The following is a 113,532-nucleotide window of genomic DNA, read 5'->3' as shown; positions in this document are numbered from 1 at the left end:
TTCGCGGTAATATTCATCCCGATAGACGAACATCACCACATCGGCATCCTGCTCAATGGACCCCGATTCGCGCAGATCCGACAATTGTGGGCGCTTGTCTTCGCGGCTTTCCACCTGACGCGACAGCTGCGACAGCGCAATCACCGGGATGTTCAGTTCCTTGGCGATGGCTTTCAGCCCTTGGGTGATTTCCGACACCTCCTGCACGCGGCTTTCCTTGGACGTGCCGCGCAGCAGTTGCAGGTAATCCACCATCAGCACATCCAGCCCATGCGTGCGTTTCAGGCGCCGTGCGCGCGCGGCCACCTGTGCAATCGGCAGGGCGGGCGTGTCGTCGATATAAAGCGGGCAGGCTTCCAGCGATTTGGCGGCTTCGACAAAGCGGCGGAATTCTTCTTCGGTCATGTCGCCACGGCGAATCTGTTCGCTGGGCACTTCGGATGCTTCCGACAGGATACGCGCGGCCAGTTGCTCGGCACTCATCTCCAGGCTGTAGAACCCGACAACACCGCCTTGAACCGCGCCTTCGGACCCGTCAGGCTTTTGCCCGCGCTTATAGGCTTTGGCGATGTTGAAGGCGATATTCGTCGCAAGAGAGGTTTTCCCCATCGACGGACGCCCGGCAAGGATGATCAGGTCCGACGGGTGCAGCCCGCCCAGTTTCTTGTCCAGATCAATCAGCCCGGTGGAAATACCCGCAAGGCCGCCATCGCGCTGATAGGCGGCGTTGGCAATATTAACAGCTTCCGTTACTGCCTTGAGAAAGCTTTGAAAACCGCGTTCCGCCACCCCCTGTTCGGCCAGCTTGTAAAGCCGTTGTTCGGCCTCGATGATCTGTTCTTTTGGTTCCGATGCGACATCCATCTGGCCCGCACGTGCTGAAATATCCTGCCCCAGGCGGATCAGGTCGCGCCGCACGGCCAGTTCATAAATCATCTGCGCGTAATCGCGCGCCGCATAGGCCGAAATCGCCGCTGCCGCCAGCCGCGCCAGATAGGCCGGACCGCCCAGTTCTTTCAGCCCTTCATCATCTTCCATGAAGGCCTTGATCGTCACCGGGCTGGCCAGCGCGTTTTTCAGAATGCGCGCTGCCGCGATTTCGAATATGCGCTGATGCACAGGATCAAAAAAATGCGCCGGTTTCACCAGCGTTGAAATGCGGTCATACACATCGTTATTGACCAGAATCGCCCCCAGAAGCTGTTGTTCCGCTTCGATATTATGGGGCATTGTGTCGGGGGTCGCCGCGTCCCCCGCCCGGATCGTTGTGATCTCGTTCATGCCTGTTACCGCCAATGTCATGCTCGTTGACGCGGATAATAGCAGGATTCGGGCCCGCTGCGCAAATTGTATAAGCCTGTGCATGGTCTGTGGATAAGCGTAATATGGGGGTGCGGCGGTTTCGTGCCGCAATATCTGGTGGCATTTTCATGTTGCCGCGCGCCACGCCAAGCCGCTCTTATGCGCGTGCTCTTGCCCCTTGCCGCCCCTTGGGCTAAGGCCAGACCGACCCTGACAGGAGTGTCCGATCATGGCAAAAACCAAAGGCCCCAGACGCCCGAAAGCCGAAACCCCCAAAGGGTTCCGCGACTATTTCGGCACCGAAGTGACCGCGCGCAAGGCGATGCTGGACCAGATCGCGGCGGTGTATCACCGCTACGGGTTTGACGCGCTGGAAACATCGGCGGTGGAAACGGTTGAGGCTTTGGGCAAGTTCCTGCCCGATGTGGACCGCCCCAATGAAGGCGTGTTCGCGTGGGAAGAAGATGCCGACTGGCTGGCGCTGCGCTATGACCTGACAGCGCCCTTGGCGCGCGTGGCGGCGCAATACCGCAATGATCTGCCGACGCCTTACCGCCGTTATGCGATGGGGCCGGTCTGGCGCAATGAAAAGCCCGGTCCGGGGCGGTTCCGGCAGTTTTATCAATGCGATGCGGATACGGTGGGTGCGGCGTCGGTGGCCGCAGATGCCGAGATTTGCGCGATGCTGTCGGACGCTTTGGAGGCGGTGGGGATAGAGCGCGGGGATTATGTGATCCGCGTGAACAACCGCAAGGTGCTGAATGGGGTGATGGAGGTTGCGGGGATACTCGATCCCGCCGACCCGTCGAAGTTTGAGGCCGAGCGCGGGATCGTCCTGCGCGCCATCGACAAGCTGGACCGGTTGGGGGAGGAAGGCGTGCGCGCGCTTTTGGGCGAAGGGCGCAAGGATGAGAGCGGGGATTTTACGAAGGGGGCGGGGCTAGGCGAGGCTCAGGCTGATGTTATTATGCATTTTGTCTGTGCCAATGAGGAGCTTAGACTTGAGCTTTGGGCTGAAAGAAAGGGATACGACAAATTTAGTCCAGAGTGGAACACGCGGCTTCGAGCTTCAATTCTCTCCGATCCGCTTTTCAGCGATTTTCAAAGAGATGCTCAATCTCTCGCGTTTTGGAACATGAGAATATGTAAGTTTCTTTCTCGGTTGGTGTCTACTTCTGAAACAGGTATCGAGGGTATAAATGAACTCGAACAAATAGCGTCACTCCTCGACGCCCAAGGCTACGGCCCCGACCGCATCATCGTCGACCCCTCAGTTGTGCGTGGCTTGGGTTACTATACCGGCCCGGTCTATGAGGCCGAACTCACTTTCGAGATCAAAGACGAAAAAGGCCGCCCGCGTCAGTTCGGCAGCGTGGCGGGCGGCGGGCGGTATGATGATCTGGTCAAGCGCTTCACCGGCCAGCCGGTGCCTGCAACGGGTGTCAGCATTGGCGTGGACCGGCTGCTGGCAGCCCTTGCCGCCAAGGGGCGGCTGGAGGACACTGCGCAGGGGCCGGTTGTTGTGACCGTGATGGACCGCGACCGCATGGCCGATTACATGGGTATGGTGGGGGAGTTGCGTGCCGCTGGCATTCGCGCGGAAATGTATCTGGGCAATCCCAAAAACTTTGGTAACCAGTTGAAATACGCCGATAAACGCGGCAGCCCTGTGGCCATCATTCAGGGCGGGGATGAAGCCGCCAAGGGTGTGGTGCAGATCAAGGACTTAATCCTTGGCGCGAAAATCGCCCAGCAAGCTACTGTAGAAGAATGGAAATCCCAGCCCGCGCAAGTGGAGGTGCCCCGCGAGAATCTGGTACAGGCGGTACGCGATATTCTGGGTCGTCACACATGAACGCGGCTGAAACCCTTGCCCAGAACCTGCTGGCGCAGATGCAGGATGCCGGCGCGCAGGTGGTGACAGCGGACATTCTGCAACCCGCCGAAACGCTGCTGGACCTTTATGGCGAGGATATTCGCGCACGCGCCTATGTCACCCATGACCCCGCGCTTGGCGAAATGATGCTGCGGCCCGATTTTACCGTGCCGGTGGTGCAGGCGCATATGAAGGGCGGCGCGGAACCGGCGCGCTATTGCTATGCCGGGCCGGTATTCCGCAAGCAGGTGAAGGGGCGGGCGCGGGAATATCTGCAAGTGGGGTATGAATTGTTCGCCCGCGACAACCCCAACCACGCCGATGCCGAAGTATTCGCCCGCTTTGCGCAGCTTCTGTCGGGCTATGACCTGCGGCCGGTGACGGGTGACATTGGCATTCTGAAAGCCGCTGTTGCGGGGCTGGACACAAGCGCGCGGCGCAAGGCGGCATTGATGCGCCATATCTGGCGGCCAAACCGGTTTCGCGCGCTGCTGGAACGGATGGGCGGGCAGGGACCGCTTGCTGCACCGCGCGCCGACCTGCTGCGCGCCTTGCGCGCGACGCCTGCGGCGGATCTGACGGAACAGGCCGGTCCGGTCGTGGGCTTGCGCAGCGTGGGGGAGATTGCGGAACGCATTGCTGCCCTGCTGGATGATGCGGATACGCCACCCTTGCCCGCAGCACAGATTGCCGCAGTCGAAGCGGTGCTGAACCTGAGCGGGTCTGCCCGCGATGTGGCGCGCAGCCTGCGCATGCAGGGTTGGGACGCGCTGGCCCCCGCGCTGGACCGGCTGGAGGGGCGGCTGGACGCACTGGAAGATGCGGGCATCGATACGGCGACCCTGCCGTTTGAAGCCAACTTCGGGCGCACGACCATGGAATACTATGATGGTTTCGTCTTCGGTTTCATCGCGGACCGTGCTGATCTGCCACCCGTCGCCACGGGCGGGCGGTATGACGCGATGACAGCGGTGCTGGGACAGGGGCGGGCGATTCCCGCAGTGGGTGGTGTGATCCGCCCCGACAGCCTGATCGCATTGGGGGGGCGCGCATGATGTTGAAACTGGGCGTGCCGTCCAAGGGGCGGCTGATGGACAAGACATTCGCGTGGTTCGCAACCCATGGCCTGACATTGCAGCGCACTGGCGCGGACCGCGAATATGCGGGCAGTGTTGAGGGGGTGGACGGCGTGGAACTGGTGCTGTTGTCGGCCAGTGAAATCCCGCGCGAACTGGCTGCAGGGCGCATTCATCTGGGCGTTACAGGGTCTGATCTGGTGCGCGAAACACTGGCCGACTGGCAAGCGCAGGTGGCGGAACTGGCGCTTATGGGGTTTGGCCATGCCGATCTGGTGGTGGCAGTGCCCAAGGCCTGGGTGGATGTCGAAACGCTGGATGATCTGGATGCAGTGGCGGCGGCATTCCGGGCGCGGCACGGGTTCCGCCTGCGCATTGCCACGAAATACCACCGGCTGGTGCGCGAGTATCTGCGCGCGCATGGCGTGGCGGATTACCAGCTTGTGGACAGTCAGGGCGCGACCGAAGGCACGATCAAGAACCTGACCGCCGAAGCGATTGCCGATATCACATCCACCGGCGAAACGCTGACCGCGAACCACCTGAAAATCTTGCGCGACGCGCCTGTGCATTGCTCGCAAGCCACGCTTTTTGCCAGCCGTGCGGCGGATTGGCGCGGCGTTGCGGAAACCCGCGCGCGCTTGTTTGGCAAGCTGGGCCTTGGGGATGTGCCGGGGCTGGAGTAGCTTCAGGTCGCGTGCGGTGGAACTGCAAGGCGTGGCTGATCAGGTGTTCGGGTATTCACAAAGCCCGCGCCATCGGCAGGCCGCGGGATGGCGCGGCGGCCTACGGCCTTTGGTCCGCGCCTATAGATGCCCAAGGTCCGCTTCGCGCCTTATTCCCGCGCGCGCAGTTCCAGCCAGATACCATCGCGCGCGCGCACAGTCATATGCGCCATGGGCACCGGCACGCGCGCGGGGATGGCGCGGAAGTCCCATGTGCATAGCAGCCGCGCCAGTATCAGCACGGCTTCCGCCATGGCGAATCCCGCACCAGTGCAGACGCGCGGCCCGGTTGAAAACGGAATGAACCCGTCGCGCGCGCAGCGTTTCGTGGCGGGGTCTTGCCAGCGTTCAGGGCGAAATTCATGCGGGTCTTGCCAGATGTCCTCATGTCGTCCCAGATGCCATGGGCTGACAATAACCTGCGTGCCGCGCCCCAAGGGCCGCCCGCGAAAACACTCCCGCCCTGCGGTTTCGCGCACCAGCATGGGCACTGGCGGATAAAGGCGCAGCGCTTCGCGGAAGGTGTCGCGGATCAGTGGAAACTGTTTCAACAGCCCGAATTCCGGTGCTGTGCCTGCCTTGATATAGGGGGCAAGGGCCTGTGCTTCATCGGCCAGACGGGCCTGCCAGTCAGGGTTTGTGGCAATCAGATACAGCGTCCATGCCAGCGCCGAGGCACTGGTTTCATGCCCCGCCAGAAAGAAGATCGCGACCTGATCCACCATTTCGGCGGTATCAAATGTGCTGCCGGTTTCGGGGTCGCGGGTCGTCATGATCTTGGTTGCCAGATCATCGGGGGCCGTGCCAGCCTGGATTGCGGCCATGCGCGCGCTGGTCATTTGGGTGATCAGCGCGCGGATGCGCGCTGCGGTGGTGCGCGTCTGGCGGGGAAAGAAACGCGGCATCCAGCGCGGCAGGGGCACAAGGGCTGCAAGATTCAGAATCGGTGCGCTGCGCTGATGGGCGCGGAATGTGCGGTATACTTCTGCGGCGGTGCCATCGGCAATGGGCACCGAAAACAGGGTGCGGAAAATGACATCGGCGGCGGCGTGGCTCATTTCCTCCTCGATCTCGATCTGGCCTGCCTGCAGCCGGTTGGCGGCGGCCTGGGCTGCCTCCCACATCGCGGGGAATGTGTCGCGCAGCCGCCCCCCTTCAAACGCGGGGTCAATGATGCGGCGCTGGCGTGCCCATTCATCGCCATTGGTCACAAAGACGGAATTGCCCAGCAGCAGGCGTAACCCTTCGCGCACGCGGTCGGATTTCGGGAAATCGCGCGGGCGGTCCTGCAGAACCAGCCGTACCAGTTCGGGCGTGTTAACCATGACCGAGTGCAGGAAGGGCAGTTTCACTTCGGCCATCTTGGCGCGATACAGCCGCGCGGGCTGCGTGGACAGGATGTCACGTCGGAACATGCCCAGATGGCGCCAGAACGGCACACGGTCGGGGCGGTGGTCGGGCATGGGGGGGCGGGTCATGGCAGGCGCGCGCTTTGCGGCAGATAGCAGTCATGCGACACAGATGCGGACGATTTGCGGTCGCTGAACCGGTCCGCCAATGTCAGCGGGCCCGCGGTGATCAGGAAATAATCGTAATCCTTTGGCGCATCGAATGCGCAAAGATACTGGAAATGCAGCCGGAAATAGCGGCGGCGGAATTTGCGGTATGTTTCGGGCAGAAGGCTTTGGGTGAAGGCCGCGGAAATGACCAGTGGCCAGCGCTTGCCACTGTCTGGCGCTGCTCCGGAGCACGACACCGGGTCGCACAGCGCATAGCAGCAGCCATCGCCCGGCGCAGTGACATCCAGCCAGAACAGTTCAGGGCGCGTGGACAGATAACGCAGATCAAGGCGCAGATCCTGCGCATCAGGCAGGTAGGATTGCATCGGCACCGCATGACCCAGCGACAGAAAGCCCAGTTGCGGATGCGCGCCGTGCGCATGGCCCGCACGGATAAGGCGTGCCAGAACCGACACACCCAGATGCACGCCGGATGAATGGCCGACGACCAGAACCTCGTCCAGGTCGGGGTTTTGCAGTGATGCCGCAATCAATGCGGCGAATTCATCCAGCCGCGCGTCAAGTTCCGGCGGGTTGCGGCCACGGTGTTTCGCGGTAAAGGCGAAATCCAGTAGCAGGTAATGCACGAAAAACTTGCCATCAATCCTGCGGAAGCCGTGCAGGATGGGCACAACCACCCCCAGACCCAGCAGATAGCCCAGCCATTGTGGCAGAATATGCGCCAGCCCCCAGCCAACCAGCGCCGCCACCGCCAATGCCGTAACCAGCTGGCCCAGCAGCATGACAACCGGGTACATGGCCGCAATTCCCGGCCCGGCGCGCAGCCGGAACAGCCGGAACATGACCCCGCCTGAAAAGTATACCCACGCCGTGCGCACCAAAAGCGCATAGGTGGCCCAGATCCCTGCCTGCATGGAATCGCGCACAATATCGGACCATTGCAGGATCACGATGTCGGTCTCAGACTCCTGCCCGTCCACATGGGCATTCACATGCCAGCCATAGGGACCGTCAGATGCAGGCATGGGGCGCTGGCTGATCTGATAGCCGGAAATCCGTGCCTGTTGGGCAGATTCGGTGCGATACAACTCGCGGTAGCGGCGCGGGGGAAACGGGTCATAGCCCGGAATATAGAACACATGGCGGCGCTTGACGCGCTTGCGTGCTGTGTGGTGTTCCGGTTTGGAAACGGCCATTTTTGTCGCCTGACTTGCCTGTTAGTGTGCATGATAATCCCGAAAACGGGTAAAATTAAGCCCTGCCGCAAGATTTCGCGCGCGACAGGTCAGCAACCGGTCTGCCAGGGGCGATGGGTTGCATCCGGGCGTGGAACCGGCAAGACTGACAGCACTGCAACATATATCCGCGCGCCAAGTGACAGAGGAGGATAAAATGCCCGTATCCCCACCCGTTTGCGATTTCGGTTGGAAAGCCCCCGGTTTCAGCCTGCGCGCCACTGATGGCCGCAGCTATGCGCTGGATGACATTAAGGGGCCGAAAGGCACGCTGGTCATGTTCATCTGCAACCATTGCCCCTATGTGCTGTCTGCGCTGGACCGTATACTGCGCGATGCCCGCGACCTGCAGGCCATGGGCGTGGGGGTGGCCGCGATCTGCGCCAATGACGCGCAGGCCTATCCCGCTGACAGTTTCGACAAGATGACCGAACTTGCCCGCAAACATGATTTCCCCTTTCCCTATTTGCATGATGATACCCAGTCGGTTGCGCGTGCATGGGGGGCGGAATGCACGCCGGATTTCTTTGGTCTGAATGCGGACGGGGAATTGCAGTATCGGGGGCGGCTGGACGGAGCAGGGCGCAACCCCGCCCCCGATGGTGCCCGCCGTGATTTGTATGAAGCCATGGCGCAGATCGCGCAGACCGGCGCTGGCCCGCGTGATCAGGTCGCGTCCATGGGGTGTTCGATCAAGTGGAAAGCGGCCTGAGTGGCCGGACGCCGTTACAGCATTGATGGCAGAACCTGATCTGGCGGGCGGTGCCCGTCGGCGAAGGTCTTGATGTTGATAATTACTTTCTCGCCCATCTCAACCCGGCCTTCCCATGTGGCCGACCCCATATGCGGCAGCAACACCACATTGGGCAATTCGCGCAGGCGCGGGTTGATCTCATTGCCGCGTTCAAACACATCCAGTCCCGCGCCCGCAATTTCACCCGCGCGCAACCCGCGGGTCAGGGCGTTTTCATCGATCACTTCCCCGCGCGAGGTATTGATGACCACGGCTGTCGGTTTCAGCAGCTTCAGGCGGCGTGCATTCAGCAGGTGAAAGGTGGATGGCGTATGCGGGCAGTTGATGGAAATCACGTCCATCCGTGCCACCATCTGGTCCAGACTTTCCCACCATGTGGCTTCCAGCTTTTCTTCAACTTCGGGGCGCAGGCGGCGGCGGTTGTGGTAGTGGATCTGCATGCCAAAAGCCTGTGCGCGCCGGGCCACGGCCTGTCCGATACGCCCCATGCCCAGAATGCCCAGCCGTTTGCCGCCAATGCGCGTGCCCAGATTGGCCAGCGGGGACCAGCCCCGCCAGGTGCCCGCCTGCATTTCCTGCAGGCCCTGCGGTATTTTGCGGGTAACCGCCAGCATCAGTGCCATGGCCATATCTGCGGTATCTTCGGTCAGCACACCGGGGGTGTTGGACACCAGAATCCCGCGCTGGCGGGCGGATTGCACATCAATATGATCCACGCCTGCGCCAAAATTGGCAATCAGCTTCAGCCGCTCGCCCGCGCCCGCCATAAGGCTTGCGTCGATAGTATCGGTGATGGTGGGAACCAGCACATCGGCCCGGCGCATGGCCTGTGCCAGTTCATCGCGGGTCATGGGCGTGTCGTCATCACGCAGGGTGACGTCGAACAGTTCTTTCATGCGTGTTTCAACCACGTCGGGCAGGCGTCGCGTTACGACAACACTCAGGCGTTGTGTGGGCATGTCTGCGTCTCACCTCTTTGCAATTCTGTGGCTTTCTGGCAAAGTGCAATGAACTGGATCAGGCTGCAAGCACCCATTGCAGATTGTTCCGGCGAAAAGACCGGATGAACGGTCATGAAGGCAAGCAGTCAACGATCACCGGAAAACCGGGGCAGACAGGCATAACGATGAAAACCGCATTTCTACTTTCGGCGTTGATGGCCGCACTGCCTGCATTTGTGCAGGCCGATGAACGGGGCCCGGTCACAAACCTGCCCTTGCCGCGCTATGTGTCGATGAAGGCCAGCGAAGGCAATGCGCGGCGCGGGCCGGACACGACGCATCGGGTGGACTGGGTCTTCACCCGCCGTGACCTGCCGCTGCGTGTAACAGCTGAATACGAACACTGGCGCCGTGTCGAAGATGCCGAAGGGCAGGGCGGTTGGATGCATTACGCGCTGCTGTCGGGTGTGCGTTCTGTTCTGGTGCAGGGCGATATGGTGCAGATGCACAATTCCCCCGATAGTGGTTCCAGCGTCGCCGCCTTGCTGGAACGCGGTGTCATTGCCCAGTTGCGCGCCTGTCAGATCGACTGGTGCAGGCTGGAAGTGGACAGCGCGCGCGGATGGGTGGAAAAACGCCATATCTGGGGCGTTGCGGCGGATGAGGAATTCTGAAGCGTGTGAAACGGACTTTGGCGCATCGATAAAGCCCGCGCCCGCGCCAGTGGCGGGCCGGGCTTGCGCCCTTTGCTCCGCGCCTTGTACTTCGCCGACGACCGTTTCAGAAAGACATGATCGTGAAATTATCTACGGCACGAATTTTATTTTACAACGGTTTGCAGAAGTTTCTTCAACTGAACTACACTTTACTCCGCTGGACACCAAGCTGCGACAGGCTGTCATCAACCATGTCCCGCAATTCCTTGGTTGCAGGGCGCGCGCGCGGATAAATCGGGGCTGCGCGGTCATCCAGAACTGCACCCCAGCCGGTGGTGGTCTCGAAGAATCGCGCCACGCCATCCGTGCCGAATTCCGCCAGAAACCCCGCGACCACAACATCCAGATAGCTGAGATTCACCCGATGTGACGGGCCGGGCAGGTCCGATATGTCCAGCGCGACAGCATAAATCTGCGCAATGACCGGCACCGGGGAATCGTGGTGCAGATTTTCATGTGCGACAGGATGGCGGTCATAACCCGTTTCGCGCAGATCAAGCGCCGCCCAGTCCGCGCCGGGTACACGCGCAATCAGCCCGTCAATCCGGGTGTCGGGGTCGGGCACGACACTTAGAAATGTCTGGTTCAGGCGCCGTGACACGCGCCATTCCCGCCGCCAACCGCGAATCGCGGCGCGGTGGGCGTCGGTGTAGTCATGGGTCTGGCGATTCACCAATGACCCGTAGCCAAAGAAATAAGGATCATGCATGATGTGTTTCTGAACATTTTGGCGCGCAGGTGCAAGCCTGCCATTTTTACTTGCCAAATGCGCCGCCTTTCCGCTACCAGAAAGGCGCAGACACGGGAGACACTGATCTTGCGGTCAGGGCCGAAGGAGCAACCGCCCCGGTAAACTCTCAGGCAAAAGGACCGGTTTGCACGACAGACTCTGGAGAGAGGCGCGCCTTGATTGGCCGCCCGCCGAAGGGATAGCGATCTCAGGCGCACAGGACAGAGGGGGCATGGAACGCGGCCAACAGGGCCGCAACATGGACCCGGGCCAGTCTGGCCCAACCGGAAGGGGCAGTATGTCTGATACGCAAACCGACTTGCGGCGCACAGCGTTGCATGCGTTGCATCTGGAACTTGGCGCCAGAATGGTGCCCTTCGCGGGCTATGACATGCCAGTGCAATACAAGCTTGGGGTGATGGGCGAACATCTGCATTGCAGGGCCAAAGCGGGCCTGTTCGATGTCAGCCATATGGGGCAGGTTATCCTGCGCGGGCCTGATGCGGCACTCGCACTGGAACGGCTGGTGCCGGTGGCATTAGTGGAACTTGCACCGGGGCGGCAGCGCTATGCGATGTTCACCAATGATGCGGGTGGAATTCTGGATGATCTGATGGTGGCCAATCGCGGTGATCATCTGCTTGCCGTAGTGAACGCGGCCTGCAAGGCGGCCGATCTGGCGCATATGCGGGAAAACCTGCCGGAGTTGGAGATTACAGAAGTGACAGACCGCGCCTTGCTGGCGCTGCAAGGCCCGCGCGCGGAAGCGGCACTGGCCGCGATTGTGCCCGGTGTCGCGGATATGCGCTTCATGGATGTGGCTGATCACGACTGGAATGGCGTCACGCTTTGGGTGTCACGGTCGGGTTATACCGGCGAGGACGGGTTCGAGATTTCGCTGCCCGAAGCGCAGGCCGAACGGTTCGCCCGCGCGCTGCTTGCCCATCCTGACGTGGCACCCATCGGCCTTGGCGCGCGCGACAGTCTGCGGCTGGAAGCGGGGCTGTGCCTTTATGGCCACGACATTGATACGGTGACGACACCCGTGGTCGCGGGGCTGTCTTGGGCGATCCAGAAGGCGCGCCGGGCCGGGGGGGCACGCGCTGGCGGTTTTCCGGGGGCCGCGCGTATTCTGGCAGAACTGGAACAGGGGCCGCCGGCCTGTCGCGTGGGCCTGCGCCCTGAAGGTCGCGCGCCGATGCGCGAGGGCACTGTGATCTGGGATGCAGCCGAAGGCGGGCGCAATCTGGGCGGCATTACGTCCGGCGGGTATGGCCCATCGGTGGAAGCGCCCGTCGCCATGGGCTATGTGCCGAATTTCGCGGCAGAACCCGGCACACGCCTGTGGGGAGAGTTGCGCGGCAAGCGCCTGCCGGTTACCGTTTGCGAATTGCCTTTCCATCCAACCAACTACAAGCGCTGAGGAGCGTTTCCCAATGAAATATACTGAAGAACATGAATGGCTGCGCGTCGAAGGGGATGTCGTGGTCGTGGGAATTACCGAACACGCCGCCGAGCAACTGGGCGATGTGGTTTTCGTGGAACTGCCCGAGATTGAAACCATGGTGGTCAAGGGCGACGAAGTCTGCGTCATTGAATCAGTCAAGGCTGCAAGCGACATTCTGGCCCCCATCGATGGCGAAATCGTCGAGGTTAACGAAGCCCTTGTCGACAATCCCGGTCTGGTCAACGAGGACCCGCAGGGGGATGCGTGGTTTTTCAAGATGAAGCTAGATGATCCCGGTGTTCTGGACGATCTGATGTCCGAGGATGAATACAAGGAATTCCTGGGCTAATCGCCCGGCAGCGGAGACACGCATGACCTATACCCCCACGGATTATGACCCATATGATTTCGCCAATCGCCGCCATATCGGGCCAACGCCCGAAGAAATGGCACAGATGCTGGAGGCATTGGGCTGCGACAGTCTGGGCCAGTTGATTGACCAGACCATTCCTGAAGGTCTGCGGCAGGCCGATCCACTGACATGGCCACCCCTGTCAGAAGGGGCGTTGCTGGCGAAATTGCGGGCCGTGGGGGCGAAAAATAAGGTCATGACCAGCCTGATCGGGCAGGGGTATTATGGCACGGTCACCCCGCCCGCGATTTTGCGCAATATCTTCGAAAACCCGGCATGGTACACGGCTTATACCCCCTATCAGCCCGAAATTGCCCAGGGGCGGCTGGAAGCGTTGCTGAATTTCCAGACCATGGTGGCCGATCTGACGGGCCTGCCGGTTGCCAATGCCTCGCTTCTGGACGAATCCACCGCCTGCGCGGAAGCCATGGTCATGGCCCAGCGGCTTGCCAAATCAAAAGCGCAGGCGTTCTTCGTGGATGAAAACTGCCATCCGCAGAATATTGCCGTCATGCAGACCCGTGCCGCGCCCTTGGGAATCGACGTCATTGTGGGCGCGCCCGACTCGTTGGATGCAGACACAGTGTTCGGGGCAATTTTTCAGTATCCCGGCACCTATGGCGATCTGCGTGATTTCAGACCCCAGATCGACGCTTTGCATAATGCAAAAGCGCTGGCGATCATGGCGACCGACCTGTTGGCACTGACCATGATCCGCGAACCGGGCAGCCTTGGTGCCGATATTGCTGTCGGGTCGGCGCAGCGCTTTGGCGTGCCCATGGGCTATGGCGGGCCGCATGCGGCTTTTATGTCCTGCCGTGACGAATACAAGCGCGCAATGCCGGGGCGCATTGTCGGTGTCAGCATTGATGCGCGGGGAAATCGCGCCTACCGGCTGTCACTGCAAACCCGCGAACAGCATATCCGGCGTGAAAAAGCCACAAGCAATGTCTGCACGGCGCAGGCGCTGCTGGCGGTGATGGCGTCCATGTATGCGGTGTTTCATGGTCCCAAAGGGCTGCGCGCCATTGCCGAACGGGTGCATTTCCGCACGCAGCGGCTGTATCACGCGCTGCGCGCTGCGGGGGCGCGGGTGATGGTCAAGGATTTCTTTGACACCATCACCGTCGATGTCGGTGTGGGGCAGGCGGGCATATTGGCAGCCGCGCGGCAAGAAGGGCTGAACCTGCGCAGGATCGGCAGCACACATGTCGGCATTTCGCTGGATGAAACCACGGATGAACAGGTTCTGATCGCCGTGTTGCGGGTGTTCGGCATTGAAGGTGTGCCGCCGCACCGTGCGGAACTGGGCTTTGACGAAACCTTCCTGCGTGACAGCGACTACCTGACCCATCCGATATTTCATATGAATCGCGCGGAAACGGAAATGATGCGCTATATGCGTCGCCTGTCCGACCGTGACCTTGCGCTGGACCGCGCGATGATCCCGCTAGGGTCCTGCACGATGAAGCTGAACGCAGCGGCGGAAATGATTCCGCTGTCCTGGCCGGAATTTTCCAGCCTGCACCCGTTCTGCCCCGCTGATCAGGCGCAGGGATATGCGCAGGCCATTTCGGACCTGAAGGCCAAACTATGTGAGATTACCGGCTATGACGCCATGTCGATGCAGCCCAATTCCGGCGCGCAGGGCGAATATGCGGGCTTGCTGACAATTCAGGCCTATCAGCGCGCGCGCGGGCAGGGGCACCGCGATGTCTGTTTGATTCCGGTATCAGCCCATGGCACCAACCCCGCCAGCGCGCAGATGTGCGGCATGAAGGTTGTTGTCGTCAAATCCAGCGCGACCGGCGATGTGGATCTGGATGATTTCCGCGAGAAAGCAGCCAAGGCGGGCGACCGGCTGGCGGCCTGCATGATCACCTATCCCAGCACACATGGCGTGTTTGAACAAACCGTGCGCGAGGTTTGCGCCATCACGCATGACCATGGCGGGCAGGTCTATATCGACGGGGCAAACCTGAATGCCATGGTCGGGCTGGTCAAGCCGGGCGAAATTGGCGGCGATGTCAGTCATCTTAACCTGCACAAGACTTTCGCCATTCCCCATGGCGGCGGCGGTCCCGGCATGGGACCGATTGGGGTGAAGGCGCATCTGGCCCCCTTCCTGCCGGGCCATCCTGAAACCGGGGGGGCTGAAGGGCCGGTTTCGGCGGCCCCTTATGGGTCTGCGTCGATCCTGCTGATTTCATGGGCCTATTGCCTGATGATGGGGGGCGCGGGCCTGACACAGGCCACGCGCGTTGCCATCCTGAACGCCAATTACATCGCGGCGCGGTTGCGCGGGGCTTATGATATTTTGTTCATGGGCAACAAGGGGCGGGTGGCGCATGAATGCATTCTGGATACGCGCCCGTTTGCCAAGGCCGGTATCACTGTTGACGATATTGCCAAACGCCTGATCGATAACGGTTTTCACGCCCCAACCATGAGCTGGCCTGTTGCGGGCACATTGATGGTGGAACCGACCGAGTCGGAAACCAAGGTCGAAATTGACCGTTTCATCACAGCGCTGCTGGCAATCCGCGATGAAATCCGCGCGGTCGAAGACGGCACGATGGATGCGGAAAACAACCCGCTGAAACATGCGCCGCACACGGTCGAGGATCTGGTTGCGGACTGGGACCGCCCCTATTCGCGCGAAGCGGGCTGTTTCCCGCCCGGCAGTTTCAGGGGCGACAAATACTGGCCGCCTGTGGGGCGCGTGGACAATGTGTTCGGCGACCGCAATCTGGTCTGCACCTGCCCGCCTGTGGAAAGCTACATTGATGCGGCAGAGTAGGGAACTCATTTATTTTTAATTATGCTAAGAAATTATCATTACAAGGGCGCATACAAAATGTATACCCGACCAAGAGCAACACTGAGTCTGAAGCGCATACTTTTGGAACTGAATCGTGACTTGGACCTGATAAAGGGTTGCATCTCTGATTCAATTTTATTTTCTGACCTCAATGGATACACCATGTTTGATTCTGATGGGGAACTGTCAAATATCGAAATTGCTATTCTTACATTAGAAGATCGAAGGTTTTTTTATCACTTCGGAGTAGAATTGAGGGCTATTCCAAGGTTGTTGCGCCGTTATTTTAGAACAAGAAAAATTGGCGGAATCAGCACAATAGAGCAGCAAGTTGTGCGTATTGTGACGACTCGATATGAGCGCAGTGCAAGAAGAAAGATTAAAGAAATTTTAATATCATTTTTCCTGAATTTTCATGTTGGGAAAAGGGAGATTTTACATTTCCATTTGAATGCTTCTTACTTTGGCTATGGCTTGAGTGGATGTAATAGCGCCGCAAAACTCTTTTTTGGAAAGGAGGCGGAAATGCTAGGTCTAAGTGAGGCATCTATTTTATCAGCGTGCCTGCCTGTGCCGTGCCCGCGTATTTTGGTTGATTTTATTACGAAAAACGGGCCTTTCTACGATTCAGAATCATTGCTGAAGGCAGCGGATAGTGTTGACCCGCGATGGGTTGGAGAAATGCGTTTTAGGAGCAAAATTGTTTTGTCATCAAACTATCGAGTATTGAGGAGGCGTTGAATTAAAAAAACTGTTTCTAGCCTGGGGAGATGCCCAATTTCAATGTTATTGGTTTGCTTCTCTGTTCCAAAGTCTGATATGTCTATACGTTCGTTGATTTCGTTTAGCATTTGAGATATCTGCCGAGCAGCGATCAAGTGGAGAGAACTGACTTTTTCGTGTTCCTGTTTGTCGTTTGTTGAGAGATTCTCAAATCCATACTTGTGAGTGCGTTTTGTGAAAGCAAAGGCATCATGTAGAGATTTATGTAGTTCGTATTCAAAGAATCTAGATATTTCTTTGCCAAAATATCGCTTTAACTGCGCGCGAATAAAATAAAAGTTATTTATCCACTCACCAACTGCGTTAGATGCCTTTTCATAGTCAACCTGAGAGGCAAGATTTGCGTCAACCTTTTCAAAAAACTCTCTTTGTGCATAAACTCTTTTCCCAAATAGCTCAGATATTTTTCCGACTAATTCAATAACCTCCTTTAATTCATACTCGCGTATTTCCTCACGACGTTTTTGTTTCCATAGGCTGTGCTGAAAGTATGTTCCTACTATTGCGGCAATAAGACCTAATGTAAGCGAAGCCCAGAAAGTCATATTTTATCATCCTGTGCAGATGTGATCCTGCCATAATGGACTGCTAGTTGTGATTCGTGAAGTGATGTAAATTGCGACTGTTTGGGTCACATCACTACCCATTCCCGCCCACGAAACGTCCTGCATCTTCGGCGGCGCGGCGTAACGCGCGGGATTTGTTGACGGTTTCAAGATATTCGGATTCCGGGTCGCTGTCGTAAACGACACCACCACCCGCCTGAATATAAAGCGTCTGATCCTTCAGAACAGCCGTGCGCAGGCAGATGCACATGTCCATTTCGCCATTCGCGGCAAAATAGCCTGCGCCGCCGCCATAAACACCGCGCTTTTCGGGTTCCAGCTCGTCGATGATTTCCATCGCGCGGACCTTGGGCGCACCGGACACCGTGCCTGCAGGCAGGCCCGCCAGCAAGGCCGACAGGGCGTCCTGCCCGTCTGCCAGTTCACCCACGACATTTGAGACGATATGCATCACATGGCTGTAGCGTTCGATGATGAATTCTTCCGTCGGGCGCACGCTGCCAACCTTGGCCACGCGCCCCACATCATTACGCCCCAGATCCAGCAACATCAGATGTTCGGCCAGTTCCTTTTCATCGGCCAGCAGGTCTGCCTCATAGGCGCGGTCCTGTTCGGGGGTAGCGCCACGCGGGCGGGTTCCGGCGATGGGGCGGATTGTCACTTCGCCGTCACGCAGCCGTACCAGAATTTCGGGACTGGCCCCGATAATCTGAAAGCCCCCCGGTTGCGCGGCAAAATCGAAATAAAACATGAAGGGCGACGGATTGGTGCGTCGCAATGACCGGTACAGCGCGAAAGGGGGCAGGGTGAATTTCTGCGACCAGCGCTGCGACGGGACGACCTGAAAGATGTCGCCTGCGCGGATATATTCCTTCGCGGCTTCCACAGCGGCCAGATAGTCGGGTTTGGCGAAATTCGACACGGGCTCGCCCGGCTGTACCGTATCGCCGCCCAGTTCACGCGGGGCCTGCGTGACACTGCGTTCCAGATCGCGCACCGCATCCATGACCCGTTCTGCCGCCTGCGCATAGGCCGCGCGCGCCGACAACCCCGACGCAGCCCATGCGGGCGACACCACTGTCACCTCGCCCTTCACGCCATCCAGCACCGCGACGACCGATGGGCGCAGCATGATCGAATCGGGCACGCCGATAGGGTCGGGGTTTATATCGGGCAGATGTTCAACCAGACGGATCATGTCATAGCCCAGATACCCGAACAAACCTGCCGTGGCCGCAGGCAGATCATCTGGGGTGTCGATGCGGCTTTCGGCCAATACGCTGCGCAAGGTGTCCAGCGGGTGGCCCGGCAGGTCGTCCCAGCTTTCGGGGTCAAAGCGCGCGTCGCGGTTAATCCGGCTTTGTGTACCGCGGCATTCCCAGATCAGGTCCGGTTTCAGACCGATAATCGAATATCGACCGCGTACCTCGCCACCGGTGACAGATTCCAGAATGAAGCTGTCACGGCTGGCCCCGGCAAGTTTCATGTATAGTGAAACCGGCGTGTCCAGATCGGCGGCAAGCCGGGTGTAGACAAGCTGGTTTTCACCACGGGCCCAGCCCGCTTCGAAGCTGCTATATTCGGGGGTCAGGCTGGCCATGGGTGCTCAGAAATTGGCGTGAACAGCGTCAATCACCTGCTGATTGAACTGAATCGGTTGTGATTGGCGCAAGGCGGATGAAAAATAGCCGAACAGGTCCTGCGCGATGCTTTGTTCAAGCTGTTCCGTCAGCGCATCGCGGAGATTTGCCACGTCATCCAGTAACAGGTCAGGATCAGCGATGTCATGCAGTTGCACCAGATAAACGCGGTCACTGCCATCGACAATGCGCAGGTCATCAGGGGTCATGTCAAATGCAGTGCTGACCAGATCGCGCGGCAGATCAGGCAGGAAATCCGTGCGGGTCATACCTTCGAACCGTTCCGGGGCCAGTTCCAGTGCCGCGAAATCCGAACCATTGCGCAGCGCATCGGCAATATCCTCGGCCTGCAGGCGCAGGCGCTCCACGATCTGCGCGCGGCGCCAGTCGCCTGCTACTTGGGTACGGATATCATCCAGCGGGCGGGGGCTGGGGGGCAGGTCTTCGATCAGTTCAAGCGCAAACAGGCCGCCATCATCCAGTATCCGGATCTCGGGGAAATCACCGTCCTGCAACTCGCGCGCGGCGCTGCGGAACGATTCATAGGCGGCAATCCCGCTGGTTTCGTCACGGCGCCAGTCAATTTCGCCGCTGCGCATGTCGGTTTCGGTGGCCAGTTCTGCGACTGTGGCGCCACCTGCAAGCAGGTCTTCGAACAGGTCAAGATCATCTGACAGAATGCGCCGGGCGCGGTCTGCGACCAGTTCTTCGCGCAATTGTGGCGCGGCGTCTTCGAAGGGGGTTTCGCGGGCGGCCAGAATTGCGTTCATCTGATAGACCGCCGCCCCGAGCGAGGTTTCAACCGGTCCTGCAAATCCGGGTTCTGTCAGTGCGAACACCGCGTCACCGGCTGTGCCGAGTTGCGCACGGGTTACATCGCCCATATCGGTGTCTTCAATGCTCAGGCCACGTTCCGCAGCAAGGTCAACGAAACTGATATCCCCTGATGACAAACGCGCGAATGCGTCTTCCGCCTGCTGCATATCCGCAAAGACCAGCCGCTCCACAAGGCGGCGCTCGGGTTGGCGGAATTCGCTTGCGCGCGCTTCATATGCGTCGCGCAGCACGGATTCTTCGATTTCAACCGTGTCGATCAGCATGTCAGGCGTCAGCCACGCATAGCGGATGCGCTTGCCTTCGGGCAGGGTGTAATTGTCGATATTGGCGTCATAGAATGCCTGCAATTCAGCATCGCCCGGCATGCCGACAGGTGTTTCCAGATTGTCCGAAGCAAGCGTCAGCACCGAATAGTCGCGCGTCTGCGCCTGATGGTTCAGCAGCGGTGTGATCAGGGCGTCGGGGCTGCGTGCGGCGCTGATCACGGCGAGTTGCAGAATGCTGCGGGCAACATCTTCGCGGATTGAATCCTCGAACTCGGATTCGTTCAACCCGGCATTCTGCAGCGCAAACCGATAGGCTTCGCGGTCGAACTGCCCGCCAAGCCCCTGAAAGGCGCTGATCTGCAGAATTTCGCGTTGTACGGTTTCATCGCCTGCGGACACGCCCAGACGATCTGCTTCGCTATCCAGCGCGGCAGTGGTGACAAGCTGTTCCAGCACCATCTGGTCCAGTCCGAACAGGCGGGCCTGCTCCATGGTGATGGTCTGGCCGGTCTGGCTTTGCAGGACACGCAATTCATTCTGAAGCGCGCGTGCGTATTCATTGGTTGAAATATCGCGCCCGCCCACGCTGCCAATACTGCGGGCACCGCCGCCAAAGCCTTCGACCCCGAAGCCAAGCAGACTAAGCGCGAGCAGCGCCATCAGAAAACCGGCGCCGATGTTCTTGGCCGATAATTTCTGGCCGGATCTGGGTTTCGACATGCAACAACTCTTTCCACGTTTTCCCGAAGGGTTGCGCCTTGTGTAAGGAAACCGGCCCGAAGGGGCAAGCGTTCAGATTGCACGAAAAGTAATGCCGCGACTGGCCGAACGCCGGGTGCGCGGGGCGCGCGTCAGTCCGGACGCACAGCAGGCTGAAAGTCAATGCAGAAGGACGCCATTTCCGCCCGGCCAAGCATGCTGTCGGTGCAATGGCAATAGGCGGTGTCGGTCCCTTCCTTGCAGTGGCTGCAGTCGACGCAGGTGCCGAATGTGGGGACTTGCCGCAGGGTTGCAAGATCGCCGGTGGCACGTTGTAGCGCCTGCGACAGGGTGCGCTGCATCTCTTCGGGTAATGCGGCCAGCACGCGGCGCAGATCGCCCAGCGGGTCGTCGCGCAGCATGTTATGTCCGGCCTGGGTCACCTCGATCAGGGTGGAACGCGCGTCATTGCTGTTGAGTTGTCGTTGTAACAAGCCAAGCGCGACCAGTGACTTCACGGTCTGCGATGCGGTCCCGCGTGTGGTCGCATGAAATTCCGAAAATGCCGAAGGTGTGCGCGAAAACCGGTTCGCCCGCGCAAAGAAGCGCAGCGCGGTCCATTGTGCGGCGGTCAGTTCCGTGCGCCCTGTGTTTTGCGCAAGCCGCGCCAGATGCACAATCAGATCGGCCATGTCCTGGGTCATCTTGGTGCTGTTACCCTATTTTGCGAATGCTGTTGCATGCAGAGCAGGTAATCCGCCCCGGGGGCATTGACAAGCCTGTCGGCCAAATGGTAGCGATACGCTATAGTTTCGACTCGAAACATATGGGCGAACAAGAGGACGCCATGGAACAGAGAGACGCCAGAACAAGTCAGTTCATCCGCGATGCCATGAAGCGCGAGATGCTGGAGCCGCAGACCGAATACGCCCTGGCGATTGCATGGCGTGACCAGCGCGATGAAGCCGCGCTGCACCGGCTTATCAACGCCTATAGCCGTCTGGCGGTGTCGGTCGCGACGCGGTTCCGTCGATATGGCATGCCACTGGATGACCTTATCCAGCAGGGCAATCTGGGCCTCATGCGCGCTGCGGAAAAATATGACCCCGAAAACGGGGCCAGATTTTCGACTTATGCTGCGTGGTGGATCAGGGCGTCCATGCAGGAATATGTGATGCGCAACTGGTCCGTTGTGCGCACAGCGACAAACGCATCCCAGAAGAAGCTTTTCTTCCATCTGCGCAAGACTCTGTCCAAGCTGGATGATGGTGAAGCGCGCAATGAAGCGCTGGCCACCACAGTTGCGCGGGAACTGGATGTTCCCGAAGCGCAGGTCGAAATCATGCTGGGGCGCATGTCGGGGCAGGATCTGTCGCTGAATTCACCACAGGGCAGTGGCGAAGAAGACGGCCGCGAATGGATGGACACAATCGAGGATGACGGCCCCGCCACCGAGGATCATGTGCTTGGTGACATGGAATCCCGGCGCAGGCGGCGGATGTTGTATTCGGCGGTAGGCGATCTGCCGGATCGCGAGAAGCGCATCATCACCGAACGGCATTTGCTGGATGTGCCGCGCACTTTGGCGGAACTCGGTGCGGAGCTTGGTATTTCCAAGGAACGTGTGCGCCAGCTTGAAGAACGCGCCATGGGCAGAATCACAGCACAGTTACGTCAGGACGCGTCACCGGAACGGCTGCGGGCTTGAACCCTGCCGGTGTTTCTGCCACGGACGCGGAAATTCTTTTCGGTCCGGGGCAATGCAACTGATGATCAAACCGCCTGTTATTTCTGAACGCCAGCGCCGTATTGCGTTGGTCCTTTCGGTGGTCTTGCTGGTCGTGGTGACCGTGCTGTTGCTGATGCCTGTCCCCGAAGGAGAGGGGCGACTGCCGCAGCATGTGGACAAGATTGTGCATTTTGCCGTGTTCTTCAGTGTCGCGATGCCTGCCTATGTTGCGCGATTGCGGTTCTGGCCTGTCATTCTGACAGGGTTGATCGCCTATGGCGGCGCAGTAGAGCTGATCCAGCCGCATTTTGGCCGTTCGGCGGAATTTGGCGATTTCATCGCCAATTCGCTGGGCGTCATCGCGGCACTTCCCTGTGCGGTGTGGTTCCGGCGCCGTTCAGAAGCGCGGAAGCTGGCCCAGAACAACCGGTCCCAGTGACAATACTGACTGCCGCACCTGAAGCGGCAGTGCAAGCTGGCCGGTCGACTGATCACTCAGCGATGCAAAGATCATGCGCGCCATCTGTGCCCCATCAGGGGGGATCACGCCGGTACTGACCAGCAGTGACACGACCGTTTCCCATTGTGTCATGCGCATATCCAGTTGCCCCGATAATGTGCCGCCGACATCTGGGCGCAGGACGCCCGATGCCTGCAAGGTGATGTCCCCCCAGATGATTTCCAGTTCATCAATATCAATTTCGCGCAACGGTGGCAGACCGGCATTCAGGTGCAGGGGGCTGGCGAAATCCAGCATGGCAAGAACCCGGCTGCGCGCCAGCATGGGTGGCAGCATGCGGTCCGGATCCAGCCCGGCAAGCAGGCCCGCATCGGGGCGCAGGCCAGACAGGTCCAGCGCCAGTTCATATTGCGCACCGGTGAAATGTGTCAGGCTGGCGCGCAGGCTGTCGGCTTCATGGGTGATTGTCCGGTGGCTGAACTGTGGCGTTGCAAATACCAGATTCGCCCGATCAACCGCCCCGCTGACGCCGCTGCGCGCAACCACGCTTGCGCGGGCATCGGCGCTGCGCAGGTGCCAGTCCTGCCCGTAAAGGCCCAGAATCTGCACAGGCGGAAACACCGCGATCACATGATGCGGCTTATAGCTGAGGGCGTGAAGATTCAGCGCTTCGCCCTGCCAGTCGATTTCACCATCCGCCAGACGCAGACGCGGGGCATGTAGGGTCAGGTCAAAGCGGTGCGGAAACCCGCCAAGACTGTAATCCGACGCGGTTAGGGTATCGTTGTGCGCCAGCGTGGCGCTGATCCGGCTGTCCAGTTCACGCGCCGCATAATGCCAATATGCGCCATAGCCGATTGCCGCCAGCATGATGGTTGCCAGAATCACGCGCATCGGATGCCCCTTTTCATCATTACTCAAAACGTGTTTACACCTTGGAAACGGGAAAGGACCAGTCACATGCTGCGGCGCAGTTCAATTTGGGTATTCGGGTATGGGTCGCTGATCTGGGATCCGGGCTTTGCGTGGTCCAGCCGCCAGATTGCGCGCCTTGATGGGTATGAACGGTCCTTCTGCATGCGGTCCATCCATCATCGTGGCACTGTGCAACAACCGGGGCTGGTGCTGGCGCTGGACCGGGGGGCGGGGCATTGCGAAGGGATCGCGTTTGAAATTCCGGCCCGCGTCGCGGATGAGACACTGGAATATCTGCGCGCACGGGAATTGATTTCAGCGGCCTATCTGGAACGCCATGAAAAACTGCTGTTGCGTGACGGGCGGCAACTGGATGCGGTGACCTATGTGATTGACCGCGACCATGACCAGTATTGCGGCGGTCTGACACTGGAAGAACAGGCGCAGATTATTGCCCGCGCGGCAGGCGGGCGCGGTCCCAACCGCGACTATCTGATCAACACGGCCACCCATCTGAACGAACTGGGCCTGCGCGACCCGCAGCTTGACTGGCTGGCCGCGCGGGTCTGCGAACTGGGCGCGTAATCGGCGAAATAATTTGCACCCTTCAGGGCGCTGCGCGCAGCCCGGGTTTGCGCAGCGCCTTTGCCATGGCAGTCCGTTTGTCAGACTGCTGCGATGACATCAGCCTTTTGCTGGCCAAGCCCTTCAACTTCCAGCGCAACAATATCGCCCGGTTGCAGAAACCGCTGCGGCGACATGCCGGCCCCGACACCCGAAGGGGTGCCCGTTGCAATGACATCGCCCGGAACCAGTTCCATGAAATGCGACATGTAGGACACGATCTGCGCCACAGTGAAGATCATGTCCGCAGTGGTTGAATCCTGCCGATTTTCACCATTGACCGAAAGCTGCAGACGCAAGGCCTGCGGGTCGGGCACTTCATCCTTGGTGACCAGCCATGGCCCGATCTTGCCGAAACCCGGTGCTGATTTGCCCTTGATCCATTGTCCGCCGCGGTTTTTCTGGAAATCGCGTTCGGACACGTCATTTACTGCGCAATAGCCCGCAACATAATCCAGTGCATCCGCTTCATCGACATACAGCGCGGGTTTGCCGATCACGATGCCCAGTTCCACCTCCCAGTCGGTGCGTGTGGCCCCGCGTGGAATGATGATCGTGTCTTCGGGACCGGCCAGCGATGATGTCGCCTTGGAAAAGACCAGTGGTTCTTTTGGTTTTTCTGCGCCGGTTTCGGCGGCATGGGCGGCATAATTCAGCCCGATGCAATAGAAGTTGGGGATATGGGACATGGGCGCGCCGATGCGCACAGGTTGCGCCACAAGCGGCAGGGTTCTGGGGTCAAGCGCTGACAATTGCGCAAGCGAGTCCAGCGACACGGTGTCCCCGCCGAAATCAGCAACCACGCCTGACAGGTCGCGCAAATTGCCCTGATGGTCCAGACATCCGGGTTTTTCCTGCCCTTTCGGGCCATAGCGAAGTAGTTTCATGATGCGATGCTCCGTCTGTCGCGCTGTGCTGCCACAGACCTAGCGGCATTTCAGTGCGTATGCAAAGGGTTACCTGTGCTGATCTGGGGGCGGGACAGCGTGGGGCTATGTCTGCCGGGTCGAATTTGGTCCTCAGCAATCCTTGGGTCATGCACCAGACCCGCGCCATCGGCCTTTATTCCGCGTTGTGGCACGCACCCCAACGGCGGCTTCAGGGCAGGAACCGCCCCGGAACACGACGTTTGAAACTGCTCTCAACAGATATTAACCTGTCGCAATCGCTTCCAGTCGGTCGCGGTCAAGCTCGCCCGGAACGATGGTGATCGGAATGGGCAGCGAACCGGAATTGCGCACCAGTTGCGTGACAATGGGGCCGGGATTATTGCCTTCGGTGCCTGCCCCCAGAACCAGAAACCCGATATCGGGATCGTCCTGTATCTGGGCCAGCACTTCTTCCACTGCGTCGCCTTCGCGGATGACAAGTTCGGGGTGCAGGCCCTTGCGGTCGCGCATCCATTTGGCAAAGACCTCGAAATGCGCCTCTATGCGTTCACGGGCTTCGGCGCGCATGACATCGGCAACGCCAATCCAGCCCTGGAATTCTTCGGGGCTTATGACCGACAGGATCTGCACCTCTGCGCCGGTTTTTGCGGCCCGCAGCGCCGCAAAACGGATCGCATTCAGGCATTCGCGGCTGTCGTCCAGTACAACCAGAAATTTACGCATGACGCTTTCCTTCGCTGATATTGGCTGCATCTTGACCAAATAGGGTCGGGCTGTAAACACAAAGCCTGCATTGCACTATGTCCAGCCCACATCCCCCAGAAAAATATACCCCGCCCCGTAGATCGTCTTGATCAGACGAGGGTTGCGCGGGTCTTCGCCCAGTTTGGTGCGCAGGCGGGAAATGCGCACATCCATTGCGCGGTCAAAACTTTCGCCTGCGCTGCCGCCCAATGCATCCAGCATCTGCGTGCGCGAAATCAGGCGTTTGGGGCTTTCCAGAAACAGGCGCAGCACTTCACCTTCGGCATGGCTGAACGGGGTTTCCTGCCCCTGATCGTCGATCAGCACATAGCGGTCAAATCGCGCCACCCACTCGTTGAAACGCGCAATCTGCGGGCTGGCGCTGCCCTGCGCAACCGGTTTGCGCAGGCGGGCGCGGATACGTGCCACAACTTCGGCGGGATCAAACGGTTTGGTGATATAATCATCCGCGCCCAGTTCCAGACCTGTCACGCGGTCCTGCACCTGCGCGCGCCCGGATATGATGATGATCGTCGCCCCCGATTCCAGCGCAAGGCGATGCACCAGCGCCAGCCCGTCACGGTCCGGCAGACCCAGATCCACCAGACAGACATCTGGTGTGAACCGGCGCAGCGCGGCTTCGAATTCTGTGGCGCGTGCATAGCTGGAGGTCTGAAAGCCCGCCTCCTGCAGGGCCTGAGACAGGATTTTGCGGATTTCAGGTTCATCATCCAGAATCGCAACATGGGCAGTGGTCATGCAACCCCCTCCAGGGTGAAACGCAGGTCTTGCGGGCCGAATGGTTTTGTCAGCACCGGAAATTCCGCAGCGGCGGCGCGATGCAGCTTGTCCTGCGGGGGCAGGGCGGTCATCAGATAAAGACGAATGCGTCCGCGCCCCCGCAAGGCGCGCGCAAGGTCCAGCCCCGACAAGGTGCCCGGCAGGTTTATGTCAGACAGCATCATGTCAAGTTCCGGCAGATCGGCAAGGGCCAGCGCTTCATCCGCTGTGGTTGCCTCGATCACGGTATGGCCCATGTCGCATAACATGGCGCGCACTGTTTCGCGGATGCTTTGTGTATCTTCGACCAGCAGGACAAGGCCGGATTCGGGCATCGCGCGGGCGCTGCGCACGGGTCTGAAGGGAAGGCGCAGCGTAACCTGCGCACCGCCCTGTGGCCGGTTCGCCAGCCGGATAGTGCCTCCCGACAAGGTGATCTGGTCATAGACCATGGCCAGCCCCAACCCCGTCCCTTCGGCCCCTTTGGTGGTAAAGAACGGGTCCAGCGCCTTATCCAGCGCATCCTCGCTGAAACCGGTTCCGGTGTCGGTCAGGGTCAGTTCCAGCCATGTATCGGCCACGGTGGAAACCGTCAGCGTGATCTGTCCCGCCCTGCCTGCCATCGCATCGCGGGCATTCAGGATCAGGTTCAGCAAACTGTCCTGCAGCACGCCCTGATCCAGCAGCACATGGGGTAGATCAGGGGTGACCTGCACATCAAGGCGCATGTTGTCGGGCAGGGCTGGGCGGGCCATCAGGGTCAGGTCATGCAACAGCGCGCGCAGATCGGTAGGCTTTGGCTGCAATTCCCTGTGGCCGGAGATTGCAGCGAGCTGTTCCAGCAGCACACCGCCCCGCCGCGCCGCCGCGATGGTGGATTGCACCACCTGCGCCATTTCCGCAGGCAGGGTGTTGCGGCGCATCAACTGCCCCTGCAGGCCCAGGATGATGGTCAGAAGATTACCGAAATCATGCACCATGCCCGATGACAGCTGCGCCGCCAGTTCGCGTTTGCGGGTCTGCGCAAGGGCCGCGCGGGCCTGAGTTTCCGCGGTCACGTCCATCGACATGACATAGATGCCGTTTATCGGCCCACAGCCCACCCTGTCGGGCGTCAGCGCCAGCCGGATGCGCCGCCCGCTTTCGTCATGGGTGAATTCATGCACCGCGTTTTCGCCACCCAACGCGCGTTCCAGCAGCGGCAGGATTTTTTCATAGACACTGCCCAGAACCGCCTGCGCAGGATGGCCCACCACATTGCGGGGCAGACCGGGGAATATGGATGAAAGCCGCCGGTTGGAAAATGTATAGCGCATTTCGCGGTCCATATGCGCGATATGAGCAGGCATCATTTCGGTGGTCAGGCGGGTGCGGGCTTCCATTTCGGTCAGTTCGCGCTTGGCCTGTTCAAGTGCCGCGTTGCTGGCGGCCAGCGCGCGGTTGGTGGCTGCCAGCCGTTCGGCATGGGCCAGCAACTCGTCAGACAGTTCTTCGGACCGCGCGCGCAGCAGCCCTTCCTGCAGCTTAACTTCGGTAATGTCGGTATAGACCGTCACCCACCCCCCCTGCGGCAAGGGCGCCCCTTCGACGCTGATCCAGCGGCCATTGGCGCGCAGGCGTTCCATGTAATGGGGGACAAAGGCGCGCGCGGCATCAACGCGGATGCGCACTGCTTCTTCCTGATCATCAACCGGGCCATATTCGCCGCGCGACACCAGATAGCGGATCGTATCTTCAAAGGCGACACCGGGCTGCACCAGATGTTCAGGCAATCCGAACATTTCCTGATAGCGCTGGTTGCTGACCGAAAGCTGCAGATTGCTGTCAAAGATCGACAGCGCCTGCTGGATCATGTTCAGCCCCGCAGCCATCAGGTTGATGCGGGTGTTTTCTGTCAATGCCACGCGCCCATCCCCCCCCTCTGGTCACTGTCCGGACACTAGACTGCACCTGCGCTGTGCGGAAGCCCTGAACATCGCGCGTTACAATTCGAAAGGTTTGGGCAAAACTGCGGAAAGAATCGCATCACCACATAGGGCCACATGTTCGGGCATCGCGCTGCAATCCGGCACGCCTTGCATGTGCTGACCGACAGAAGGACGAGGAGGAGTCTGCCTGTGACCACCACAGCATCACCCGCGCCCGCGCAGGATGGGCTTAGTTCTGTGCCTGCGCTGCTGGCGCGCAATGCCACGCAATACGGCCTTCAGACCGCCTATCGCGAGAAGGAATTCGGCATCTGGCAAAGCTGGACATGGGCGGAAACCCACGATCAGGTACGCGCCATGGCGCTGGGGTTTCTGGTTCTGGGCATGAAGCAGGGCGATTATGTCGCCATTATCGGGCGCAACCGTCCCGCCCTTTACTGGTCGATGGTGGCTGCGCAATCTGTGGGGGCCATTCCGGTGCCGCTTTACCAGGATGCGGTCGCGGAAGAGATGGCCTATGTGCTGGACCATTGCGGCGCGCGTTTCGTTGTCTGCGGCGATCAGGAACAGGTCGACAAGGTCATCGAGGTTCAGGAAACGGTGCATTGCATCGATGAAATCCTGTATCTGGATAAACGCGGCATGCGTAAATATGACCACAGCCATATGAACTGGCTGGAAGATGTCATGCGCGAAGGGCGCGCGGCGCAAACCCGGCTGGAACCCGAACTGAACACACGCATTGCGGCGCTGGGCTGGGACAGCACCTGTGTCATGCTTTACACATCCGGCACGACCGGCAAGCCCAAGGGCGTGGTGCTGAGCAATCGCAATATCATCATCACGTCTAAAAACAGTTCCGAATTCGACAAGCTGCGTCCGGGGGATGAAATTCTGGCCTATCTGCCCATGGCATGGGTGGGCGATTTCATCTTTGCCATCGGGCAGGCCTATTGGACCGGATTTTGCGTGAACTGCCCTGAATCCGCGCAGACCATGATGACAGATCTGCGCGAGATCGGACCAACCTATTATTTTGCCCCGCCCCGCATTTTTGAAACCATGCTGACAACAGTGATGATCCGCATGGAAGATGCATCGCCCCTGAAGCGCCGGTTGTTTCATCATTTTATGGATTTCGCCCGCGATACGGGGCCGAAACTGCTGGATGGCAAACCCGTCAGCATGATGGCGCGGCTGAAATATGCGTTGGGTAATTTTCTGGTCTATGGCCCGCTGAAAGACACGCTTGGCCTGCGCCGCATTCGCGTGGCCTATACTGCTGGCGAAGCGATCGGGCCGGAGATATTTGATTTCTACCGCGCGCTGGGCATCAATCTGAAACAGCTTTACGGCCAGACAGAAGCATCCGTGTTCATCACGCAGCAGCCTGACGGGGAAGTGCGGTCCGACACGGTTGGCGTGCCATCGCCGGGCGTGGAAGTGCGCATCGCTGACAATGGCGAAGTGTTCTACCGTTCCCCCGGCACATTCGAAAGCTACTATAAAAACGCAGAAAGCACCGCATCCACCAAGGATTCTGATGGCTGGGTGGCCACGGGCGATGCGGGCTTTTTTGAAGAAGGGACCGGCCATCTGCGTATCATCGACCGCGCCAAGGATGTTGGCAAAATGGCCGATGGTGCCATGTTCGCGCCAAAGTATGTTGAAAACAAACTGAAATTCTTTCCGAATATTCTGGAAACCGTGGTGTTCGGGAACGGGCGCGACCGCTGCGTGGCCTTTATCAATATTGACCTGAGCGCGGTCGGCAGTTGGGCGGAACGCAATAACATCGCATATTCCAGCTATCAGGAACTTGCCGGGCTGAAACGGGTGCTCGATACGATTCAGGCCCATGTCGAACAGGTCAATGAAAGTGTCGCGCAGGACAAGTTCCTGTCGGGCTGCCAGATTCACCGCTTTCTGGTGCTGCATAAGGAACTGGATGCCGATGACGGCGAAATGACCCGCACCCGCAAGGTGCGCCGCCGCATTGTAGAGGAGAAATACGCAGACCTGATCGACGCGCTCTATAGCGACAAGGACGGCATCTATACCGAAACCGAAGTCACCTATGAAGATGGGCGCAAAGGCGTGTTGAAGGCGACGCTGGAAATCCGCAATGCGAAAGTATTCGGTGCAACCGCTGATCAGGTGGCGGCGGAATGAGCGGGCAGGGGGAAGGGATGCGCGATACCGTGACAGATGAAGGGTATATGACCGCTGACGGGCGCAAGATTGGCGGGGTTGCGATGGAAATGCGCAACATTACCCTGCGGTTTGGGGGCGTCGTGGCCATCAAGGATATCAGTTTCGACATTCGCTGGGGGGAAATCCGCGCCATTATCGGCCCGAATGGTGCGGGCAAATCCTCCATGCTGAATGTCATTTCCGGCTTCTACCACCCGCAGGAAGGCGAAGTCATCTACAAGGGTTACAAACGCCCGGCCATGCGCCCCTATCAGGTGGCACAGCAGGGCATTGCCCGCACATTCCAGAATATCGCCTTGTTTGAAGGCATGAGCGTGCTGGACAACATCATGACCGGCCGCCTGCACCACATGAAAGCGAACATGTTTCAACAGGCCATCTGGTGGGGGCGCGCTGCCCGCGAAGAAGCGGAGAACCGTGCGCAGGTCGAAAAGATCATCGATTTTCTGGAAATCCAGCATATCCGCAAAACGCCCGTGTCACGGCTGCCCTATGGGCTGAAAAAGCGTGTGGAACTGGCCCGCGCACTGGCGGCGGAACCAGCAATCCTGCTGCTGGATGAACCGATGGCCGGCATGAATGTCGAGGAAAAGGAAGACATGTGCCGCTTCATTCTGGATGTGAATGACGAATTCGGCACCACGACAGTTCTGATCGAACATGACATGGGCGTGGTCATGGACCTGTCCGACCGCGTGGTGGTCATGGATTACGGCAAGAAGATCGGGGACGGCACCCCTGACGAGGTGCGCAACAATCAGGAAGTCATCAATGCCTATCTTGGGGTTGCCCATGACTGAACAGGCGACAGACCGCAGGGGAGGGGGCAGACATGCCTGATACGTTACTTTTCGCGCTGGAGGCGTCGCTGAACGGGCTGACCGCAGGCGTGATGTATGCGCTGGTGGCGCTTGGCTTCGTGCTGATCTTCAAGGCCAGCGGCATATTCAATTTTGCCCAGGGTGTGCTGGCGCTGTTTGCGGCACTGACACTGGTAGGGTTCCAGTCCGGCCAGATTCCGTTTTCGCACCTGATCAACGCCACGCTGGGCACAAGGTTGCATCATTTCGGCTGGAACATGCCCACGGTGCTGGCCATTCCGGCAACGGTTCTGGTGATGATCGGGCTGGCCATTCTGGTGGAACGCTTCATTCTGAAACATCTGATCAATCAGGAACCGATCATCCTGTTCATGGCAACCATTGGTCTTGCCTATTTTCTGGAAGGGTTCGGGGACATCATGTGGGGCGCCGAGGTGAAGGCGCTGGATGTCGGCCTGCCCAAGGGCATGTCCATGGCCGTGGATGACGCAACCTTCAACTGGTTCGGCTATGGGTTCTATATTGACCGGCTGGAAATCTGGGCGGCGGGAATTGCAGCTGTGCTGGTTGCCGTGCTGACGGTGTTTTCGCAATACACCAAGCAGGGCCGCGCCTTGCGCGCTGTGGCCGATGACCATCAGGCAGCGCTTTCGGTGGGCATTTCGCTGCGCTTCATCTGGGTGCTTACATGGTCGATTGCGGGCATCGTGGCGCTGGTTGCGGGTATCATGTGGGGGTCGAAATCGGGTGTGCAGTTTTCGCTGTCGCTGATTGCGCTGAAGGCGCTGCCTGTGCTGATCCTGGGGGGGTTCACATCCATCCCCGGTGCGATTGTGGGCGGGCTGATCATCGGTGTCGGTGAAAAGCTGTTCGACTTCTTCATGAACCCCATCATCGGCGGCGCCACTGAGAACTGGTTCGCTTATATGCTGGCGCTGGTCTTCCTGCTGTTCCGGCCGCAGGGCCTGTTCGGCGAACGTATCATCGAAAGGGTTTAGGAATATGCTTTACCGTGAAGCAGGCGATTTCAAGACAAGCTATGTCGCCGACAGCCAGACCTTTCCGATAAAATTCGATCGTTATGGCTATTATGTTCTGCTGGGTTTTGCCTTTCTGGTCATGCCGCTGATCATCAATGATTACTGGGCCAATTCGATTGTTGTTCCCTTCCTGATCTATGCGATTGCGGCATTGGGGCTGAATATCCTGATCGGCTATTGCGGGCAGTTATCCCTGGGCACGGGCGGGTTCATGGCGGTGGGGGCCTATGCCAGCTATAAGATGATGACGGCGTTTCCCGAGTTGAACATCATTTTCGTCATCATCATTGCGGGCATGGTGACCGCATGTGTCGGCGTGTTGTTCGGCCTGCCATCCTTGCGGATTAAGGGGTTCTATCTGGCGGTGGCGACATTGGCCGCGCAGTTCTTTCTGATCTGGCTGTTCACACGCACTGCATGGTTCTACAACTATTCGCCCACCGGCATGATTTCCGCCCCCACGCGCGAGGTATTTGGCGTCCCTGTCACCGGGCCGCGTGCATCGGCAGTGTCGATGTATATGATATGCCTGTGCTTTCTTGTCGCCAGCGCCTGGCTTGCGCGCAATCTGACACGCGGCAGCATGGGGCGCAAATGGATGGCCATCCGCGACATGGACATCGCCGCCGAGATCATCGGGGTAAACCCGCTGATTGCCAAACTTACGGCCTTCGCGGTGTCCAGTTTCCTTGTGGGCATTTCCGGCGCGCTGCTGTTTGCTGTCTATTTGGGTGCTGCCGAAGCAGGCGAGGCATTCGGCATCGACAAGTCATTCCTTGTTCTGTTCATGGTGATCATCGGCGGGCTGGGGTCCATTTTCGGGGCTTTCGCAGGGGCGGCGTTTCTGATTGTCGGGCCTGTTCTGCTGAAACTGCTGTTAGTCAATTCGCTGGGCTGGCCCACCGATCTGGCTGCGCATCTGGAAATCATGATTGTGGGCGCACTGATCATCGTCTTTCTGATCGTCGAGCCGCATGGCATCGCCGCATTATGGCGCACAATAAAGGAAAAACTGCGCCTTTGGCCTTTCCCTTACTGATTGGGGCAGGTCGATTTCAAGAAACGTCATCCATATGGGAGGAGAACCGATGAAGATGACCAGACTGGCCGCGACACTTGCGGCAACCATGGTAGTAGCAGGGCCGACACTGGCGGATACGCTTCACTTTCCGTCACTCAGCTACCGGACAGGGCCGTTCGCTGCAGGGGGCATTCCCTTTGCGGACGGGTATTCCGATTACCTGACGCTGATCAATGAACGCGATGGCGGGATCGGCGGCGTGCCGATCCGGCAGACCGAATGCGAAACCGCCTATAACACTGAACGCGGGGTCGAATGCTATCAGTCCATCCGCAATGACAATCCGCTGGTGATTCAGCCCTTGTCCACCGGCATCACCTATCAGCTGATCCCGCGCACCATGGAAGATGGCATTCCCATGCACACCATGGGCTATGGGCGCACATCTGCGGTGAATGGCGAAGTGTTCAACTGGACCTTCAACTACCCGGCGAATTACTGGGACGGGGCCAGCGTGATCATCAACTACCTGCTGGATGAAAATGACGGCAGCCTTGAAGGCAAGAAGATCGCGCTGCTTTACCATAACTCTGCCTATGGGCGCGAACCCATCCCGACGCTGGAGCGTCTGGCCGAACGTCACGGATATGAATTTCTGAGCATCGGCGTGGACAGTCCCGGTCAGGAACAGGGCAGCCAGTGGTTGCAGATCCGGCGTGAACGCCCCGATTATGTGGTCATGTGGGGCTGGGGCGTCATGAACCCGACCGCCATTCAGGAAGCCGCCAATATCCGCTTCCCGATGGAAAATTTCATCGGCGTGTGGTGGTCCGGTTCTCAGCAGGATGTCCGTCCTGTGGGTGATGGCGCGCATGGCTACAAGGCGCTGGCGATGCACGGCACAGGCATGGATTATCCGATCTATGAGGACATGCAGCGCTATGTCATTGACGCGGGCAAATATGCCGGCACCGGCGACGAGGTCGGCACCGTGCTGTATTCGCGTGGCATGTATGCAGCCATGCTGGCGGTAGAAGCCGCAAAGAAGGCACAGGAAATCCATGGTGTCGCTGCCATCACGCCCGCGATGATGCGCGATGGCATGGCCAATCTGGAAATCACCGAGGAACTGATGGTCGAACTGGGCCTGCCGAATTTCGGTCCTGCCTTCTCGGTGGCCTGTGAAAACCATGGCGGTTCAGGCGCTGCGATGATCCAGCAATGGGATGCGCAAGCGGGTGAATGGAACCTGATCACCGACTGGATCGACCCTGATCGCGAACTGATCATGGAAATGGCGATGGATGACAGCATTGCCTATGCGGCTGAAAACAACATCAGCCCGGCCTGCCTGAACTAAGCACAGCAGTGGTCCCGGACCTGATCCGGGGCCGCTTCCCTCACCCGAATGCGAAAGCCCGATCCGATGCTTGATGCAAGCCCCCAGCAGACGACGCTTCTGGAAGTCAACAATATCGAAGTGCTTTACAACCACGTCATCCTTGCGCTGAAAGGTGTCAGTCTTGATGTGCCCAAAGGCGGTATCACGGCTATTCTGGGCGGCAATGGCGCTGGCAAATCGACAACGCTGAAAGCGATTTCCAACCTTATCCATTCCGAACGCGGCGAAGTGACCAAGGGCAGCATCCTGTATGAAGGGCGCAATGTCGTGGGTCTGGACCCGGCTGATCTGGTGAAATCCGGTGTCGTGCAGGTAATGGAAGGGCGCCATTGTTTTGAACATCTGACCGTCGAGGAAAACCTGCTGACCGGGGCCTATACCCGCACAGACGGGCGCGGTGCAGTGGCGGCGGAACTTGATCTTGTCTATGAATATTTTCCGCGCCTGAAGGAACGCCGCAAAAGCCAGGCTGGCTACACATCCGGCGGTGAACAGCAGATGACCGCCATCGGGCGCGCGCTGATGTCGCGCCCCTCGATGATCCTGCTGGATGAACCCTCGATGGGGCTGGCCCCGCAGCTTGTGGAACAGATTTTCGAAATTGTTGCGCGGCTGAACCGCGAGCAGGGCGTGACCTTCCTGCTGGCCGAACAGAACACCAATGTCGCGCTGCGCTATGCGACGACAGGTTTCATCATGGAAAACGGGCGCATTGTCATGGAAGGTAGCGCGCAGGAATTGCGCGAAAACCCCGATGTGAAGGAATTCTATCTGGGCATGTCCGACAAGGGCCGCAAAAGTTTCCGCGAGGTGCGCAGCTATCGCCGCCGCAAGCGCTGGCTGGCGTGACCAGACGCCCCTGACGCCCCCACGCAATTCCGCCGCTATCACCCAAAAGGCACCGCCATGACCCCGTTCGACCCTTTGGAAACCCGATCACAGGAAGCCCGCAGCGCAGATATTGCCACGGCTTTGCCAAAGGCTGTTTCCAATGCCCTGCGCGCGCCTGCAATGGCTGCGCATCTGGGTGATATCGATGCGCGCGCAGTGACAGACCGCGCGTCGCTTGCGCGCTTGCCGGTGCTGCGCAAATCCGACCTGACGGGCGCGCAGGCCGCGCAGCCCCCCTTTGGCGGGCTGAGTGCAACGGCGCTTGCCGAATTCGAGCATGTCTTTCAGTCCCCCGGTCCGATCTATGAACCCGGGCGCGTGTCGGCGGATTGGTGGCGGCTGGGCCGGTTTCTGCATGCCAGCCATATCGGGCGCGGCGATATCTTGCAGAACTGCTTTTCCTATCATCTGGTGCCTGCAGGCATGATGTTTGAAAACGCCGCGCGCGCGGTCGGGGCCACGGTTTTGCCAGCAGGCACCGGCCAGACCGAGTTGCAGGTGATTGCCGCGCGCGATATCGGCAGCACCGTCTATGCGGGAACACCCGATTTCCTGAAGATCATCCTTGATAAGGCCGATGAGATGGGCGTCGCGTTGCAGATCACCAAGGCGGTTATGGGCGGCGGCGCGCTATTTCCGTCCCTGCGCGATTTTTACCGCGACCGGGGGATCACCGCTCGCCAATGCTATGCGACCGCCGATCTGGGCAATGTTGCCTATGAAACCGACGCGATGGAAGGAATGGTGGTGGATGAAGGGGTGATTGTCGAAATCGTGCGCCCCGGAACCGGCGATCCTGTCCCGCAGGGTGAGGTGGGCGAAATTCTTGTCACCACGCTGAATGCCGATTACCCGCTGATCCGCTTTGCCACCGGTGATCTGAGCGCCGTTCTGCCGGGGCAAAGCCCCTGTGGGCGTACCAATATGCGCATCAAGGGGTGGATGGGCCGCGCTGACCAGACGACCAAGATCAAGGGTATGTTCGTGCGCCCCGAACAGGTGGCGGCACTTGTGTCCCATCATGATGAAATTCACCGCGCGCGGGTGATTGCCACGCGCGTTGGTGAAAAGGACGTGATGACAGTGCGGATCGAAACCCGCGCGACGAATCCGGCATTGTATGAAGCGACGGTACTGTCTACGCTGAAACTCAGGGGTGAGGTTGATCTGGTGCCTCCGGGGTCGCTGCCCAATGACGGGCTGGTGATAGAGGATCTGCGCCGCTACGACTGATGACCCCCTGCATAGGTTAACAGTGGGGATGTCGTCATGCGTTTGGGTTTTCTGGTCCTGTTTGTGTTGCTTCTGGTCAAACCGCTTCATGCGGCGGGACTGGCGCTTGTCATCGCAAATGACAGTTATGACCACGCCGCGAACCTGCGCGGGGCAGACCAGATTCTGGATATAAGCGCGACGCTGGAATCCGCCGGGTTTCAGGTGGTTTCAGGCCGCAATCTGACCACCGAAGAAATGCGAGCGCAGCTTGCAGGCAGCTATGCGCGGATTCAGCGCGATGGCGCGGACCGTGTTATTGTGGTGCTGGCCGGGCATTTTGTGCATTCGCGCAGCGGCGCGTGGTTTCTGGGCGTGGATGCCGATGAACCCGGTCTGGCGATGGCCGACAGCGCGGGATTGCGGCTGGATGTAATCATGGAAATCGCGACCGGCGCGGCAGAGGCCGCGCAGCTTTGGCTGGCCGGGGGGGACTTGTCGCGTGGCAGCTATGGCGACGGGCTGGCAGGCGGGCTGCCTGCGCGCCTGTTGGTGCCGCAGGGGGTGGGTGTCGTGCGCGGCCCGGTTCCGCAGGTGGGGCAGGGGCTGCGCGCCATTCTGCGCCCCGGTGCAGTGTTGTCGGATGTGGTGGACCAGACGCGCGGTCTGTCCGGCGAAGGCACGATTTCGCCGCTGGTGCCGTTGCTGCCCGCAGGCTTTGCTCCGGTTGCGCGCGCGGATCGTCAGGCCTGGGCCGATGCGCAGCAGGCCAATACCGAAGCGGCCTATCAGTCCTATCTGGACCGGTTTCCCAATGGCCTGAACGCACAGGCCGCACGTGGCGCGATTGACCGCCTGCGTAACAGCCCTGAACGTATTGAAGATGCGTTGGCCCTGACACGCGATGAGCGCCGCGCGATTCAGCGCGATCTGACAACGCTGGGGTTCAATACCCGCGGGGTTGATGGTATATTCGGGCCGGGCACGCGCGCGGCCATTCGCGGATGGCAGGGGCGGAACAATCTGGATGAAACCGGTTTTCTGAACCGTGAACAGGTGATGCAGCTTGCCGGTCATGCCGCGCGCCGTGCCGCCGAAATCGAAGCAGAGGAACGCGCCCGCCGCGAAGTCGCTGAACGTGACGACCGCGCCTTCTGGGATGCCACTGGCGCAGGCAGCGACGAAGCCGGGCTGCGCAGTTATCTGGAACGCTACCCGCAAGGCATATTCGCAGGGCTTGCCCGCGAAAGGCTGGACCGCATAGAGGCCGACAGCCGCCAGCGCCGTGACCGCGCCGCCTGGGATCAGGCGCGCAGGCGTGACAGTGTGGATGCCTATGAAAGCTATCTTGTGGAATGGCCGGATGGCGCATTCGCCGCTGATGCGCTTGTGCGGATAGATGAACTGGACCCGCCTGCAACGCCCGCGCCCGAAGAAGACCCGCAGCGCGCCAATGACCGCGCGGCGGAGGAGGCATTGCAGCTTACCGGACCAACCCGCGTGCTGATCGAACGTCGGCTTGCACGGATGGGGTTGGACCCCGGCGCAATCGACGGCACGTTCGACGCGCAGTCCCGCAGCGCGATAGAAGGTGCGCAGCGTCATTTCGACCTGCCCCCCACTGGCTATGTCACGCAGGACCTGATCACGATGATGCTTGGCGATACGCTGCGCAGCTTCTTTGAGTGATGCGCAACGGCGACTCCCCGTGGCGGTATCTTGTCGTGGGGGGCGCAATCGGCTAGGCCCGGTCGACCCAACCCCGTGAAAGGATGCCCTGCCATGACCTTGCCCAGTGATGACCGCCTGATTGTCGCCCTTGATCTGCCCAATGCGCTTGCGGGGCTGGAACTTGCGCGCCAGCTTGGGGATGCTGTCAGTTTCTACAAGATCGGGCTGGGCATGCTGACCGGCGGCGGGTTGGCGCTGGCCAATGAACTGAAACAGGAACATGGCAAGCGCATATTTCTGGACATGAAATTTTTCGACATCGGCGCAACTGTGGCGTCTGCGGTGCGCGGAATTGCGCAATATGATCTGGATTTTCTGACCGTACATGGCGACCCGCATGTGGTGCGTGCCGCGCGTGACGGGGCGGGCGGGTCGAATCTGAAAATCCTTGGCGTGACAGTGCTGACCTCGCTTGACCGGGGCGATCTGGATGATGGCATGATGCAACCGGGCGACATCACCGAATTCACGCTTGAACGTGCCGCCCGCGCGCTGGCTGCCGGGGCGGACGGGGTGATTGCCAGCCCGCAGGAAGCCGCCGCCATCCGCGCCCTGCCTGAAGCGGCGGGCAAGCTGATTGTCACACCGGGGGTACGCCCTGCAGGTGCGGATCTGGGTGATCAGAAGCGTGTCGCCACACCCGCGCGCGCCTTGCAGGACGGGGCGGATCATATCGTTGTCGGGCGGCCCGTCTGGCAGGCTACGGACCCACGAGCCGCCGCGCGTGCCGTGCTGGCGGAAATCGCAGCAGTCTGAACTGCCGCCCGCGCCGGTCAGTGTTTGGCAGACCAGCTCATTGATACGCGCGAGCGGGTGTAGAATTCGCCCAGCATCCCCAGAACCAGTACAGCGACCCCGAAAATTACCGGGTAATAGACCCAGGTATGCATCGGATTATAGTTGATGAACGCATAGCCCCGCGATTGGTCAATGGCATGAAACAGCGGGTTCCACAGGAAATAGGGCAGAACGGAATCGGGCAGGGTATTGGCCAGAAAGAACTTGCCCGATGCCACCATGTTCAGCCGAGTATAGAACATGGTCACCAGTTTGCTGGCACTGGGTAACCATGGTTTCAGCGCGTACATCACCACACCAATGGCCAGCCCGGCAAACCACACGGTCAGAAATACCGCAAAGGTCTGAATGGGCTGGTAAATGGTCAGCGGGGTCCACAGCGCGTGATACAGAAACAGCAACACAATCACTGTCACCACCTGAATATACAATTCCCCGAGTGCCGCGCCGCCGATGGCAACAATCGGGTTCATCGGGCGGTGTTTCATCATCGCCGATGCCGGCCCGTCGGCCCCGGCCACAGCGCCAATGACCTTGACATGGGCCATGAACATGAACACGCCCGTCATCAGATACAGCAGCACATCCCCGCGCACCGCTGCCGCACGCATGCCCGCGAAAAGGAATATCGCCATGAAGACCGCAACAAGGATAAGTGTCTGCGCGATATTCAGCAAAAGCCCGATGATGGCATTGCCGTGGTTCTTGCGTACATTGCGCACAGCCTGATTGAATATCAGGGACATTGTGGTGAACAACTGCGCCCAGATCGAACTGCGACCAGTGGAAGTGTGCATATTTGCGCTCATTACTTCAGGTGCGGGTTGCGCGACTGCGCCCCACGCGTCAGAACAAGTTTAACGCGAAACCGGGGTTTCGGCAATCTGTCTTGGCGGGCGGACGGAACCCCGTCTCATTTCGCGAAGGACAAAGGCAAAGGACCACTTCATGTCATCAGTTGATTTTCAGCGCATCGAAACCGAATTCCGCGCGCTTGCGCTACTGGCAGGGGATGTCATCATGGGCATATATGATGGCCCTGATTTCGAAATCCGCAGTAAATCCGATGACAGCCCGGTCACCGCCGCGGATGAAGCTGCGGATGCCGTGATTTCCGCGGGTCTGGCGCGGGCATTTCCGGGGGTTGCGGTGGTTACCGAAGAACAGGCCCAAAGCCATTCTGTCACTGCCGACAGTTTCATCATTGTTGACCCGCTGGACGGCACTAAGGAATTTATCAACCGGCGCGGCGATTTCACTGTCAATATTGCCTATGTCGAGAAGGGCGTGCCGTTGCGCGGTGTCGTCTATGCCCCCGCCAAGGGGCGCCTGTTCTATACCCGCGCCGATGGTGTCAGCGTGGAAGAAACCGGGCCTTTTGCTGTGGAAACCCGTAGCACCCTGACGCAATTGCAGTTGCGCAAGGCCGATATGGGCGCGGTGCTGGTGGTTGCGTCGAAGTCCCACCGTGATCAGGCGACAGATGCCTATATCAACCGCTATAATGTTGCGGATATGCGCAGCGCGGGATCGTCGCTGAAATTCTGTCTTGTCGCCACGGGCGAAGCGGATCTGTATCCGCGCCTTGGCCGGACAATGGAATGGGACACGGCCGCAGGCGATGCAGTGTTGCGCGGTGCGGGCGGGCGTGTGGTGACCTTTGCGGGGCATGATGTGCTGGCTTACGGTAAGCCGGGTTTTGAAAACCCGTTCTTCATTGCCGCAAGTCCGACAGTTGAACTGCTGCAGGGTTAAGCGCGCGCAGCGTATCTGCATTGGCACGCACAAAAACGTGAATTGCCATGCATCGCCCGTGATTTGACCCAAAACCTGCCGTATTTCCCCTGTTTACCATTCGTTAATTGAAGCAGGTTCAACCGAATGGAGCGACAGATGAAGCGCAAGGTTACAAAAGCAGTTTTCCCCGTAGCAGGCATGGGCACACGGTTTCTTCCGGCAACAAAATCCGTCCCGAAGGAGATCATGACCCTGGTGGATCGCCCGCTTATTCAATACGCGATTGACGAAGCCCGCGCCGCAGGCATTACCGAATTCATTTTTGTCACCTCGCGCGGCAAGAGCGCGCTGGAAGATTATTTCGACCATGCGCCGGAACTTGAAAACTCGCTTCGTGCCAAGGGCAAGTCCGAACTTCTGGAAACCCTGCAGGCCACCAATATGGACAGCGGCGCAATTGCCTATGTGCGCCAGCATCAGGCGCTTGGTCTGGGGCATGCGGTGTGGTGCGCGCGCCATCTGGTGGGGGATGAACCCTTCGCGGTGTTGCTGCCTGATGACGTGATCGCCGCCGACAAGCCTTGTCTGCAACAGATGATTGAGGCTTATGCACAAACCGGCGGCAACATGATCGCCGCCATGGAAGTGGCCCCTGACAAGGCATCCAGCTACGGCATCATGGATGTGCCCCCCGCGATTGGCCCGATTCTGCCCATGTCGGGCATGGTCGAAAAACCCGCACCCGGCACGCAGCCGTCCAACCTGGCGGCGATCGGGCGCTATATCCTGTCGCCTGATGTGATGCGCCACCTGGATCAGATCAAACCGGGCGTTGGCGGGGAAATCCAGCTGACAGACGCCATAGCCCGCGAAATCGCGGAAAAGCGCAACGTTTATGGCTACCGCTTCGAAGGGCAGCGCTATGATTGCGGGTCCAAGGCGGGGTTCCTGCAAGCCACAGTGGCATTCGGGCTGGCGCGTGCGGAACTGCATGATGAACTTCAGGAATTCCTGACCGACATGATGACGCAGCGCCAGGCCGCGCAATAACCCACGCGCCGCAGGGGTGCATGAACAATGGGGCGGGCCAATGGCGCGCCCCTTTTGCAATGTGCCGGGCGTGAAGCGGATGTCGGGACATGAATGAAGCCAGCGCCATCGGCAGGCCGCAGGACGGCCCGCCGATGGCGCGGCTGACTGCGCCCTTGTTCTGCGCCTTTGCGTTCCACCTAAGACAGCTTCAAGCCGTGTGTGTCGTTGCTTCTACGACGAAATCGATCCCGTTGCGCCGGGGGGTGAATACTTCCTCCGTCCTCAAAACCCTCATCCACATCGCGACCGGCAAGGCCCTGCTGCAGTGTCTTTGGACTTGCCTTGCGCGGGAACTGTGGCATGACTGACCCATGCTTGTCCCCGTTCCCACTTCCCAGGATCGCTGGTTTGATTTTCGTATGCGCTGGAAACGCCGCCGCCTGCGTGCGCGCGCCGTTGGCAAGGCGCGTGACCTGACAGCGCTGAAACGGGGGACATGGGCGCGCAGCGACATCCTGCTGTTCTGCACCATCCGTAATGAACGCGAACGCATTGACTGGTTCCTGCATCATTACCGCAGGCTGGGCGTCGGGCATTTCCTGTTTGTCGATAATGACAGCACGGATGGCACGCGGCAACTGCTGCTGGATCAGCCCGACACATCTGTCTGGGGCAGTGCGGCCAGCTATAAACAATCGCGCTTCGGCATGGACTGGATCAATGCGCTGATGTTGCGCTACGGGTCGGGGCAATGGTGCGTGGTGGCCGATGCCGATGAGTTGCTGATCTATCCGCATTGGGATACCCGGCCCTTGCCTGCACTGACCGACTGGCTGGAGTGCCAAGGGCAGGCGATTATGCCTGCGATGATGCTGGAAATGTACCCCAAAGGGCCGCTTGCCGCGCAGACCTGCCCGCCGGGGACAGACCCGATTGCGGTTCTGAACTGGTTTGATGCGGGGAACTATTCCATTCTGCACAAACCCCTTCTGGATGCCTTGCTGATTCAGGGTGGGCCACGGGCAAGAACATTTTTCAAGGATACGCCAAACCGCGCGCCGACCCTGACAAAACTGCCACTGATCAAATGGAGCTGGCACAATACCTGGGTGAATTCCACGCATTCCATTCTGCCGCGCGCGCTGAACCGGTTTTATGACCGCACCGGTGGCGAAGGTATTGCCGGGGCGTTGCTGCACACGAAATTCCTGCATTCCGTGGTTGAAAAAGCCCCGGTTGAGAAAGCGCGCGGCCAGCATTTCGGCAATGCGCCGGTGTTTGACAGCTATTATGATGCAGTGGCCACGTCACCGGACTTATGGTGCGAAACCTCAACACGGTTCGAAGGGTGGCAGCAGCTTGAACAGCTTGGTCTGATATCGCGCGGCGGATGGGCCTGAGTGGCCACGCTGCCTGAATTATTCCGCAATGTCGCGATGAAATATTGCATGTCCTGACCGGGTTGGGCAAAGCTGTCGGAAATTAACCCGGAACCGGGGACGCAGTGTGAGTGTGTCGCATACCCGGCCAGTGCTGTATGAGTGGGACGGATGAAGGGACTGAAGGCGCAATTCAGGCTGCGTGCGCAGCGACAAACCAAACTGATGCGCGCCTTGCGCAAAAGCCTTGAACTGACCCCCCGTATCAACCGCACAGCGAATATCCGGCAAGGTGATATTCTGGCCTTCACCACATTGCGCAATGAACTGGTGCGCCTGCCGTATTTTCTGGACTATTACCGCGCACAAGGCGTCGAGCATTTCCTGATGGTCGATAATGCGTCGGATGACGGGACGACCGAATATCTGGAACGCCAGAAAGATGTGTCGCTTTGGGTGACGGGGGCCAGCTACAAGGCGTCGAGTTTCGGGGTGGACTGGCTGAACCATCTGCAATGGCGCTATGGGGCAGGGCACTGGACGCTGGTGGTCGATGTTGATGAATTTCTGGTCTATCCGTTTTGCGACACGCGCCCCCTGCATGCCCTGACCGACTGGCTGGAAAGTCAGGCGCGGCGGTCGTTTTCGGCCATGTTGCTGGACATGTACCCCAAAGGGCCGGTGACAGCACAGCCCTATTCCAGCGGGCAGAATCCGTTTGAAATTGCACGTTGGTTTGATGCCTGCAACTATTCCATCAAGCGCAACGCGAAATTCCAGAACCTGTGGATTCAGGGCGGTGTCCGCGCGCGTGCCTTTCAGCGCGACACCCCCGAACAATCACCCGCGCTGAACAAGACGCCCCTGGTCCACTGGTCGCGCAAATATGCCTATGTCAGTTCGACCCATATGTTGCTGCCGCGGGGATTGAACAAGGTCTATGACGAAAGCGGCGGCGAGCAGGCATCGGGCGTGCTGATGCACGCCAAGTTTCTGGACACAATCGTTGCGAAAGCGCGCGAGGAACTTGTCCGGCGCGAACATTACGCCGGCAGCCGTGAGTATATGGCCTATGACCGGGGATTGCAGGAGCAAGGCGATTTGTGGTGCGACTTCTCGACCGAGTATATCAACTGGCGTCAGCTTGAAATACTGGGGCTGATGTCGAAAGGAGACTGGGCATGAGCACCAACACCGGCCAGACAGTCGCGGTACATTCTGCGCCGCTGGGTGTGGTCATCCTGTGCCACACGGCCTTGCACCGGACGGCACAACTGGCGCGGTTCTGGCTGGCGGCGGATTGTCCGGTGGTCATTCATGTTGACCGGGCTGTCAGCGCGGATGAAATCGCGGAATTCAGGCAGGATATTGGCGCCCATCCGTTGTTGCGCTTCAGCACACGATTCCGCTGTGAATGGGGGACATGGCCGATTGTCGCGGCAACGCAGGCCGCATCACAACAGATATTGGCCGAATTCCCGCAGGTCGAACACGTATTGCTGGCATCGGGTGCCTGTCTGCCACTGCGCCCCGCATCTGAACTGATCGACTGGCTGGCACAGCGCCGCGGTGTCGATTTCATCGAATCCGTGTCGATTGGCCACGCGCCCTGGATCAAGGGCGGTCTGTCAGAGGAACGCTTCACGTTGCATTTTCCGCTGTCATGGAAGCGGCATAAATGGGCGTTCGATCTGCTGGTAGAGGTTCAGCGCCGTCTGGGGATTCGCCGCGAAGTGCCGCGCCCGTTGCAGCCGCATATGGGGTCGCAATGGTGGTGCCTGTCGCGCAAGACCCTGCAGGACATTTTCGCCCATCCCAAACGCGCACGCTATGACCGGTATTTCAAGGGTACATGGATACCCGATGAAAGCTATTTCCAGACCATGGTGCGGCTGGTGTCTGACCGGATCGAAAGCCGTTCTCTGACCCTGGTGAAATTTGACCGCAACGGCCGCCCCAATCTGTTTTATGATGATCACATGCAGCTTCTGCGCCGGTCGGATTGCTTTGTGGCCCGCAAGATCTGGCCAGAAGCACAGGGGCTATATGATTTCTTCCTGTCCGGCCAGTCGGCGCGCGCGCAACCGATTGACCCGCAACCCGCCAAGATTGACCGCTATTTCGAACTGGCCGCCCGGCAACGCAGCGAAGGGCGGGCGGGATTATATATGCAAAGCCGCTTTCCGCTGGATGATTCCGCGCATACCAGAACCGCCGCGCCCTATTCGGTCTTTTGCGGGTTTGAACAGGTGTTCCGGAATTTCGACTTCTGGCTGAGCAATGCCGCAGGCTGCCGCGTACACGGCCATCTTTATGCGCCAGAAAAAGTGGAATTTCATGGTGGCGCGCAGGTTTATCACGGCGCGATCAGCAATTCGGCGGCGCTTCGTGACTATAACCCGCGCATGTTCCTGACCAACCTGATATGGGCCACGCGCGGGGAACGGCAGTGTTTTTCCTATAACAGCCGCGACCGTATGACACCGGAACTGAACTGGTTCATGGCCACGGACCGCAACGCCCGGATTTCGGTTATCAGCGGTGCATTTCTGCTGCCGTTGTTTCGCGGCGACTACAAGGTAAATGACCTTCTTGGCCATATCGGCTGGCTGCAGAAGCGCGAGCAGGAATTCATTTCTGTCTTACGTTCAAAATGGGCGCTTGCAGATATACGCATCTGGACGCTGCGGGAATTCCTGCAAGACCCGCAGAAAAACCTGTCCGACACCCTGCAGGGCATTCTGCCCGACACATCTGCGTCAGTTTCTGACCTGCCGGAGATCAAACCACTGGACGGATTTGAAGATTATCTTGCGCAATTGCGCAATATGGGTTTGCCGCCGGTGTTGTTACAGGATTACAAACGCTGAAGCATAGCGCTTCAGGGGCAGGAACGCTGATGAACGCAGCCGACTTCAGGCGGCGACAATCTGGGACCAAGACATGACAACAGTTAAAGGATTCACCTATTTCGTGCTTCTGGCCGAAATGCGCACCGGGTCCAACCTGTTAGAAGCCAATCTGAACGAATTCGACGGCCTGACCTGTCTGGGAGAGGCATTTAACCCTGCCTTCATCGGCCATCAGGGCTGTGATGAACTTCTGGGGGTGACCCAGAAGCAGCGCGAAGAGAACCCCTTTCCATTGCTGGAGGGTATCCGGCAGCATGACGGGCTGGCGGGGTTCCGGTTTTTCCATGATCACGACCCGCGCATTCTGCCCACGATCATGGATGACCCGTGCTGCGCCAAGATCATCCTGACGCGCAACCCGCTGGACAGCTACGTCTCGCTCAAGATTGCGCAGGCAACGCAGCAATGGAAACTGGGCGATGTGAAAACCAAGCGAAGCGCGCAGGTTGCCTTTGACCCAGTGGAATTTGAAAACCATGTCGCGCAGTTGCAGGCATTTCAGTTGCGTATCCAGCGCATGTTGCAGGAATCTGGCCAGACCGCGTTCTATATTGCCTATGATGATGCGAATGACGTCCAGGTGCTGAACGGTCTGGCCAGATGGCTGGGAATCGATGCGCAGATTGAAAAGACATCCGGCAAGCTGAAACGCCAGAACCCCGAGCCGCTGGAACAGAAGCTGAGCAATTATGACGCTGTGCGCGATGGCATGGCGCGGCTCGACAGGTTCAATCTGTCGCGCACCCCCGGCTTTGAACCCCTGCGCGGGGGGCAGATCTGGGCCTATCGCGCGTGCCGCAGCCTTCCGCTTGCCTATGCGCCATTGGGTGGTGGCGTTCGTGATGGTGACATTCTGGACTGGATGGCCGGGATTGACGGCGCTGCGCGCGGTGATCTGCTGCATGATTTCAGCCCTGAAAGCTGGCAAGACTGGCTACGGACGAATCCTGGGCATTTGTCCTTCAGTGTCATCAGCCACCCGCTGGAGCGCGCCCATTATGTCTATCGTAATCAGGTGCTGCATGGCGCGCGTGAAAATGTGCGCCGGTTTCTGGCACATGTCTATGATGTCACCCTGCCTGAAAAGGGCAGTCCCATGGATGATTATGGCGTGGACGAACACTGCCGGGCGTTCAAGGCGTTTCTGCGCTTCGTGCATGCCAATCTGAACGGCCAGACAAGCATGATGACCCGTCCTGCATGGGCACTTCAATCGGAACAGATTGCTGATATCGCATCGCGCGGGCCAATCCGGCACGTCCTGCGCGATGATATGCTGCGCGACAGCTTGCCGCTATTGGGGGCTGGACTGGGGCGGGAGCTGCCGCCGTTTGACCCGCCACAGAAATATTACCGACTGACGCTTGAAAGCATCTATGATGCGGAAATTGAATCCCTTGGCCGCGCCGCCTATGGCGAGGATTACCTGCGTCTTGGATATGTAGATTGGGCGGGCTGAGGTCGTTTTCAGCCGCGCAACATCGTTCCGCCTAGATCAGGCGGCCTTGATGGAGCGCTCGCTGTTCAGAATTTCGAACAGCTTCGACGTGTCGTCATTTGATCGCAATTTGTTGCAGATATCAGGATTTCGCAGCGTGCGCGAGACATAGGCCAGCGCTTTCAGGTGTTCAACGCCTGCCGATCTTGGTGCGAACAGCGCGAAAACCAGATCCACAGGCACCTTGTCAACGGATGCATAATCCAGTGGTTTTCCCAACCGCAGGAATACCCCCACAACACGGTCCAGCCCTTCCATGCGGGCATGGGGCAGGGCAACACCATGTCCCACACCTGTCGGACCCAGGCTTTCGCGTTCCTGCAAGGCTTCTATCGCCAGATCAGCGTCAAGCCCGTAGATGCCTTCGGCGACATCACCCAGGGTTTGCAACAGGCGTTTCTTGCTGGTCGTGGAACCAAGCGCACGCACGGCACCGGGGTCTAGCAGGGTTGACATGTCCATATAATAGCTCCGTCAATAGGATAGCCGCGCCTGAATGCAATGTCAGGCGCGGTGCTGTCGGAATGCGGGGGTTAGTTCTGCGGATCGATCCAGCCGATATTGCCGTCCTCGCGGCGATACACGACATTCAGCCCGCCATGGCGTTCATTGCGGAAGACCAGAACGCTGGTATGCGACAATTCCATCTGCATCACGGCTTCCCCTGCGGATAAGGATGGAATGCGGGTTTCCATCTCGGCAATGATGACGGGCTGAAGCGATTCTGCTTCCGCCGCATTATCATCCTCGTCTGATGCGACGATATAAGAGGGTGCGCCCGCAAATTCAACAGGGCTTGTGCGATCCTTGTGATGGTCCTTCAACCGGCGTTTGTAGCGGCGCAACTGCTTGTCCAGTTTTTCGCGGCACGCCTCAAACGCGGCATAAATTTCGGTGGCCTGCGCTTTGGCCTGCGCTGTCAGCCCGGTGGACAGGTGAAAAGTGGATTCGCATACGAACAGATGGGCATCCTTGGAAAAGACGACGACCGCTTCGGTCGGGCGTTGCTGGTATTTCTCGACCAGTTCCCCCAATTCGGCCTTCACATGGGTCTGAAGGGCCTCGCCGATTTCAATTTGTCTGCCGCTGATCTGATAGCGCATGCGCCTCTCCTTGCTGTAATGCGGGCAGGCGGGGCCTGTCCCGCAGGGGTAATTCTTGCGCTTTTCGCAGCCATCGCCCGCCACATCGGAAGATGTGCAAGGCCATGGCACGATGCCTGTTTTCCCCATTTGGCGCTTAATCAGGGCGCGTTGTCAATGCTTTCGATCAAGTCTGGATAACGACCGGCGGGTGACCGCATTCAGTCCAGCCGGAACTCCGCCCCCAGATAGACACGGCGCACATCCGCATCGGCCACAACCTCTGCGGGGGTGCCACTTTTCAGTACATGCCCGTCATGCAGAATATAGGCGCGGTCCACGATTGCCAGTGTTTCGCGCACGTTATGGTCGGTTATCAGCACGCCCAGCCCACGGGTTTTTAGGTCCGCAACCAGCGTGCGAATCTCGCCCACGGCAATCGGATCGACGCCCGCAAAGGGTTCATCCAGCAACACATAGCGCGGGTTCGCGGCCAGCGCGCGCGCGATTTCCGCACGCCGCCGTTCGCCGCCCGAAAGGGCCAGTGCTGGCTGTTCGCGCAAATGTTCGATTGAAAATTCGCTTAACAGATTCTCCAGCCGGTCGCGGCGTTTTATCTTGTCGGGTTCGCGCAGTTCCAGAACCGACATGATGTTCTGCTCCACACTCAGCCCGCGAAAGATTGACATTTCCTGCGGCAGATACCCCAGACCAAGCCGCGCGCGGCGGAACAGTGGCAGGCCGGTTGCATCCTGTCCGTCAATATGGACGGTGCCGCTTTCGTGCTTCACGATGCCGGCGATGCAATAAAAGCAGGTCGTCTTGCCGCAACCATTCGGGCCAAGCAGGGCAACCACTTCGCCCTGATGCAGCGTCAGCGACACGTCCCTGATGATGACGCGCTTGCCATAGCGTTTCTGAAGATGTGTGATCTCCAGCTTATGGTCAGCGGCCACCACGCTGTCGGGCGCGGAATCAGACAGGCTGGCGGGCTTACGGGATATCGGGTAATCTGTCATCAGGGGGTCAGGGTGCCGTCTGGATCAGGGTGCGCACTTGCCCTTCCATGCGGCCTTGTTCGGTGCGCAGATCAACAAACAGGCTGTCACCGGACAGAACATTGCGGCCTTGTGTCAGCAGGACAGACCCCGTCATACGCACGGTCCCCGCAGCGACCTCATAGACTGCGGATTGCGCTTCCGCAGCTTCATCGGCGGTAACAAGTGTCACGCCACCCGATGCTTCCAGCCGTTCGATACTGCCATCACCGGCCGCAGCATAGATGATCCTGATCTGCGGCGCAGCAAGGCGCATGTCGCCCTGGCCCAGCACGGCGTCGCCGGTGAACACGGTTTCACCGGTCTGGTTATTGACCTGCAGATTGTCGGCCTTGATTTCCACAGGCAGGCCGCGCACATTCTGCAATCCAGCGAAACTCAGCCCCATTCCCTGAGCCGCAGCAGGCAGCGCATGCATTGTCAGGGCCAGTCCAAGCCCCAAGGCGAAAGCCATAATCCTGCATTGCCGCACTGTACCCGCTCCTTCAGTCTGTCGGGGTGTATAGAAGCCTGACATCACCCCTGAAATCAAGCATATATCCGCCATCGGTGCCGCTCAGCGGTGTAATTGTCAGGGATTGCGCGCTGATTTCGCCAGCTGGCCCATGCCCCGAAATACCGCCTGTTCCTGCCAACTGGGATCTGTCCAGTTGTGCCTGCAAGCGGGCCATGCCAATTTCATATCCGCTGGCGTCATGCATGCGGACGGAACCTGTCATGGTCAGTGTATCAGCCATCTGGTCAAACACGCCATGGTCGGCGCGGAAATCAACCTGCCTGTCGCCCGTAAACAGCGCAGAGCCTTCGGGATAATCCAGCAGCAGGGTGACCGGTTCGCCCGGTTGCGGGTTTGCGGGCGAACGAACCGTGCGCGCCGCGATGGTGATGGCGGCGTTCTGCGCCGTGACCGCGGCAAAGCGTGCGGTGCCGATGCGGGGTTCGCGGGTCAGTTCATCAATATCAATATCCGCCAGCGCCACTGCCTGACTGGGATCAGGGCTGCGCGATACCAGAAAGATGGTGGATAACAACACCAACGCCCCCAGCGGCAGCACCAGACGTAGTGTCAGCGCCAGACCATATCGCAGGTTTGCCATATTATGGGGCGTCATGCGGAAAACCTAATGTGCGAAGATGTCGAATTCCGGCCAGCCCTTCAGGTCCAGTTCGGCGCGGGTGGGCAGGAAATCGAAACAGCGCTGCGCCAGATCACTGCGCCCTTCGCGTTCCAGCATGGTATTCAGCACGTCGCGCAGGCGGTGCAGATACAACACATCCGAGGCGGCATATTCCTGCTGCGCGGGGCTGAGTTTGTTCGCCCCCCAGTCCGAACTTTGCTGCTGCTTGGAAATATCTGCCCCCAGAAGTTCCGACAGAAGGTTCTTCAGCCCGTGGCGGTCAGTATAGGTGCGCACCAGTTTCGACGCGATCTTGGTGCAATAGACCGGTGCGGTCACCACACCATAGCTGTGCAGCAGAAGGGCAATGTCGAAGCGCCCGAAATGAAACAGCTTCAGCGTATCGGGGTCGCCCAGCAGGCGCATCAGATTGGGTGCAGGCTGAATGTCGCGCGCCACCTTGATCAGATGCGCATCGCCGTTTCCATCCGATAACTGTACCACGCATAACCGGTCCCGGTACGGGTTCAGGCCCATTGATTCGCAATCAATCGCCACCACCGGACCAAGTATCAGATCATCCGGCAGGTCATGGGCATAAAGGTGAATGGTCATCGGGCTATTCCTTGCAGGTCTTTCAGGTGGGGCTAGGCGGGAATGACGTGGAAATCAAGTGATATGACAGCCGCGCCCGCCGTAAGGTCATGCTTACGTGATATGAACAGGGCTTTGCGGATGCTCGCAATGCTATATGATAGTACCCATGAGTCCCCTCAGATACAGCAGAATGCTGCTTCGCCAGCGTCACCACTATACTGCGGCCGAACAACGCATGGATGCTGCTATCCATGTGGTCGGACTGGTGGGCGTGCTTGTCGCGGTGCCGCTTATGATTGGTGCCGCGTTGTTTTACAGCCAGGGCAGCGACCGGCCCTGGACCTTCCTTGCTGTTGCGGTTTACGGGCTGGCCTTCATGGCGATGATCGGTGCCTCGGCGCTTTATAACCTGACACCGGGTGCGGGGTTGAACTGGCTGTTCCGGCGGCTGGATCATTCGGCAATTTATGTCAAGATCGCAGGCACTTACACACCCTTTACGCTGATCTCCGGTCAGGGGGTATGGTTGATGGCGGGGCTTTGGGCGGCGGCATTATGCGGTGTCGTGCTGAAATGCCTGTCACCGGAACGGTTTCACTGGCCCGCACTCGTGCTTTATCTGGGTATGGGCTGGGTCGGTGTGATGATCCTGCCGCAAATGCTGGCAACGCTGCCGCTGGCGAGTGTTGTTCTGATTATTGCGGGCGGGCTGGTCTATACACTGGGCGTGCTGTTCTATCTGTGGACAAGGCTGCGGTTTCACTATGCTATCTGGCATGTTTTCGTGCTGACCGCGTCATTCCTGTTTTACGCGGCGGTCATGGTTCTGGTGGTGCAGGGCGCGACTGCGTGATCCGTATCAGCGCGCGGGTGGTTGCGTTCTGAATGAAACGCGTGCTGAATTCCCAAAGGGCGCGGAGCAAAGGCCGCAGGCTGGCCCACGCCACCGGTGGGCCGTCCCGCGGCCTGCCGGTTACGCTGGTGGTATGCCAAGCCGATGATGTGGGAGTATGCCGCCTGCATAAAGTGAACTTCTATAACGTGGGACCGGCAGACCCCGGCCCACCGCTGGCGCGGGCTTTGTGCATGGATCACCCCTCAGCGCCGGTGATTGTTCAGTACATCCTGCAGCAGGGTCGGGCGGTCGGTCATCAGCCCGTCGACGCCCCAGTCCAGCAGGGTACGCATCTGAGTATCGTCGTTCACGGTCCAGACCTGAACATGCACCCCGCGCGCATGTGCCGCGCGCAAGAAACGCGGCGTGACCAGCGGAATGCCGCGCCAGCTGACCGGAATCTGAACCACTGCGAAATCATCCAGTGCAAGCGGCAATCCGAAACCCGATGCCCATAGCCGCGCCACCTGCATATGTGCGGGCGACCACAGCAGGTCCGGCCCCAGCAGACGGCGTGCAAGACTGGTGCGCGCGGGATCAAACGCCCCGATACAGACACGCTCCAGCGCGTTCATGCGGGTGATAAGCCGGACCAGAGGTTCCACCACTTCCAGCGACTTTGCTTCTATGGCGATGAACAGGTCGGGAAATTCCTCCAGCACGGTTTCAAGGCGCGGAATTCCTGCGCCTGCCTTGGTGCGCAGCGGCTTCAGTTCGGCCCAGCTGCTCGCGGCAATGGTGCGCGGATCATCAAACAGGCGCGTCAGATCCGCATCATGATGGACCACAACCACCCCGTCACGGGTGGCATGCACGTCCAACTCCACATGGCTGTAGCCCAGCGCGACAGCATGGCGAAAGGCGGGCAGGGTGTTTTCCTCGGCCTCCAATGCGCCGCCGCGATGGGCAAACCCGCGCGCGCCGGGACTGGACAGAAAGGGATGTGTGCTTAACCGTGCCATGGGCTGCATTCTGCGTGTTTTTTTACCAGTGTCGAGGGGCGCGCGCAGAATCCTGCGATCTGTGTTTCCCCATATTGTCCGAAAGGACATATTTGCCAAGACTACCGGTCAGTGCCATGCTGCGACCATATTCCGACATGCAAGGCCCGGACACATGACCTATCGCCACGATCAGATCCCCGAAATCGCCCTTGACTGGCATTCGAAGGGGCGCGGCGCCGCGCTGGCCACAGTGGTCAGGACATGGGGGTCCGCGCCACGTCAGGCGGGCAGTCAACTGGCGATTTCAGGTGATGGTGACATCATGGGGTCGGTTTCCGGCGGCTGCGTCGAAGGCGCCGTTGTGCTGGAAGCGCAGCAGGCCCTGCGCGACGGTATACCGCGCGTGCTGGAATTCGGTGTCAGCGATGATACGGCCTTTGAGGTGGGACTGGCCTGCGGGGGCACTATCCGCATTCTGGTCGAACCGGTGGCTGAAAGCGCCCCGGCGCTGTCGCCCGTAATGCTGCGCGATATTGTCATGGCCCGCGCCGCGCGGCGCCCGTTGGCCAGTGTTACGGATATGGTGACATGGGACCGCGCGCTGGCCCGCCCGCAGGACAGTGGTTTTGCCGACCTGTTCCGCGCAGATCGTTCCGGGCTGAATGACGCGGGGCAGATGGTGACACTGCATAACCCGCCGCTGCGCCTGATCGTTGTGGGGGCTGTGCATATCGCGCAGGCGTTGTTGCCGATGGCGCGGTTGGCGGGCTATGATCCGCTGCTGGTGGACCCGCGCGAAGCCTTCGGGGCGCAGGCGCGGTTTCCCGACGAAACCATTGTGCATGACTGGCCCGATGACGCGCTGGCCGCAATCGGGCTGGATGCGCGCAGCGCGGTTGTGACGCTGACACATGATGCAAAACTGGACGACCCGGCCATTATTGCCGCGCTGCAATCGGATGTGTTCTATCTGGGCTGTCTGGGGTCCACGCGCACCCATGCCAAACGGCTTGAACGTCTGCGCGCCGCCGGGCTGGACGGGGTGCAGCTTGCGCGCATTCATGCCCCTGTCGGGCTGAATATCGGCGCGGCAAGTCCGGCGGAAATTGCTGTGGCGACACTTGCGCAGATCACCGAAGCCTTGCGTGGGGCTCGGAAATGAAATTCGGCCCCATTCCGGTTGCTCTGGCCGAAGGGGCCATTCTGGCGCATTCGATCGGGCTTGAAACGGGGCGGTTGCGCAAGGGCACGCGGCTGGGGTTTGACGACATCCGCAATCTGCGCGCGGCGGGGCTGGAGATTGTCACTGTTGCACGGCTGGATGCGGATGATCTGCATGAAGATGACGCAGCCCTTGCCGTTGCGCGGGCGCTGTTGCCTGACCCGGCGCGCGCGGGGCTGGCACTGAAACCCGTGGGCACCGGGCGGGTGAATATTGTTGCGCAGGGGCCGGGGGTGTTGCGTGTGGATGGCGCGCGCATCAACGCACTGAACGCAGTTGATCCCGTCATTACTGTGGCAACCCTGCGGGATTTCATGCGCCTGGACCCGGGTAGCATGGTCGCCACGGTCAAGATCATCGCTTATGGCGTGGCGCGCGCGGCGGTTGCGGCGGCCAGCGATGCGGGGCAGGGCGGGTTGTGCCTTCTGCCGCCGGTACTGCGTCGCGCCAGCCTGATTCAGACATGGGTGGACCCCGGTATGGACGGGCGCAAAGGGCAGCAGGTCACTAGCGCGCGGCTGGAACGGCTTGGTGTTCGCTTGACGGATACGGTGATGGTCGCGCATCAGATCGCCCCGCTGGCGCAGGCATTGTCGCAGGCAAGTGGTGATATCGTGTTGATCCTGACCGGTTCTGCGACATCGGACCTGCATGATACCGCCCCCGAAGCCCTGCGCCATGCGGGCGGGCAGGTTGTGCATTTCGGCATGCCTGTTGATCCCGGCAATCTGCTGTTTCTGGGCCAGCTTGGGGGACGTCCGGTAATTGGCTTGCCGGGGTGTGCGAAAAGCCCTGCGCTGAACGGGGCCGACTGGGTGCTGGAACGGGTGGTCTGCGGGCTGGATGTCACTGCGGCGGATATCATGGGCATGGGGGTTGGTGGTCTGCTGAAGGAAATACCGACCCGCCCGCGCCCGCGCCGCCATGGTGAAAACACGTAGCTGCGCGATATATTGCACGAGCAGAAAGGGGGCTGTCTGCCGCGATCCTGGGCTGGCGCCAAGTACACCCCCGAGCGTATTTTGCGCAAGATAGAACGGCCAGCCACCAAGCGAGCATATTAGCCAAAGGTGGCATATGCAGCTTCCGGCTTCCGTGCTTTACTTCCTTTCAGCTACGATTGGGGAGGAGCCATATGACCAGGGTAACCATGACCGTGAACGGACGGCAGATGTCCGCAGAGACAGAGGGGCGCACGCTGCTGTCAAGCTATCTGCGCGATCTTCTGGGGCTGACAGGCACACATGTGGGATGTGACACCAGCCAATGCGGCGCCTGCGTGGTGCTGGTGGATGGCAAGGCAGTGAAATCCTGCACGGCCTTTGCCGGTGATCTGGAAGGGGCCGAGGTGACAACCGTGGAAGGCATGGCCAATCCTGATGGCAGCCTTGGGCGCATCCAGCAGGCATTTCAGGATTATCACGGGTTGCAATGCGGCTTCTGCACGCCCGGCATGGTCATGTCCACGGCGGCGCTTCTGGCTGAAAACCCCACGCCCACGGAAGAAGAAGTGCGCCATTATCTGGAAGGCAATATCTGCCGTTGTACTGGCTATCAGAACATTGTGCGCGCCGTGATGGCCGCGTCGGGGCAGGATGCAGGCGCGCTTGCCGCCGAATAAACCCATTGGGTGCATGTGTTGCATGCGCAGTCACCAGATTTCCTGAGGAGGAAGAAATGCCAAAAGATGACGGCATTGGCGCCAGCACCAAACGGCGCGAGGATGTGCGGTTTCTGACGGGGAACGGCAAATATACCGACGACATCAACCTGCGCGGACAGGCCCATGTCCACTTCCTGCGTTCTGATGTGGCGCATGGGCGCATCCGGGGCATTGACACATCCGCCGCAGAAGCGATGGATGGCGTGCTGAAGGTTTTTACATCTGCGGATTTCGAAAGCGCTGGCGGCCTTCCCTGTGGCTGGCAGGTGACGGACCGGTTCGGGCAGGTGATGCAGGAACCCAAACACCCGATCCTGGCCGAAGGCAAGGTGCGCCATGTGGGCGACCCGATCTGCGCTGTGGTGGCGGAAACCTATGAACAGGCCCGCGACGCTGCCGAAGCGATCGAGGTGGATATCGAAGAACTGGAACCGGTGATCGACATGAAATCGGCGCTGGCCGATGGTGCGCCAAAGGTGCATGACGATCTGACCAGCAACCTGTGCTATGACTGGGGCTTTGTCGAAGACAACAAGGATGCCGTGAATGCGGCTTTTGAAACGGCTGCGCATGTCGTGTCGCTGGAACTGACCAATAACCGCCTTGTTGCCAACCCGATGGAACCGCGCGTGGCGGTCGGCGATTATGACCCATGGGGCGACAGTCACACCCTCTATACCACCAGCCAGAACCCGCATGTAATCCGGCTGTTGATGGGGGCGTTCGTGCTGAATATCCCCGAACACAAGCTGCGGGTCGTGGCCCCGGATGTGGGCGGCGGATTCGGGTCGAAAATATTTCATTATGCCGAGGAAGCGTTCTGCACCTATGCGGCCAAGGTGCTGAAACGCCCGGTGAAATGGACATCGTCACGGTCCGAGGCGTTTATTTCCGATGCCCATGGCCGCGATCATCGCACGAAAATCGAACTGGCGCTGGATGCGGATCACAACTTCACTGCGCTGCGCACCGAAACCTACGCGAATATGGGGGCGTATCTGTCCACCTTTGCGCCGTCCATCCCCACATGGCTGCATGGCACGCTGATGGCCGGGAATTACCGCACGCCCCTGATCTATGTGAACGTCAAGGCGGTGTTTACCAACACCGTGCCGGTCGATGCCTATCGCGGCGCAGGCAGGCCAGAAGCCACGTTCCAGATTGAACGGCTGGTGGATAAGGCCGCGCGCGAACTGGGTGTTGATCCGGTTGAATTGCGGCGCCAGAACTTCATCACGGCGGATCAGTTCCCGTATCAGACACCGGTTGCGGTGGTGTATGACACCGGCAATTACCACGCCACGATGGACAAGATGCTGGAACTGGCCGATTACGCGGGCTTTGAAGAACGTCGCGCGGAAAGTGCCAAGCGCGGCAAGCTGCGCGGCTTTGGTATCGCCCATTACATCGAAGCCTGCGGCATTGCCCCTTCGAACCTTGTGGGCCAGTTGGGCGCGCGTGCGGGGCTCTATGAATCCGCTTCGGTGCGTGTGAATGCAACTGGATCCATTTCTGTCTACACCGGCAGTCACAGCCACGGGCAGGGGCATGAAACCACTTTCGCGCAGGTCGTGGCCGACATGATCGGAGTGGATGCCAGCAGCATTGAAATTCACCATGGCGACACGTCCAACACACCTATGGGGATGGGCACTTACGGGTCACGCAGCCTTGCGGTCGGCGGGTCCGCGATTGTGAAAGCCACGAACAAGATCATCGACAAGGCCAAGAAAATCGCCGCACACCTGCTGGAAGCCGCACCAGAGGATATTGAACTGAAGGATGGCAAATTCAGCGTGGCGGGCACCGATAAATCAGTGGACTGGTCAGGTGTGACGCTGGCGGCCTATGTGCCGCATAACTACCCACTGGAAGAACTGGAACCGGGGCTGGAAGAAACCGCGTTCTATGACCCGTCGAATTTTACCTATCCATCGGGGGCTTATGGGTGCGAAATTGAACTGGACCCCGAGACCGGCAAGATCGACATTCTGCGCTTCATCGCTGCGGATGATTTCGGCAATATCGTCAACCCGATGATTGTCGAAGGGCAGGTGCATGGCGGTCTGGTGCAGGGTATCGGGCAGGCATTGATGGAAAACTGCGTCTATGATGATCAGGGGCAGCTTCTGTCAGGCAGCTTCATGGATTACACCATGCCCCGCGCGGATGATGTGCGCGGCTTCACTGTGGACCATAGCTGCATCACGCCTTGCACGCATAACCCGCTGGGGGTGAAAGGCTGCGGCGAGGCAGGTGCCATCGGGTCACCCCCGGCAGTGGTCAATGCCGCGATTGATGCGCTGCACCGGGCAGGCCACACCCATGTCACCCATATCGACATGCCCCTGACACCTGCGCGTGTCTGGGCCGCGATCAACGGCTGAGGGAGGATATACGCATGTATAATTTCGAACTGGTGAAACCATCCACCCTGGCCGAAGCCGTTGCCGCGCTGGCTGGTGAGGATGCGCAACCCCTGTCAGGGGGGCAAACGCTGATTCCGTCCATGAAAGCGCGGCTGAACGCGCCCGAAACGCTGGTCAGCCTGACTGGTATCGCCGAACTGAAGGGGGTGTCGCGCAGTGGTGATACGCTGACCATCGGTGCGGCCACCACCCATGCAGATGTCGCGGAACAGGCAGCGGCGGATTTTCCGGGCCTTGCAGCCCTTGCTGGGCAAATCGGGGATCCGGCAGTGCGCAACCGTGGTACAATCGGGGGCAGTCTGGCCAATAACGACCCCTCCGCCTGCTACCCTGCGGCGGCCCTGGGGACCGGTGCCACCATTGTCACCAATACCCGTGAAATCGCCGCGGATGACTATTTTCAGGGCATGTTCACTACCGCACTTGAAGAGGGTGAAATCATTACCGCTGTGCGCTTTTCGATCCCGCAAGCCTCGGCCTATGCGAAATTCCTGCAACCGGCGTCGCGCTTTGCCCTGACCGGGGTGTTTGTGGCGCAATACGCATCCGGTGTGCGGGTTGCGGTGACAGGGGCGTCTGAAAACGGCGTGTTCCGCTGGGCAGAGGCCGAAGCGGCGCTGTCATCAGATTTCACGCCTGATGCAATTGCGGGCCTGTCCTGCCCGGCGGATGAGATGATTGCCGATCTGCATGGCAGCGCAGCCTATCGCGCGCATCTGGTGGGGGTGATGACCCGGCGGGCCGTTATCGCAGCAGGCTGAAAAGGCCAGATATCTGTGCAAATATGAAGGGGGGGCCGTGCGCCCCCCTTTTTCGTTTGGTCCTTGGAATTCCGTGCGGAATGCTTAGCTTGTGCAGCAACGAAGAATGACAGGAGAACTTATGAGTATCGCACTGTATTACTGGCCCACGCCGAATGGCTGGAAGATTTCAATTGCGCTGGAAGAAATGGATCTGCCCTATGACGTTCATTTCGTCAATATTGGCGCTGGCGATCAGTTCAAACCGGATTTTTTGAAAATTGCGCCCAATAACCGCATGCCCGCGATTGTTGATCCCGATGGCCCGGATGGCAAGCCGATCTCGATCTTTGAATCGGGGGCGATCCTGCAATATCTGGCGCGCAAGACCGGTCGGTTCTATGGCAAAAACGAACGCGACCGTGTTGCCGTGGATCAATGGCTGATGTGGCAGATGGGCGGGGTCGGGCCAATGGCCGGGCAGGCGCATCATTTCCTGAAATACGCACCATCGCTGGAACCGCCCCAGGATCTGCCCTATGCCAAGGACCGCTACCGCAATGAAGTCGCGCGTCTTTATGGTGTGTTGGACCGGCAGCTGTCGGGAAACCGTTTTGTTGCGGGTGACTTCTATTCCATCGCGGATATGGCGATCTGGCCTTGGGCCTCGTTGTGGGAAGGGCAGGCGCAAACGCTTGACGACAAGCCGCATCTTGCACGCTGGCTGGAAGAGGTCGGCGCGCGCGCCGCGGTGCAGAAGGGCCGCGTATTGGCGCAGGACAAGCGGTCCGATGTACAAAGTGACCGGGATGCACAGAAAGTGCTTTTCGGCAAGCGCGGTTAGGGCGCCATCACGGCAAGCTCTGTTCTGTTGTTTTCAGACCTTCGGGATGTGCAAAACCGGTTTCCGGTTTTGCACAACGTGATCCGGCGCGCGTATTCCCGCCCTTACTTGTCGGGGGCTGGCTTGTAGCGCTCGAACACCTTTGCCTGTGCCATGAAAAACACAAACAGCGCGAATGGCAGAACAAACGTGCGGAAATTGACCCATGCGTCGGTGGACATGCTGCGCCAGACCAGTTCATTGGCCATGGCCATGGCCGCAAACATCAACGCCAGCCGCTTGGTCAGTACAATCCAGCCGTCATGCGTCAGCGGCAGCGCGCCTTCCATCACCAGTTCCAGCCAGCTTTGGCCACGCGCCAGGCCAATGCCCAGCAGAATGGCAAATATCGAATAAACGGCAGTGGGCTTCATCTTGAAGAAACGTTCGTCATTCAGCCAGACCGTTAGCCCGCCGAACACCACCACCATAAACAGGGTCACAAGCTGCAAACGGCTAAGCCGCCCCGACAGTTTCCACAACACGAATGTGGCAATTCCCATGACGGGAATGAACGCTGCTGTCATCAGGATGAAGGCGTCATATTCCGTGCCAGCGATCACGTAGCTTTGTCCGCGCGTGGTGATATACCCCACGAAGAACGCAAAGACCGGGCCGAATTCCAATGCGAGTTTGGTCGCGGGTGAAACCTGCTTTTCGGACATGTGTATTTCCTGTGTTCAGGCGCAGGGCAACTTCCGGCCCCGTTCGGGTGCTGTTATCACTGCAGCCTGTCAGGATGCAATGCGTAACACGACATCGCGCCCACGGCGGTTATAGCGCAATTCGGTTTCGCCGATGGCCGTAACCTGCCCGCCATCCAGACTTTCGCCGACCCGCACTGTTACGACACGGCCGTTCGACAGGCGCACCAGCGCCCGGCGATTCGACGATGTGCCCATCACACCGATCAGATTGACCTGCCGCAGGTTGATGGCGCGGGCCTGTGTTGCCTCGCGCGCGACAGAGGCGGAAGTGGGAATATTCGGCATCGCTGCGGCGGCCGCGCTTGCTGTCTGAACCGGGGTCTGCGGGGTGCTGGTGGCGGCAGGGGGCGTTGGTGTCGCGGCGCTTAATGCACGCTGAACCGTCGAGGCAAACTGGCTTGGTCGGTCCGTCGGGCGCCGCGATGCGGCAACTGCCTGCGGGGTTGCATTCGCGATCTGTGGTGCGGCGCTTTCCTGAAGTGCTTCCACACGCGCGGCCAGGTCACTGGGACGGCTTGCCGGGCGCAACGCACTGAGAACAAGCCCGCCGGGGGTCGCGGTGACACTGGCCTGCTGGATGTCACCTTCATCCGCGGGGACCTGTGACTGGTCGGATTCTGTTTGCGGCGGGTCACCGGGACGGGAAGGGGGCACCACAGGCGGCGTGCCGGGCGTGACAGTGATGTCCAGATCACTTTCGTCCGGAAGCCCGGTTGCCTGTGCGCTGTCACCTGGAAGCTGCGCATCATCAGCGTTGGCCGGCGCATCCTGCGGGGGGGTGGTTTCAGCGGGTTCAGGTTCCGGCGTGGGGGTGGCCGGCAGGGTAAAGCGCAGGGGCTTTTCCGGTGGGGCGGTGGCGGGCCGCCCTTGGGTGACTTCTATTTCCAGCGCTTCTTCGCCATCCGGCAGGGCGCTGGCTTCTGCGATTGCTGCTGCGATAGCTGCCGCATCATCCAGCACGGCGGTATCATCAGCGTCCTGTGTGGCGGCCTCAGCATCTTGCGCGGCCAGTTCGCTGCGTAGCGGGGGTAATGGCTGCGCACCAAAGGGTTCCGGTGCGGCGGGTGAGGACGGCAATTCCACCATTTCCTGCGGCATGATCAGCGCAGAAGATCGCAGCCCTGCAACGCGCCCCTGACGCGTTTCAAGGCCGGGGGCGCTGGCATCCTCGGTGGGGGATACGCTTTCACCTTCCAGTGTCGCCGGGGGGGCGGTTTCAGCGGCAGTATCCATCCCGGGGCCGCGTTCTGCGGCATCTTCCAGCCCGAGGGCGGCTTCTATGGCGTCGTCTTCGGGGGTGTCCGTCGCAGCATCGAGCATGCCTGGCGCATCAGTGGCGGCTTCGGGGGCGGGGGCCAGTGTGACGGGAATGTCGGGGGGGGCCGCATTGTCGAAATAGAAGGCCCAGATGGTACCTGCCGCCAGAATTGCCAGCAGGCCAGCACCGATCAGCATGACGGGTTTCACCCCGGATCGGGAGTCCACTGCCTGCCCGCGCGCCCCGAACACTGTCAGCCGTTGCGCTTCGGCATCGGTTGCTGCGGGTTGTCCCGGGGCGGTCTGACCGATGCTGCGCAGGGTCTCCAGCGGGCTTTTGCGTGCGGTTGTGTCCGTGCCGGGGGCTTTGGGCTGCTCTGCGGGCGCGGCCTTTTCTGTGGGCTTCGTTTCAGGCGATGATTTCGTTTCAGAAGATGCCGGGACAGAGCTGGCTGGCTTTGGGGGCGTTGCAGCAATTGCGGTTTTGGCCGCGGGCGGCGACTGCCATGGCTGGGCGCCGCTTTTGGCGCCTGTGTTTTTGAGGTCCGGGCCCTTGATGGCCGCACTTTTGGTATCTGTGCTTACGGGGGCGGGCTGGTCCGTTTTTTTGGCGGGGGCGGACTGTTTTATGGGTTCAGCTGCCGGTTTTGCCGGCTGCGGCTTCTTGGAACCTTCCTGCAACCGCGCCCGCAGAAGGCCCATGCTGCTTGCGATACGCGCATTGGCCTTCGCATATCCGCTGCGCAACTGCTTGCCCAGACCGGCAGCCCCTGCTTTTGCATCAGCGCGTTTGTCAGTATCGGCGGCTTTGGCCAGCTTGTCGGTCTGCGCTGTCAGGCTGGTGCCGGATACCGCGCCGGAAACGGGCGCAGCGCTGCCGGTTGCCTGTGCATCCTGTTGCCTGCGACTTCGGAAACCAATCTGTGCGGAATCCTGCGGGTTCCGGGGTGGAGTGGCAGGTCCGGGCGCGCCCGGACCCGGCGTCGCGACCCCGGCGGCGGGGGTCTTTCCCGCATCGGGTTTGGCGTCTTTGGGTGCGCTTCCTGCCGGGGTTGCGGGCGCATCATTGTCAGGGGTCTTGGGCGTTTTAGGCGCGGCAGCAGGGCTTTCCTGTTTGTCAGCCGGTGCTGCATCAGCCGTGGCTTCAGGTGCAGATTCGGCCTTGGGCGTATCTGCTGCGGCGGCAGGTGACGTTGCCGGGCTGCTTTCGGCAGCCGGGTCGTGCTTCGCTGCGGGTGGGGGCGTTTTCACAGGCGTTGCGGCCTGTGCAGATTTGGCGGCACCATCACCCTTTGCTGCGGGCGGGGCCATGTCTGGTTCCGGCGCTTTCGCTTCCGGGACCGTGCCGGTTTCACGCAGGATCACCCGGTCGCGGGTCAGGTCATCGGCGCTTCCCAGAATATCGCGGACAATCCGGGTGGTGCCGAAAAACGGTGCATGTTTGAACGCGCCACCGCCGGGCGCGGCGACAAAACAGACCGGGTTCAGGTGGTGTTCTCTGGCGAAATCTTCGGCTTCGATCAGGGTTTCGCGTGCGACGACGGCCACGTCAACCTCTGCCCCGGCGCCGGTCCAGTCGAAATTCAGTTCTTCTACCGGGAAAGGAGTGCGCCCCTCCAGCGCCTTGCGTATCTGGGCGCGCTGCGCATCAGTATCCGGTCCGGGTGCCGTGACCCGCGTATAGAGGATCTGGTCATCAGGAATGACAATCTGCGTTACGATCTGCCCGGAAACAAGTTTGCGCGCGCGCGCGACCAGATCCCCGACAGCTGCAGTCATTTGCGGATGGTCCAGCGCGACAGCACCGACGCGCAGCCAGTCACGTTCGCCACGTTGCCAGAGAGTGACACCATCTTCGGTGACGCCAAGTGCAAAATTGGTTTTCATATTGCGCCTTTAGCACATGATTCAGGTGTTGAGGGAGTCTCATTTCCGCGATCTGGGACTGCGATAGCAAAAAATTGCCCGGATCAGCAAGTCACAGCGTCCCTGCCGTGTGTCTGCACCATGCGTCAGACCGCAAATGCGCGACCTGCCGGGATTGCGATAAAACCCGGCAGGTCGCGCTGTCCTGCACAACTTAGCTGCCGCAGGCTTTGGTCAATGCCTGATCCAGATCGGCAATCAGATCGGCCGGATCTTCCAGCCCGATGGACAGGCGCACAACATCCGGCGCGACCCCTGCGGCAATTTGCTGGCTTTCCGACAATTGCCTGTGCGTGGTTGACGCCGAATGAATGATCAGCGACCGCGCGTCACCCAGATTGGCGACATGGCTGAACAATCCGACATTGTCGATCAGCTTCACACAGGCATCATACCCCGCCTTCAGCGAGAAGGTGAACAGCGACGACGCACCTTTGGGGCAAATCCTGGCCATCCGGTTGTAATAGGGCGATGATTCCAGCCCTGCATAGGTGACAGTGCCGACACGGGGGTCCGCTTCCAGCCACTTGGCCACTTTCAGCGCGTTGATACAGTGACGGTCCATGCGCAGCGACAGGGTTTCGATGCCCATCAATGTGTAATGCGCCGCCTGCGCATTCAGCGTCATGCCAAGGTCGCGCAGCCCCACAGCGATGGCGTGGAATGTGAATGACAGCGGGCCGAATGTTTCGTGGAATTTCAGACCATGATAGGCGGGTTCGGGCTGCGACAATGACGGGAATTTGTCACTCGCGGACCAGTCGAACTTGCCTGAATCCACAACGCAGCCACCGGTAACCGTGCCATTGCCGGTCAGGTATTTGGTCATGGAATGCACAACCAGCGTTGCGCCATGTTCAATCGGGCGGCACAGATAGGGGGATGCGGTGGTGTTATCGACCACCAGTGGAATGCCGTGCCGGTCACTGATCGCGGAAACAGCATCCAGATCAGTGATATACCCGCCCGGATTGGCAATGGATTCGCAGAAAACCGCGCGGGTGTTTTCATCAATTGCGGCTTCCAGCGCATCCAGATCGTCGAAATCCACAAATTTGGTCGACCAGCCGAAACGGCGGAACGTCTGGCTGAACTGCGTGACTGTGCCCCCATAAAGCCGGTTGGAGGCGACGACGTTCAGCCCCGGCCCCATCAGCGGGAACAGTGCCAGAATCTGGGCTGCATGCCCCGATGATGCACAGATCGCGCCCGCGCCCCCTTCCAGTGCGGCCATACGTTCCTGCAATGCCGAAACCGTCGGGTTGGTCAGACGGGAATAGATATAGCCAACCTCCTGCAGGTTGAATAATGCAGCGGCATGATCGGCATCGCGGAACACGTAAGCGGTCGATTGATAGATCGGCACCTGCCGCGCGCCTGTCGCGGGATCGGGGCGTGCGCCTGCGTGAATCTGTAATGTTTCAAAACCCGGGGATGACTCGGCCATAATTTACGTCCTTTGAACAGAATGACAGCAGAACGCTACGACAGCGCGGGCCGCCGCGCAAGCATCCCGGCAATGGCCGAAGCGCAGACTGTCCCGGCACTTCCCCAACGGGGCAGCGGGTGCCGGAACAAAGCTTTGCCATACCTTTCGCAGTGATCAGATACGCTCGCGCTCTGCGTCTTCCGCAAGGGCGCTGGTCTGCGGTGCGGCAGCGGATTCAGAGGGGTGTTGTGCTGGTTTCTGTTCTGGCTTCTGCTTCTGCTCGGGTGCGGGCAGGGCCTTTGCTTCGTCGGGCATCTGTTCGGGCAGGGTCACAGCAAGGGTGCCATTATCCAGATCAACGCAAAGTTTCGCACGCGGCTCCAGCGCCGACAGGATTTCGTTCAGTTCACGTTGCGCACGTTCGACAGTTTCGCGCTGTGTTTCGCGGATAATGATTTCGGGGTCTTTCGCGCGTTTGCCGAACAGAAATTTAAACATGTCACATGGTTCCTTCTTGCATCCTTCATCCATAGGGCATTGCACCTTGTCGGAAAACCCTTGGCGCGGCATTGCGGCGAATGTGCGCCGCCATGGGGCGTTCAGGTGGCGTTGGTGCAAAAATTGCGGGCACAGCGTATCTGGCCGACGATCAGATCGCGCCGGTTGCGCATATCCCCCAGATAGCGCGCGACCACAGGGTGATTCCCGTCCAGCGCGCCATGCCGGACCAGCAGTGCGGTGATTGCCGCTTCGGCAGCGCGCACACCGCCATCGACAATCTTCAGCGCGATTCCCAGCCCCGATTGTGGCAGGATGGCCACGAAAACTGCTTCTGCCCCGGTCTTGACCGCGGCCGTACCACCCATGGCGCGCATCAACTCTGTGCAGGCGCGGGTTTCCCCGGCAACAAGTTCCGGGTGGCGCATCATCGCATCGCGCAGTGCAACCATCGCGCGGGCGCGCGCGTCCCCACTGTCGGACGCCCCCGCAAACCGCGCCATCGCCAGCGCAAGCCCCTGCAGGCTGGTCGCAAAATTCGGGGCCGAACAGCCGTCAATGCCGTATACGGGCGATGGCATGCCGGTGACTTCCTCAAAGGCAAGGCGCACGGCGCGCTGTACCGGGTGGTCCGCCTCGACATATTCGCTGCTGCCGCCAAGATGGCGGTTCAGCGTCAGGAACCCCGCATGTTTGCCCGAACAGTTATTGTGTAACTGACAGGGGCGTTCATGCGCCAGTATCAGCCGGTCGCGTTCGGCAATATCTTCGGCGGCTTGCGGGCCACAGCGCAGGTCATCTTCACCCAGGCCCAGATCCGACAGCCAGCGCGACACACCATGGACATGCAGTCCCGCGCCTTGATGGGATGCGCAGGCCAGCGCCAGTTGTTCCGACCCAAGTGCATGCCCGGCCCCACTTTCGATCAGCGGCAGGGCCTGCACCATCTTGCAGCTGGAGCGGGGATACATCAGCACATCGGCCTGACCCCAGCTTTCAACAATCGCGCCATTGGCATGCATGACCACCGCATGACCATGATGAACGCTTTCAAGCAAATCCCCGCGCCACAGCTCTATCAGCGGTACGGCATGGTCATGTATCTGTGATATTTTCGGCATTTTGTTGCTCAATTCCGTGATCCGGACGCAGTTTGCATTCACGCCTGCGCGATTTTTTACGATGAGGGCTTTGAAATTCCTGACCCGTGGCGGTAAAAGGCGCAAGGGCCATGCGCATCATCGCTGCGCGAATACCAGTCTAAAGCCCGGACCAAGTGGAGGCAAGAAAGCAGATGGCGTCGAAACGGCTGAACGGAACGACACTCACATGTGCCGCGATGATGTGTGCAGGCGGGTTCGCCACAAACGCACTCGCGCAGGAATCCACCAACCGCGTTGCCGCCGATACGGCCTGGAGCGTGTTCGTGGAAGACGAACCCAAGGAATGCTGGGCGGTATCCGCCCCGCGTGAAACGCTGAACACACGCGGCGGCCAACCCGTCGAAGTGCGGCGTGGCGATATCCTGTTGTTCGCAACCTATCGTGGCGGCAGTGGCGCGCCACAGGTTTCATTTACCGGCGGTTACCCTTTTGCGCCGGATTCGACAGTGGATGTGACAATAGGCACCAATGAATTCCAGCTTTTCGTCGAAGGGGAATGGGCCTGGGCCGGCTCCCCGGAAGAAGATCAGCGTATTTTCGCGGCCATGCGCGCCGGATCGGATGCTGTGTTGCAGGCGCGGTCTTCGCGCGGGACCAACACGCGGGACACGTTTTCGCTGTTCGGGTTCACCGCAGCGACCGAAGAAGCCCAAAGTCAATGCGCTGACTGACAGCGCCTGATACCTGAATATGACCGCCCGGGCTGTAAATTCCGGGCGGTCTTGTTATATGTGACCCAAAGCCACCGCCAAGGATGCCGCAAATGCCCAGCACCGCCCCGATCACGCAGGATGTCGTGACCATACCGCGCCGCCTGCCGGAAGGGGGCAAGCGCAACCTTGTGGGCATGACCCGCGCCCAGATGGCCGATGCCCTGATGGCAACCGGCACCCCTGAACGGCAGGCGAAAATGCGTGTGGGCCAGATATGGCAGTGGATATACCACTGGGGCGTGCAGGATTTCGCGTCGATGACTAATCTGGCGAAAGCCTATCGTGCGCAACTGGCGGAGCATTTTGAAATCACGCGCCCGGAAATCGTGACCCGTCAGGTATCGGATGACGGCACGCGCAAATACCTGTTGCGCATTGCCGGCGGGCATGAGGTGGAAGCGGTCTACATACCTGAAGAAAGCCGTGGAACCCTTTGTATTTCTTCGCAAGTTGGTTGCACACTGACCTGTTCCTTCTGTCATACCGGAACCCAGAAACTGGTGCGTAACCTGACTGCTGCGGAAATTGTGGGACAGGTTCTTGTTGCACGCGATGATCTGGACGAATGGCCCGAACCGGGCGCGCCAAAGGATGAAACCCGCCTTGTCAGCAATGTTGTGCTGATGGGCATGGGGGAGCCGCTTTATAATTTCGACAATGTGCGCGATGCGATGAAAATCACCATGGATGGCGAAGGTCTGTCCATCTCGCGGCGTCGGATCACCTTATCCACATCGGGTGTGGTGCCGGAAATCGCGCGCACCGCGCAGGAAATCGGCTGTCTGCTGGCAATCAGTTTTCACGCCACCACGGATGCCGTGCGCGACACGCTGGTTCCCATCAACAAGCGCTGGAATATCAATACCTTGCTGGATGCTTTGCGCGAGTATCCGCGTCTGACAAATTCGGAACGCATCACCTTTGAATATGTCATGCTGAAGGATGTGAATGATTCGGATGCCGATGCACGGCGGCTGGTGAAACTGATTGCGGGCATTCCCGCCAAAATCAACCTGATCCCGTTCAACGAATGGCCCGGCGCGCCCTATCAGCGCAGCGATTGGTCGCGGATTGAAGCCTTTTCCGATATTGTCCACAAGGCAGGCTATGCCAGCCCCATCCGCACGCCACGCGGCGAAGATATCATGGCCGCATGTGGTCAGCTGAAATCCGCGACCGAACGCGGGCGTAAATCCCGCGCTGACATTGCCGCGCGGCTTACGACCGGGCAGGGTAGCTGACATGCCGGTTGTCGCACTTATCGTTCTGGGGGCGCTGGCCGGGGTTCTGGCAACCCGGCTGATGCGCATGAACACGGATTTGCCCACCGCGATGGTGATCGGCATTCTGGGGGCGGTTATCGGCGGGCTGGGATTTCGGTTTTTGATGAGTTCCGCAGGCTGGGTCGGTGGTTTTGTTCTGGCGCTTCTGGGGTCACTGGCGCTGCTGTGGATATGGCAGCGGTTTCTGGGGCGCTGATCCTTACCACTTACTGACGCGGCGGGCGGCTTTTATAAACCGGCAGGCACCAGCCGAACCGGATTGACCCGGCGCGCAGGGCAACAGTCGTCACCCCGCAGACTGTCAGAATAATCAGGCTATCTGTCGTGAATTTCGCCGCCAGCAAGGCCGCGCTGGCCCCGACCAGCGCGGCGCTTGCATATAGTTCACCCTTCTTCAGGATCAGCGGCAGTTCATTGCATACGACATCGCGCATCAGCCCGCCGAATGTGCCAGTGGCAACCCCCATGATCAGCACGATTGGCCATGACTGATCCAGACCCAGTGCAACACCCACACCGGCAGGAACCGCCACACCCAAAGCCAGCGCATCCAGCCATTCCAGCGCGCGCAACCGCGATTCCAGAAAATGTGCGGTGAAAAACACCAGAATCGCCGCGACACAGGCCGACAGGATCATGCCCGGATCGGCGATCCAGAACAGCTGATCACGGTTCAGCAGCACATCGCGCAGCGTACCGCCGCCCACGGCTGTCAGACAGGCCAGAAACAGGAAACCCACAATATCCAGCTGGGCACGGCTGGCAGCCAGCGCGCCGGTCAGGCCAAAGATGAATACAGACGTATAATCAAGGCCTTGCACCAATGTCATGATGTTGATTTCACTGGCTTGAACGGTGCCATGCCTGCACGGGCCAGTTCATCGGCGCGTTCGTTTTCCGGATGCCCGGCATGTCCCTTGACCCATTTCCAGATGACACTGTGACGTTCCTGCGCGGTATCCAGCCGTTGCCACAATTCGGCATTCTTGACGGGTTTGCGACCGGCCGTGCGCCAGCCATTGCGTTTCCAGCTGTGAATCCAGCTTGTTACACCGTTTTTCACATAGGCGCTGTCGGTGACAATGGTGACAGTGCTGGGGCGTTCCAGAACCTCCAGCGCGGAAATGGCGGCCATCAGTTCCATGCGGTTATTGGTTGTGTCCCCTTCACCGCCCGACAGTTCGCGTTCTTTTACGACCCTGTCGCCCTGATAGGCGCGCAGTAACACACCCCAGCCACCGGGGCCGGGATTGCCGGAACAGGCCCCGTCAGTATAGGCAACAAGTTCGGTCATTCCAGCCCCTCGAACCCGTCAAGCTGGGTGATACGTTCGATCCATGCGCCAATCGCGGGAAAGCGCGCCATGTCGAACCCGCCACGCGCGCCCGCGCTATGGGTATAGGCAAACAGGCAAAGATCGGCGAGGGTGGCATGATCGCCTACCAGCCAGTCGCGCGTGGCCAGATGGTCCTCCATGATCTGCAACAGGTCATGGCCGCGCTCCAGCAATTCTGCCATGCGTTCGGGCGTGGCCAGTGCGCGCCGGTGCGGATAGGCCCGCAGCGCTGCACGCACGGCAATCACGCCTTCATGCTGGTTCTGTTCCCAGAACATCCAGCCCAGCATCTGCGCACGTGCAACTGGGGATTGGGGCATGAAGCGGGTGTCGTCGCCCAGATAGCACAGGATGGCGTTTGATTCGGGCAACAGCGTGCCGTCATCCAGCACGAGAACCGGGGCCTTACCAAAAGGCAGGCGTCCTTGCTGTTTTGCCTGTTCCAGCGCGTCTGTAAGGTATTCGACATCGATCCGCTGAACATCATGCCGCCCCAGAAGCGCCAGCAGAAGCCGCACCTTGTAGCTGTTGCCCGATGTGGGCATGGAATAAAGGATCATGTTCGTGGGTTCCCGGAAAACAAGCTGTTGCGACAGTTTAGACGAACCATTTCACCATGGCCAGACAGGCCGGGACGCCGGATATCAGAACAGGGGCGGTCATGCGGTTTCGCGCAACTGGCGGGGTACCTTGAATTCAACACGCTCTTTCGCGGTTTCAACCAGTTCGACATGCAGATTATAGCGCGCATCAAAAGCGTCTATCACTTCGTTCACCAGATCCTCGGGGGCGGATGCCCCTGCGGTGATGCCGATGGCGCGAATCCCGTCCAGCGCGCGCCAGTCGATATTCGCGGCGCGCTGCACCAGTTGCGCATAGGCGCAGCCGCGCGCGCGGCCCACTTCGACCAGGCGTTGCGAATTCGACGAATTGGGCGCGCCAATGACCAGCAGCGCGTCAATCTTCGGCGCAATGGCCTTGACCGCTTCCTGCCGGTTGGTGGTCGCATAACAGATGTCTTCTTTATGCGGCCCGATAATCGCCGGAAACCGGCTGCGCAGCGCGGTGACAATACCGATTGTGTCATCCACCGACAGGGTGGTCTGGGTGATGAAGGCCAGTTTCTGTTCATCGCGCACCTGCAGATGCGCGACATCATCGACCGTTTCGACAAGCAGCACTTCGCCGTCGGGCAGTTGCCCCATCGTGCCAATGGTTTCGGGGTGTCCGGCATGGCCGATCATGATCATCTGCAACCCGTTGGCGTGGTGGCGTTCTGCTTCGATATGGACCTTGCTGACCAGCGGGCAGGTTGCATCCAGATACAGCATCTGGCGGTTCTGCGCTTCTTCGGGCACGGATTTTGGCACGCCATGTGCGGAAAAGATCACGGGCCGGTCGGTAGGGCAGTCGTCAAGTTCTTCGACAAAGACCGCACCTTTGGCACGCAGGCCATCCACAACGTATTTGTTATGCACGATTTCATGCCGGACATAGACAGGGGCGCCGTATTTTTCCAGCGCCAGTTCCACGATCTTGATGGCGCGGTCCACGCCTGCGCAGAAGCCGCGCGGTGCGGCCAGATATAGGGTCAGGGCAGGTTTCTGGGTCATTGTCCGGTCACTATCGGGTTGGCAGTACCAGACCTAAACTTTCATCCGCGCGGCGTCCAGTCCAATGGTCGCCGCGCGGGGTGGGTGCATCAGTCGCCCGAAACGCAATCAGCAAGAGATTGCGCGATGCCGCGCATCAACGCCGGATAAAGACCTGCGCCGGGCTCCAGCGTTACACCCGCCGGGTCCAGTTCCGCGCCAACGCGGGTTTGCGTGCCTTCGACGACAATATCAATGTAGCGCGATGAATGGTTCACTTCCGGGAAAATGCAGACAGCGCCATCATCCTGTAATTGCGCACGCAATTCACTTAGCCGCTGTGCGCCGGGGGCTGCTGCATCGCCCAGCGAGATTGTGCCTGCAACATTCAGCCCGAACTGATCGGCGAGATAGCCATAGGCATCATGGAACATGACCAGCGGAGCGGCGCTGATTGGTTCAAGAACACCAGTCAGTTCATTGGCAAGACTAGAAATTCCCGCTTTTGCCGACTCCGCGTTCGCAAGATAGTTTTCGGCGTGTTCGGGGTCATGTTCCGCCAATTCGGAGGCAATGACGTCCAGCCAGATTTTCACATTTTCGGTGTTCATCCAGGCATGGGGATCAAGGCCGTCATGGTCATGCCCATGATCATCATGCGCGTGGCCGTGGTCATCATGATCGTGCCCATGATCATCATGCGCGTGGCCGTGATCGTCGTGATCATGCCCATGATCATCATGCGCGTGGCCGTGGTCATCATGATCGTGCCCATGATCATCATGCGCGTGGCCGTGATCGTCGTGATCATGCCCATGATCATCATGCGCGTGGCCGTGGTCGTCATGATCGTGCCCATGATCGTCATGCGCGTGGCCGTGGTCGTCATGATCGTGCGCATGGTCATCATGCGAATGGCCGTGATCGTCGTGATCATGCCCATGATCATCATGCGCGTGGCCGTGGTCGTCATGATCGTGCCCATGATCATCATGCGCGTGGCCGTGATCGTCGTGATCATGCCCATGATCATCATGCGCGTGGCCGTGGTCATCATGATCGTGCGCATGGTCATCATGCGAATGGCCATGCGAAAATTCCTGCAGATTCAACCCATCTGCGTTCAGCAATGTCACAATCTCGGCCCCGGTTTCGGTGCCGGCAAGCGCGCGGGCCAGCCATGGCGTCAGATCTTCGCCAACCCAGAAAATCAGGTCGGCGTCGGACAACGCGCGCGCCTGTGACGGGCGCAACTGAAAGGAATGTGGGTCGCCCCCGCGGTCTAGTAACAGATCGGCGCTGCCATGTTCCCCGAGCACCATGGACACCAGCGAATGCGTGACCGGAAAATCGGTCACGATCTTCAGATCATGGGCGGCAAGTGGTGTGGCCATCATGGCGCAGGCCAATGCGAGAGAGTGGCGCATCCTGAACTCCTTGTGTTATGCTATTACGGTACATATCTTTTGTTATACCATAACAGTCAAGGCACATGGAATGGCAGATCGCCCCGAACACCAGTCCTTTTGCTGCCCCGACCATAGCGGTCAGGCCACAGCACAGACGATTCTTGCGCAGGCGGAAACGCGTGTGCAGGCGCAAGGATTGCGGCTTACGCCTGTGCGCAGGCGCACGCTGGAGATATTGTTGCAGGCGCATGGTGCGCTCGGGGCCTATGATGTGCTGGAAAAACTGGCCGCCGACGGATTTGGCGCACAGCCGCCCGTGGCCTACAGGGCGCTGAATTTTCTTGTCGAAAACGGGCTGGCCCATCGTATCCGGCGGTTGAACGCTTTCACCGCCTGCACCCATCCCGGCCATGACCATGGCGCGGCATTCCTGATTTGCGAAACCTGCGAAAGCGTGATGGAAGCATCAAGCGATTCGGTCAGCCGGGCGCTTGGCGTGGCCGCGCGGGAAATCGGCTTCGACTTGTCGCGCGCGACAATAGAAGGGGTGGGCCAGTGCCGTGAATGCCGCACCCGCGCAGATTCTGCCCAAAGGACCATTGCGTGACATTGATACAGGCAAGCGGGGTCAGCGTGCATTATGGCGGGCGGCGGGTGCTGTTCGACATCGATTTTTCCATCACGAAGGGCGAAATTGTAACCATTGTCGGGCCGAACGGGTCCGGCAAAACAACGCTGCTGCGCGCGCTTCTGGGGGTTGTGCCGCCCCGTCGCGGAACCGTTGCGCGCGCGCGCGGGTTGCGGGTTGGCTATGTGCCGCAGCGCTTGCATATCGATCCCGGCCTGCCGCTGCCGGTGCGCCGTTTCCTGTCGCTGCCAACCCGGCGCAGCGCAACTGAAATTGCGGCGGTTCTGGCGCGGGTGGGCGTGCCCGATGTCGCGGGGCAGAATATGACAACCCTGTCAGGCGGGCAGTTCCAGCGTGTCCTGCTGGCGCGTGCCCTATTGATGGAGCCTGATATTCTGATGCTGGATGAACCGACCGCCGGGCTGGACCAGCCGGGCGTTGCCAGTTTCTACCGGCTGATTGACGATATGCGCCATGAAACCGGCTGCGCTGTGCTGTCGGTCAGCCATGATCTGCATGTGGTCATGAGTGCGTCGGACAGGGTCGTGTGCATCAACGGGCATATCTGCTGCGAGGGGACGCCCAGTGTGGTGCGCGCAGCCCCGGAATACCGCGCCTTGTTCGGTATGGGCACAGGCGGCGCGCTGGCGCTGTTTCAGCACCAGCATGACCACGAACATGACCACCAGAAGGACGACACCCCCCATGCTGGATGATTTCATGATGCGTGCGCTGCTGGCGGGGCTGGCGGTGGCATTGGCAACTGGTCCGCTGGGCTGCTTTGTCGTCTGGCGCCGCATGGCCTATTTCGGCGATGCCACATCGCATGCCGCCATTCTGGGGGTCGCACTGGCGCTTGGGTTTCAGATCAGCATATTCGTTGGCACGCTGATTGTGGCGCTGCTGATGGCCATGATTGTGTCGGTGATGGCCGGGCGCGGCTGGGCAATGGATACGACGCTTGGGGTGCTGGCGCATTCCGCGCTGGCCTTCGGTCTGGTAGCGGTGTCGTTTCTGCCAGCGGTGCGGGTGGACCTGACCGCCTATCTGTTTGGCGACATTCTGGCGGTGTCACGCATGGATCTAGCCATTATCCTGTCCGGGTCGGCGCTGGTGCTGGGTATGATTCTGTGGCGATGGTCGGCGCTTCTGACAGCCACCCTGAATGAGGATCTGGCCCATGCCTCCGGGCTTAGCCCCGCACGCGAGCGTATGGTGCTGACCTTATCGCTAGCCGTGGTCGTGGCTGTGGCGCTGAAAATCGTGGGGGCCTTGCTGATTGCGGCCATGTTGATTGTTCCCGCGGCCGCTGCGCGCAATGTTGCGCGCACGCCGGAAGTGATGGCCATGTTCGCCGTGGTGATCGGGGGCTTGTCTGTCTGGGGGGGGCTGCAGCTATCGCTGTGGCAGGACACGCCGTCCGGCCCGTCGATTGTGGTGGTGGCGGCGCTGATCTTCGCGCTGTTCACATTCGCAGCGGCACTGGTTCAGAAACGCCCGGGGCGGTAGGGCGCAATATCAAGCGCGGGCGCGCGTTCTGCCACCAGATCCGCGACAATCTGGGCGGTAACAGGTGCCAGTGTCAGCCCCAGATGCCCGTGCCCATAGGCGTGAATCACATCCGCCCCGCGCGCGGATGGGCCGATGACAGGCCGCGAATCCGGCAGGGACGGGCGGCAGCCCATCCAGCGCCGGTCAGGGTCCGGCAGGTCGGGGAATATGGTGCGCGCGCCGCGTTCCATAACCGTCCACCTGTTGGGGGCGGCAGGGGCGTTCAACCCGCCGAGTTCTACCGTGCCCGCAACCCGTAACCGGCCCGCCATTGGGCAGAAATAGAACCCGCGTGACACTGGCGTCATCTGACGTGTCAGCGGCTGATCAGCCATGTCATATTCCAGATGATAGCCGCGTTCCGTGTCCAGCGGCACCTTGTCGCCCGCCTGCCGTGCCAGATCGCGTGACCACGCCCCGGCGGCCAGCACAACCTTATGCGCGCGCAACCGGATTCCTGCGCCTGTCAGCGTGACATGCCCTTGCCCATCGCGCGCCAGTCCGGTGATGCGCGCAGGGATATGGTGCACGCCAGCGGCCATAACCGCTGCGCGCAACAGCCGCAGCATGGCGCGCGGGTCATGCAATGTGACTGTGTTGGGAAAGAAGGCTGCGCCATGGCCCATATGCGCAGGCAGGCCCGGTTCAAGCTGGCCCAGTTCCGCGCGCGAAATGATGTCGACACGGACCCCCAGGCGGCGGGACAGGGTGAAATCCGTGCGGCGCTGGTCCTTTTCGGTTTCAAACAGATAAAGTGATCCTTGCGGTTTCAGCAAGGCTGTGCTGCCGATCTGGTCAGCCATTGCTGCCCATGCAGCGGGGGTCGGTGCCATCAGCGCAGCGATGGCCTGCGCATTGGCTGCCGCGCGCGCGGGCAGGCATTCGCGCGTAAAACGCAGCAACCACGGCGCAAGCGTGAAAATTGCCGTCTTGCGGATGGCCAGCGGGCTGTCGCGGTCAAACAGCAATCGCGGCAGGCTGCGCAACACATCCGGTGTGCCGACCGGCATAACGGCATAATCGGCGATAACCCCGGCATTGCCATAGGATGCACCGCTTTCGTCATCTTCAGGGGCAAGCAGCGCAACATCATGCCCCTGATCGGCCAGCCGCAGCGCAGTGCAAAGCCCGACAATACCCGCGCCGACAATTGCAATCTCGCTATGCTGCATGTGGGGAAGGGCTGGCATGGGTGCAACCTGAAAGGGGGGGCTGACCCTTTGTTGCGCGCTCGGCGGGGGGATGCAAGGCGCTGTTTGCATGAAACGCAGTTGGGCACACATGAAGCCCGTGCCAGCGGTGGGCCGGGGGCTGCCGATCCGACATGGGAGGAGTACACTGTATGCTGGCGGCATAACCCCGGCCTTCAAAGGCTGAATCGGCACCGGCGAAACGGGCAGGCTGCGGGACGGCCCGCCGCTGGCACGGCGGGCTGCGCCCTTGTTCGGTGCTTTGGGAATTTCCGGGACCTGATTCACACCGCCCCGATAAACAAAATGCTTCAGCCCTGATCCGGCGCTGTGCGGGGCGTAAGGGCGCAGAACGCCATCCGAGCCTGCCTGCGGCGATGTCATGCAGATCCGGGCGCGTGGGTTGATCCGGCGCAATCCCCTGTCCGGGGGAATAGCGACGGTTGACCTGTGGCGCGGTGGCCTGCGGATTTCAGGAATCTCAATAGCCGCGGCTGCGGTCCACCAGATTCAGCAAAGGCTGGCCCATTTCGCTGCGCGCGATATTCTGCGCAATCACCTGCGCGGCCGTATGCGGGCGTGTGGTGGCCGCGATATGGGGGGTGACCGTCACGCGCGGATGCGCCCAGAACGGGTGATCTGCGGGCAGGGGCTCAGTACGGAACACATCCAGCGTGGCATGGCTGATATGCCCGCTATCCAATGCGGCAATCAGGGCAGTATCGTCAACAAGCCCACCGCGACCGGGGTTTATCAGCGCGGCACCTTCCGGCAGAATTGCCAGCGCACGCGTATCCAGCAGATTTTCGGTATCCGGGGTCAAAGGCAGCAGGGTCACCAGAATTTCCGCGCGTGACAGGCAATCCGTCAGCCCCGTCGGCCCGTGATGGCAGGTCATGCCTGGCACTGATTTCGGACCGCGCGCCCAGCCATGCATCTGAAAGCCGAAAGCGGACAGCGCCTTTGCAACAGCTTGCCCCAATGCTCCAAGCCCCAGAATGGCAATGCTGCGGTCCTGTGCCAGCGGTGGGTCGACCGGGTTCCAGTCACCAGGGCGGGCATGGATATGGGCGTCCATCCCCAGATGATGGCGCAGCGCATGGCCACTGACATATTCCACCATCCCCTGGGTCAGGGCAGGGTCCACCATGCGGCACAGGGGTTGGGTCAGGGTCGGATTACCGACAATTTTTTCAACCCCGGCCCACAGGTTCAGTACGGCCTTGCAGCGTGTATAGGGGGTGAAATCCTGCAAGACGCTGGACGGGGCATAGATGATGTAATCCACAGTTTCCGGCGCGGCTTCAGTTACCAGCACCGCCTCCGGCGCGTTGTCCTTCAGCGCGTTCGCAAGCGGGACATGATAGTCATTGAACAAGTCCTGTCCGGCGGCAAAAAGCACTGTCAGCGTCATGACGGCAACCTTGGTCTATGAATATGCGCGGATTGCACCAGCCCGAAACCCACCATCAGCACCGTCATGGCAGACCCCCCGAAAGAAACCAGCGGCAATGGCACACCCACTACAGGCGCCAGCCCCATGACCATGGCCATATTGACGGCAAAATACAGAAAGAACGTCCCCACAACCCCGATGACCAGCAGCGCCCCGAACCGGCTGGATGTGCGGAACGCGGTCAGCAGACAAAAGCCGATAATCATCAGATACAGCAGTAGCAAGGATGCCGCGCCGACGAATCCGAATTCTTCGGCAAGGGTGGTGAAAATGAAATCCGTCTGTTTTTCAGGCAGGAAGTTCAGCCGCGCTTGCGTTCCTTCCATGAATCCACGCCCCGACCAGCCACCGGACCCCAGCGCGATCATTGACTGGTTGATATGATAGCCTGCGCCCAGCGGGTCCAGCGTCGGGTCCAGAAAGGCATCGATACGGCGATATTGATAATCCTTCAGTATTTGCCAGTCCGTTCCGCGCGAAGTCATCACCGCGCTGACCACGGCCACCATGCTGCCGATCAGCGCAGCGAAATAGGCCCAATGCACCCCGGCTGCAAAGATGACAATGCCGCCGCCCATGCTCAGCAACAATGCAGTGCCCAGATCCGGTTGCCGCAGCACCAGAAATGCCGGAATTGCGGCAATCAGCACCCCCAGAACCACCCAGACCGGATGCGAAATCCGCTTCGGGTCCAGCCAGTTGTAATAGGCCGCCAGCGCCAGAATTGTTGTGATCTTCGCCAGTTCAGAAGGTTGCAGCCGGGCAGGGCCGACAACCAGCCAGCGTTTCGCCCCCATGCCGACCGTCCCGAAAAATTCCACCCCCAGCAACAGCAGGATCGACACCACATAGGCAACACCCGCGATGGAACGCCAGAACCACAGCGGTGTGAAACCGATGGCCAGCATCAGCAAAAGCCCGAAACCGAAGCGGCGCAATTGCGGTTCCATCCATGGTCGCGCCGAACCGCCCGCCACCGAATAGAGCATGACAAAACCATAGCAGGCGACAGCCACCAGAAGCACAACCAGCGGCCAGTTGACATACAGCACCTTGGCCAGTCCGGTTGGCATGCGTTTGGTGTTGTATTCAAGATAGCTCATGCGCGGCTGATCCGCAGAAGCTGCGGGTCGCGCAGGCGTTCTTCCAACTCGATCTGTTCGGCGCGGATACGGTTGCGTTGCGGTGCGGGATATGCCGCCAGCGGTGGAATGCCGTCATTCAGCGCCGCAAGCGTGATGTCGCGCCCGATGGGCGCTGCCGCAGATGACCCGCCGCCGCCATGTTCAATGACGACAGCCACGGCAATGCGGGGTGCATCGACAGGGGCATAATTGACAAAAAGCGCATGGTTGCGCCGGTTCCATGGCAGGTCACTTTGTTGCCGGATACCCGCATCGCGTTCCGCCCGGGTGATGGAGAAAACCTGGCTTGTGCCGGTTTTGCCCGCCATTTCCTGTCCTTCGGCCACCACACGCGATGAATAGGCCGTGCCGCGCGCGTGATTGACTGTCTCATGCATGCCACGGCGGATCATGCGCAGCCATTCGGGGCGCAGGTCCAGCGAAGCGGCCTGTGGCTGCGCCTGTTCCATCGGGTCACGCAGCAGGCGGGGCAGAATGGCCTTGTTGGTGGCCAGTCGTGCAGTCATCACAGCCAGTTGCAAGGGCGTTGACAGCACGAACCCCTGTCCGATGGAGGCATTGACCGTATCGCCCACCAGCCATTCGGCATTGCGGTTGCGCCGCTTCCAGTCCCGCGTGGGGTTCAGCCCGCCCGCGATGGACGGAATCGGCAGGTCATAGCGGATGCCCAGCCCCAGACGTTCGGACATGGCATTTATCCGGTCGATGCCACAGCGTTGCGACATTTCATAGAAATACACATCACAGCTTTCGGACAGTGCTGAAACAAGGCCGACACGCCCATGTCCGCCCCGCCGCCAGCAATGGAACCTGTTGCCCGCCACATCCATATGGCCGGGACAGAACACGCGTTCTTCGCCATCGGTTTCACCAGCATCCAGCGCGGCCAGCGCTGTCACCATTTTGAAGGTGGACCCGGGCGGATACATGCCCTGAATCGTCTTGTTCAGCAGCGGACGGTATTCATTTTCCAGCAATGCGTTGTAATCCGTGCTGGAAATGCCGCGCACGAACAGATTGCCGTCAAAACTGGGGGCAGATGCCAGCGCCAGAATGTCGCCGGTTGCGGTATCCATGACCACCGCCGCACCACTTTGGCCCTGCATGCGTTGCAGGGCGTAGTTCTGCAATCGCGCATCAATTGTCATATGCAGGTTGCTGCCGGGTTTGCCCTCGGCGCGATCCAGTTCGCGCATGACACGGCCCACGGCGTTCACCTCAACGCGCTGGGAACCGGCTGTACCGCGAAGCCGGTCTTCCATCGCGCGTTCAACGCCGCTTTTGCCGATCTGAAAGCGCGGGATCATCAGCACCGGATCAGGGGTGTCCAGCGCTTCCAGATCGCGTTCGGACACCGGGCCGACATAGCCCACGACATGGGCCATATCCTCGCGCAGCGGATAGACTCGCGACAGACCCATTTCCGGTGTCACGCCGGGCAGTGCGGGCGCATTGGTCGCAACCCGGCTGATTTCTTCCCAACTCAGGCGTTCGGCAACTGTCACCGGCACGAAAGGACGGTGGCGCAGAAGATCGCGGCGCGCGCGTTCCAGATCATCCTCGCTCAGGTGAATTAGTTGTGACAGCCGGTCCAGAACCAGATCGATATCGCCCGCATCATCGCGCTTGATCACAACGCGGTAATTCTGTTCATTTCCGGCCAGCAACACGCCATTGCGGTCAAATATCAGCCCGCGCGTGGGCGGCAGAAGCCGCAGGTTGATACGGTTTTCTTCGGCCAGCAGATGGAATTGCTCGGATTGCATCAGCTGCATGTCACGCAGCCGCCAGACAAGGGTGCCCGCAATCGCCAGTTGCGCCCCCCCCAGAATAAGCCCACGGCGCGTGATGGTCCGGTGGCTGAGTTCCTTGTCACGGTCCGTGCGTTTCACAGTTTTTGCCCCAGAACATCAACCTCGCCGGTCGCGGGTTTGCGCAGCTTGAACACAAAATGCGACAGTGCCACAACTGCAGGATAGACAAGGATAGTGCCCAGAAACTGCGCGAAGCTCAAGTCAAGCGGGGCCTGTGGCATGATCACAATCGCGAGCAGCGCGCGATTTGCAAGAAACATGACCAGCATAAGCCCGATGAACAGCGCGTATTCCAGCCAGAAGCCGAAACCGCGCAACATCTGGGACCGGGCGCGCAGGAATTCCGTGGCCAGCAGCACAATCAGCGCCCACAGGCCGGGCGGGCGCAGCAGCAACATGTCTTCAAACAGGAAATAACCTGCGATCACCGGCGCTGGCAACAGGTCGGGGCGGCGCACCACCCATGCGAGCGTCAGGCATAGCAGGAAATCAGGCGCAGGCCAGTCACGCCACGACAGGCCCAGAATACCCGCGCCGGGGTCCGGCATCAGCGTGCTGTAATCCTGCATCGGCAGCAGCCGCAGGAAGGTGACCATCGCCGCGAGCGCCAGAAACAGCGGCACATAAAGCGCTTTGCCAGTGGGGAACTGCTCAGTCATTCGGCGGACCGTCGATCTCTTCCGGTGATGCCGGCACGATCGCCGCTTCAGGAATATCCGGCAGGGGCGGCAGGTCAGGAATGATCAGTGTGCCGGTATCGGTGATCTGCTCCACCGGGCGTGAACGCATGACGCGCAGGAATTCCAGCCGCCCGAAATCCGCAGCTAGGCGCACGCGCAGGCGCCGGTCGCGTGTCTGGACAACTTCACCGATCAGCAGACCAGCGGGAAAAACGCCGCCATCATCGGAACTGACAACGCGGTCACCGGGGCGCAATTCGTCCGGGGTTTCAATGAATTCCAGCAAGGGAAAGGCGGAATTGTCGCCCGACAGCATGGCCCGTTGCCCGGATGGCTGAATGACGACCGGCACGGAACTGGCCGTATCGGTCAGCAATACAACCCGTGATGTGCGGTGTCCGACACCCGCAATGCGCCCGGCCAGACCCAAGCCGTCCATCACGGCCCAGCCATCCTGAACGCCGTCACGCGCGCCGACATTCAGCAGGACCGACCGGCGGAACGGTGAACCGCCATCGGCCATGACCACGCCGGTCACATGGGTCAGTTGCGGGTCAATACGTACCTGATTGAGATCCAGCAATTGTGCATTACGCTGTTCCAGTTGCAGCGCCGCTTCGCGCCATGCGCGCATTTGCTGCAACTCGCGGCGCAATTCCTGATTCTGGTCCACGATCCGGACATAGGATTGCAGGTTTTCCAGCATTCCCGCGACCCGCGTGACCGGGCGCATGGCCCAGTCGAATGACGGCACGATCCGGTCAATCATGTCCGTGCGCATCTGTTCAACCCTGGGACTGTCTATGCGCCAGACCACAAACAGCAGAAACAGGAATACAGCCATCACCCCGATCAGGATGCGCCTGACGGGTCGAACATAGTCCTGGTCTGTCTGACGTTCGGATGCCAAAGTTCAAGCCCGGCCTGTTGCGGCGTCAGCTCTCGTAATCGATGGCGTGACGCAGTTGCTTCTCATATTCCAGCGCTTTGCCGGTGCCGATGGCCACACAGTTCAGCGCCTCATCCGCGACCGAGATCGACAGGCCGGTCTGTTCGCGCAGCGCAAGGTCCAACTCGCCCAGCAGCGCGCCGCCCCCTGTCAGGATCACACCGCGATCCACAATATCGGCAGCCAGATCAGGCGGGGTGATTTCCAGCGCGATCATCACCGCTTCGCAGATAGTGGTAACGGTTTCTGACAGCGCCTCGGCGACCTGGGCTTGGGTGATCTCGATTTCTTTGGGCACACCATTCAACAGGTCGCGCCCGCGGATCATCATGGACCGTCCGCGCCCGTCATCGGGCATACGCGCAGTCCCGATGGAGCATTTGATCTTTTCAGCGGTTGCTTCACCGATCAGCAGGTTCTGGTTACGTCGCAGGAAGCTGACAATCGCTTCGTCCATTCGGTCGCCGCCCACGCGCACGGAACGCGCATAGACAATATCCCCCAGCGACAGAACTGCAACTTCGCTGGTGCCGCCGCCAATATCGACAACCATGCTGCCTGTCGGGTCGGTGATGGGCATGCCCGCACCGATGGCCGCGGCAATGGGTTCAGAAATCAGCCCCGCGCGCCGCGCGCCCGCCGACAGCACCGATTGCCGGATCGCGCGCTTTTCGACAGGGGTTGCGCCATAAGGCACACAGACAATCACCTTCGGTTTGGAAAAGACATTGTTGCGGTGCACTTTGCGGATGAAATGTTTGATCATTTCTTCCGCAACATCGAAATCCGCGATCACGCCGTCGCGCATGGGGCGGATCGCCTCGATGGAACCGGGCGTGCGCCCCAGCATCAGTTTAGCATCTTCGCCCACGGCCAGAACGGCCTTGCGCCCGTCCTTGGTGTGATAGGCCACAACAGAGGGTTCGTTCAGGATAATGCCGCGCCCCTTGACGTAGACCAGTGTGTTGGCGGTGCCAAGATCAATGGCCATATCCGATGAAAACAGGCTGGGAAACAGGGGCATATGGGTATTTCCGTCCTTCAATTGGAATCGGCCCCAGATATTGGGGTCAAACGCTTGCTGGCGTCCTTATAGGGCGGGGTAGGGCGCGCGGTAAAGGGGGTGAAATCGCAAGATCGGCAGGAATTGGCCGCGCGACCCGCACGAAACCGCGATAATCGGGCGGACAGGCGGCGATCAGCCCCCATATCCGCCCGGTCACAGGCTGGCGCGTCAGCTTGCGCTGCTCATCAGGGCGGACAGATTGCCGCGATGAGAATGCAGAACCATGCGGTTCAGCGCGTTCACATAGGCCTTGGCAGACGCCACGACCGTATCCGTGTCCGATGACTGCCCCGAAAACACGATTCCGTCCAGCGTCAGACGAACGCTGACAGTGGCCTGCGCATCGGTGCCTTCGGTCACAGCATGCACCTGATAGAGTTCCAGCCGCGCATCATGCGGGAACAGCATCCGGACCGCATTGAATGTCGCATCCACAGGGCCATCACCCGTGGCATCGACAAATTTTTCAGTGCCGCCGATGGACAGGGTCAGTTCCGCTTCCTGCGGCCCTTCGGTGCCGCAGATCACGCGCAGGCGCTTGATCTGCAGATAGGCGTCCTCATCGGCAAGGCTGGCTTCCGCCATCAGCGCGATCAGGTCGTCATCATAGACTTCCTTCTTGCGGTCGGCCAATGCCTTGAACCGCACAAAGACGTCTTTCAACTGGTTGTCGCCCAGCTCATACCCCAGTTCCGACAGTTTCGCGCGCAGCGCAGCCCGGCCCGAATGCTTGCCCATCACCAGATTGGTGGCCGCCAGACCGACATCTTCGGGGCGCATGATTTCAAACGTTTCCTTGTTCTTCAGCATGCCGTCCTGATGAATGCCCGATTCATGCGCGAAGGCGTTCTTGCCCACAACCGCCTTGTTGAACTGCACAGGAAAGCCAGACACGGCAGCAACCATGCGCGAAATTCCCATGATCTTGGTCGTATCAATCCCGGTGCGATAGGGCAGGATGTCATTGCGCACGCGCAACGCCATGACCACCTCTTCCAGGGCGGTGTTGCCCGCGCGTTCGCCCAGACCGTTGATCGTGCATTCGATCTGGCGCGCGCCCGCTTCCACCGCGGCCAGCGAATTGGCGGTCGCCATGCCAAGGTCATTATGGCAGTGCGTGGCAAAGATAATCTGGTCCGCGCCGGGCACCCGTTCCAGCAACATCGCAATCAGCTCTGCACTTTCGCGCGGATAAGTATAGCCCACTGTGTCGGGAATGTTGATGGTCGTGGCGCCCGCCTTGATGGCGGTTTCAACCACACGGCACAGATAATCGTGTTCGGTGCGCGTGGCGTCCATGGGCGACCATTGCACGTCATCGCACAGATTGCGGGCATGGCTGACTGTGTCATGAATGCGCGCAATCATCGCGTCCTGATCCAGCGCCGTAATGTCACGGTGCAGCGGCGATGTGCCGATAAACGTGTGGATGCGTGGGCGGGCGGCATGTTTCACAGCCTCCCAGCAGCGGTCGATATCGGTGAGATTGGCACGCGCCAGGCCACATATGACGGAATTGCGGGAATTCTTCGCAATTTCGCTGACTGCCTGAAAGTCGCCCTCGGATGCGATCGGGAAACCCGCTTCGATGATATCGACACCCATTTCATCCAGAAGGCTGGCGATTTCCAGCTTTTCGGTATGGCTCATGGTGGCGCCGGGGGATTGTTCGCCATCACGCAATGTGGTGTCGAAAATCAGGACATGGTCCTGCTTCGGGGCGGCTTGTGTCATTTTTGAAGTCCTGTAAACGGAGAATTGTTTTGTCTGATGCGGTGGCCGGGCGCTTGCAACCTCTGAGCGGCGCGCCCGTTCAGGACACGCTCAGAGGCCCCTAAGAAGAAGCAGACCCATCGGCAGGGTCAGAACCGGCAAAGCCGCGATATGTTGGTCCAATGACATATCTGTTCTTATAAGCAGGCCGCGCGCGCTTGAAAACCCCGAAACTGTCGTCACTTTCATGTGCTGCAACCGGCCCGACAGCTTGACTTCATGCCCGCCCCCGCCCATGAAGCGCGCGACACTTCCAGTGAATGACAACAGGCGGATGGGACGTATGGCAGCGATTGATGGCAAGAAAGACGGCCTTTGGGAGAATATCAAGACCATCATTTATGCGTTGGTGATTGCGGCCCTGTTCCGGACCCTGTTTTTTCAGCCCTTCTGGATTCCCTCAGGGTCGATGAAGGAAACACTGCTGATCGGGGATTTCCTGTTCGTCAACAAGATGGCCTATGGCTATTCGCGCCATTCCTGTCCTTTCGGGCTGTGCCCGTTCACCGGACGGTTGTTCGCAAATGATCCCGAACGCGGTGATATCGTGGTGTTCCGCCATCCCGGCACAGGGGCCGATTACATCAAGCGCCTGATCGGCCTGCCCGGTGACCGGGTGCAGATGCGCGATGGCGTTCTGTATCTGAATGACGAAGCCGCGCCGCAGGAACCCGCCGGTGATCATGTCGAACTTTATGACCGGCAGGGCAGTGCAGGCCAGTTTCCGCGTTGCGCCAATGCGCCAGTGGGGCAGGGCGGGCAATGCGTGAAACCACGCGCGATGGAAACCCTGCCCAATGGTGTCAGCTATCCGGTGCTGAATATCTCGGACGGGGGGGCTGCGGATAACACGCCGGTATTTACAGTGCCAGAGGGGCATTTCTTCTTCATGGGCGACAACCGCGACAATTCGCTGGACAGCCGCATGCCGCGCAGCGTGGGCGGGGTGGGCATGGTGCCGTTTGACCATCTGATCGGGCGCGCGCGCTATGTCGTGTTTTCCGCCGAAGGGCGCTCGCTGTTCTTCTTCTGGACATGGCGCAGTGATCGCTTCTTTGCGAGGCTGCAGTGACGTTGTCCAGGGAATTGCGTGCCTTCTCCATCCGGATCGGGCATGAATTCTCGAATCCCGAACTGCTGCGCCGGGCGCTGACGCACCCGTCCATTTCGTCGCCCACACGGCCTGACAACCAGCGGCTGGAATTTCTGGGCGACCGTGTGCTGGGCCTGGTCATGGCCGAAGCCTTGTTGCGCGCCGATGAAGCCGCCAGCGAAGGCCAGCTTGCACCACGCTTCAATGCGCTTGTGCGCAAGGAATCTTGCGCCGATATGGCCCGCAGCATTGATCTGGGCGAAGTGCTGAAGCTGGGACGTTCGGAAATGTTGTCGGGCGGACGGCGCAAGGACGCGCTGCTTGCGGATGCAATGGAAGCCGTGATTGCGGCGGTCTATCTGGATGCCGGCTTCGATGCGGCCCGCGAGATGGTGCTGCGGCTTTGGGGCACACGCATTGCAACAGTCAAGGAAGACGCCCGCGACGCGAAGACCGCGTTACAGGAATGGGCGCAGGCGCGCGGGCAGACGCCCCCTGTATATGTGGAACGCGACCGCAGCGGCCCACCCCATGCGCCGGTGTTTACAATTGAAGTGCAACTGTCAGACGGTATTTGCGCGCAGGCCAGCGCCGGTTCCAAACGGCAGGCAGAGCAAAAAGCCGCGCAACTGCTTCTTGACCGGCTGGAGGGCCAGATATGACCGATACCCCCATGACCGACACCCCGACCCGTGCCGGGTTCATTGCCCTGATCGGGGAACCCAATGCGGGCAAATCCACCCTGACAAACCGCATGGTGGGCGCCAAGGTCAGCATTGTGACCCATAAGGTGCAGACCACCCGTACCCGCATTCGCGGTGTCGCGATGGAAGGGGCGGCGCAGTTGGTATTCGTGGACACGCCCGGCCTGTTCCGCCCACGCCGCAGGCTGGACCGCGCCATGGTTGCCGCCGCATGGGGGGGGGCTGCAGATGCCGATATCGTGGTTCTGCTGGTCGAGGCCCATCGCGGCCTGACCGATGGCACACAAGCCATCCTCGACGCGCTGAAAGACCGGATTTCCCCCAAACAGACGGTTGCGTTGGCCATCAACAAGATTGACCGCGTCAAGGCCGAAGTGCTGCTGGCACTGTCAGAAAAACTGAATGCAGCCTATCCGTTTGCGCAGACCTTCATGATTTCCGCCGAACGCGGGCATGGCGTGGATGACCTGCGGCAATGGCTGGCGCAAACCCTGCCCGAAGGGCCGTGGCTATACCCCGAAGACCAGATCGCGGACCTGCCGATGCGCATGATTGCCGCTGAAATGACGCGCGAAAAACTGACCCTGCGCCTGCATGAAGAACTGCCTTATCAACTAACGGTCGAAACCGAAATGTGGCAGGAACGCAAGGACGGGTCAGTGCGCATTGACCAGATCATCTATGTCATCCGCGATGGGCATAAGGGCATTGTCCTTGGCAACAAGGGCGAAACGATCAAGTCCATTTCGCAAGCCGCCCGCGCCGAAATCGCAGATTTTCTGGGCCGCCCGGTGCATTTGTTCCTGCAAGTGAAAGTGCGCGAAAACTGGCTCGAAGAGGCCGCGCGCTATTCCGAAATGGGTCTGGATTTCCGCGACGGCAACGCATGATAGCGCGGCTGGCAACCGGAATCTGGGTGTCGGCCTATTTGCGGCGGCTGCAGATTGACGGAATCCCGGCCTATGTCATTTCCCGTGGCGACGACACGGCGGGCGCAGTTCTGGTAAAGCTGGCGCTGATGGATGGGACCGCGCGTGCCTATCAGCGCGGGTTCGACCTGACCAGCGGCGCGCGGGTCTGGCAGGTTCTGACCGAAGGGCCGGAAGCCAGCGTTGATGACGCGATTGCCCGCCAGCGCAGTTTTGACCCCGACCTGTGGGTGATCGAGGTTGAGGACGCGCGCGGGCGTGTGATGCTGGATGACATGGACTGACATGCGCGGGGTCGGGTCGCGCCCGGATAAAATTTAAAGCGCTTGCATTTTGATTTAATGCGCTTTAAATCAAGGATCACGGAGGGAATCGTGACCAAAACCCGCACATTGTCAGATCTTGCGCGCCATCTGGGGCTGTCGCCTGCGACTGTATCGCGGGCCTTGGCGCAGCATGAACAGATCGCGCTGAAGACGCGCGAACGTGTGGCAAAAGCCGCGCAGGACCTGGGCTATGTTCCAAACCGCACAGCGCAGGCGCTGGCCTCTGGCAAGACCGGGTTCGCGGGGTTTTTGTTGCCCATGCGGGGGCGCGGGCTTGCAGACCCGTTCCTTGGTGAATTTGTCAGTGCCCTGACCGAAGGTTTCAGCGCCAAGAATGTGGAATTGCTTCTGTCGGCGGTGCCGCGCGACGGGTCGGAACAACGCCATCTGGAAAGCCTGATTACATCTGGTCGCGTGGATGGCATGGTCGTCAGCCGGATCGAATGCGCCGACACCCGTATCGCGCTGTTGCAGGACCATGGCGTGCCATTTGTCACCCATGGTCGGCTGGAACATGATGAAATGGGCTATAGCTGGCTGGATACCGATGGTGAAGCCGCCTTCGCGGAAGCGTTTGAACTGCTGTATCAGGCTGGCCACCGCCGGTTCGGCTTGCTGAGCCTTGATGACCCGCTGACCTTCCGCCAGAAGCGCGAGGCGGGTTTGCGCAAGGCCTATGCGGCGAATGGCGACCCCACGCTGACATTGCGGCATGTGTCCTGCGCACGCTATGACGCGGACACCCGCGCGCAGGCCATTGCCGGTATCCTTGCCGGGCCTGACCGGCCGACTGCGGTGCTGGCCATTGCCGACGGGCTTGCATTGGAACTGATGACTGAGGCGCAAAAACAGGGGCTTGCGGTGCCTGATGACCTGTCGATCATCGGTTTCGACAATATTCCCGCTGCGGCGCATGTGTCACCGGGGCTGACAACGTTTGACGCCTGTATTGCCGACAGCGCCACGCAACTTGCTGAAATGCTGCTGGTGCGGATCAACACGCCCAAAGCCCCGCATGAACAGCGGCTGCTGCGCCCGCAACTGGTGTTGCGGGGCACGCATGGGGTTGCCCCTGTCACCACGGGCTGACCGCGCAACCAAAGACCAATAAGGGAGGAAAGACCATGAAAACCAGACTGAAACTAAGCTTACTTATCACTGCAAGCGCTTTAATTTCAACAAACGCCATTGCTGAAACCTTGTTCTGGTCCAGTCAGGCGACACCGATTGAAGAAACCCAGGCCATGCGCGAACAGGTTCTGTCCGGGTTCGGGGGCGGCGTGTCGTTCCAGCCTGCAGATCCCGGCCCATGGCTGACACGCATTCAGGCGGAACTGGGCGCGGGCAGTGGCAGTATCGGGGTTCTTGGCGCATTGCATGGCGATTTCACCCCGCTTGCGGGCAATCTGACCGACCTGTCAGGGGTGGATGCAAGCGCTGTGTCGCCGGGTTTCATGGAACTTGGCAAACTGGGCACGGATGACCAGAAATACATCCCCTGGATGCAGGCCACCTATGTCATGGCCGCGCATACCGACGCGCTGGAATACCTGCCCGACGGCGCGGATCTGATGGCGCTGAGCTATGATGACCTGATCGCCTGGGCCGCCAATATGCATGATGCCACGGGCCAGCCGCGCTTCGGGTTCCCGGCGGGGCCGCAAGGATTGAAGCACCGTTTCTTTCAGGGATATCTGCTGCCGGCCTATACCGGGTCCATGGTGACGGAATTCCGCTCTGACGACGCAGAACAGGCCTGGAATGCGTTTCTGGAACTGTGGGAGCATACAAACCCCGCTTCCACCAATTACAGCTTCATGCAGGAACAGCTGATTTCCGGCGACGCCTGGGTGGTGTTCGATCACACCGCGCGGTTGGCCGATGCGTTCAACCAGCAACCGGATGATTTCGTGGCCTTTCCCGCGCCATCAGGTCCGGCGGGGCGGGCATTCATGCCGGTTCTGGCCGGGATGGCCGTGCCGGAAACTGCATCGGACAAGGATGCGGCGATGGAACTGATCGGGTATATGCTTGCGCCTGAAACCCAGATCGCCACGTTGCGGGCGACCAATTTCTTCCCCGTCATCGATGTGGATTTCCCAGATGACATGCCGCCATCGGTGCAGGCGGCTGGTGCGGCCATCGCGGCCATGTCGGGCGCTGAAGATGCCTTGCCCGCACTTCTGCCCGTGGGTCTGGGTGATCTGGGCGGGCAGTTCAATCAGGTCTATAACGACACGTTTGAACGCATTGTTCTGGCCCGCCAGCCGGTGCGCGCCGTTCTGGATGATCAGGCCGATGCCTTGCGCCGCATCCTGGAGGAAGCTGGCGCACCCTGCTGGGCGCCTGATGCGGCATCCGATGGTCCTTGCCCTGTGAACTAGGCTGATCCGAAAGGGGCTGCCGCCCCCGCCCGGCCCATGCGGGCCGGGTTTCCCCGGCGCGTAATTCCGCCAAGATGAAGCGGGGCCTGTGGGCGGCCCGCTGAACAAGGAGGCGAAGATGCCACGAGCCTTGCCCTATCTGCTGCTGCTGCCTGCATCGTTGTTTTTGCTGGTGTTCTTCTTCTATCCGTTCGGGCTGGTTGTGGTTGAAAGCCTGACGCGCGGCGGTGAATGGACGACCGACAACTTCACTCGCATGACCGGGCATTGGAAATTCGCCCCGGCCTTCTGGAACACGATCTGGCTGACCGCCATTGTGGTGCCGGTGCAACTGATCATGGCGCTGACCATGGCATCGGTGGTGCAGAAGCTGAAAACCGGGCGCTCGGGGCTTTTGTATATTTTTGCCATTCCGCTGGGGATTTCCGATCTGGCGGCAGGGCTGATCTGGCTGGCGATATTTGAACAATCGGGGTTCCTGAACTCCATTCTGCACAGTTTTGGCGTGATCGACCGCCCGACGCTGTATCTGGGCTATCAGAACATGTGGGTCATTTTTCTGGCGGTCTGCCTGGCAGAGATATGGCGCGCAACCGCCATCATGATGGTGATCATCGTCGCGGGCATGGGGTTGATTCCGAAGGAATACAGTGAAGCGGCCGAAGTGTTCGGCGCATCGCGCTGGCAGCGCTTCACCCGCGTGACCCTGCCGCTGCTGCGCCCCAGCCTGCAGACCGCGCTGATCCTGCGGATCCTGATGGCATTCGAGGTGTTCGCCGTGGTCATGGCACTGGGGGGCACGAGTTTGCCTGTGTTGATGGGCGAAACATTCCAATGGCAGTTCCAGCTTCAGGACCGGGGCGTGGCTGCAGCCTATGCGATGGTCATCCTTGGGCTGTCGGTGGCGTTTTCGCTGGTGGTGCTGCGCTTGCTGCATGTCCCGAAAGGAGCGCGGATATGAATGATACATCACCCCCCGCACCCCCACAGCTTGAGGCACGGCGCGCGGGCCGATTCCTGTTTCAGGCGGGTATTGCGCTGCTGGTGCTGTGGGTGCTGGTGCCCATCTGGTTCCTGTTCGTCAATGCACTTTCAGCCCCGTCCGAGGTGACGGGGTTTCCCAAACGGATGTGGCCCGGTTTCGACTTGGCGTCGATCCAGTTCTTCTTGCAGTTTCAGGGCGTCACGCAGGCGCTTTGGAATTCGGTCAAGGTGGCAGTGCTGACAATGATCCTCTCCATCGCCATGGGGGCACCGGCAGGATATGCGCTGTCGCGGTTCGAATTTCCCGGCAAGGAATTCTTTCGCGTGCTGGTCATCATGACGCGCGCTTTCCCTTTGCCGCTTCTGGCGCTGCCGCTGGCGGTGATGTTCATCCGCACAGGGCTGGATGACACGGTGCTGGGGCTGGCACTGGTGCATGCGATGCTGGCGCTGCCCTTTGCGGTGTTGATTACCTTTTCGCTGTTTTCCGGCATTCCGGTGGAATTGGAAGAGGCCGCATGGACATTGGGCTGCACCCGGCTGCAGGCTTTCGTCAAGGTGGTACTGCCGCTGGCCTTGCCCGGTATTGCGGCCAGCGCGGTCTTTGCTTTTGTTATTTCCTGGAATGAGGTTTTCGCCGCAGCCGTGCTGACGATTGAGAACCGCACGCTGACGGCGTTTCTGCTGCAATCGCTGAATGTCTCGCCGTTGCCGCTGAAATTTGCGGGCGGCGCGGCGCTGGTCATGCCTGCGCTGATCTTCATCTTCGCAGTGCGCAAATATCTGTTCGCGATGTGGGGCATCGCCAATCGCTAAAGGGGGCTGTCATGGCAGAAATTGTCATCAAGGGCGTGGCCAAGAATTTTGGCAGTTTCACCGCGCTGCATTCGGTTGACCTGACGATTGCCGATCAGGAATTCATGGTGCTGCTGGGCGCATCGGGCTGTGGCAAGACCACGCTGTTGCGTATCATCGCAGGGCTGGAAACCCCCAGTCAGGGCGAAGTCTGGATCGGGGGCAGGCGGGTGGACCACTTGCCGCCGCGCGCGCGCGGTATTTCCATGGTGTTCCAGAATTACGCGGTATTCCCGCATCTGACCGTGTTTGAAAATATCGCTTTCGGGCTGCGCATGGCAAAACTGCCTTCGCCCGATGTTGACCGCCGTGTCCGGCGCACGGCCGGGTTGATGCATATCGAACAATTGCTGAAGCGCTATTCAGGCGAATTGTCGGGTGAGCAGCGTCAGCGCGTGGCCGTGGCGCGTGCGTTGGCCATGGAACCGGATGTCATTTTGATGGATGAACCACTGTCCAATCTGGATGCGCTCTTGCGGCTGGAAATGCGTGCGGAACTGAAGGGCGTTCTGGCGGAATCAAAGACCACGACCATCTATGTCACCCATGATCAGGTCGAAGCCATGTCGCTGGCCGACCGCATCAGCGTGATGAATGGCGGCTATATCGTGCAGGCCGACCGCCCGACCGAAGTGTATCGCAACCCCGCCGCGCGGTTTGTCGGCAGTTTCATCGGCAACCCGCCGATGAATTTCCTGCCCGCAAAGCCGGATGGGGCAGGGCGCTGGCACGTGGCCGGACAAAGTTTTGCAGGGCCACGAACCGGCGGGGCGGAATTCGCCATCCGTCCCGAAGACCTGCACCCGGCCCAGACTGGCTTGCAGGCCGAAGTGCGCGTCGTCGAACCCCTTGGCCCGCATATATTGATCACGGCACAGGTTGCAGGCCAGCCTTTCCGCGCCCTTCTGGAAAGCGATCATACCATCACACCGGGCGAGGTAATCACCCTTGCCCCCGTTCCCGACCGTATCCGCTGGTTTGACCCTGAAACACAAAAGGCCATCGCATGACTGACGCGCTGCGCAATGCTGCAATCGACATTCTGAAAACCAATGACAGGGGTCGCTATACTGTGCCCACCAAGGGGCTGTATCCGTTTCAGTGGAACTGGGACAGTTGCCTGACAGCGCTGGGGCAGTGCCATTTCGACGAAAACCGCGCCTGGACTGAAATTGAAACGCTGTTTGCCCATCAATGGCCCTGTGGCATGGTGCCCCATATCATTTTCCACCAGATGGATGATGGCTATTTTCCCGGCCCGCATATCTGGGGCACGGACCGGCCTGTGCCCACATCTGGCATAACCCAGCCTGCAGTTGCGGGCTTCGCACTGAAACGCATGTTGGACTGCGCGAGCGACCGGCAGGCGGTGACCGACCGGCTGCGCGCCTTGCTGCCAAAGGTCGCTGCCTGGCATCGGTGGTTTTTCGCCACGCGCGACCCCCATGACGAAGGGTTGGTGGCCATCCTGCACCCCTGGGAAGCCGGGCGCGACAATTCGGTGGACTGGGATGATCCGTTTGACCGGGTGCCCACCGACGGGATTACCCCGTATACGCGCCGTGATACCATGCATGCCGACCCGTCACACCGCCCGACCAAGGCGCAATATGACCGGTATCTGTGGCTGGTTGAACATTTCCGCGCGCTGCGTTGGGATACGTCGAAGCTGCATGACGCATCGCCCTTTCAGGTGGTTGATCCCGGCTTCAATGCCATTCTGTTCCGGTCCTGCGCGGATCTGGCTGATCTGGCCGAAGACCTGGGGGAGTCCGGTATCGCGGCTGAAAACCGCAGCTACGCTGCACGCGGGCTGGCCGCGCTGGAAGGGTTGTGGTCCGATGCGCATGGCCAGTATCTGTGCCGTGACCGTGTGACAGGTGCCTTGATTGACAGCGCATCTGTCGGGGGCATTCTGGCGGTTTTCTGTGCCATCCCACAGGCGCGCGCTGCGCGGATCGCGGCGACGATTGCCGGGCATGGCACCCGCTATTGCGTGGCCAGCCACAGCCCTCATGACCCGCGTTTTGATGCCAAGCGCTATTGGCGCGGGCCGGTCTGGCTGGTCGTCAATTACATGATTGCCGATGGTCTGGCACGCGCCGGACAGCAGGACGCCGCCGCGAAGATTTCCGCCGCCAGTCTGGCGTTGATCGGAAAAAGCGGTTTCGCCGAATATTACGACCCTATGACCGGCGAGGCCCTTGGCGGCGGGGAATTCACATGGACCGCAGCCATGGTTCTGGAATTTCTGGCGGCAACGCCGCCATCGGAAGCAACATGAGGGTTGTGGATTAAGTATTTGAATAAATTATATTGTTGGAGATTCGATTTCATGTAAATGCGCGCACCAAGGCTGCAAGCTGGCCCATACCATAGTTCTGGCCGTCCCGCGGCCTTGGTGTGCAAACCTCTGCTTCGGGTCAGAGCCACCCATAAAGAGACCATTCCAACCTGATCATGCGCATCTGAATAGGAAACAACGCGACACGCCTTAACGCACCCCGATACCCATCTGCATCAACGCGCGGCGCATCGGGGCGGTGGAATACATCGCATCCAAAACCTTGGCGCGGATATCGCGCAGCGGCTGCGCATCGATCATGGATGCACCGTTCAGCATGCCGACACCCGCCACGCGTAGCGCCACGTCAGGGTAGCGGCGCTGGTGATAGGCGTGCAGCATCCCGGCGCTGCCCAATGTGTCGGGCGTGGCCAAATCAATCAGCGCGGTCAGATCGGCCAGCGACATGTTCAGCCCCTGCGCGCCGATCGGGGGCACGACATGTGCGGCCTCTGCCATCAGGGCAGTGCGTTCGCCATGAAAGCGTTCGGCAATCTGGCTGATGATAGGCCAGACAGTTCTGCGCGTGACCAGTTTCAAGTCCCCGAACAGGCCGCAGGAACGTATGTTCATTTCCGCCTCGAACGCATCAACGGGCAAGGCGTTCAGGCGCGCGACCTCTGGTCCGGTGTCCATCCAGACAATCGCGGAACAGGGGGTACTGTCACGGTCGGGCAAAGGAACCAGTGTGAACGGCCCGCCAGAGCGGTGAATTTCGGTCGAGATATTCTCATGTGGGACAGGATGCGTGACCGCGAATGCAAGCGCCTTCTGGCCGAAGCGTGTTGTCCTGACGCCAATGCCCAGCGCTGTGCGCATGGGTGAATTGCGCCCGTCAGCCGCGATCAGCAACTTAGCCGATACGGTTGTCCCGTCACTTAGCCCGACAAGTGCCGCGCTATCGCGGGTTGTCAGTTTGCGGGTGCCGATACCGGGACGAAAGGTGACATTTGGCAAGTCGTGCAACCGTGCCACGCATTCACGGCGCAACAACCAGTTGGGCAGGTTCCACCCGAAGGGCTGGTCGGAAATATCGGCGGCGTTGAAATCATGGCTGACACGGGGTTCAGCAACCTCGCCCCCGGCATCGACAATGCGCATGATCTGCAAGGCCATGGCATGGGGCGCAAAATGCTGCCATAGCCCGGCAAGTTCCAGAACCCGGACTGATGGTTGCAGAAAGGCCGTGGTGCGCAGGTCAGATGCAGGGTCGGATTCGGTCATCACCGGCGGCGTGGGGTCAACGCACAGCACTGAATAGCGCTGTGACCCGAATGCAGCCGCCGCTGTCAGCCCGGCAATACCCCCGCCGGACACCACGATATCAAACGCCTCGCGCATGGAACTTCCCCTGATCCGCCATTATGCGGACATTAGCGCGCTGGCGTTCAGGTGCAATGCGGTGCAGGCGCGCAGGGCAGAAAAACGCCGCGCCGCGCCCGCGCTGTCAGCCAAAGACGATGAAACACAGCAACACCAGCATGCCCAACGCCGCAGGCACCATGACCAGAACCAACCCGGGCAGACCCATGGTGACAACAGCGGTCACGATGGTTGCGATCAGGAACAGAATTCCGGCCCAGATGGCCCAGGGTTCATTTGCCAGACCTGCGGAAAAGGGCAGCGGGGTGGCAGTGGCAGTGGTGGACATTGCGTCATCTCCGGTAATTGTTTTGCCGGAATATAGCTTTTCCTGCGCTGCAATGCAGCGTGACATGATGCCACGCGCGGCGGTCGGGGATTAACGCGCCAGTAGTGCCAGAAACCCTGTCAGGTCATCGGTGTGGTGGTGAATGAACGGCGCATCGTGGCGTGCAGGGGCCACATGAACCGTGCGCATTCCCATCTCAAAAGGCGCGGCCAGATTGCGGGGGTCATCTTCGAACATGGCTGCATGTCGGCTGTCCAACCCGTCCTGTTCAAAGACCTGCGCGAATGCGGCATGTTCGGGTTTGGGGCGGTAGCCTGCATGTTCAACCCCATAAACGGCGTCAAAAATACCCGCCATGCCGCGGGCATTCAGCACCTGAAGCGCGTAATCGCGCGATCCGTTGGTATAGACAATCCTGCGGCCCGGCAGGTCCGCAATCCGGTCGCGCAGGTCATGATCGGGCGGAATGACTGAAAAATCAATGTCATGCACGGCCTTCAGATAGGGGACCGGGTCTATATCATGGCATCGCATCAGCCCGGCCAATGTGGTGCCATAGGTTGCCCAATAATCATGACGCAGCTTATTCGCGATCGCATGGTCCACCTTCAACTCCCGCATCACAAAGTCGGTCATGCGCTGCTCGATCTGGTCGAACAGGCGGATTTCGGGCGGATAAAGCGTGTTGTCCAGATCAAAGACCCAGCCACGCACATGGGAAAAGGAGTCAGCAACCATGGAACCGACCCTAATGCATTTGCTGCGGATATGCAGGCGGAATTTGCAGCATATTTCAGCAATCGCTGGGATGCCACAGGTTCCGGCGTGGCCGACAGGCATGGATTGGTGCTTGTCATTCAGGCAAAAGCGGGGTTCTCTTGCGCGCGCAATATAACAGAGTGACCCTATGCCTGATTTCAAGCCACCGAAAGACGCCTATACCCTGATTCTGGAGGCAATAGATCTGGGCGTCTACAAACCCGGTGACAGGCTTGTGGAATCCGAACTGGCAGACCGTTTCGGTGTGTCGCGCACGCCCATACGCGAAGCATTGCAGCGGCTGGAAACCCAGTCCCTGCTGACACGCGATGGCCGTTCGCTGATCGTGGCATCGCTGGATCACAACCAACTGGCTGAATTATATGCCGTGCGCGCCGAACTCGAAGGGTTTGCCGCCCGCCTTGCTGCGCGTCACGCCACAGATGAAGAAGTGCGCCTGCTGCGCGCCATGGTCGAGGAAGACCGCAAACTGATGGACGAACCCAAAGCCCTCAGCCGCGCGAACCGGCGTTTCCACAAACAGATACATCTTGCATCGCATAACCGCTATCTGGTGCAGCAGCTTGATCTGGTGCATCGGTCAATGGCGTTGCTGGCCACCACATCGATCAGTTTCGAAGGGCGCGGCAGCCAGACCATCGATGAACACGCCGCCATTGTCGAAGCAATTGCAGCGCAGGACGGGCAGGGCGCTTATGAAGCGCTGAAAACCCATATCTCCACGGCGTTCCTGACGCGGCTGCGGCAGGATTCGGACAGTCCGGAACGCTATTCGCTGTAGGGGCGTTCAGGCCAGACGCGCTTTGAGCAATGCACCCGCCTTGCCGAAATCCATTTCACCGGCATGGCGTGCCTTCAGCGCGCCCATGACCTTGCCGATATCACGCACCGAATTCGCCCCGGTTTCCGCGACCACCGCGTCTATTGCGCTGATGATTTCGGCTTCAGTCAACTGACGCGGCAGGAAGGATTCAATCACGCCAATCTCGGCGATTTCCTTTTCCGCCAGATCCAGCCGCGCGGCTTCTTCATAGGCGCGTGCGGAATCGCGGCGTTGCTTGACCATGCGGGTCAGCACCGCAATCAGGTCGGAATCACCCAACTCGCCGCTGGTGCCGTCGCCGCGTGCGGCGATTTCGCGGTCCTTGATGGCAGCATTGATCAGTCGCAAGGTTGCCAGCCTTTCGCTGTCCTTGGCCTTCATCGCTGTCTTGAGTTCGCTTGATATCTTGTCGCGCAGGGACATGGGCCGATCCTGTTCTGTATGGGCAGGGTATGGTCGCGCAACTTACCGAACGTGCCCTGTCGCCGCAAGGTTCAATAAAACGAAATAAAAACAATGACCTACGGTTCTTTTTCGCAGCAGGCCGGATTCGCTTGATTCTTGTGGCGCATGGCCTTAGGTTCCGCCGAAATCCGAACATGACGGAGCGACAAGATGTGTGCGCAGACACTCAGACCCACAGCATGCCTTGTTCTGGCTGATGGGACAATTTTTTATGGACGCGGGTTCGGCGCTACAGGCGAAACCGTGGCAGAGTTGTGTTTCAACACGGCGATGACCGGTTATCAGGAAATCATGACTGATCCGTCCTATGCGGGGCAGGTTGTGACCTTCACCTTCCCGCATATCGGAAATGTGGGTGTAAACCCTGATGATGATGAAACCGCAGACCCTGTTGCCGCGGGCATGGTGGTGAAATGGGATCCGACCGTGCCCAGCAACTGGCGGGCAAGCGAACCGCTGGTGGACTGGCTCAGCAGGCGCGGGCGCATCTGCATGGGGGGCGTGGATACCCGCCGCCTGACACGCGCTATCCGCCAGCAGGGTGCGCCGCATGTTGCCCTTGCCCATGACCCGGACGGGAATTTCGACATCGAAGCACTGATTGCCAAGGCACGTGCCTGGAAAGGGCTGGTCGGTCTTGATCTGGCGCGCGATGTGACCTGCGCACAAAGCTACCGCTGGGACGAAATGCGTTGGGCATGGCCGGAAGGCTATACGCGCCAGACAGCCCCGGTGCATAAGGTGGTTGCCATCGATTACGGTGCGAAACGTAATATCCTGCGTTGCTTGGCAAGCGCGGGATGCGATGTAACGGTCCTGCCCGCGACTGCCACCGCCGAACAGGTGCTGGCGCTGAACCCCGACGGGGTTTTCCTGTCCAATGGTCCGGGCGACCCGGCTGCCACCGGCGAATATGCTGTGCCAATGATACAGGATGTCCTGAAAGCGGATATTCCGGTTTTCGGCATTTGTCTTGGCCATCAGATGCTTGCCCTGGCGCTTGGCGCGCAGACGATCAAGATGAATCACGGCCATCACGGGGCCAATCATCCGGTCAAGGACCATGATACCGGCAAGGTTGAGATTACATCGATGAACCATGGTTTTGCCGTGGACAGCCAGACATTGCCTGATGCGGTCATCGAAACCCACACATCGCTGTTTGACGGGTCGAATTGCGGCATCCGCCTGAAGGACAAGCCGGTATTTTCGGTGCAGCACCACCCCGAAGCCAGCCCCGGCCCGCAGGACAGTTTTTACCTGTTCGAACGCTTTGCCCGCCATATGGCAGACCGCAAGGCCGTATGATCGCAGAAGGTGCCCCGCCGCAAACGGGGCATCCTTGGGCCTTGCACGGGTGTGAAAACCCTTGGTGTAGCAGCAGATATTAACTGGTTATTAATCCATCTCGTGTTCCACTTGCGTGAACAAGAGTGGGACAGTGATGCGTCATTTCCGGCACCTCGCGAAGCAATCCGTACATGCCGCACTGCCGCTGCTGCGTCTTTCCGTTCTGCGCAATGACAGGACGGCAAGCGACCGGCTTGGCGCCATCCTGTGCGATATGGGGGCGATCACTGCTGACGGGCTGGTTGACGCGCTGCATGCGCAGACGCATCACTCCGCCGGGCTGGGCGATATTCTGATCGCCCAAGGCCAGATTACCGAAGCCACGCTGATGCAGGCCCTTTCGGTTCAGTTCGGCACCCCGGTCATTGACCATATGACGCAGAACCCGGATCCCGCCCTGACTGACCTGCTGGGGGCCGCGCGCTGCCTTGCGCTGCGCTGTATGCCGTGGCGCCATGCCGGTGCGGTGACTGTGGTGGCGACGACCCGCCCCGATCAGTTCGACAGCCACCGTCCGGAACTGGAAGCGGTATTCGGCCCGGTTGTTCCGGCGCTGATTTCCGAAAACGCCTTTCATGACACCTTGTTGCGATTGCGGCGTTCGCGGCTCAAACTTTGGGCGGAAAGCTGTGTGTCCGACACCGAAAGCTGCCGTTCGATGCAATTCGGGGGATTGCGCGTGGGGACCGGGCTGTTCCTTGCTGCGCTGATCTGCCTTGGTGTGCTGGCACCGCAGGTCATGCTTATCGGCCTGATGCTGATTGCAAGCGTGTTTCTGGCCTTGTCCGCGACGCTGAAACTGGCCGCGGCGATTGCCAGTTTCCGGCATACGCGGCACCCCGAATCTTCGGGTGACATTGCGGATATCGGCCTGCAACGCAAACCGGTCGTGACCATCCTTGTTCCGCTTTACAAGGAACCCGAAACCGTGCCGCGCCTGCTGATACGCCTGTCCCGTCTGACATGGCCGCGCAACCTGCTGGATATTCTGCTGATTGTCGAGGAAGGCGACCACGCGACCCGGCAGGCGCTGGACAAGGCCGCGATTCCACGCTGGATGCGGGTTGTCCCGGTTCCCGATGCACGGCTGAAAACCAAACCGCGTGCGCTGAACTATGCCATGCTGTTCGCGCGCGGGACGCTGATCGGGGTTTATGACGCAGAAGACGCGCCCGAACCTGACCAGATCCACCGTGTCGTTGCGTGTTTTCAGAACGGACCCGCGAATCTGGCTTGTGTGCAGGGTGTGCTGGATTTCTATAATCCGCGCAGCAACTGGCTGGCGCGCTGTTTCACCATCGAATACGCAAGCTGGTTTCGCGTTATCCTGCCGGGGATGCAGCGTCTTGGGCTGGCGGTGCCGCTGGGGGGGACGACATTATTCTTCCGCCGCGACATCCTTGAACGGCTGGGGGGGTGGGACGCGCATAATGTGACCGAAGATGCGGATCTGGGCATCCGGCTGGCGCGGCGGGGCTATTACACGCAACTGCTTGATACTGTCACCTATGAAGAAGCCAATTGCCGCGCGATTCCATGGGTCAAGCAGCGCTCGCGCTGGCTGAAGGGCTATGCGGTGACATGGCTGGTGCATATGCGCGATCCGCGCGCGCTATGGCAACAATTGGGGGCATGGCGGTTCTTCGGGGTGCAGGTGCTGTTTCTGGGAACACTGGTGCAGTTCATGCTGGCCCCGCTGCTATGGTCGTTCTGGCTGGTTCTTGCGGGGGTGGGACACCCGTTCATGACCGCCTTTCCTGACGGGGTGTTGGGCGCGTTTATCGGCCTGTTCCTGATGTCAGAGGCGGTGAACCTGTCCATCGGCATATTGGCGACCAATACACGCCATCATCGCCATCTGCGCCTGTGGCTGCCCACGCTGCACGGGTATTTCCCGCTGGCGGTTCTGGCGGTCTACAAGGCATTGTGGGAACTGATATCGGCCCCGTTTTACTGGGACAAGACCAGCCATGGCCAGCATGGATCGGTACTTGACGCCGTTGCGGTTCACGGCCAAAGCTGACAAGGTGGCGAAAGATTGCTGCACCCACCCTGAAATCAAGATGAAGAACGCCAGTTAATGCTTTATTTTGAAAAACAAAATATTGTCTTGTTTGCCACTCCTAAAACGGCCAGCACATCGCTGGAAGCAGCACTTGCACCGCTGGCGGATGTTGTCTTGCAGGGCGATCCGCGCATCAAGCATTGCACCTTTCACCGCTATAAATGGCGGTTCGAAAAATTCCTGATGATTTTTACCAGGACCCCGCCGGAAACTGTTGCCCTGATCCGCGAACCGGAAGACTGGCTGAACAGCTGGTTCCGCTTCCGGCATGGTGACTGGCTGAACGACACCCCGCGCAGCACCCGCGGCAAAAGCTTTGATGAATTCGTCGATGCCTATCTGACAGACCCGAAACCCGCCTTTGCGGCAGTCGGGTCGCAGGCGGCATTTCTGACCCACCCGATGCGCGATGATCAGGTGCAGACCCTGTTTCGCTATGATGCGATGCCGGAATTTCTGGCATGGCTGCAGGACAGGCTTGGCTGCACGCTGGATCTGCCGCAGAAAAATGTCTCTCCGCAGATGGAGAGCAGCTTGTCGGACGGGATGCGCCGTAGGCTTGTGGAAGGCTGCGCGCGCGACTATGCGCTTTATGAAAATGCGCGCCGCACAGCATGAACTGCCTTTTGCGGGGCTTGCCGCGCATATGATTTCGGTGCAGCCTGCGCTTGGCTGACGCAGACAAAAGGATCCTTGGAATGAACCTTGACACCCGTATCCGCCAGGCACGCGGCGAAATTCCGGCCGATCTGGTCCTGCGCGGGGCAGAGGTTCTGTGCATGGTGACTGGTGCCCGCATTCCGGGCGATGTGGCCATTTGCGGTGATACAATCGTGGGGATCGGCGCGGATTATGACGGCGACAAGGTGATTGACCTGGCCGGGCATGTTCTGGTGCCGGGGTTCATTGACACCCATCTGCATATCGAATCGTCACTGGTGACACCGTTTGAATTTGACCGCTGCGTGGCCCCGCGTGGGGTGACAACTGCCATCTGCGACCCGCATGAAATTGCCAATGTCGCGGGCAGTGCGGGCATTCGCTATTTTCAGGACGCCGCCACCCGCACTGTCATGGATATCCGCGTCAACCTGTCATCCTGCGTGCCATCAACGCATATGGAAACCGCAGGCGCGGCGCTGGATGCGCAGGATCTGCTGGCGCTGGCGGATCATCCCAGCGTTATCGGGCTGGCGGAATTCATGAATTTTCCCGGTGTCATTAACCGTGATCCCGGTTGCATGGCGAAATTACAGGCGTTCGCGGGCCGCCATATCGACGGGCATGCGCCACTGCTGTCAGGGCGCGATCTGAATGCCTATGTCAGTGCGGGTATTCGCACCGAACACGAATCCACCACTGCGCAGGAAGCTCGCGAAAAGCTGCAAAAGGGGCTGCGCTGCCTGATCCGTGAAGGGTCCGTCAGCAAGGATATGGTGGCGCTTGCGCCGTTGCTGACACCCGTTACCGCGCCATATATGTGCCTGTGTACCGATGACCGCAACCCGCTGGACATTTCTGAACATGGCCATCTGGACCACATGATCCGCAGCCTGATTGCCATGGGTTGCGACACGCTTTCGGTGTATCGCGCGGCCTCGCTTTCTGCGGCCGAAGCGTTCGGGCTGAAGGATCGCGGCCAGATCGCGCCGGGCAAACGCGCCGATATTGTTGCGCTGCCGGATCTGGCGGAATGCCGGGCCGCGCTGGTACTGTGCGGGGGCAGGGTGGTTGATAACGCGGCCTTCGCGGCGCGCGACCTGATTGCGCCGGTTGCGCGCGATTCTGTGCATGCCCCGCAGGTTGCTGCGCGGAATTTCCGCCATGCGGGCAACACCCCAGAAACCCCCGTCATCGGCATTCTGGAAGGCAAGATCATAACCGAGCATCTGCGCGAACAGATTATCCCGCAGGATGGCGATAAACGCCCCGACCCTGCGCGGGATCTGGTTCGTGTTGCCGTGGTTGAACGGCACGGCAAGAATGGCAATATCGCCACCGGGTTCGTGCGTGGCTTTGGCATGACATCGGGCGCGATTGCGGCAACTGTTGCGCATGACCACCACAATATCGTCGCGGTCGGGGTGGATTATGATGATCTGGCGTTGGCGGTGAACCGCCTGTCTGCAATTGAGGGGGGCTTCGTTGTGGCGCGGGGCGGGCAGGTTCTGGCCGAACTGCCACTGCCGGTGGCGGGGCTGATGTCACTGGACAGCCATGAAGCCGTTCACGCGGGCCTTGTCACCTTGCGCGCGGCAGCAAAATCGCTGGGTGTTACCCTGGAGGAGCCGTTTTTACAACTGGCCTTCATTGCCTTGCCGGTCATCCCGCATCTGAAAATCACGGATTTCGGCATGGTCGATGTGGACCGGTTTGAGGTGATCTGACGCGCCGCTATTCAATGCTGTAGGGCAACAATTTCCGGTGGTCCGGATCAATGCGCAAATGTCGTTCCAGCGGCGGCACGGACCGCTGGTGGCAATTGTCGCGCTCGCAGATACGGCAGGAAATTCCGATAGGGTCATACCCGCCTTCGCGGCCCAGATCCATGCCATCAGCATAGACAAGGGCGTTCGCGTGGTTGATCTCGCAGCCCAGTCCGATGGCATAGCGCCGCACGGGTGCATGAAACGCGCCGCCGCCCTTGGTCACGGCCAGCGCAAGGCAGAAATACCGCATTCCATCGGGCGTTTCTGCCATCTGCCGCAGGAACCGGCCCGGTGTCTCAAACGCCCGATGCACATTCCATAGCGGGCAGGCCCCGCCAAAACGCGCAAATTGCAGCCGCGTGGCCGAATGGCGTTTGGTGATGGTGCCTGCCTGATCGACACGCACAAAGAAGAACGGCACCCCCTTGGCACCGGGGCGCTGCAATGTCGAAAGCCGGTGGGCTACCTGTTCGATTGACGCGCCAAACCGTTCAGCCAGAGTTTCAAGGTCATGGCGCGTGTCCTGCGCCGCTGCCAGAAACTGCCTGTAGGGCATCATCGCAGCCCCGGCGAAGTAATTGGCCAGCCCGATCTTGGCAATCGCGCGGGCCTCCGGCGACTGAAACCGCGCAAGGTCCAGCGTGGCGTCCAGCAGGTCATTCTGCGTCAGCAACGCCACCTGATGCGCAAGCTGGAACGCCTGTGTTGCGCGCGACGCTTTGGCCGACAGCTCCAGCACCCCGCGCGCGGGGTCAAAGCGGCGCAGATCCTCGCCCGCAATGAAACGCAGCGCAATCTTGCGGTCATTCAGGGTTGCGGCGGCATGGGACATGAAATCCACGCCGGGTTTGGCGCGGGCTGCGAAATGTTCAGCGGCGCGGTCCACTGCATCGATGTAATTGTCGCAATAATGGAAGAAATCGCGCACTTCTTCCCATGGCGACAGGCGCAGGGTGGTGTCTTCGCGGCCCAATGCCTCGTCCAGCGAGGCAAGCTGTTCCTGCGCCTGCCGATAGGCACGGTGCAAATCCAGAAAGGCGCGCGCAAATCCCGGCGCATTGGCGCCCACCAGCCGCAGATCCGGCAGGGCGGGGTTGGCGCTGGCAAAAAGCGGGTCTGCCAATGCCTCTCGCAGGTCGGAGACCAGCCTTTCACTGTCGCCAGCAGAAAGTTCGGTCACATCCATGCCGAATTCGCGCGCCAATGCCAGCACAACGGCGGTGGACAGGGGGCGGTTGTTGTTTTCCATCTGGTTCAGATAGGGCAGGGACACGCCCAGCTTGGCCGCGAAATCCTTTTGCGTCAGTTGAAGTTGCAGGCGCGTTTCGCGCAGCTTCGCCCCCGCATAAAGTTTCTGTGGTGGCATCTTGTCCCCCCTGAGCGACTTTGCTGGCTTCGCAAACCGGTTTTGCAAAGCGTTGCATTCAGGTCAAGCGCCGATCTGCCGTTCCCGTCGCATGACATAAAGAACAGGCAGGATCGTGGCGCCTGTGGTGGCAAGCATCATCCAGACCAGCGGGCCAGCCCCGCTGCCGGGTGTCAGCAATGCCCCCGCAATGGCCGACAGCGCCGCACCGCCACCGATCATGATTGCCCCGCCAATGCCGCTGGCGGTGCCCGCAAGATGCGGGCGCACCGACATCATACCCGACGTGGCAGAGGGCAACAGCATGCCGTTGCCAAGACCGATCATGATGAAGCAGCCGAAGAACACCAGTGCCGTCAACAGGCCTGCAAGATACAGCGTGGCGAGCATGATCATACCCGCAAACCCGACAATACTGCCGGTCAGGATCATCCGGTTAATGCCGAACCGCCCCGCGTAGCGCCCGGACAGAAAATTCCCCATGGCATAGCCCACCGCAGGTGCGCCGAAATAAATGCCCAGCAGCGACGGCGACAGTTCAAATACCCGCGATCCGACAAATGGTGCGCCGCCCAGATAGGCAAAGAACGCCCCCGATGCCAGTGTCGCTGATCCGCAATACCCCCAGAACCGCCTGGCGCGCATCAGTTCCGGCATGGTCGAGAACTGCGCGCGCAACGATCCGCTGCGGTTCAGCTTGGTTTCACCCATATCGGCCCAGCTGAGGGCAAGAACCGCCACGCCCGCGACAAGCATCAGGATGAAGCTGCCACGCCAGCCGAATGCCTCGTCCAGAAAGCCGCCGATTGCAGGCGCGACCATCGGCACCACGGCCATGCCCATTGTTACATATCCGATGCGCGATGCGGCCGCGTTCTCATCCAGAACATCGCGGATGGACGCCCGGCTAAGCACCATTGCGGACACAACCAGCGCTTGCATCATGCGGAATATCAGGAAAGCAGTGATATTGGGTGCGACCAATGTTCCCGCAGTCGCAATAACAAACACAACAAGTGAGCCAAGCAGAACCGGCCGCCGCCCATATCTGTCGGAAACAGTGCCGATAAGTACCTGCAGCACGGCATTCACTGCCAGATACAGCGATACCGATAACTGAATCACGCTGTAGCTGGTGTCAAAATACACAACCATCGATGGCAGAGAGGGCAGAAAGACATTCATCGCCAGTGCCGCAATTGACGCCTGCGCGACAAGAGTTGCGACATGGGGCGGCGTCGTGCGGTCCAGAAATATTGTTCGCGGCGGGATGAGTGGTATGGTCACTGCAAGATCGACCTTCAGATTTTTCTTTAGGCGGAAACTGTTACACATGTAAAAGGAAGGCGCAATGTGGATTGCGATAGCACAGCATATTTGCAAATTAGCAAGTAATATTGCAGATGGGTTTGCAAATTATCTTAATTTCGCTTTTCACTACACAAACGAAAGATTATTGTCCGGCCAGATTGTCGGCAATCGGCCTGTGTCGCGCAAAAGGGGGACCGCATGAAAGATATCCTGCAACAGCTTGAAGGCAACCGTGCGTTGGCCCGGCTTGGTGGTGGGCAGCGCCGGATTGACACGCAGCACGCCAAGGGCAAACTGACCGCGCGCGAACGCATTGAGTTGTTGCTGGATGAAGGCAGCTTTGAGGAATTCGACATGTTCGTCGCCCATCGCTGCACCGATTTCGGCATGCAGAATGACCGCCCCGCGGGTGACGGTGTTGTCACCGGCTGGGGCACCATCAACGGGCGTCAGGTCTATGTGTTCAGTCAGGATTTCACTGTCTTTGGTGGGTCGCTTTCTGAAACCCATGCGCAGAAAATCTGCAAGATCATGGATATGGCCATCCAGAACGGTGCCCCCGTCATTGGCCTGAACGATTCCGGCGGCGCGCGCATTCAGGAAGGTGTTGCCAGCCTTGCCGGCTATGCCGAGGTGTTCCAGCGCAATATCATGGCATCCGGCGTGGTGCCGCAGATCAGCGTTATCATGGGACCATGCGCGGGCGGGGCCGTCTATAGCCCGGCCATGACTGACTTCATTTTCATGGTCAAGGATACCAGCTATATGTTCGTGACCGGTCCCGATGTGGTCAAGACCGTGACGAATGAAATTGTCACCGCCGAAGAGCTGGGCGGGGCCAGCACGCATACGCGCAAGTCATCTGTGGCCGATGGTGCCTTTGAAAATGATGTCGAAGCACTGATCGAAGTGCGCCGCCTTGTCGATTTCCTGCCAAAAAACAATCGCGAAAAGCCGCCCGTGCGCCCGTTCTTTGACGATCCCGCACGGCTGGAACATAGTCTGGACACGCTGATTCCCGACAATGCCAATACCCCCTATGACATGAAGGAGTTGATCCGGAAGGTCGCGGATGAAGGGGATTTCTTTGAAATTCAGGCGGATTTCGCCAAGAATATCCTGACCGGATTCATTCGCCTTGAAGGGCGCAGTGTGGGGGTTGTGGCCAACCAGCCGATGGTGCTTGCGGGCTGTCTGGATATCGATTCCAGCCGCAAGGCCGCGCGTTTCGTGCGCTTTTGCGATGCGTTCGAAATTCCGATCCTGACCTTTGTGGACGTGCCCGGCTTCTTGCCCGGCACTGGTCAGGAATATGGCGGCATCATCAAGCATGGGGCGAAACTGCTGTTCGCCTATGGCGAAGCGACCGTGCCGAAAGTGACAGTGATTACCCGCAAGGCCTATGGCGGGGCCTATGATGTGATGGCGTCAAAACACCTGCGGGGGGATTTCAATTATGCATGGCCTACAGCGGAAATCGCCGTGATGGGGGCCAAGGGCGCGGTTGAAATTCTGTATCGGTCCGAACTGGGCGATGCTGAAAAAATTGCCGAACGCACCAGGGATTACGAAACCCGATTCGCCAATCCTTTCGTTGCGGCGGAAAAAGGGTTCATTGACGAAGTGATCATGCCACATTCGACACGCAGACGGGTGGCGCGCGCATTCGCGGGATTGCGCAACAAGAAGCGCGAAAACCCGTGGAAAAAGCACGATAATATTCCGCTGTAAGGGGGTATGGTGGGCGCGCGCAGTATCATATTGGGGGCCGCATTCGCACTGGCCGTGCCGTATCAGGCCATGGGGCAGGGTGGCCCGCTGCTGATGCCATCGGGCGAAATGGCCTATCCGCTGGATGAAATATACGACGAAGATCAGTCCATGATCCGCCTGCGCTATGTGGTCCCGAAGCTTGCTGAACCTGCCAGCCTTTATGCTGCTGACGCGCTGCGTGTTTTCGAAGATATGCTTTGGTTATGCAGCACGCAGTTGCGCAGCCTCGCTGATATAGGTGAATTTCCACAGGATCAGGGCTGGCAGGGTGCAATCATCACGATGCTGGAACATGAAATCCCCTTTGGTACGCGCGACGCCGATGTGGTGCAGTTTTTCGAAGGTTTCCTGTTCGGCATGGACGGGTGTGAAATGGAAGATGATGTTTACCATGACTAAGAACGGCATGACGCCGCATTATGGTGCAGAACCGCCACATCCGCGCGGGCATGTGGAATTCCAATGGTCAGGATTCCACGGGCAGGATATCATGCGCGTGCATGTCTTCTGGCATGCATCCCGAACCACACCGGCGCGAAAAAACAAAATAAAGCGTCAGGTTTTCATGAGCAGGAGAAATTCATGTCTAAAGTTGTACTTCTTGCCACTGTGTCGGCAGTCCTTGTGCTTGGCGCTTGCGCAAAACACCACCGTCCGGCCCCGATGGAGCCCGTTGCAGCCCCCATCTATGTCGAGCCTGTTTCGAGCAAATCGAAATACTAAGGACCGCGCGGGGCGGGCGTATCTGCCTGCCCCATCGCCCCGGTCCGGGGGCATGTCGCACCGGCTCAGGATGAAAACCCATGTTTTCCGCCTGACGCCATTCACGCAAAACCTGTGGTCAAGTTCCTGTGCATGCGCTACTCTGGCGCATAAGCGCAGGGGATGTTCCTGCGTGGCCGGTATGCCAGATGCACATGCGTTTGCGCGTACTTCTGCGGACAGTGACAACAGGAGATATGCATGTCCAAGTTTACCATCCTTGCCGTTTTTGGTGCAGTCCTCGCATTGGGGGCCTGCGCGAAACATAAGCCCGCGCCAGAGCCGGTCCCTGCACCGATCATGGTCGAGCCGGTTTCGACCAAAGGCAAGTAAGCCAATAGCCGGGCAGGCGCTGCCCGCGCCTGCCTGTGCCGTTATATGTGGCACGGGCCTTCAACCATTCGGGGGACGGCCATGCTGAAGCATCGCGGCTTTCCTGGGCGTTTGCCCAGCACAGATTTCCAGTTCACAATCCGGCGTGCCAACCCCAAAGGGGTAACACCGCTGACTGCGCGCAAACGGTTTGCCGACCGGCGCGCGCCTGACCGGCGCGCGGATGAGGCATTTCTTGGCGCATTGATTGCCCATTTCGGCGAAGAACCATTTGAACGCGGCAACCTGGATGCAGGGCGCCTGTCATGGCTGTTCGGACGCGAAGTCGTCCCGGCAGATGCCGATTTCGATCCCGCAAGCTATGATGCGCTGTTGCGCGTGGATATGCGCGTCGCGCAAGCCAGCTTTCCGCAGCTTTTCGACGGATCGTCCGAATTTGCCTTTGACACATGGGAAGAGTGATGCCGCAAGGTGCCGCGCCTTCATTGACCTGACCCCCGCGCCCTTGATGCGCATACCTGCAAGGAGTCCGCATGTTCCGCAAGATCCTGATTGCCAATCGTGGTGAAATTGCCTGCCGCGTCATCAAGACCGCCCGCAAGATGGGAATTGCGACAGTGGCGGTCTATTCCGATGCGGACCGCAACGCGCTGCATGTGCGCATGGCAGATGAGGCGGTGAATATCGGTCCTGCGCCCGCGAACCAATCCTATATTGTCATCGACAGGATCATGGATGCCATTCGCCAGACGGGTGCGGAAGCCGTGCATCCGGGCTATGGGTTCCTGTCCGAAAACATGAAATTCGCCGAAGCGCTGGCCCGCGAAGGGGTTGCCTTTATCGGCCCGCCCGTCAACGCGATTGAGGCGATGGGCGACAAGATCACATCGAAGAAATTGGCGGCAGAAGCCGGCGTCAGCACCGTGCCCGGTTACATGGGGCTGATTGCAGATGCCGAAGATGCCGTGAAAATCAGCAATGAAATCGGCTATCCGGTCATGATCAAGGCCAGCGCGGGCGGCGGCGGCAAGGGCATGCGCATCGCCTGGAATGACACCGAGGCCCGCGAAGGATTCCAGTCATCGAAGAATGAAGCCGCCGCCAGTTTCGGGGATGACCGTATCTTCATCGAAAAATTCATCACCCAACCCCGCCATATCGAAATTCAGGTTCTGGCCGACAGCCATGGCAATTGCGTCTATCTGCATGAACGCGAATGCTCCATCCAGCGCCGCAATCAGAAAGTGATCGAAGAAGCGCCATCACCCTTTCTGGATGAAACCACCCGCCGCGCGATGGGCGAACAGGCTTGTGCGTTGGCCCAGACCGTGGGCTATACATCCGCAGGCACAGTGGAATTCATTGTCGACGGTGCGCGGAATTTCTATTTCCTTGAAATGAACACCCGTCTGCAGGTGGAACATCCGGTCACTGAACTGATTACCGGTGTCGATCTGGTCGAACAGATGATCCGCGTGGCCGCTGGTGAAAAGTTGCCCTTCGCGCAGTCTGACCTGAAAATCAATGGCTGGGCAATTGAATCGCGCCTTTATGCAGAAGACCCTTATCGCAACTTCCTGCCCTCGATCGGGCGGCTGACACGCTATCGCCCGCCCGCGGAAATCGTCGAATCAGAACGCGCCATCCGCAATGATACCGGCGTGTTTGAAGGGGGCGAAATCAGCATGTATTACGACCCGATGATTGCCAAACTCTGCACATGGGCGCCCACGCGCACGCAGGCAATTGACGAAATGCGCCTGGCGCTGGATGAATTCGAACTGGAAGGGATCGGCCATAACCTGCCATTCCTGTCGGCAGTGATGGACCATCTGCGCTTCATCTCCGGTGAAATCACCACGGCCTTCATCGCCGAGGAATACCCTGACGGGTTCGAAGGCACGACGCTCCCGCGCGATCTTCTTCACCGCGTGGCCGCCAGTGCTTGCGCCATGAACCGGGTGGCCGAAATCCGGCGCGCGCGCATTTCGGGGCGCATGGACAACCATGAACGCGTGGTCGGCACCGACTGGGTCATCAACATTCAGGGCGAAAGCCTGCAGGCCAGTATTAATGCTGACCGCGAAGGCGCGACTGTCACGCTGGAAGGGCAGGACTACAGAATCACATCTGACTGGCTGCCGGGCCAGCCACTGGCACGGCTTGACGTGAACGGAACACCGCTGGTTATGAAAACCGGCAAAATTCCGGGTGGCTTCCGGCTGCGCCTGCGCGGCGCGGATCTGAAAGCGCATGTGCTGTCGCCACGTCAGGCGGAGCTGGCACAGCTCATGCCCGAAAAACTGCCCCCCGACACATCGAAACTGCTGCTCTGCCCAATGCCGGGCATGGTTGTGTCCATTTCCGTCGAAGAAGGGCAGGAAGTCTATGAGGGCCAGACCCTTGCCACTGTCGAAGCCATGAAAATGGAAAACATCCTGCGCGCCGAACGCAAGGGTGTCGTGGCGCGCATCAGTGTTCAGGCGGGTGCCCCGCTGGCCGTCG

The 113,532-nt window shown here is 59.8% G+C and carries 108 protein-coding genes and 1 riboswitch (2 of these 109 only partly in view); of the genes, 62 read left to right on the top strand and 46 right to left on the bottom strand.

Translation table 11 applies throughout. The features are described from left to right. A protein-coding gene (locus PUT78_RS05270; protein WP_274351127.1) for a replicative DNA helicase crosses the window boundary here: on the bottom strand, positions 1-1,281 show its 5' portion. The gene continues 204 nt to the left of window position 1, outside the view; 1,281 of the gene's 1,485 nt are visible here — the first part of the coding sequence; it begins with the start codon at positions 1,279-1,281; its stop codon lies off the left edge, out of view. A 250-nt stretch (positions 1,282-1,531) separates the two neighbouring features. Between PUT78_RS05270 and hisS the strand changes: the two genes are divergently transcribed. The 3 genes from hisS to hisG are packed head-to-tail and all read left to right on the top strand — an operon-like array spanning position 1,532 to position 4,940. Beyond that, entirely contained in the window at positions 1,532-3,157 is a 1,626-nt protein-coding gene (gene hisS, locus PUT78_RS05265) for a histidine--tRNA ligase (protein ID WP_274351126.1), read from the top strand. After that, positions 3,154-4,233 (top strand): ATP phosphoribosyltransferase regulatory subunit, encoded by a 1,080-nt coding sequence (locus tag PUT78_RS05260; RefSeq protein WP_274351125.1) that lies wholly within the window; start codon positions 3,154-3,156, stop codon positions 4,231-4,233. Before hisS ends, PUT78_RS05260 begins: the two co-directional genes overlap by 4 nt. After that, positions 4,230-4,940 (top strand): ATP phosphoribosyltransferase, encoded by a 711-nt coding sequence (gene hisG / locus PUT78_RS05255; RefSeq protein WP_274351124.1) that lies wholly within the window; start codon positions 4,230-4,232, stop codon positions 4,938-4,940. Before PUT78_RS05260 ends, hisG begins: the two co-directional genes overlap by 4 nt. Positions 4,941-5,089: 149 nt before the next feature. Here the strand turns inward: hisG and PUT78_RS05250 are convergent, their stop codons facing one another. Continuing rightward, positions 5,090-6,457 carry a cytochrome P450 gene (locus PUT78_RS05250; RefSeq protein ID WP_274351123.1) on the bottom strand — a complete coding sequence of 456 codons (1,368 nt, stop codon included), beginning with the start codon at positions 6,455-6,457 and terminating at the stop codon, positions 5,090-5,092. Beyond that, positions 6,454-7,695, bottom strand: coding sequence for a hypothetical protein (locus PUT78_RS05245; protein WP_274351122.1), 1,242 nt, complete (start codon positions 7,693-7,695; stop codon positions 6,454-6,456). Before PUT78_RS05245 ends, PUT78_RS05250 begins: the two co-directional genes overlap by 4 nt. A gap of 196 nt (positions 7,696-7,891) precedes the next feature. On the opposite strand from PUT78_RS05245, the gene PUT78_RS05240 reads away from it, so the two are divergent. Further along, positions 7,892-8,446, top strand: a complete 555-nt coding sequence (locus PUT78_RS05240; protein WP_274351121.1) for a thioredoxin family protein — start codon at positions 7,892-7,894, stop codon at positions 8,444-8,446. A 14-nt stretch (positions 8,447-8,460) separates the two neighbouring features. Here PUT78_RS05240 and PUT78_RS05235 read toward each other — a convergent pair whose 3' ends face one another. Continuing rightward, positions 8,461-9,447: a 2-hydroxyacid dehydrogenase gene (locus PUT78_RS05235; protein ID WP_274351120.1), complete on the bottom strand. Its 987-nt coding sequence runs from the start codon at positions 9,445-9,447 to the stop codon at positions 8,461-8,463. 197 nt (positions 9,448-9,644) lie between these two features. Between PUT78_RS05235 and PUT78_RS05230 the strand changes: the two genes are divergently transcribed. After that, a complete protein-coding gene (locus PUT78_RS05230) occupies positions 9,645-10,103 on the top strand; it encodes an SH3 domain-containing protein (RefSeq protein ID WP_274351242.1) in 459 nt (152 codons plus the stop codon). 184 nt (positions 10,104-10,287) lie between these two features. On the opposite strand, the gene PUT78_RS05225 is transcribed toward PUT78_RS05230, so the two are convergent. Continuing rightward, positions 10,288-10,854, bottom strand: coding sequence for a gamma-glutamylcyclotransferase family protein (locus tag PUT78_RS05225; protein ID WP_274351119.1), 567 nt, complete (start codon positions 10,852-10,854; stop codon positions 10,288-10,290). An 82-nt stretch (positions 10,855-10,936) separates the two neighbouring features. Further along, a riboswitch (glycine riboswitch) is annotated at positions 10,937-11,028 on the top strand. Positions 11,029-11,173: 145 nt separating this feature from the next. On the opposite strand from PUT78_RS05225, the gene gcvT reads away from it, so the two are divergent. The 4 genes from gcvT to PUT78_RS05205 all read left to right on the top strand — a co-directional run bounded on the left by gcvT (position 11,174) and on the right by PUT78_RS05205 (position 16,296). Further along, entirely contained in the window at positions 11,174-12,298 is a 1,125-nt protein-coding gene (gene gcvT / locus PUT78_RS05220; protein WP_274351118.1) for a glycine cleavage system aminomethyltransferase GcvT, read from the top strand. A 13-nt stretch (positions 12,299-12,311) separates the two neighbouring features. Beyond that, the gene (gcvH, locus tag PUT78_RS05215; protein ID WP_274351117.1) at positions 12,312-12,671 is read left to right on the top strand and encodes a glycine cleavage system protein GcvH; all 360 of its coding nucleotides are present in this window, start codon (positions 12,312-12,314) and stop codon (positions 12,669-12,671) included. Positions 12,672-12,693: 22 nt separating this feature from the next. Continuing rightward, positions 12,694-15,534 (top strand): aminomethyl-transferring glycine dehydrogenase, encoded by a 2,841-nt coding sequence (gene gcvP / locus PUT78_RS05210; protein ID WP_274351116.1) that lies wholly within the window; start codon positions 12,694-12,696, stop codon positions 15,532-15,534. Between the two features lie 183 nt (positions 15,535-15,717). Then, on the top strand, positions 15,718-16,296 hold the full coding sequence (locus PUT78_RS05205; protein WP_274351115.1) for a biosynthetic peptidoglycan transglycosylase: 579 nt from the start codon (positions 15,718-15,720) through the stop codon (positions 16,294-16,296). Here PUT78_RS05205 and PUT78_RS05200 read toward each other — a convergent pair. The 4 genes from PUT78_RS05200 to PUT78_RS05185 form a co-directional block, all read right to left on the bottom strand. Then, entirely contained in the window at positions 16,272-16,883 is a 612-nt protein-coding gene (locus PUT78_RS05200) for a hypothetical protein (protein WP_274351114.1), read from the bottom strand. The two genes, PUT78_RS05205 and PUT78_RS05200, sit on opposite strands and share 25 nt — an antisense overlap. A 94-nt stretch (positions 16,884-16,977) precedes the next feature. Next, positions 16,978-18,504 carry an anthranilate synthase component I gene (gene trpE / locus PUT78_RS05195; protein WP_274351112.1) on the bottom strand — a complete coding sequence of 509 codons (1,527 nt, stop codon included), beginning with the start codon at positions 18,502-18,504 and terminating at the stop codon, positions 16,978-16,980. A gap of 6 nt (positions 18,505-18,510) precedes the next feature. Continuing rightward, on the bottom strand, positions 18,511-20,367 hold the full coding sequence (locus PUT78_RS05190; RefSeq protein WP_274351111.1) for a peptidylprolyl isomerase: 1,857 nt from the start codon (positions 20,365-20,367) through the stop codon (positions 18,511-18,513). A gap of 131 nt (positions 20,368-20,498) precedes the next feature. After that, positions 20,499-21,038 carry a MarR family winged helix-turn-helix transcriptional regulator gene (locus tag PUT78_RS05185; protein ID WP_274351110.1) on the bottom strand — a complete coding sequence of 180 codons (540 nt, stop codon included), beginning with the start codon at positions 21,036-21,038 and terminating at the stop codon, positions 20,499-20,501. 155 nt (positions 21,039-21,193) lie between these two features. On the opposite strand from PUT78_RS05185, the gene PUT78_RS05180 reads away from it, so the two are divergent. Both PUT78_RS05180 and PUT78_RS05175 read left to right on the top strand, forming a co-directional pair. Further along, positions 21,194-22,054, top strand: a complete 861-nt coding sequence (locus PUT78_RS05180; RefSeq protein WP_274351109.1) for an RNA polymerase factor sigma-32 — start codon at positions 21,194-21,196, stop codon at positions 22,052-22,054. 61 nt (positions 22,055-22,115) lie between these two features. Continuing rightward, the gene (locus PUT78_RS05175; RefSeq protein WP_274351108.1) at positions 22,116-22,514 is read left to right on the top strand and encodes a VanZ family protein; all 399 of its coding nucleotides are present in this window, start codon (positions 22,116-22,118) and stop codon (positions 22,512-22,514) included. Here PUT78_RS05175 and PUT78_RS05170 read toward each other — a convergent pair. Beyond that, complete coding sequence (locus PUT78_RS05170; RefSeq protein WP_274351107.1) at positions 22,473-23,429, bottom strand: DUF2125 domain-containing protein; 957 nt, start codon at positions 23,427-23,429, stop codon at positions 22,473-22,475. The two genes, PUT78_RS05175 and PUT78_RS05170, sit on opposite strands and share 42 nt — an antisense overlap. A 66-nt stretch (positions 23,430-23,495) precedes the next feature. On the opposite strand from PUT78_RS05170, the gene PUT78_RS05165 reads away from it, so the two are divergent. Beyond that, positions 23,496-24,035, top strand: coding sequence for a gamma-glutamylcyclotransferase (locus PUT78_RS05165; protein ID WP_274351106.1), 540 nt, complete (start codon positions 23,496-23,498; stop codon positions 24,033-24,035). An 80-nt stretch (positions 24,036-24,115) separates the two neighbouring features. Here the strand turns inward: PUT78_RS05165 and PUT78_RS05160 are convergent, their stop codons facing one another. The 4 genes from PUT78_RS05160 to PUT78_RS05145 form a co-directional block, all read right to left on the bottom strand. Beyond that, complete coding sequence (locus tag PUT78_RS05160) at positions 24,116-24,961, bottom strand: fumarylacetoacetate hydrolase family protein (protein ID WP_274351105.1); 846 nt, start codon at positions 24,959-24,961, stop codon at positions 24,116-24,118. 264 nt (positions 24,962-25,225) lie between these two features. After that, positions 25,226-25,687 (bottom strand): universal stress protein, encoded by a 462-nt coding sequence (locus tag PUT78_RS05155; protein WP_274351104.1) that lies wholly within the window; start codon positions 25,685-25,687, stop codon positions 25,226-25,228. A gap of 75 nt (positions 25,688-25,762) precedes the next feature. Then, the gene (locus PUT78_RS05150; protein WP_274351103.1) at positions 25,763-26,467 is read right to left on the bottom strand and encodes a response regulator transcription factor; all 705 of its coding nucleotides are present in this window, start codon (positions 26,465-26,467) and stop codon (positions 25,763-25,765) included. Then, the gene (locus tag PUT78_RS05145; RefSeq protein ID WP_274351241.1) at positions 26,464-28,359 is read right to left on the bottom strand and encodes a PAS-domain containing protein; all 1,896 of its coding nucleotides are present in this window, start codon (positions 28,357-28,359) and stop codon (positions 26,464-26,466) included. The genes PUT78_RS05150 and PUT78_RS05145 overlap by 4 nt, the downstream gene beginning before the upstream one ends. A gap of 246 nt (positions 28,360-28,605) precedes the next feature. Between PUT78_RS05145 and PUT78_RS05140 the strand changes: the two genes are divergently transcribed. The 9 genes from PUT78_RS05140 (at position 28,606) to pyrF (ending at position 39,504) form a co-directional block, all read left to right on the top strand. Continuing rightward, entirely contained in the window at positions 28,606-30,588 is a 1,983-nt protein-coding gene (locus PUT78_RS05140) for an AMP-binding protein (RefSeq protein WP_274351102.1), read from the top strand. Then, positions 30,585-31,430 carry an ABC transporter ATP-binding protein gene (locus tag PUT78_RS05135; RefSeq protein WP_420793462.1) on the top strand — a complete coding sequence of 282 codons (846 nt, stop codon included), beginning with the start codon at positions 30,585-30,587 and terminating at the stop codon, positions 31,428-31,430. The genes PUT78_RS05140 and PUT78_RS05135 overlap by 4 nt, the downstream gene beginning before the upstream one ends. 32 nt (positions 31,431-31,462) lie before the next feature. Continuing rightward, positions 31,463-32,449, top strand: coding sequence for a branched-chain amino acid ABC transporter permease (locus PUT78_RS05130; RefSeq protein WP_274351101.1), 987 nt, complete (start codon positions 31,463-31,465; stop codon positions 32,447-32,449). A gap of 4 nt (positions 32,450-32,453) precedes the next feature. Next, positions 32,454-33,530: a branched-chain amino acid ABC transporter permease gene (locus PUT78_RS05125; RefSeq protein WP_274351100.1), complete on the top strand. Its 1,077-nt coding sequence runs from the start codon at positions 32,454-32,456 to the stop codon at positions 33,528-33,530. Positions 33,531-33,579: 49 nt separating this feature from the next. Beyond that, positions 33,580-34,872, top strand: a complete 1,293-nt coding sequence (locus tag PUT78_RS05120; RefSeq protein ID WP_420793461.1) for an ABC transporter substrate-binding protein — start codon at positions 33,580-33,582, stop codon at positions 34,870-34,872. Positions 34,873-34,938: 66 nt separating this feature from the next. Further along, complete coding sequence (locus PUT78_RS05115) at positions 34,939-35,763, top strand: ABC transporter ATP-binding protein (protein WP_274351099.1); 825 nt, start codon at positions 34,939-34,941, stop codon at positions 35,761-35,763. A gap of 57 nt (positions 35,764-35,820) precedes the next feature. Further along, the gene (locus PUT78_RS05110) at positions 35,821-37,038 is read left to right on the top strand and encodes a phenylacetate--CoA ligase family protein (RefSeq protein ID WP_274351098.1); all 1,218 of its coding nucleotides are present in this window, start codon (positions 35,821-35,823) and stop codon (positions 37,036-37,038) included. Between the two features lie 36 nt (positions 37,039-37,074). Next, the gene (locus tag PUT78_RS05105) at positions 37,075-38,706 is read left to right on the top strand and encodes a peptidoglycan-binding protein (protein ID WP_274351097.1); all 1,632 of its coding nucleotides are present in this window, start codon (positions 37,075-37,077) and stop codon (positions 38,704-38,706) included. Between the two features lie 93 nt (positions 38,707-38,799). Next, the gene (pyrF, locus tag PUT78_RS05100; RefSeq protein WP_274351095.1) at positions 38,800-39,504 is read left to right on the top strand and encodes an orotidine-5'-phosphate decarboxylase; all 705 of its coding nucleotides are present in this window, start codon (positions 38,800-38,802) and stop codon (positions 39,502-39,504) included. A 17-nt stretch (positions 39,505-39,521) separates the two neighbouring features. On the opposite strand, the gene PUT78_RS05095 is transcribed toward pyrF, so the two are convergent. Beyond that, entirely contained in the window at positions 39,522-40,343 is an 822-nt protein-coding gene (locus tag PUT78_RS05095) for an ABC transporter permease (protein WP_274351094.1), read from the bottom strand. Between the two features lie 151 nt (positions 40,344-40,494). Between PUT78_RS05095 and cysQ the strand changes: the two genes are divergently transcribed. From cysQ to PUT78_RS05060, 7 genes are all read left to right on the top strand, one after another. Further along, positions 40,495-41,301, top strand: a complete 807-nt coding sequence (gene cysQ / locus PUT78_RS05090) for a 3'(2'),5'-bisphosphate nucleotidase CysQ (protein WP_274351093.1) — start codon at positions 40,495-40,497, stop codon at positions 41,299-41,301. Between the two features lie 138 nt (positions 41,302-41,439). Next, positions 41,440-42,333 (top strand): UTP--glucose-1-phosphate uridylyltransferase GalU, encoded by an 894-nt coding sequence (gene galU / locus PUT78_RS05085; protein WP_274351092.1) that lies wholly within the window; start codon positions 41,440-41,442, stop codon positions 42,331-42,333. 89 nt (positions 42,334-42,422) lie between these two features. Then, a complete protein-coding gene (locus PUT78_RS05080) occupies positions 42,423-42,683 on the top strand; it encodes a hypothetical protein (RefSeq protein WP_274351091.1) in 261 nt (86 codons plus the stop codon). 51 nt (positions 42,684-42,734) lie between these two features. After that, complete coding sequence (locus PUT78_RS05075; protein ID WP_274351090.1) at positions 42,735-43,715, top strand: glycosyltransferase family 2 protein; 981 nt, start codon at positions 42,735-42,737, stop codon at positions 43,713-43,715. Between the two features lie 150 nt (positions 43,716-43,865). Continuing rightward, the gene (locus tag PUT78_RS05070; protein ID WP_274351089.1) at positions 43,866-44,879 is read left to right on the top strand and encodes a glycosyltransferase family 2 protein; all 1,014 of its coding nucleotides are present in this window, start codon (positions 43,866-43,868) and stop codon (positions 44,877-44,879) included. Then, positions 44,876-46,564, top strand: coding sequence for a DUF5927 domain-containing protein (locus tag PUT78_RS05065; protein WP_274351088.1), 1,689 nt, complete (start codon positions 44,876-44,878; stop codon positions 46,562-46,564). Before PUT78_RS05070 ends, PUT78_RS05065 begins: the two co-directional genes overlap by 4 nt. Positions 46,565-46,637: 73 nt before the next feature. Beyond that, positions 46,638-48,065, top strand: a complete 1,428-nt coding sequence (locus PUT78_RS05060) for a nodulation protein NodH (RefSeq protein WP_274351087.1) — start codon at positions 46,638-46,640, stop codon at positions 48,063-48,065. Positions 48,066-48,101: 36 nt separating this feature from the next. Here the strand turns inward: PUT78_RS05060 and PUT78_RS05055 are convergent, their stop codons facing one another. The 6 genes from PUT78_RS05055 to PUT78_RS05030 all read right to left on the bottom strand — a co-directional run bounded on the left by PUT78_RS05055 (position 48,102) and on the right by PUT78_RS05030 (position 51,977). After that, positions 48,102-48,566 (bottom strand): PTS sugar transporter subunit IIA, encoded by a 465-nt coding sequence (locus PUT78_RS05055; RefSeq protein WP_274351085.1) that lies wholly within the window; start codon positions 48,564-48,566, stop codon positions 48,102-48,104. Between the two features lie 71 nt (positions 48,567-48,637). Further along, on the bottom strand, positions 48,638-49,207 hold the full coding sequence (gene hpf, locus PUT78_RS05050; protein WP_274351084.1) for a ribosome hibernation-promoting factor, HPF/YfiA family: 570 nt from the start codon (positions 49,205-49,207) through the stop codon (positions 48,638-48,640). A gap of 200 nt (positions 49,208-49,407) precedes the next feature. Beyond that, the gene (gene lptB, locus PUT78_RS05045; protein WP_274351083.1) at positions 49,408-50,205 is read right to left on the bottom strand and encodes an LPS export ABC transporter ATP-binding protein; all 798 of its coding nucleotides are present in this window, start codon (positions 50,203-50,205) and stop codon (positions 49,408-49,410) included. A 7-nt stretch (positions 50,206-50,212) separates the two neighbouring features. After that, positions 50,213-50,698: an LptA/OstA family protein gene (locus tag PUT78_RS05040; RefSeq protein WP_274351082.1), complete on the bottom strand. Its 486-nt coding sequence runs from the start codon at positions 50,696-50,698 to the stop codon at positions 50,213-50,215. Between the two features lie 31 nt (positions 50,699-50,729). Next, positions 50,730-51,356, bottom strand: coding sequence for a hypothetical protein (locus PUT78_RS05035; RefSeq protein ID WP_274351081.1), 627 nt, complete (start codon positions 51,354-51,356; stop codon positions 50,730-50,732). Positions 51,357-51,365: 9 nt separating this feature from the next. Then, on the bottom strand, positions 51,366-51,977 hold the full coding sequence (locus PUT78_RS05030; RefSeq protein ID WP_274351080.1) for a ribonuclease D: 612 nt from the start codon (positions 51,975-51,977) through the stop codon (positions 51,366-51,368). Positions 51,978-52,149: 172 nt separating this feature from the next. Here PUT78_RS05030 and trhA point away from each other — a divergent pair, with 172 nt between their 5' ends. Further along, positions 52,150-52,812 carry a PAQR family membrane homeostasis protein TrhA gene (trhA, locus tag PUT78_RS05025; protein ID WP_274351079.1) on the top strand — a complete coding sequence of 221 codons (663 nt, stop codon included), beginning with the start codon at positions 52,150-52,152 and terminating at the stop codon, positions 52,810-52,812. A gap of 245 nt (positions 52,813-53,057) precedes the next feature. On the opposite strand, the gene PUT78_RS05020 is transcribed toward trhA, so the two are convergent. Further along, positions 53,058-53,816 carry a glycerophosphodiester phosphodiesterase family protein gene (locus PUT78_RS05020; RefSeq protein WP_274351078.1) on the bottom strand — a complete coding sequence of 253 codons (759 nt, stop codon included), beginning with the start codon at positions 53,814-53,816 and terminating at the stop codon, positions 53,058-53,060. Between the two features lie 154 nt (positions 53,817-53,970). Between PUT78_RS05020 and PUT78_RS05015 the strand changes: the two genes are divergently transcribed. The 6 genes from PUT78_RS05015 to PUT78_RS04990 all read left to right on the top strand — a co-directional run bounded on the left by PUT78_RS05015 (position 53,971) and on the right by PUT78_RS04990 (position 60,696). Then, positions 53,971-54,960 carry an XdhC family protein gene (locus PUT78_RS05015; protein ID WP_274351077.1) on the top strand — a complete coding sequence of 330 codons (990 nt, stop codon included), beginning with the start codon at positions 53,971-53,973 and terminating at the stop codon, positions 54,958-54,960. Continuing rightward, entirely contained in the window at positions 54,957-55,961 is a 1,005-nt protein-coding gene (locus PUT78_RS05010) for a molybdopterin-binding protein (RefSeq protein WP_274351075.1), read from the top strand. The genes PUT78_RS05015 and PUT78_RS05010 overlap by 4 nt, the downstream gene beginning before the upstream one ends. Positions 55,962-56,155: 194 nt before the next feature. Next, positions 56,156-56,641, top strand: coding sequence for a (2Fe-2S)-binding protein (locus tag PUT78_RS05005; RefSeq protein WP_274351074.1), 486 nt, complete (start codon positions 56,156-56,158; stop codon positions 56,639-56,641). A 56-nt stretch (positions 56,642-56,697) separates the two neighbouring features. Continuing rightward, a complete protein-coding gene (locus PUT78_RS05000; protein ID WP_274351073.1) occupies positions 56,698-59,070 on the top strand; it encodes a xanthine dehydrogenase family protein molybdopterin-binding subunit in 2,373 nt (790 codons plus the stop codon). A gap of 14 nt (positions 59,071-59,084) precedes the next feature. After that, positions 59,085-59,873, top strand: a complete 789-nt coding sequence (locus PUT78_RS04995) for an FAD binding domain-containing protein (RefSeq protein WP_274351072.1) — start codon at positions 59,085-59,087, stop codon at positions 59,871-59,873. A gap of 121 nt (positions 59,874-59,994) precedes the next feature. Continuing rightward, a complete protein-coding gene (locus PUT78_RS04990; RefSeq protein ID WP_274351070.1) occupies positions 59,995-60,696 on the top strand; it encodes a glutathione S-transferase N-terminal domain-containing protein in 702 nt (233 codons plus the stop codon). Positions 60,697-60,800: 104 nt separating this feature from the next. On the opposite strand, the gene PUT78_RS04985 is transcribed toward PUT78_RS04990, so the two are convergent. The 5 genes from PUT78_RS04985 to PUT78_RS04965 all read right to left on the bottom strand — a co-directional run bounded on the left by PUT78_RS04985 (position 60,801) and on the right by PUT78_RS04965 (position 67,673). Then, the gene (locus tag PUT78_RS04985; protein ID WP_274351069.1) at positions 60,801-61,400 is read right to left on the bottom strand and encodes an inner membrane-spanning protein YciB; all 600 of its coding nucleotides are present in this window, start codon (positions 61,398-61,400) and stop codon (positions 60,801-60,803) included. A gap of 69 nt (positions 61,401-61,469) precedes the next feature. Next, on the bottom strand, positions 61,470-64,586 hold the full coding sequence (locus PUT78_RS04980) for a hypothetical protein (protein ID WP_274351067.1): 3,117 nt from the start codon (positions 64,584-64,586) through the stop codon (positions 61,470-61,472). 193 nt (positions 64,587-64,779) lie between these two features. Beyond that, complete coding sequence (locus tag PUT78_RS04975; protein ID WP_274351065.1) at positions 64,780-66,072, bottom strand: O-acetylhomoserine aminocarboxypropyltransferase/cysteine synthase family protein; 1,293 nt, start codon at positions 66,070-66,072, stop codon at positions 64,780-64,782. A gap of 156 nt (positions 66,073-66,228) precedes the next feature. Continuing rightward, positions 66,229-66,552 carry a hypothetical protein gene (locus tag PUT78_RS04970; RefSeq protein ID WP_274351064.1) on the bottom strand — a complete coding sequence of 108 codons (324 nt, stop codon included), beginning with the start codon at positions 66,550-66,552 and terminating at the stop codon, positions 66,229-66,231. A 101-nt stretch (positions 66,553-66,653) separates the two neighbouring features. Continuing rightward, complete coding sequence (locus PUT78_RS04965; RefSeq protein ID WP_274351063.1) at positions 66,654-67,673, bottom strand: asparaginase; 1,020 nt, start codon at positions 67,671-67,673, stop codon at positions 66,654-66,656. 173 nt (positions 67,674-67,846) lie between these two features. Between PUT78_RS04965 and PUT78_RS04960 the strand changes: the two genes are divergently transcribed. The 3 genes from PUT78_RS04960 to PUT78_RS04950 all read left to right on the top strand — a co-directional run bounded on the left by PUT78_RS04960 (position 67,847) and on the right by PUT78_RS04950 (position 69,907). Next, a complete protein-coding gene (locus PUT78_RS04960) occupies positions 67,847-68,386 on the top strand; it encodes an invasion associated locus B family protein (RefSeq protein WP_274351062.1) in 540 nt (179 codons plus the stop codon). Positions 68,387-68,478: 92 nt separating this feature from the next. Continuing rightward, on the top strand, positions 68,479-69,669 hold the full coding sequence (gene rlmN, locus PUT78_RS04955; RefSeq protein WP_274351060.1) for a dual-specificity RNA methyltransferase RlmN: 1,191 nt from the start codon (positions 68,479-68,481) through the stop codon (positions 69,667-69,669). A gap of 1 nt (position 69,670) precedes the next feature. After that, the gene (locus tag PUT78_RS04950) at positions 69,671-69,907 is read left to right on the top strand and encodes a GlsB/YeaQ/YmgE family stress response membrane protein (RefSeq protein ID WP_274351059.1); all 237 of its coding nucleotides are present in this window, start codon (positions 69,671-69,673) and stop codon (positions 69,905-69,907) included. Between the two features lie 10 nt (positions 69,908-69,917). On the opposite strand, the gene PUT78_RS04945 is transcribed toward PUT78_RS04950, so the two are convergent. The 5 genes from PUT78_RS04945 to PUT78_RS04925 form a co-directional block, all read right to left on the bottom strand. Beyond that, positions 69,918-70,541 carry a trimeric intracellular cation channel family protein gene (locus PUT78_RS04945; protein ID WP_274351058.1) on the bottom strand — a complete coding sequence of 208 codons (624 nt, stop codon included), beginning with the start codon at positions 70,539-70,541 and terminating at the stop codon, positions 69,918-69,920. Then, complete coding sequence (rnhA, locus tag PUT78_RS04940) at positions 70,538-71,005, bottom strand: ribonuclease HI (RefSeq protein ID WP_274351056.1); 468 nt, start codon at positions 71,003-71,005, stop codon at positions 70,538-70,540. The genes PUT78_RS04945 and rnhA overlap by 4 nt, the downstream gene beginning before the upstream one ends. Then, positions 71,002-71,607: a glutathione S-transferase family protein gene (locus tag PUT78_RS04935; RefSeq protein ID WP_274351055.1), complete on the bottom strand. Its 606-nt coding sequence runs from the start codon at positions 71,605-71,607 to the stop codon at positions 71,002-71,004. Before PUT78_RS04935 ends, rnhA begins: the two co-directional genes overlap by 4 nt. Positions 71,608-71,706: 99 nt before the next feature. After that, entirely contained in the window at positions 71,707-72,660 is a 954-nt protein-coding gene (ispH, locus tag PUT78_RS04930; RefSeq protein WP_274351054.1) for a 4-hydroxy-3-methylbut-2-enyl diphosphate reductase, read from the bottom strand. A gap of 89 nt (positions 72,661-72,749) precedes the next feature. Further along, entirely contained in the window at positions 72,750-73,961 is a 1,212-nt protein-coding gene (locus tag PUT78_RS04925) for a zinc ABC transporter substrate-binding protein (RefSeq protein ID WP_274351237.1), read from the bottom strand. On the opposite strand from PUT78_RS04925, the gene PUT78_RS04920 reads away from it, so the two are divergent. The 3 genes from PUT78_RS04920 to PUT78_RS04910 are packed head-to-tail and all read left to right on the top strand — an operon-like array spanning position 73,960 to position 76,185. Continuing rightward, positions 73,960-74,655, top strand: a complete 696-nt coding sequence (locus tag PUT78_RS04920; RefSeq protein ID WP_420793459.1) for a Fur family transcriptional regulator — start codon at positions 73,960-73,962, stop codon at positions 74,653-74,655. The two genes, PUT78_RS04925 and PUT78_RS04920, sit on opposite strands and share 2 nt — an antisense overlap. Continuing rightward, a complete protein-coding gene (locus PUT78_RS04915) occupies positions 74,652-75,392 on the top strand; it encodes a metal ABC transporter ATP-binding protein (RefSeq protein WP_274351052.1) in 741 nt (246 codons plus the stop codon). The genes PUT78_RS04920 and PUT78_RS04915 overlap by 4 nt, the downstream gene beginning before the upstream one ends. Then, entirely contained in the window at positions 75,382-76,185 is an 804-nt protein-coding gene (locus tag PUT78_RS04910) for a metal ABC transporter permease (RefSeq protein ID WP_274351236.1), read from the top strand. The genes PUT78_RS04915 and PUT78_RS04910 overlap by 11 nt, the downstream gene beginning before the upstream one ends. Here the strand turns inward: PUT78_RS04910 and PUT78_RS04905 are convergent. The 8 genes from PUT78_RS04905 to PUT78_RS04870 form a co-directional block, all read right to left on the bottom strand. Continuing rightward, the gene (locus PUT78_RS04905) at positions 76,164-77,417 is read right to left on the bottom strand and encodes an NAD(P)/FAD-dependent oxidoreductase (protein ID WP_274351051.1); all 1,254 of its coding nucleotides are present in this window, start codon (positions 77,415-77,417) and stop codon (positions 76,164-76,166) included. The genes PUT78_RS04910 and PUT78_RS04905 overlap by 22 nt on opposite strands. 481 nt (positions 77,418-77,898) lie before the next feature. Further along, positions 77,899-78,831 (bottom strand): 2-hydroxyacid dehydrogenase, encoded by a 933-nt coding sequence (locus PUT78_RS04900; protein ID WP_274351050.1) that lies wholly within the window; start codon positions 78,829-78,831, stop codon positions 77,899-77,901. Next, positions 78,828-79,976, bottom strand: coding sequence for a rod shape-determining protein RodA (gene rodA, locus PUT78_RS04895; RefSeq protein WP_274351049.1), 1,149 nt, complete (start codon positions 79,974-79,976; stop codon positions 78,828-78,830). Before rodA ends, PUT78_RS04900 begins: the two co-directional genes overlap by 4 nt. After that, positions 79,973-81,910 carry a penicillin-binding protein 2 gene (gene mrdA, locus PUT78_RS04890; RefSeq protein WP_274351048.1) on the bottom strand — a complete coding sequence of 646 codons (1,938 nt, stop codon included), beginning with the start codon at positions 81,908-81,910 and terminating at the stop codon, positions 79,973-79,975. The genes rodA and mrdA overlap by 4 nt, the downstream gene beginning before the upstream one ends. After that, on the bottom strand, positions 81,907-82,491 hold the full coding sequence (locus PUT78_RS04885; RefSeq protein WP_274351047.1) for a rod shape-determining protein MreD: 585 nt from the start codon (positions 82,489-82,491) through the stop codon (positions 81,907-81,909). The genes mrdA and PUT78_RS04885 overlap by 4 nt, the downstream gene beginning before the upstream one ends. Then, positions 82,484-83,422 (bottom strand): rod shape-determining protein MreC, encoded by a 939-nt coding sequence (mreC, locus tag PUT78_RS04880; protein ID WP_274351046.1) that lies wholly within the window; start codon positions 83,420-83,422, stop codon positions 82,484-82,486. The genes PUT78_RS04885 and mreC overlap by 8 nt, the downstream gene beginning before the upstream one ends. 25 nt (positions 83,423-83,447) lie before the next feature. Further along, complete coding sequence (locus tag PUT78_RS04875) at positions 83,448-84,485, bottom strand: rod shape-determining protein (protein WP_274351045.1); 1,038 nt, start codon at positions 84,483-84,485, stop codon at positions 83,448-83,450. Positions 84,486-84,695: 210 nt separating this feature from the next. Beyond that, positions 84,696-86,261: a 2-isopropylmalate synthase gene (locus PUT78_RS04870; RefSeq protein ID WP_274351044.1), complete on the bottom strand. Its 1,566-nt coding sequence runs from the start codon at positions 86,259-86,261 to the stop codon at positions 84,696-84,698. Positions 86,262-86,583: 322 nt separating this feature from the next. Between PUT78_RS04870 and lepB the strand changes: the two genes are divergently transcribed. The 10 genes from lepB to PUT78_RS04820 all read left to right on the top strand — a co-directional run bounded on the left by lepB (position 86,584) and on the right by PUT78_RS04820 (position 95,859). After that, on the top strand, positions 86,584-87,372 hold the full coding sequence (gene lepB / locus PUT78_RS04865; RefSeq protein WP_274351043.1) for a signal peptidase I: 789 nt from the start codon (positions 86,584-86,586) through the stop codon (positions 87,370-87,372). Next, positions 87,369-88,055 carry a ribonuclease III gene (gene rnc / locus PUT78_RS04860; RefSeq protein ID WP_274351042.1) on the top strand — a complete coding sequence of 229 codons (687 nt, stop codon included), beginning with the start codon at positions 87,369-87,371 and terminating at the stop codon, positions 88,053-88,055. The genes lepB and rnc overlap by 4 nt, the downstream gene beginning before the upstream one ends. Before the next feature lie 11 nt (positions 88,056-88,066). Beyond that, the gene (gene era, locus PUT78_RS04855; RefSeq protein ID WP_274351235.1) at positions 88,067-88,987 is read left to right on the top strand and encodes a GTPase Era; all 921 of its coding nucleotides are present in this window, start codon (positions 88,067-88,069) and stop codon (positions 88,985-88,987) included. Further along, positions 88,984-89,310, top strand: coding sequence for a DUF1491 family protein (locus PUT78_RS04850; protein WP_274351041.1), 327 nt, complete (start codon positions 88,984-88,986; stop codon positions 89,308-89,310). Before era ends, PUT78_RS04850 begins: the two co-directional genes overlap by 4 nt. A 90-nt stretch (positions 89,311-89,400) precedes the next feature. Beyond that, positions 89,401-90,441, top strand: coding sequence for a LacI family DNA-binding transcriptional regulator (locus tag PUT78_RS04845; RefSeq protein WP_274351040.1), 1,041 nt, complete (start codon positions 89,401-89,403; stop codon positions 90,439-90,441). Between the two features lie 35 nt (positions 90,442-90,476). Next, positions 90,477-91,736 carry an ABC transporter substrate-binding protein gene (locus tag PUT78_RS04840; protein WP_274351039.1) on the top strand — a complete coding sequence of 420 codons (1,260 nt, stop codon included), beginning with the start codon at positions 90,477-90,479 and terminating at the stop codon, positions 91,734-91,736. Positions 91,737-91,854: 118 nt separating this feature from the next. Further along, positions 91,855-92,697 (top strand): carbohydrate ABC transporter permease, encoded by an 843-nt coding sequence (locus PUT78_RS04835; protein ID WP_274351038.1) that lies wholly within the window; start codon positions 91,855-91,857, stop codon positions 92,695-92,697. Beyond that, entirely contained in the window at positions 92,694-93,536 is an 843-nt protein-coding gene (locus tag PUT78_RS04830) for a carbohydrate ABC transporter permease (RefSeq protein WP_274351037.1), read from the top strand. The genes PUT78_RS04835 and PUT78_RS04830 overlap by 4 nt, the downstream gene beginning before the upstream one ends. 11 nt (positions 93,537-93,547) lie before the next feature. Continuing rightward, on the top strand, positions 93,548-94,585 hold the full coding sequence (locus PUT78_RS04825) for an ABC transporter ATP-binding protein (RefSeq protein ID WP_274351036.1): 1,038 nt from the start codon (positions 93,548-93,550) through the stop codon (positions 94,583-94,585). Next, positions 94,582-95,859, top strand: a complete 1,278-nt coding sequence (locus tag PUT78_RS04820; protein ID WP_274351035.1) for an MGH1-like glycoside hydrolase domain-containing protein — start codon at positions 94,582-94,584, stop codon at positions 95,857-95,859. The genes PUT78_RS04825 and PUT78_RS04820 overlap by 4 nt, the downstream gene beginning before the upstream one ends. A 210-nt stretch (positions 95,860-96,069) precedes the next feature. On the opposite strand, the gene PUT78_RS04815 is transcribed toward PUT78_RS04820, so the two are convergent. From PUT78_RS04815 to PUT78_RS04805, 3 genes are all read right to left on the bottom strand, one after another. Beyond that, positions 96,070-97,260 (bottom strand): UbiH/UbiF family hydroxylase, encoded by a 1,191-nt coding sequence (locus PUT78_RS04815; protein WP_274351034.1) that lies wholly within the window; start codon positions 97,258-97,260, stop codon positions 96,070-96,072. Between the two features lie 106 nt (positions 97,261-97,366). Beyond that, positions 97,367-97,570: a hypothetical protein gene (locus PUT78_RS04810; RefSeq protein ID WP_274351033.1), complete on the bottom strand. Its 204-nt coding sequence runs from the start codon at positions 97,568-97,570 to the stop codon at positions 97,367-97,369. Positions 97,571-97,660: 90 nt separating this feature from the next. Further along, complete coding sequence (locus PUT78_RS04805; protein ID WP_274351032.1) at positions 97,661-98,308, bottom strand: pyrimidine 5'-nucleotidase; 648 nt, start codon at positions 98,306-98,308, stop codon at positions 97,661-97,663. Positions 98,309-98,477: 169 nt separating this feature from the next. Here PUT78_RS04805 and PUT78_RS04800 point away from each other — a divergent pair, with 169 nt between their 5' ends. Further along, complete coding sequence (locus PUT78_RS04800) at positions 98,478-99,131, top strand: GntR family transcriptional regulator (RefSeq protein ID WP_274351031.1); 654 nt, start codon at positions 98,478-98,480, stop codon at positions 99,129-99,131. Positions 99,132-99,137: 6 nt separating this feature from the next. Here the strand turns inward: PUT78_RS04800 and PUT78_RS04795 are convergent, their stop codons facing one another. Then, complete coding sequence (locus tag PUT78_RS04795) at positions 99,138-99,596, bottom strand: GatB/YqeY domain-containing protein (RefSeq protein WP_274351030.1); 459 nt, start codon at positions 99,594-99,596, stop codon at positions 99,138-99,140. 192 nt (positions 99,597-99,788) lie between these two features. Here PUT78_RS04795 and carA point away from each other — a divergent pair, with 192 nt between their 5' ends. From carA to ade, 4 genes are all read left to right on the top strand, one after another. Next, positions 99,789-100,946 (top strand): glutamine-hydrolyzing carbamoyl-phosphate synthase small subunit, encoded by a 1,158-nt coding sequence (carA, locus tag PUT78_RS04790; protein WP_274351029.1) that lies wholly within the window; start codon positions 99,789-99,791, stop codon positions 100,944-100,946. A gap of 136 nt (positions 100,947-101,082) precedes the next feature. Beyond that, positions 101,083-103,011: a glycosyltransferase gene (locus PUT78_RS04785; protein ID WP_274351233.1), complete on the top strand. Its 1,929-nt coding sequence runs from the start codon at positions 101,083-101,085 to the stop codon at positions 103,009-103,011. Between the two features lie 57 nt (positions 103,012-103,068). Further along, on the top strand, positions 103,069-103,671 hold the full coding sequence (locus PUT78_RS04780) for a gamma-glutamyl kinase (RefSeq protein ID WP_274351028.1): 603 nt from the start codon (positions 103,069-103,071) through the stop codon (positions 103,669-103,671). 80 nt (positions 103,672-103,751) lie between these two features. Then, entirely contained in the window at positions 103,752-105,440 is a 1,689-nt protein-coding gene (gene ade, locus PUT78_RS04775; protein ID WP_274351027.1) for an adenine deaminase, read from the top strand. 7 nt (positions 105,441-105,447) lie between these two features. Here ade and PUT78_RS04770 read toward each other — a convergent pair whose 3' ends face one another. Continuing rightward, positions 105,448-106,848 (bottom strand): helix-turn-helix domain-containing protein, encoded by a 1,401-nt coding sequence (locus PUT78_RS04770; RefSeq protein ID WP_274351026.1) that lies wholly within the window; start codon positions 106,846-106,848, stop codon positions 105,448-105,450. Positions 106,849-106,911: 63 nt separating this feature from the next. Further along, positions 106,912-108,135, bottom strand: coding sequence for a multidrug effflux MFS transporter (locus PUT78_RS04765; RefSeq protein ID WP_274351025.1), 1,224 nt, complete (start codon positions 108,133-108,135; stop codon positions 106,912-106,914). Positions 108,136-108,357: 222 nt separating this feature from the next. Between PUT78_RS04765 and PUT78_RS04760 the strand changes: the two genes are divergently transcribed. The 6 genes from PUT78_RS04760 to PUT78_RS04735 all read left to right on the top strand — a co-directional run. Further along, the gene (locus tag PUT78_RS04760; protein ID WP_274351024.1) at positions 108,358-109,890 is read left to right on the top strand and encodes an acyl-CoA carboxylase subunit beta; all 1,533 of its coding nucleotides are present in this window, start codon (positions 108,358-108,360) and stop codon (positions 109,888-109,890) included. A 6-nt stretch (positions 109,891-109,896) separates the two neighbouring features. Further along, complete coding sequence (locus tag PUT78_RS04755) at positions 109,897-110,331, top strand: DUF6497 family protein (RefSeq protein WP_274351023.1); 435 nt, start codon at positions 109,897-109,899, stop codon at positions 110,329-110,331. Positions 110,332-110,514: 183 nt separating this feature from the next. Beyond that, positions 110,515-110,655 (top strand): hypothetical protein, encoded by a 141-nt coding sequence (locus tag PUT78_RS04750; protein ID WP_274351022.1) that lies wholly within the window; start codon positions 110,515-110,517, stop codon positions 110,653-110,655. A 240-nt stretch (positions 110,656-110,895) separates the two neighbouring features. Then, complete coding sequence (locus PUT78_RS04745) at positions 110,896-111,027, top strand: hypothetical protein (protein ID WP_274351021.1); 132 nt, start codon at positions 110,896-110,898, stop codon at positions 111,025-111,027. Between the two features lie 81 nt (positions 111,028-111,108). After that, complete coding sequence (locus tag PUT78_RS04740) at positions 111,109-111,489, top strand: hypothetical protein (protein WP_274351020.1); 381 nt, start codon at positions 111,109-111,111, stop codon at positions 111,487-111,489. Positions 111,490-111,560: 71 nt separating this feature from the next. After that, on the top strand, positions 111,561-113,532 hold the 5' portion of the coding sequence (locus tag PUT78_RS04735; RefSeq protein ID WP_274351019.1) for an acetyl-CoA carboxylase biotin carboxylase subunit. 26 nt of this gene lie beyond the right edge of the window; the window shows 1,972 of its 1,998 coding nt (coding positions 1-1,972); the start codon lies at positions 111,561-111,563; its stop codon lies off the right edge, out of view.

It is taken from the genome of Roseinatronobacter alkalisoli, assembly GCF_028745735.1.
In the GTDB taxonomy this organism is placed as follows: Bacteria; Pseudomonadota; Alphaproteobacteria; order Rhodobacterales; family Rhodobacteraceae; genus Roseinatronobacter; species Roseinatronobacter alkalisoli.
This window is presented reverse-complemented; position numbering and strand designations above follow the sequence as displayed.

Coding starts and splice junctions, on each gene's coding strand:
- hisS (WP_274351126.1), top strand. CDS start 1,532: ATGGCAAAAACCAAAGGCCCCAGACGCCCGAAAGCCGAAACCCCCAAA.
- PUT78_RS05260 (WP_274351125.1), top strand. CDS start 3,154: ATGAACGCGGCTGAAACCCTTGCCCAGAACCTGCTGGCGCAGATGCAG.
- hisG (WP_274351124.1), top strand. CDS start 4,230: ATGATGTTGAAACTGGGCGTGCCGTCCAAGGGGCGGCTGATGGACAAG.
- PUT78_RS05250 (WP_274351123.1), bottom strand. CDS start 6,457: ATGACCCGCCCCCCCATGCCCGACCACCGCCCCGACCGTGTGCCGTTC.
- PUT78_RS05245 (WP_274351122.1), bottom strand. CDS start 7,695: ATGGCCGTTTCCAAACCGGAACACCACACAGCACGCAAGCGCGTCAAG.
- PUT78_RS05240 (WP_274351121.1), top strand. CDS start 7,892: ATGCCCGTATCCCCACCCGTTTGCGATTTCGGTTGGAAAGCCCCCGGT.
- PUT78_RS05235 (WP_274351120.1), bottom strand. CDS start 9,447: ATGCCCACACAACGCCTGAGTGTTGTCGTAACGCGACGCCTGCCCGAC.
- PUT78_RS05230 (WP_274351242.1), top strand. CDS start 9,645: ATGGCCGCACTGCCTGCATTTGTGCAGGCCGATGAACGGGGCCCGGTC.
- PUT78_RS05225 (WP_274351119.1), bottom strand. CDS start 10,854: ATGCATGATCCTTATTTCTTTGGCTACGGGTCATTGGTGAATCGCCAG.
- gcvT (WP_274351118.1), top strand. CDS start 11,174: ATGTCTGATACGCAAACCGACTTGCGGCGCACAGCGTTGCATGCGTTG.
- gcvH (WP_274351117.1), top strand. CDS start 12,312: ATGAAATATACTGAAGAACATGAATGGCTGCGCGTCGAAGGGGATGTC.
- gcvP (WP_274351116.1), top strand. CDS start 12,694: ATGACCTATACCCCCACGGATTATGACCCATATGATTTCGCCAATCGC.
- PUT78_RS05205 (WP_274351115.1), top strand. CDS start 15,718: ATGTTTGATTCTGATGGGGAACTGTCAAATATCGAAATTGCTATTCTT.
- PUT78_RS05200 (WP_274351114.1), bottom strand. CDS start 16,883: ATGACTTTCTGGGCTTCGCTTACATTAGGTCTTATTGCCGCAATAGTA.
- trpE (WP_274351112.1), bottom strand. CDS start 18,504: ATGGCCAGCCTGACCCCCGAATATAGCAGCTTCGAAGCGGGCTGGGCC.
- PUT78_RS05190 (WP_274351111.1), bottom strand. CDS start 20,367: ATGTCGAAACCCAGATCCGGCCAGAAATTATCGGCCAAGAACATCGGC.
- PUT78_RS05185 (WP_274351110.1), bottom strand. CDS start 21,038: ATGGCCGATCTGATTGTGCATCTGGCGCGGCTTGCGCAAAACACAGGG.
- PUT78_RS05180 (WP_274351109.1), top strand. CDS start 21,194: ATGGAACAGAGAGACGCCAGAACAAGTCAGTTCATCCGCGATGCCATG.
- PUT78_RS05175 (WP_274351108.1), top strand. CDS start 22,116: ATGATCAAACCGCCTGTTATTTCTGAACGCCAGCGCCGTATTGCGTTG.
- PUT78_RS05170 (WP_274351107.1), bottom strand. CDS start 23,429: ATGCGCGTGATTCTGGCAACCATCATGCTGGCGGCAATCGGCTATGGC.
- PUT78_RS05165 (WP_274351106.1), top strand. CDS start 23,496: ATGCTGCGGCGCAGTTCAATTTGGGTATTCGGGTATGGGTCGCTGATC.
- PUT78_RS05160 (WP_274351105.1), bottom strand. CDS start 24,961: ATGAAACTACTTCGCTATGGCCCGAAAGGGCAGGAAAAACCCGGATGT.
- PUT78_RS05155 (WP_274351104.1), bottom strand. CDS start 25,687: ATGCGTAAATTTCTGGTTGTACTGGACGACAGCCGCGAATGCCTGAAT.
- PUT78_RS05150 (WP_274351103.1), bottom strand. CDS start 26,467: ATGACCACTGCCCATGTTGCGATTCTGGATGATGAACCTGAAATCCGC.
- PUT78_RS05145 (WP_274351241.1), bottom strand. CDS start 28,359: ATGGCTGCGGGGCTGAACATGATCCAGCAGGCGCTGTCGATCTTTGAC.
- PUT78_RS05135 (WP_420793462.1), top strand. CDS start 30,585: ATGAGCGGGCAGGGGGAAGGGATGCGCGATACCGTGACAGATGAAGGG.
- PUT78_RS05130 (WP_274351101.1), top strand. CDS start 31,463: ATGCCTGATACGTTACTTTTCGCGCTGGAGGCGTCGCTGAACGGGCTG.
- PUT78_RS05125 (WP_274351100.1), top strand. CDS start 32,454: ATGCTTTACCGTGAAGCAGGCGATTTCAAGACAAGCTATGTCGCCGAC.
- PUT78_RS05120 (WP_420793461.1), top strand. CDS start 33,580: ATGAAGATGACCAGACTGGCCGCGACACTTGCGGCAACCATGGTAGTA.
- PUT78_RS05115 (WP_274351099.1), top strand. CDS start 34,939: ATGCTTGATGCAAGCCCCCAGCAGACGACGCTTCTGGAAGTCAACAAT.
- PUT78_RS05110 (WP_274351098.1), top strand. CDS start 35,821: ATGACCCCGTTCGACCCTTTGGAAACCCGATCACAGGAAGCCCGCAGC.
- PUT78_RS05105 (WP_274351097.1), top strand. CDS start 37,075: ATGCGTTTGGGTTTTCTGGTCCTGTTTGTGTTGCTTCTGGTCAAACCG.
- pyrF (WP_274351095.1), top strand. CDS start 38,800: ATGACCTTGCCCAGTGATGACCGCCTGATTGTCGCCCTTGATCTGCCC.
- PUT78_RS05095 (WP_274351094.1), bottom strand. CDS start 40,343: ATGCACACTTCCACTGGTCGCAGTTCGATCTGGGCGCAGTTGTTCACC.
- cysQ (WP_274351093.1), top strand. CDS start 40,495: ATGTCATCAGTTGATTTTCAGCGCATCGAAACCGAATTCCGCGCGCTT.
- galU (WP_274351092.1), top strand. CDS start 41,440: ATGAAGCGCAAGGTTACAAAAGCAGTTTTCCCCGTAGCAGGCATGGGC.
- PUT78_RS05080 (WP_274351091.1), top strand. CDS start 42,423: ATGAATGAAGCCAGCGCCATCGGCAGGCCGCAGGACGGCCCGCCGATG.
- PUT78_RS05075 (WP_274351090.1), top strand. CDS start 42,735: ATGCGCTGGAAACGCCGCCGCCTGCGTGCGCGCGCCGTTGGCAAGGCG.
- PUT78_RS05070 (WP_274351089.1), top strand. CDS start 43,866: ATGAAGGGACTGAAGGCGCAATTCAGGCTGCGTGCGCAGCGACAAACC.
- PUT78_RS05065 (WP_274351088.1), top strand. CDS start 44,876: ATGAGCACCAACACCGGCCAGACAGTCGCGGTACATTCTGCGCCGCTG.
- PUT78_RS05060 (WP_274351087.1), top strand. CDS start 46,638: ATGACAACAGTTAAAGGATTCACCTATTTCGTGCTTCTGGCCGAAATG.
- PUT78_RS05055 (WP_274351085.1), bottom strand. CDS start 48,566: ATGGACATGTCAACCCTGCTAGACCCCGGTGCCGTGCGTGCGCTTGGT.
- hpf (WP_274351084.1), bottom strand. CDS start 49,207: ATGCGCTATCAGATCAGCGGCAGACAAATTGAAATCGGCGAGGCCCTT.
- lptB (WP_274351083.1), bottom strand. CDS start 50,205: ATGACAGATTACCCGATATCCCGTAAGCCCGCCAGCCTGTCTGATTCC.
- PUT78_RS05040 (WP_274351082.1), bottom strand. CDS start 50,698: ATGGCTTTCGCCTTGGGGCTTGGACTGGCCCTGACAATGCATGCGCTG.
- PUT78_RS05035 (WP_274351081.1), bottom strand. CDS start 51,356: ATGACGCCCCATAATATGGCAAACCTGCGATATGGTCTGGCGCTGACA.
- PUT78_RS05030 (WP_274351080.1), bottom strand. CDS start 51,977: ATGACCATTCACCTTTATGCCCATGACCTGCCGGATGATCTGATACTT.
- trhA (WP_274351079.1), top strand. CDS start 52,150: ATGCTGCTTCGCCAGCGTCACCACTATACTGCGGCCGAACAACGCATG.
- PUT78_RS05020 (WP_274351078.1), bottom strand. CDS start 53,816: ATGGCACGGTTAAGCACACATCCCTTTCTGTCCAGTCCCGGCGCGCGC.
- PUT78_RS05015 (WP_274351077.1), top strand. CDS start 53,971: ATGACCTATCGCCACGATCAGATCCCCGAAATCGCCCTTGACTGGCAT.
- PUT78_RS05010 (WP_274351075.1), top strand. CDS start 54,957: ATGAAATTCGGCCCCATTCCGGTTGCTCTGGCCGAAGGGGCCATTCTG.
- PUT78_RS05005 (WP_274351074.1), top strand. CDS start 56,156: ATGACCAGGGTAACCATGACCGTGAACGGACGGCAGATGTCCGCAGAG.
- PUT78_RS05000 (WP_274351073.1), top strand. CDS start 56,698: ATGCCAAAAGATGACGGCATTGGCGCCAGCACCAAACGGCGCGAGGAT.
- PUT78_RS04995 (WP_274351072.1), top strand. CDS start 59,085: ATGTATAATTTCGAACTGGTGAAACCATCCACCCTGGCCGAAGCCGTT.
- PUT78_RS04990 (WP_274351070.1), top strand. CDS start 59,995: ATGAGTATCGCACTGTATTACTGGCCCACGCCGAATGGCTGGAAGATT.
- PUT78_RS04985 (WP_274351069.1), bottom strand. CDS start 61,400: ATGTCCGAAAAGCAGGTTTCACCCGCGACCAAACTCGCATTGGAATTC.
- PUT78_RS04980 (WP_274351067.1), bottom strand. CDS start 64,586: ATGAAAACCAATTTTGCACTTGGCGTCACCGAAGATGGTGTCACTCTC.
- PUT78_RS04975 (WP_274351065.1), bottom strand. CDS start 66,072: ATGGCCGAGTCATCCCCGGGTTTTGAAACATTACAGATTCACGCAGGC.
- PUT78_RS04970 (WP_274351064.1), bottom strand. CDS start 66,552: ATGTTTAAATTTCTGTTCGGCAAACGCGCGAAAGACCCCGAAATCATT.
- PUT78_RS04965 (WP_274351063.1), bottom strand. CDS start 67,673: ATGCCGAAAATATCACAGATACATGACCATGCCGTACCGCTGATAGAG.
- PUT78_RS04960 (WP_274351062.1), top strand. CDS start 67,847: ATGGCGTCGAAACGGCTGAACGGAACGACACTCACATGTGCCGCGATG.
- rlmN (WP_274351060.1), top strand. CDS start 68,479: ATGCCCAGCACCGCCCCGATCACGCAGGATGTCGTGACCATACCGCGC.
- PUT78_RS04950 (WP_274351059.1), top strand. CDS start 69,671: ATGCCGGTTGTCGCACTTATCGTTCTGGGGGCGCTGGCCGGGGTTCTG.
- PUT78_RS04945 (WP_274351058.1), bottom strand. CDS start 70,541: ATGACATTGGTGCAAGGCCTTGATTATACGTCTGTATTCATCTTTGGC.
- rnhA (WP_274351056.1), bottom strand. CDS start 71,005: ATGACCGAACTTGTTGCCTATACTGACGGGGCCTGTTCCGGCAATCCC.
- PUT78_RS04935 (WP_274351055.1), bottom strand. CDS start 71,607: ATGATCCTTTATTCCATGCCCACATCGGGCAACAGCTACAAGGTGCGG.
- ispH (WP_274351054.1), bottom strand. CDS start 72,660: ATGACCCAGAAACCTGCCCTGACCCTATATCTGGCCGCACCGCGCGGC.
- PUT78_RS04920 (WP_420793459.1), top strand. CDS start 73,960: ATGGACACCAGCGAATGCGTGACCGGAAAATCGGTCACGATCTTCAGA.
- PUT78_RS04925 (WP_274351237.1), bottom strand. CDS start 73,961: ATGGTGCTCGGGGAACATGGCAGCGCCGATCTGTTACTAGACCGCGGG.
- PUT78_RS04910 (WP_274351236.1), top strand. CDS start 75,382: ATGCTGGATGATTTCATGATGCGTGCGCTGCTGGCGGGGCTGGCGGTG.
- PUT78_RS04905 (WP_274351051.1), bottom strand. CDS start 77,417: ATGCCAGCCCTTCCCCACATGCAGCATAGCGAGATTGCAATTGTCGGC.
- PUT78_RS04900 (WP_274351050.1), bottom strand. CDS start 78,831: ATGACGCTGACAGTGCTTTTTGCCGCCGGACAGGACTTGTTCAATGAC.
- rodA (WP_274351049.1), bottom strand. CDS start 79,976: ATGAGCTATCTTGAATACAACACCAAACGCATGCCAACCGGACTGGCC.
- PUT78_RS04885 (WP_274351047.1), bottom strand. CDS start 82,491: ATGACTGAGCAGTTCCCCACTGGCAAAGCGCTTTATGTGCCGCTGTTT.
- PUT78_RS04875 (WP_274351045.1), bottom strand. CDS start 84,485: ATGCCCCTGTTTCCCAGCCTGTTTTCATCGGATATGGCCATTGATCTT.
- PUT78_RS04870 (WP_274351044.1), bottom strand. CDS start 86,261: ATGACACAAGCCGCCCCGAAGCAGGACCATGTCCTGATTTTCGACACC.
- lepB (WP_274351043.1), top strand. CDS start 86,584: ATGGCAGCGATTGATGGCAAGAAAGACGGCCTTTGGGAGAATATCAAG.
- era (WP_274351235.1), top strand. CDS start 88,067: ATGACCGACACCCCGACCCGTGCCGGGTTCATTGCCCTGATCGGGGAA.
- PUT78_RS04850 (WP_274351041.1), top strand. CDS start 88,984: ATGATAGCGCGGCTGGCAACCGGAATCTGGGTGTCGGCCTATTTGCGG.
- PUT78_RS04840 (WP_274351039.1), top strand. CDS start 90,477: ATGAAAACCAGACTGAAACTAAGCTTACTTATCACTGCAAGCGCTTTA.
- PUT78_RS04835 (WP_274351038.1), top strand. CDS start 91,855: ATGCCACGAGCCTTGCCCTATCTGCTGCTGCTGCCTGCATCGTTGTTT.
- PUT78_RS04830 (WP_274351037.1), top strand. CDS start 92,694: ATGAATGATACATCACCCCCCGCACCCCCACAGCTTGAGGCACGGCGC.
- PUT78_RS04825 (WP_274351036.1), top strand. CDS start 93,548: ATGGCAGAAATTGTCATCAAGGGCGTGGCCAAGAATTTTGGCAGTTTC.
- PUT78_RS04820 (WP_274351035.1), top strand. CDS start 94,582: ATGACTGACGCGCTGCGCAATGCTGCAATCGACATTCTGAAAACCAAT.
- PUT78_RS04815 (WP_274351034.1), bottom strand. CDS start 97,260: ATGCGCGAGGCGTTTGATATCGTGGTGTCCGGCGGGGGTATTGCCGGG.
- PUT78_RS04810 (WP_274351033.1), bottom strand. CDS start 97,570: ATGTCCACCACTGCCACTGCCACCCCGCTGCCCTTTTCCGCAGGTCTG.
- PUT78_RS04805 (WP_274351032.1), bottom strand. CDS start 98,308: ATGGTTGCTGACTCCTTTTCCCATGTGCGTGGCTGGGTCTTTGATCTG.
- PUT78_RS04800 (WP_274351031.1), top strand. CDS start 98,478: ATGCCTGATTTCAAGCCACCGAAAGACGCCTATACCCTGATTCTGGAG.
- PUT78_RS04795 (WP_274351030.1), bottom strand. CDS start 99,596: ATGTCCCTGCGCGACAAGATATCAAGCGAACTCAAGACAGCGATGAAG.
- carA (WP_274351029.1), top strand. CDS start 99,789: ATGTGTGCGCAGACACTCAGACCCACAGCATGCCTTGTTCTGGCTGAT.
- PUT78_RS04785 (WP_274351233.1), top strand. CDS start 101,083: ATGCGTCATTTCCGGCACCTCGCGAAGCAATCCGTACATGCCGCACTG.
- PUT78_RS04780 (WP_274351028.1), top strand. CDS start 103,069: ATGCTTTATTTTGAAAAACAAAATATTGTCTTGTTTGCCACTCCTAAA.
- ade (WP_274351027.1), top strand. CDS start 103,752: ATGAACCTTGACACCCGTATCCGCCAGGCACGCGGCGAAATTCCGGCC.
- PUT78_RS04770 (WP_274351026.1), bottom strand. CDS start 106,848: ATGCCACCACAGAAACTTTATGCGGGGGCGAAGCTGCGCGAAACGCGC.
- PUT78_RS04760 (WP_274351024.1), top strand. CDS start 108,358: ATGAAAGATATCCTGCAACAGCTTGAAGGCAACCGTGCGTTGGCCCGG.
- PUT78_RS04755 (WP_274351023.1), top strand. CDS start 109,897: ATGGTGGGCGCGCGCAGTATCATATTGGGGGCCGCATTCGCACTGGCC.
- PUT78_RS04750 (WP_274351022.1), top strand. CDS start 110,515: ATGTCTAAAGTTGTACTTCTTGCCACTGTGTCGGCAGTCCTTGTGCTT.
- PUT78_RS04745 (WP_274351021.1), top strand. CDS start 110,896: ATGTCCAAGTTTACCATCCTTGCCGTTTTTGGTGCAGTCCTCGCATTG.
- PUT78_RS04740 (WP_274351020.1), top strand. CDS start 111,109: ATGCTGAAGCATCGCGGCTTTCCTGGGCGTTTGCCCAGCACAGATTTC.